Origin of the sequence: Alloactinosynnema sp. L-07 (genome assembly GCF_900070365.1) — a bacterium.
Classification (GTDB): Bacteria; Actinomycetota; Actinomycetes; order Mycobacteriales; family Pseudonocardiaceae; genus Actinokineospora.
Genome location: NZ_LN850107.1, coordinates 6,162,411 through 6,275,673, shown reverse-complemented (window position 1 = coordinate 6,275,673; position 113,263 = coordinate 6,162,411). Strand labels below are relative to the sequence as shown.

113 protein-coding genes, 1 tRNA gene and 2 pseudogenes (2 of these 116 only partly in view) are annotated in these 113,263 nt (G+C 69.2%); 45 read left to right on the top strand and 71 right to left on the bottom strand.

What is annotated here, in order from left to right:
- A protein-coding gene (locus BN1701_RS28665) for a Sir2 family NAD-dependent protein deacetylase (protein ID WP_054053944.1) crosses the window boundary here: on the top strand, positions 1-710 show its 3' portion. The gene continues 91 nt to the left of window position 1, outside the view; only the last 710 of its 801 coding nucleotides appear in the window; its start codon lies off the left edge, out of view; it ends in the stop codon at positions 708-710.
- Between the two features lie 24 nt (positions 711-734).
- Here BN1701_RS28665 and BN1701_RS28660 read toward each other — a convergent pair whose 3' ends face one another.
- The 3 genes from BN1701_RS28660 to BN1701_RS28650 form a co-directional block, all read right to left on the bottom strand.
- A complete protein-coding gene (locus tag BN1701_RS28660) occupies positions 735-1,736 on the bottom strand; it encodes an endonuclease/exonuclease/phosphatase family protein (RefSeq protein WP_054053942.1) in 1,002 nt (333 codons plus the stop codon).
- The gene (locus tag BN1701_RS28655) at positions 1,733-1,939 is read right to left on the bottom strand and encodes a hypothetical protein (protein WP_054053940.1); all 207 of its coding nucleotides are present in this window, start codon (positions 1,937-1,939) and stop codon (positions 1,733-1,735) included. Before BN1701_RS28655 ends, BN1701_RS28660 begins: the two co-directional genes overlap by 4 nt.
- Positions 1,940-2,078: 139 nt before the next feature.
- Complete coding sequence (locus BN1701_RS28650) at positions 2,079-4,646, bottom strand: ATP-dependent Clp protease ATP-binding subunit (RefSeq protein WP_054053938.1); 2,568 nt, start codon at positions 4,644-4,646, stop codon at positions 2,079-2,081.
- A gap of 329 nt (positions 4,647-4,975) precedes the next feature.
- On the opposite strand from BN1701_RS28650, the gene BN1701_RS28645 reads away from it, so the two are divergent.
- The gene (locus BN1701_RS28645) at positions 4,976-5,794 is read left to right on the top strand and encodes a (2Fe-2S)-binding protein (protein WP_082860117.1); all 819 of its coding nucleotides are present in this window, start codon (positions 4,976-4,978) and stop codon (positions 5,792-5,794) included.
- An 89-nt stretch (positions 5,795-5,883) separates the two neighbouring features.
- Here the strand turns inward: BN1701_RS28645 and BN1701_RS36110 are convergent, their stop codons facing one another.
- The 5 genes and pseudogenes from BN1701_RS36110 to lysS all read right to left on the bottom strand — a co-directional run bounded on the left by BN1701_RS36110 (position 5,884) and on the right by lysS (position 9,250).
- Complete coding sequence (locus BN1701_RS36110; protein WP_054048734.1) at positions 5,884-6,738, bottom strand: IS3 family transposase; 855 nt, start codon at positions 6,736-6,738, stop codon at positions 5,884-5,886.
- Entirely contained in the window at positions 6,735-7,106 is a 372-nt protein-coding gene (locus BN1701_RS37640; protein WP_231949588.1) for a helix-turn-helix domain-containing protein, read from the bottom strand. The genes BN1701_RS36110 and BN1701_RS37640 overlap by 4 nt, the downstream gene beginning before the upstream one ends.
- 24 nt (positions 7,107-7,130) lie before the next feature.
- Positions 7,131-7,229, bottom strand: a pseudogene (locus tag BN1701_RS38345) (hypothetical protein); the annotation flags it as partial.
- A 96-nt stretch (positions 7,230-7,325) separates the two neighbouring features.
- Positions 7,326-7,670 (bottom strand): Lsr2 family protein, encoded by a 345-nt coding sequence (locus tag BN1701_RS28630; RefSeq protein WP_054053936.1) that lies wholly within the window; start codon positions 7,668-7,670, stop codon positions 7,326-7,328.
- Between the two features lie 125 nt (positions 7,671-7,795).
- Positions 7,796-9,250 carry a lysine--tRNA ligase gene (lysS, locus tag BN1701_RS28625; protein WP_054056208.1) on the bottom strand — a complete coding sequence of 485 codons (1,455 nt, stop codon included), beginning with the start codon at positions 9,248-9,250 and terminating at the stop codon, positions 7,796-7,798.
- A 347-nt stretch (positions 9,251-9,597) separates the two neighbouring features.
- Here lysS and BN1701_RS38340 point away from each other — a divergent pair, with 347 nt between their 5' ends.
- Entirely contained in the window at positions 9,598-9,720 is a 123-nt protein-coding gene (locus tag BN1701_RS38340) for a hypothetical protein (protein ID WP_369800639.1), read from the top strand.
- A 172-nt stretch (positions 9,721-9,892) separates the two neighbouring features.
- On the opposite strand, the gene BN1701_RS36105 is transcribed toward BN1701_RS38340, so the two are convergent.
- From BN1701_RS36105 to dacB, 16 genes and pseudogenes are all read right to left on the bottom strand, one after another.
- Positions 9,893-10,669: a type III pantothenate kinase gene (locus tag BN1701_RS36105; protein ID WP_054056207.1), complete on the bottom strand. Its 777-nt coding sequence runs from the start codon at positions 10,667-10,669 to the stop codon at positions 9,893-9,895.
- Positions 10,670-10,679: 10 nt separating this feature from the next.
- Positions 10,680-11,152: pseudogene (gene panD, locus BN1701_RS38040) on the bottom strand (aspartate 1-decarboxylase).
- A gap of 17 nt (positions 11,153-11,169) precedes the next feature.
- Positions 11,170-12,063 (bottom strand): pantoate--beta-alanine ligase, encoded by an 894-nt coding sequence (gene panC, locus BN1701_RS28615; protein ID WP_054053934.1) that lies wholly within the window; start codon positions 12,061-12,063, stop codon positions 11,170-11,172.
- Positions 12,060-12,950, bottom strand: coding sequence for a Rossmann-like and DUF2520 domain-containing protein (locus BN1701_RS28610; protein WP_054053932.1), 891 nt, complete (start codon positions 12,948-12,950; stop codon positions 12,060-12,062). Before BN1701_RS28610 ends, panC begins: the two co-directional genes overlap by 4 nt.
- 155 nt (positions 12,951-13,105) lie before the next feature.
- Positions 13,106-14,260, bottom strand: a complete 1,155-nt coding sequence (locus BN1701_RS28605) for a PrsW family intramembrane metalloprotease (RefSeq protein WP_054053930.1) — start codon at positions 14,258-14,260, stop codon at positions 13,106-13,108.
- A 292-nt stretch (positions 14,261-14,552) separates the two neighbouring features.
- Positions 14,553-16,286, bottom strand: coding sequence for a DUF6779 domain-containing protein (locus BN1701_RS28600; RefSeq protein ID WP_054053928.1), 1,734 nt, complete (start codon positions 16,284-16,286; stop codon positions 14,553-14,555).
- 50 nt (positions 16,287-16,336) lie between these two features.
- Positions 16,337-16,807: a DUF3180 domain-containing protein gene (locus BN1701_RS28595; RefSeq protein ID WP_054053927.1), complete on the bottom strand. Its 471-nt coding sequence runs from the start codon at positions 16,805-16,807 to the stop codon at positions 16,337-16,339.
- Positions 16,804-17,295, bottom strand: a complete 492-nt coding sequence (folK, locus tag BN1701_RS28590) for a 2-amino-4-hydroxy-6-hydroxymethyldihydropteridine diphosphokinase (protein WP_054053924.1) — start codon at positions 17,293-17,295, stop codon at positions 16,804-16,806. The genes BN1701_RS28595 and folK overlap by 4 nt, the downstream gene beginning before the upstream one ends.
- Positions 17,292-17,663 (bottom strand): dihydroneopterin aldolase, encoded by a 372-nt coding sequence (folB, locus tag BN1701_RS28585; protein ID WP_054053922.1) that lies wholly within the window; start codon positions 17,661-17,663, stop codon positions 17,292-17,294. Before folB ends, folK begins: the two co-directional genes overlap by 4 nt.
- Positions 17,660-18,457 carry a dihydropteroate synthase gene (gene folP, locus BN1701_RS28580; protein ID WP_054056206.1) on the bottom strand — a complete coding sequence of 266 codons (798 nt, stop codon included), beginning with the start codon at positions 18,455-18,457 and terminating at the stop codon, positions 17,660-17,662. Before folP ends, folB begins: the two co-directional genes overlap by 4 nt.
- A gap of 32 nt (positions 18,458-18,489) precedes the next feature.
- The gene (folE, locus tag BN1701_RS28575; protein ID WP_054056205.1) at positions 18,490-19,116 is read right to left on the bottom strand and encodes a GTP cyclohydrolase I FolE; all 627 of its coding nucleotides are present in this window, start codon (positions 19,114-19,116) and stop codon (positions 18,490-18,492) included.
- A gap of 40 nt (positions 19,117-19,156) precedes the next feature.
- Positions 19,157-21,484 (bottom strand): ATP-dependent zinc metalloprotease FtsH, encoded by a 2,328-nt coding sequence (ftsH, locus tag BN1701_RS28570; RefSeq protein ID WP_054053920.1) that lies wholly within the window; start codon positions 21,482-21,484, stop codon positions 19,157-19,159.
- A 214-nt stretch (positions 21,485-21,698) separates the two neighbouring features.
- Positions 21,699-22,247 carry a hypoxanthine phosphoribosyltransferase gene (gene hpt / locus BN1701_RS28565; RefSeq protein WP_054053918.1) on the bottom strand — a complete coding sequence of 183 codons (549 nt, stop codon included), beginning with the start codon at positions 22,245-22,247 and terminating at the stop codon, positions 21,699-21,701.
- Positions 22,248-22,258: 11 nt separating this feature from the next.
- Positions 22,259-23,212, bottom strand: coding sequence for a tRNA lysidine(34) synthetase TilS (gene tilS / locus BN1701_RS28560; RefSeq protein WP_157368271.1), 954 nt, complete (start codon positions 23,210-23,212; stop codon positions 22,259-22,261).
- Positions 23,209-24,228 carry a zinc-dependent metalloprotease gene (locus BN1701_RS28555; RefSeq protein WP_054053916.1) on the bottom strand — a complete coding sequence of 340 codons (1,020 nt, stop codon included), beginning with the start codon at positions 24,226-24,228 and terminating at the stop codon, positions 23,209-23,211. The genes tilS and BN1701_RS28555 overlap by 4 nt, the downstream gene beginning before the upstream one ends.
- Before the next feature lie 40 nt (positions 24,229-24,268).
- The gene (gene dacB, locus BN1701_RS36600; protein WP_054053915.1) at positions 24,269-25,738 is read right to left on the bottom strand and encodes a D-alanyl-D-alanine carboxypeptidase/D-alanyl-D-alanine-endopeptidase; all 1,470 of its coding nucleotides are present in this window, start codon (positions 25,736-25,738) and stop codon (positions 24,269-24,271) included.
- A gap of 384 nt (positions 25,739-26,122) precedes the next feature.
- Between dacB and BN1701_RS36595 the strand changes: the two genes are divergently transcribed.
- The 3 genes from BN1701_RS36595 to BN1701_RS28535 all read left to right on the top strand — a co-directional run bounded on the left by BN1701_RS36595 (position 26,123) and on the right by BN1701_RS28535 (position 28,567).
- On the top strand, positions 26,123-26,875 hold the full coding sequence (locus tag BN1701_RS36595; RefSeq protein WP_054053913.1) for a hypothetical protein: 753 nt from the start codon (positions 26,123-26,125) through the stop codon (positions 26,873-26,875).
- A gap of 316 nt (positions 26,876-27,191) precedes the next feature.
- Entirely contained in the window at positions 27,192-27,689 is a 498-nt protein-coding gene (locus BN1701_RS28540) for an inorganic diphosphatase (RefSeq protein ID WP_054053909.1), read from the top strand.
- Between the two features lie 101 nt (positions 27,690-27,790).
- Complete coding sequence (locus BN1701_RS28535; RefSeq protein ID WP_054053905.1) at positions 27,791-28,567, top strand: intradiol ring-cleavage dioxygenase; 777 nt, start codon at positions 27,791-27,793, stop codon at positions 28,565-28,567.
- A 36-nt stretch (positions 28,568-28,603) separates the two neighbouring features.
- Here the strand turns inward: BN1701_RS28535 and BN1701_RS28530 are convergent, their stop codons facing one another.
- The 3 genes from BN1701_RS28530 to glyA all read right to left on the bottom strand — a co-directional run bounded on the left by BN1701_RS28530 (position 28,604) and on the right by glyA (position 32,120).
- A complete protein-coding gene (locus BN1701_RS28530; protein ID WP_054053903.1) occupies positions 28,604-30,235 on the bottom strand; it encodes an MDR family MFS transporter in 1,632 nt (543 codons plus the stop codon).
- On the bottom strand, positions 30,232-30,756 hold the full coding sequence (locus BN1701_RS28525; RefSeq protein ID WP_054053901.1) for a MarR family winged helix-turn-helix transcriptional regulator: 525 nt from the start codon (positions 30,754-30,756) through the stop codon (positions 30,232-30,234). The genes BN1701_RS28530 and BN1701_RS28525 overlap by 4 nt, the downstream gene beginning before the upstream one ends.
- Before the next feature lie 107 nt (positions 30,757-30,863).
- Positions 30,864-32,120, bottom strand: coding sequence for a serine hydroxymethyltransferase (gene glyA, locus BN1701_RS28520; protein ID WP_054053899.1), 1,257 nt, complete (start codon positions 32,118-32,120; stop codon positions 30,864-30,866).
- Between the two features lie 55 nt (positions 32,121-32,175).
- On the opposite strand from glyA, the gene BN1701_RS28515 reads away from it, so the two are divergent.
- The 3 genes from BN1701_RS28515 to BN1701_RS28510 are packed head-to-tail and all read left to right on the top strand — an operon-like array spanning position 32,176 to position 33,804.
- Complete coding sequence (locus BN1701_RS28515; protein WP_054053897.1) at positions 32,176-32,631, top strand: DUF4442 domain-containing protein; 456 nt, start codon at positions 32,176-32,178, stop codon at positions 32,629-32,631.
- 55 nt (positions 32,632-32,686) lie between these two features.
- Positions 32,687-32,851, top strand: coding sequence for a hypothetical protein (locus BN1701_RS36095; RefSeq protein WP_157368270.1), 165 nt, complete (start codon positions 32,687-32,689; stop codon positions 32,849-32,851).
- Positions 32,848-33,804: a hypothetical protein gene (locus BN1701_RS28510; protein ID WP_054053895.1), complete on the top strand. Its 957-nt coding sequence runs from the start codon at positions 32,848-32,850 to the stop codon at positions 33,802-33,804. Before BN1701_RS36095 ends, BN1701_RS28510 begins: the two co-directional genes overlap by 4 nt.
- On the opposite strand, the gene BN1701_RS28505 is transcribed toward BN1701_RS28510, so the two are convergent.
- Positions 33,801-34,799: a LysR family transcriptional regulator gene (locus tag BN1701_RS28505; RefSeq protein ID WP_054053893.1), complete on the bottom strand. Its 999-nt coding sequence runs from the start codon at positions 34,797-34,799 to the stop codon at positions 33,801-33,803. The two genes, BN1701_RS28510 and BN1701_RS28505, sit on opposite strands and share 4 nt — an antisense overlap.
- A 161-nt stretch (positions 34,800-34,960) precedes the next feature.
- Here BN1701_RS28505 and BN1701_RS28500 point away from each other — a divergent pair, with 161 nt between their 5' ends.
- Complete coding sequence (locus BN1701_RS28500; protein ID WP_054053891.1) at positions 34,961-35,917, top strand: TIGR03617 family F420-dependent LLM class oxidoreductase; 957 nt, start codon at positions 34,961-34,963, stop codon at positions 35,915-35,917.
- On the opposite strand, the gene BN1701_RS37630 is transcribed toward BN1701_RS28500, so the two are convergent.
- The gene (locus BN1701_RS37630) at positions 35,910-36,779 is read right to left on the bottom strand and encodes a hypothetical protein (RefSeq protein ID WP_231949742.1); all 870 of its coding nucleotides are present in this window, start codon (positions 36,777-36,779) and stop codon (positions 35,910-35,912) included. The two genes, BN1701_RS28500 and BN1701_RS37630, sit on opposite strands and share 8 nt — an antisense overlap.
- Before the next feature lie 146 nt (positions 36,780-36,925).
- On the opposite strand from BN1701_RS37630, the gene BN1701_RS28480 reads away from it, so the two are divergent.
- A complete protein-coding gene (locus tag BN1701_RS28480) occupies positions 36,926-37,762 on the top strand; it encodes an AzlD domain-containing protein (RefSeq protein ID WP_231949741.1) in 837 nt (278 codons plus the stop codon).
- On the top strand, positions 37,759-39,489 hold the full coding sequence (locus BN1701_RS28475) for a serine/threonine-protein kinase (protein ID WP_054053884.1): 1,731 nt from the start codon (positions 37,759-37,761) through the stop codon (positions 39,487-39,489). Before BN1701_RS28480 ends, BN1701_RS28475 begins: the two co-directional genes overlap by 4 nt.
- Here BN1701_RS28475 and BN1701_RS28470 read toward each other — a convergent pair.
- On the bottom strand, positions 39,486-40,121 hold the full coding sequence (locus BN1701_RS28470) for an MSMEG_1061 family FMN-dependent PPOX-type flavoprotein (RefSeq protein WP_054053882.1): 636 nt from the start codon (positions 40,119-40,121) through the stop codon (positions 39,486-39,488). The genes BN1701_RS28475 and BN1701_RS28470 overlap by 4 nt on opposite strands.
- Positions 40,122-40,156: 35 nt before the next feature.
- On the opposite strand from BN1701_RS28470, the gene BN1701_RS28465 reads away from it, so the two are divergent.
- A complete protein-coding gene (locus tag BN1701_RS28465; RefSeq protein ID WP_054053880.1) occupies positions 40,157-40,972 on the top strand; it encodes an oxygenase MpaB family protein in 816 nt (271 codons plus the stop codon).
- On the opposite strand, the gene BN1701_RS34785 is transcribed toward BN1701_RS28465, so the two are convergent.
- Both BN1701_RS34785 and BN1701_RS28455 read right to left on the bottom strand, forming a co-directional pair.
- A complete protein-coding gene (locus BN1701_RS34785; protein WP_054053878.1) occupies positions 40,942-41,751 on the bottom strand; it encodes a hypothetical protein in 810 nt (269 codons plus the stop codon). The genes BN1701_RS28465 and BN1701_RS34785 overlap by 31 nt on opposite strands.
- A gap of 295 nt (positions 41,752-42,046) precedes the next feature.
- Positions 42,047-43,216 (bottom strand): hypothetical protein, encoded by a 1,170-nt coding sequence (locus BN1701_RS28455; RefSeq protein WP_054056203.1) that lies wholly within the window; start codon positions 43,214-43,216, stop codon positions 42,047-42,049.
- Between the two features lie 899 nt (positions 43,217-44,115).
- Between BN1701_RS28455 and BN1701_RS28445 the strand changes: the two genes are divergently transcribed.
- From BN1701_RS28445 to BN1701_RS28430, 5 genes are all read left to right on the top strand, one after another.
- Positions 44,116-44,514 carry a hypothetical protein gene (locus BN1701_RS28445; protein ID WP_157368269.1) on the top strand — a complete coding sequence of 133 codons (399 nt, stop codon included), beginning with the start codon at positions 44,116-44,118 and terminating at the stop codon, positions 44,512-44,514.
- Between the two features lie 132 nt (positions 44,515-44,646).
- Complete coding sequence (locus BN1701_RS28440) at positions 44,647-44,883, top strand: hypothetical protein (RefSeq protein ID WP_157368268.1); 237 nt, start codon at positions 44,647-44,649, stop codon at positions 44,881-44,883.
- Positions 44,884-45,245: 362 nt separating this feature from the next.
- On the top strand, positions 45,246-45,518 hold the full coding sequence (locus BN1701_RS34780; RefSeq protein WP_082860111.1) for a helix-turn-helix domain-containing protein: 273 nt from the start codon (positions 45,246-45,248) through the stop codon (positions 45,516-45,518).
- A 78-nt stretch (positions 45,519-45,596) separates the two neighbouring features.
- The gene (locus BN1701_RS28435; RefSeq protein ID WP_054056202.1) at positions 45,597-46,010 is read left to right on the top strand and encodes an NUDIX hydrolase; all 414 of its coding nucleotides are present in this window, start codon (positions 45,597-45,599) and stop codon (positions 46,008-46,010) included.
- Positions 46,011-46,227: 217 nt separating this feature from the next.
- Positions 46,228-46,854: a hypothetical protein gene (locus BN1701_RS28430; RefSeq protein WP_054053869.1), complete on the top strand. Its 627-nt coding sequence runs from the start codon at positions 46,228-46,230 to the stop codon at positions 46,852-46,854.
- Positions 46,855-47,043: 189 nt separating this feature from the next.
- Here the strand turns inward: BN1701_RS28430 and BN1701_RS28425 are convergent, their stop codons facing one another.
- The 5 genes from BN1701_RS28425 to BN1701_RS34775 form a co-directional block, all read right to left on the bottom strand.
- Entirely contained in the window at positions 47,044-49,038 is a 1,995-nt protein-coding gene (locus tag BN1701_RS28425) for a cell division protein FtsK (protein ID WP_231949938.1), read from the bottom strand.
- A gap of 155 nt (positions 49,039-49,193) precedes the next feature.
- Complete coding sequence (locus BN1701_RS28420; protein WP_231949740.1) at positions 49,194-50,057, bottom strand: hypothetical protein; 864 nt, start codon at positions 50,055-50,057, stop codon at positions 49,194-49,196.
- Entirely contained in the window at positions 50,054-50,395 is a 342-nt protein-coding gene (locus BN1701_RS28415) for a hypothetical protein (RefSeq protein ID WP_054053867.1), read from the bottom strand. Before BN1701_RS28415 ends, BN1701_RS28420 begins: the two co-directional genes overlap by 4 nt.
- Complete coding sequence (locus tag BN1701_RS28410; RefSeq protein ID WP_369800637.1) at positions 50,395-50,757, bottom strand: WhiB family transcriptional regulator; 363 nt, start codon at positions 50,755-50,757, stop codon at positions 50,395-50,397. Before BN1701_RS28410 ends, BN1701_RS28415 begins: the two co-directional genes overlap by 1 nt.
- Positions 50,754-51,023: a helix-turn-helix domain-containing protein gene (locus BN1701_RS34775; RefSeq protein ID WP_082860110.1), complete on the bottom strand. Its 270-nt coding sequence runs from the start codon at positions 51,021-51,023 to the stop codon at positions 50,754-50,756. Before BN1701_RS34775 ends, BN1701_RS28410 begins: the two co-directional genes overlap by 4 nt.
- Positions 51,024-51,205: 182 nt before the next feature.
- On the opposite strand from BN1701_RS34775, the gene BN1701_RS28405 reads away from it, so the two are divergent.
- From BN1701_RS28405 to BN1701_RS36090, 3 genes are all read left to right on the top strand, one after another.
- Entirely contained in the window at positions 51,206-51,571 is a 366-nt protein-coding gene (locus BN1701_RS28405) for a helix-turn-helix domain-containing protein (RefSeq protein WP_054053865.1), read from the top strand.
- 183 nt (positions 51,572-51,754) lie between these two features.
- Complete coding sequence (locus tag BN1701_RS34770) at positions 51,755-52,876, top strand: hypothetical protein (RefSeq protein WP_082860109.1); 1,122 nt, start codon at positions 51,755-51,757, stop codon at positions 52,874-52,876.
- A 22-nt stretch (positions 52,877-52,898) separates the two neighbouring features.
- The gene (locus tag BN1701_RS36090) at positions 52,899-53,582 is read left to right on the top strand and encodes a hypothetical protein (RefSeq protein ID WP_157368267.1); all 684 of its coding nucleotides are present in this window, start codon (positions 52,899-52,901) and stop codon (positions 53,580-53,582) included.
- Between the two features lie 74 nt (positions 53,583-53,656).
- Here the strand turns inward: BN1701_RS36090 and BN1701_RS36085 are convergent, their stop codons facing one another.
- The 5 genes from BN1701_RS36085 to BN1701_RS28385 form a co-directional block, all read right to left on the bottom strand.
- Positions 53,657-55,123: a hypothetical protein gene (locus BN1701_RS36085; RefSeq protein ID WP_157368266.1), complete on the bottom strand. Its 1,467-nt coding sequence runs from the start codon at positions 55,121-55,123 to the stop codon at positions 53,657-53,659.
- A gap of 82 nt (positions 55,124-55,205) precedes the next feature.
- Positions 55,206-55,769 carry an NUDIX hydrolase gene (locus tag BN1701_RS28400; RefSeq protein WP_054053863.1) on the bottom strand — a complete coding sequence of 188 codons (564 nt, stop codon included), beginning with the start codon at positions 55,767-55,769 and terminating at the stop codon, positions 55,206-55,208.
- Between the two features lie 57 nt (positions 55,770-55,826).
- Positions 55,827-56,705, bottom strand: coding sequence for a tyrosine-type recombinase/integrase (locus BN1701_RS37625; RefSeq protein WP_231949739.1), 879 nt, complete (start codon positions 56,703-56,705; stop codon positions 55,827-55,829).
- Complete coding sequence (locus BN1701_RS37620) at positions 56,636-57,406, bottom strand: hypothetical protein (RefSeq protein WP_231949738.1); 771 nt, start codon at positions 57,404-57,406, stop codon at positions 56,636-56,638. Before BN1701_RS37620 ends, BN1701_RS37625 begins: the two co-directional genes overlap by 70 nt.
- A gap of 83 nt (positions 57,407-57,489) precedes the next feature.
- Positions 57,490-57,563 (bottom strand) — tRNA-Thr (locus BN1701_RS28385).
- A gap of 98 nt (positions 57,564-57,661) precedes the next feature.
- Here BN1701_RS28385 and BN1701_RS28380 point away from each other — a divergent pair.
- Positions 57,662-59,305 (top strand): hypothetical protein, encoded by a 1,644-nt coding sequence (locus BN1701_RS28380; RefSeq protein WP_054053862.1) that lies wholly within the window; start codon positions 57,662-57,664, stop codon positions 59,303-59,305.
- Between the two features lie 103 nt (positions 59,306-59,408).
- Here the strand turns inward: BN1701_RS28380 and BN1701_RS28375 are convergent, their stop codons facing one another.
- The 7 genes from BN1701_RS28375 to BN1701_RS28345 all read right to left on the bottom strand — a co-directional run bounded on the left by BN1701_RS28375 (position 59,409) and on the right by BN1701_RS28345 (position 69,715).
- The gene (locus tag BN1701_RS28375; protein WP_054053860.1) at positions 59,409-60,605 is read right to left on the bottom strand and encodes a DNA polymerase III subunit delta'; all 1,197 of its coding nucleotides are present in this window, start codon (positions 60,603-60,605) and stop codon (positions 59,409-59,411) included.
- Positions 60,605-62,599 (bottom strand): dTMP kinase, encoded by a 1,995-nt coding sequence (locus tag BN1701_RS28370; RefSeq protein ID WP_054056198.1) that lies wholly within the window; start codon positions 62,597-62,599, stop codon positions 60,605-60,607. Before BN1701_RS28370 ends, BN1701_RS28375 begins: the two co-directional genes overlap by 1 nt.
- Before the next feature lie 164 nt (positions 62,600-62,763).
- Entirely contained in the window at positions 62,764-63,027 is a 264-nt protein-coding gene (locus BN1701_RS28365) for a hypothetical protein (protein WP_054053858.1), read from the bottom strand.
- A gap of 67 nt (positions 63,028-63,094) precedes the next feature.
- Positions 63,095-65,875 (bottom strand): type I DNA topoisomerase, encoded by a 2,781-nt coding sequence (gene topA / locus BN1701_RS28360; protein ID WP_054053856.1) that lies wholly within the window; start codon positions 65,873-65,875, stop codon positions 63,095-63,097.
- 146 nt (positions 65,876-66,021) lie between these two features.
- The gene (locus BN1701_RS28355) at positions 66,022-66,627 is read right to left on the bottom strand and encodes a hypothetical protein (protein ID WP_231949737.1); all 606 of its coding nucleotides are present in this window, start codon (positions 66,625-66,627) and stop codon (positions 66,022-66,024) included.
- 74 nt (positions 66,628-66,701) lie between these two features.
- Positions 66,702-67,295, bottom strand: coding sequence for a hypothetical protein (locus BN1701_RS28350; RefSeq protein WP_157368265.1), 594 nt, complete (start codon positions 67,293-67,295; stop codon positions 66,702-66,704).
- 125 nt (positions 67,296-67,420) lie between these two features.
- Positions 67,421-69,715, bottom strand: a complete 2,295-nt coding sequence (locus tag BN1701_RS28345; RefSeq protein WP_054053852.1) for a sodium-translocating pyrophosphatase — start codon at positions 69,713-69,715, stop codon at positions 67,421-67,423.
- 259 nt (positions 69,716-69,974) lie between these two features.
- Here BN1701_RS28345 and BN1701_RS28340 point away from each other — a divergent pair, with 259 nt between their 5' ends.
- Entirely contained in the window at positions 69,975-72,302 is a 2,328-nt protein-coding gene (locus BN1701_RS28340) for a DEAD/DEAH box helicase (protein WP_054053850.1), read from the top strand.
- 413 nt (positions 72,303-72,715) lie between these two features.
- Here the strand turns inward: BN1701_RS28340 and BN1701_RS28335 are convergent, their stop codons facing one another.
- The 6 genes from BN1701_RS28335 to BN1701_RS28315 form a co-directional block, all read right to left on the bottom strand.
- A complete protein-coding gene (locus BN1701_RS28335; RefSeq protein WP_054053848.1) occupies positions 72,716-73,345 on the bottom strand; it encodes a bifunctional DNA primase/polymerase in 630 nt (209 codons plus the stop codon).
- Between the two features lie 320 nt (positions 73,346-73,665).
- On the bottom strand, positions 73,666-74,052 hold the full coding sequence (locus tag BN1701_RS28330) for an Rv3654c family TadE-like protein (RefSeq protein ID WP_054053846.1): 387 nt from the start codon (positions 74,050-74,052) through the stop codon (positions 73,666-73,668).
- Positions 74,049-74,399 carry a TadE family type IV pilus minor pilin gene (locus BN1701_RS28325; protein WP_054053843.1) on the bottom strand — a complete coding sequence of 117 codons (351 nt, stop codon included), beginning with the start codon at positions 74,397-74,399 and terminating at the stop codon, positions 74,049-74,051. Before BN1701_RS28325 ends, BN1701_RS28330 begins: the two co-directional genes overlap by 4 nt.
- Positions 74,396-74,560: a DUF4244 domain-containing protein gene (locus BN1701_RS34760; protein ID WP_082860108.1), complete on the bottom strand. Its 165-nt coding sequence runs from the start codon at positions 74,558-74,560 to the stop codon at positions 74,396-74,398. The genes BN1701_RS28325 and BN1701_RS34760 overlap by 4 nt, the downstream gene beginning before the upstream one ends.
- A gap of 12 nt (positions 74,561-74,572) precedes the next feature.
- Positions 74,573-75,358 carry a type II secretion system F family protein gene (locus BN1701_RS34755; protein ID WP_082860107.1) on the bottom strand — a complete coding sequence of 262 codons (786 nt, stop codon included), beginning with the start codon at positions 75,356-75,358 and terminating at the stop codon, positions 74,573-74,575.
- Positions 75,355-75,555 carry a hypothetical protein gene (locus BN1701_RS28315; RefSeq protein ID WP_054053841.1) on the bottom strand — a complete coding sequence of 67 codons (201 nt, stop codon included), beginning with the start codon at positions 75,553-75,555 and terminating at the stop codon, positions 75,355-75,357. The genes BN1701_RS34755 and BN1701_RS28315 overlap by 4 nt, the downstream gene beginning before the upstream one ends.
- Before the next feature lie 885 nt (positions 75,556-76,440).
- On the opposite strand from BN1701_RS28315, the gene BN1701_RS36080 reads away from it, so the two are divergent.
- On the top strand, positions 76,441-76,578 hold the full coding sequence (locus BN1701_RS36080; RefSeq protein ID WP_157368264.1) for a hypothetical protein: 138 nt from the start codon (positions 76,441-76,443) through the stop codon (positions 76,576-76,578).
- Positions 76,579-76,636: 58 nt separating this feature from the next.
- A complete protein-coding gene (locus tag BN1701_RS28310; protein ID WP_054053839.1) occupies positions 76,637-76,858 on the top strand; it encodes a hypothetical protein in 222 nt (73 codons plus the stop codon).
- On the opposite strand, the gene BN1701_RS28305 is transcribed toward BN1701_RS28310, so the two are convergent.
- Together BN1701_RS28305 and ssd are read right to left on the bottom strand one after the other, a co-directional pair.
- Positions 76,845-77,990: a TadA family conjugal transfer-associated ATPase gene (locus BN1701_RS28305; protein WP_054053837.1), complete on the bottom strand. Its 1,146-nt coding sequence runs from the start codon at positions 77,988-77,990 to the stop codon at positions 76,845-76,847. The two genes, BN1701_RS28310 and BN1701_RS28305, sit on opposite strands and share 14 nt — an antisense overlap.
- Before the next feature lie 35 nt (positions 77,991-78,025).
- The gene (gene ssd, locus BN1701_RS28300; protein WP_054053835.1) at positions 78,026-79,081 is read right to left on the bottom strand and encodes a septum site-determining protein Ssd; all 1,056 of its coding nucleotides are present in this window, start codon (positions 79,079-79,081) and stop codon (positions 78,026-78,028) included.
- Between the two features lie 402 nt (positions 79,082-79,483).
- Here ssd and BN1701_RS28295 point away from each other — a divergent pair, with 402 nt between their 5' ends.
- From BN1701_RS28295 to BN1701_RS28270, 6 genes are all read left to right on the top strand, one after another.
- The gene (locus BN1701_RS28295) at positions 79,484-80,311 is read left to right on the top strand and encodes an HAD family phosphatase (protein WP_054053833.1); all 828 of its coding nucleotides are present in this window, start codon (positions 79,484-79,486) and stop codon (positions 80,309-80,311) included.
- 627 nt (positions 80,312-80,938) lie between these two features.
- Entirely contained in the window at positions 80,939-82,711 is a 1,773-nt protein-coding gene (locus BN1701_RS28290) for a glycoside hydrolase family 3 protein (RefSeq protein ID WP_054056195.1), read from the top strand.
- Positions 82,712-82,713: 2 nt separating this feature from the next.
- Positions 82,714-83,955 (top strand): exo-beta-N-acetylmuramidase NamZ domain-containing protein, encoded by a 1,242-nt coding sequence (locus BN1701_RS28285; RefSeq protein ID WP_054053832.1) that lies wholly within the window; start codon positions 82,714-82,716, stop codon positions 83,953-83,955.
- A 10-nt stretch (positions 83,956-83,965) separates the two neighbouring features.
- The gene (locus BN1701_RS28280; RefSeq protein WP_157368263.1) at positions 83,966-85,699 is read left to right on the top strand and encodes a serine hydrolase domain-containing protein; all 1,734 of its coding nucleotides are present in this window, start codon (positions 83,966-83,968) and stop codon (positions 85,697-85,699) included.
- Between the two features lie 166 nt (positions 85,700-85,865).
- Positions 85,866-86,783 carry a MurR/RpiR family transcriptional regulator gene (locus tag BN1701_RS28275; RefSeq protein ID WP_054053827.1) on the top strand — a complete coding sequence of 306 codons (918 nt, stop codon included), beginning with the start codon at positions 85,866-85,868 and terminating at the stop codon, positions 86,781-86,783.
- A gap of 39 nt (positions 86,784-86,822) precedes the next feature.
- Positions 86,823-87,749 carry an N-acetylmuramic acid 6-phosphate etherase gene (locus tag BN1701_RS28270; protein ID WP_054053825.1) on the top strand — a complete coding sequence of 309 codons (927 nt, stop codon included), beginning with the start codon at positions 86,823-86,825 and terminating at the stop codon, positions 87,747-87,749.
- A 58-nt stretch (positions 87,750-87,807) separates the two neighbouring features.
- Here BN1701_RS28270 and BN1701_RS28265 read toward each other — a convergent pair whose 3' ends face one another.
- From BN1701_RS28265 to BN1701_RS28255, 3 genes are all read right to left on the bottom strand, one after another.
- Positions 87,808-88,359 (bottom strand): DUF937 domain-containing protein, encoded by a 552-nt coding sequence (locus BN1701_RS28265; protein WP_054053821.1) that lies wholly within the window; start codon positions 88,357-88,359, stop codon positions 87,808-87,810.
- A 91-nt stretch (positions 88,360-88,450) separates the two neighbouring features.
- The gene (locus tag BN1701_RS28260) at positions 88,451-91,789 is read right to left on the bottom strand and encodes a discoidin domain-containing protein (protein WP_082860106.1); all 3,339 of its coding nucleotides are present in this window, start codon (positions 91,787-91,789) and stop codon (positions 88,451-88,453) included.
- A gap of 95 nt (positions 91,790-91,884) precedes the next feature.
- Positions 91,885-92,619: a hypothetical protein gene (locus tag BN1701_RS28255; protein WP_054053819.1), complete on the bottom strand. Its 735-nt coding sequence runs from the start codon at positions 92,617-92,619 to the stop codon at positions 91,885-91,887.
- Positions 92,620-92,762: 143 nt separating this feature from the next.
- On the opposite strand from BN1701_RS28255, the gene acs reads away from it, so the two are divergent.
- Together acs and BN1701_RS28245 are read left to right on the top strand one after the other, a co-directional pair.
- Complete coding sequence (gene acs, locus BN1701_RS28250) at positions 92,763-94,733, top strand: acetate--CoA ligase (protein ID WP_054053817.1); 1,971 nt, start codon at positions 92,763-92,765, stop codon at positions 94,731-94,733.
- Positions 94,734-94,820: 87 nt separating this feature from the next.
- Positions 94,821-95,549 carry a VIT family protein gene (locus BN1701_RS28245; protein WP_054053815.1) on the top strand — a complete coding sequence of 243 codons (729 nt, stop codon included), beginning with the start codon at positions 94,821-94,823 and terminating at the stop codon, positions 95,547-95,549.
- On the opposite strand, the gene BN1701_RS28240 is transcribed toward BN1701_RS28245, so the two are convergent.
- Positions 95,542-96,258 (bottom strand): 1-acyl-sn-glycerol-3-phosphate acyltransferase, encoded by a 717-nt coding sequence (locus BN1701_RS28240; protein ID WP_054053814.1) that lies wholly within the window; start codon positions 96,256-96,258, stop codon positions 95,542-95,544. The two genes, BN1701_RS28245 and BN1701_RS28240, sit on opposite strands and share 8 nt — an antisense overlap.
- A 170-nt stretch (positions 96,259-96,428) precedes the next feature.
- Here BN1701_RS28240 and nhaA point away from each other — a divergent pair, with 170 nt between their 5' ends.
- From nhaA to BN1701_RS28225, 3 genes are read left to right on the top strand one after another with little or no spacing between them, the layout of a single operon-like run.
- A complete protein-coding gene (gene nhaA, locus BN1701_RS28235) occupies positions 96,429-97,628 on the top strand; it encodes a Na+/H+ antiporter NhaA (protein ID WP_054053812.1) in 1,200 nt (399 codons plus the stop codon).
- 36 nt (positions 97,629-97,664) lie between these two features.
- Positions 97,665-98,210 (top strand): phage holin family protein, encoded by a 546-nt coding sequence (locus BN1701_RS28230; protein ID WP_054053809.1) that lies wholly within the window; start codon positions 97,665-97,667, stop codon positions 98,208-98,210.
- A 22-nt stretch (positions 98,211-98,232) separates the two neighbouring features.
- On the top strand, positions 98,233-99,153 hold the full coding sequence (locus BN1701_RS28225; protein WP_054053807.1) for an alpha/beta fold hydrolase: 921 nt from the start codon (positions 98,233-98,235) through the stop codon (positions 99,151-99,153).
- Here the strand turns inward: BN1701_RS28225 and BN1701_RS28220 are convergent.
- On the bottom strand, positions 99,150-100,334 hold the full coding sequence (locus tag BN1701_RS28220) for a MarP family serine protease (protein ID WP_054053805.1): 1,185 nt from the start codon (positions 100,332-100,334) through the stop codon (positions 99,150-99,152). The two genes, BN1701_RS28225 and BN1701_RS28220, sit on opposite strands and share 4 nt — an antisense overlap.
- A gap of 289 nt (positions 100,335-100,623) precedes the next feature.
- On the opposite strand from BN1701_RS28220, the gene BN1701_RS36075 reads away from it, so the two are divergent.
- From BN1701_RS36075 to BN1701_RS28215, 3 genes are all read left to right on the top strand, one after another.
- Entirely contained in the window at positions 100,624-100,785 is a 162-nt protein-coding gene (locus BN1701_RS36075) for a hypothetical protein (protein ID WP_157368262.1), read from the top strand.
- Positions 100,782-100,934, top strand: a complete 153-nt coding sequence (locus BN1701_RS36590; protein WP_172803160.1) for a hypothetical protein — start codon at positions 100,782-100,784, stop codon at positions 100,932-100,934. The genes BN1701_RS36075 and BN1701_RS36590 overlap by 4 nt, the downstream gene beginning before the upstream one ends.
- A gap of 210 nt (positions 100,935-101,144) precedes the next feature.
- Positions 101,145-101,555 (top strand): DUF6292 family protein, encoded by a 411-nt coding sequence (locus BN1701_RS28215; RefSeq protein WP_054053803.1) that lies wholly within the window; start codon positions 101,145-101,147, stop codon positions 101,553-101,555.
- Here the strand turns inward: BN1701_RS28215 and BN1701_RS28210 are convergent.
- From BN1701_RS28210 to nth, 3 genes are read right to left on the bottom strand one after another with little or no spacing between them, the layout of a single operon-like run.
- Entirely contained in the window at positions 101,546-102,226 is a 681-nt protein-coding gene (locus tag BN1701_RS28210) for a CoA pyrophosphatase (protein ID WP_054053801.1), read from the bottom strand. The two genes, BN1701_RS28215 and BN1701_RS28210, sit on opposite strands and share 10 nt — an antisense overlap.
- The gene (locus BN1701_RS28205) at positions 102,223-102,804 is read right to left on the bottom strand and encodes a TlpA disulfide reductase family protein (RefSeq protein ID WP_054053798.1); all 582 of its coding nucleotides are present in this window, start codon (positions 102,802-102,804) and stop codon (positions 102,223-102,225) included. Before BN1701_RS28205 ends, BN1701_RS28210 begins: the two co-directional genes overlap by 4 nt.
- Positions 102,801-103,511 carry an endonuclease III gene (nth, locus tag BN1701_RS28200; protein WP_082860104.1) on the bottom strand — a complete coding sequence of 237 codons (711 nt, stop codon included), beginning with the start codon at positions 103,509-103,511 and terminating at the stop codon, positions 102,801-102,803. The genes BN1701_RS28205 and nth overlap by 4 nt, the downstream gene beginning before the upstream one ends.
- 190 nt (positions 103,512-103,701) lie before the next feature.
- On the opposite strand from nth, the gene BN1701_RS28195 reads away from it, so the two are divergent.
- The 4 genes from BN1701_RS28195 to dnaN all read left to right on the top strand — a co-directional run bounded on the left by BN1701_RS28195 (position 103,702) and on the right by dnaN (position 107,574).
- Positions 103,702-103,953, top strand: coding sequence for a hypothetical protein (locus BN1701_RS28195; protein WP_054053796.1), 252 nt, complete (start codon positions 103,702-103,704; stop codon positions 103,951-103,953).
- Between the two features lie 156 nt (positions 103,954-104,109).
- Positions 104,110-104,784 (top strand): Crp/Fnr family transcriptional regulator, encoded by a 675-nt coding sequence (locus BN1701_RS28190; RefSeq protein WP_054053794.1) that lies wholly within the window; start codon positions 104,110-104,112, stop codon positions 104,782-104,784.
- A 390-nt stretch (positions 104,785-105,174) separates the two neighbouring features.
- Positions 105,175-106,416 (top strand): MFS transporter, encoded by a 1,242-nt coding sequence (locus tag BN1701_RS28185; RefSeq protein ID WP_054053792.1) that lies wholly within the window; start codon positions 105,175-105,177, stop codon positions 106,414-106,416.
- Between the two features lie 54 nt (positions 106,417-106,470).
- The gene (gene dnaN, locus BN1701_RS28180; RefSeq protein WP_054053790.1) at positions 106,471-107,574 is read left to right on the top strand and encodes a DNA polymerase III subunit beta; all 1,104 of its coding nucleotides are present in this window, start codon (positions 106,471-106,473) and stop codon (positions 107,572-107,574) included.
- A gap of 149 nt (positions 107,575-107,723) precedes the next feature.
- Here the strand turns inward: dnaN and BN1701_RS28175 are convergent, their stop codons facing one another.
- Positions 107,724-108,509 (bottom strand): MBL fold metallo-hydrolase, encoded by a 786-nt coding sequence (locus BN1701_RS28175; protein WP_054053787.1) that lies wholly within the window; start codon positions 108,507-108,509, stop codon positions 107,724-107,726.
- Positions 108,506-109,300 (bottom strand): NUDIX domain-containing protein, encoded by a 795-nt coding sequence (locus BN1701_RS28170; RefSeq protein WP_054056192.1) that lies wholly within the window; start codon positions 109,298-109,300, stop codon positions 108,506-108,508. The genes BN1701_RS28175 and BN1701_RS28170 overlap by 4 nt, the downstream gene beginning before the upstream one ends.
- A gap of 182 nt (positions 109,301-109,482) precedes the next feature.
- On the opposite strand from BN1701_RS28170, the gene BN1701_RS28165 reads away from it, so the two are divergent.
- Positions 109,483-110,226, top strand: a complete 744-nt coding sequence (locus BN1701_RS28165) for a peptidoglycan-binding protein (protein ID WP_054053785.1) — start codon at positions 109,483-109,485, stop codon at positions 110,224-110,226.
- A gap of 35 nt (positions 110,227-110,261) precedes the next feature.
- On the top strand, positions 110,262-111,137 hold the full coding sequence (locus BN1701_RS28160; protein ID WP_054056191.1) for a Gfo/Idh/MocA family protein: 876 nt from the start codon (positions 110,262-110,264) through the stop codon (positions 111,135-111,137).
- On the opposite strand, the gene BN1701_RS28155 is transcribed toward BN1701_RS28160, so the two are convergent.
- The 4 genes from BN1701_RS28155 to BN1701_RS36070 form a co-directional block, all read right to left on the bottom strand.
- Positions 111,134-111,991 carry a hypothetical protein gene (locus tag BN1701_RS28155; protein WP_172803336.1) on the bottom strand — a complete coding sequence of 286 codons (858 nt, stop codon included), beginning with the start codon at positions 111,989-111,991 and terminating at the stop codon, positions 111,134-111,136. The two genes, BN1701_RS28160 and BN1701_RS28155, sit on opposite strands and share 4 nt — an antisense overlap.
- A gap of 69 nt (positions 111,992-112,060) precedes the next feature.
- Positions 112,061-112,666: a hypothetical protein gene (locus BN1701_RS28150; protein WP_054053782.1), complete on the bottom strand. Its 606-nt coding sequence runs from the start codon at positions 112,664-112,666 to the stop codon at positions 112,061-112,063.
- Positions 112,663-113,118: a RidA family protein gene (locus BN1701_RS28145; RefSeq protein WP_054053780.1), complete on the bottom strand. Its 456-nt coding sequence runs from the start codon at positions 113,116-113,118 to the stop codon at positions 112,663-112,665. The genes BN1701_RS28150 and BN1701_RS28145 overlap by 4 nt, the downstream gene beginning before the upstream one ends.
- Position 113,119: 1 nt before the next feature.
- Positions 113,120-113,263, bottom strand: the 3' portion of a protein-coding gene (locus BN1701_RS36070) for a DUF4177 domain-containing protein (RefSeq protein ID WP_157368260.1). The gene runs 15 nt beyond the window's last position; 144 of the gene's 159 nt are visible here — the last part of the coding sequence; the start codon falls outside the window, past its right edge — the gene reads right to left on this strand; the stop codon is at positions 113,120-113,122.

Genomic DNA, 113,263 nt, shown 5'->3' with positions numbered 1-113,263 from the left:
GTTTGCCCGACTTCCGTGGGGACGAGGGCTTCTGGCGGGCCTACCCGCCGTATGAGCGGCTGGGTCTGAGCTTCGTGGAGATCGCCGACCCGGTGCATTTCGGGAGTGATCCTGAGCTGGCTTGGGGCTTCTACGGGCATCGGCTGCGTCTGTACCGGTCGACGGTGCCGCATGTGGGGTTCGACATTTTGCGGCGGTGGGGCGCTCGGGCGTTTACGTCCAATGTGGATGGACAGTTCCAGAAGGCGGGGTTCGCGTCGGTCGCTGAGGTGCATGGGTCTATCCACCACTTGCAGTGCCTGCTGCCGTGCCGGTCCGCGATCTGGGATGCGCAGATGGACATCGAGATCGACCCGGAGACCATGCGTGCCACCGGCCCCTTACCGGAGTGTCCGTCGTGTGGTGCGCTGGCTCGGCCGAATATCTTGATGTTCGGGGATTACACGTGGGTGCCTGATCGGAGTCAGCGTGATCTGGACGCTCTCGCCACCTGGCGCCGGGCGCAACTCGGCAGAAAGCTTGTAGTCATCGAGATTGGAGCGGGCAACGCCATCCCCACTGTCCGTCGTCACGCTGAGCTTGCGAGTGCGGCTACTGGTGCGTTGATTCGGATCAATCCTCGTGAGCCGGAGGTTCGGCATGGGCGGGGTGTCTCGCTGCCGATGGGTGCGGTTGAGGCGTTGTCGGAGATCGACGCGCGGCTTCACTAGGCCGGCTCGGTCTTGGGTGCCATGTCAAAGCGATCTTGGGATGGCGATCTCTGCCAGTAGTGCGTTGTGGTCGCTGCCTGGGAGGTCGTAGACCTTTACCTCGGCGGCTCCCAGTCTGCGGTCGATCAGTACGTGGTCGATTGTCACCGGGGGTCCATAAGGGAACTGCGACCATGTTGGGCGCATGCCTTCCCCGATCAGCTCGGCGCTGTCGGAGTAGCCACGGTCCAGTACCGCGCTGAACTCGCGATGGTCCAATGTGGCGTTGAAGTCCCCCGACAGGATTCGTGGCCTGCCTTTGGAGTCCGGCGACGGCAGCTTCCGCAGGTCGGACTCCCAGCGGGCGCGGTCGTCTGCGTTCTCCACCGGTGGACACACGTGCACCGACATGATCTCGACGTCGGTCTGGCCGGACAGGTCCAGCACGGCGGCGGGCTGGTCGAACAGGGTTCCCTCGATCAAGATGATCTGGCGAAGCGGGACCTTGGCCAGGATCACGCTCCCCGAGGCGCCCGGCAGAGCGTTGCCGACCCGGTGTGGGAGGAGTTCGCGGATTCCAGCCAAGTCCAAAGCGGTCAAGGCTTGCGGGGTCACCTCCTGCAGGGTCAGCACGTCGACGCGGGCGTCGCGGATCAATCGCATCAGGGTGGTGGTGTCGGCGCCGCCGATGAGGAGGTTGGCGGACATGACGCGGAGTCGCTGTCCGGTGGGCAGGGATTCGCCGTCGGCCAGGTAGCGCGGGACGAGCATGAAGGCCAGGGCGACGGCCATCAGCAGAGCCGTGAAGGCCAACAGTCGCCTGCGCAGGGCCAGGGCCAGGAAGGTGATGACCAAGCCGAAGGCCGCCAGGTACGGGGTCAGCGCGAGGATCGCCGTGGTGTACCGGTTGCGGTCGATCCCGCCGAGTCGCAGGACCGTCATTCCCAACAGGACGAGCACGAAGAAGCCCACCGCCACGGTCACCCAGCGACGCCGGGGTTTGGGGGGTTCCGGTTCGTGGAGTACCTCGTCGAGTCGCAACGTCACGGCCTCTCGTTTCCCCGCTTGTAGTTGCCCGTGGCGCGTGCCAGCAGCTGTTGCGCACCGTCCTCATCGGTCCGGGCGAGTTTGCCCAGCAGTGCCGCGGCCGCGGGTCCCCGCACGGTGGTGACCGTGCGGCCCCCACGTGAGATCAGTACTTGGCCGTCTTTCGTTTCCCGCCAGTCGAACGGGTCCTCCTGCAAGCCCATATGTCCAGGATGCCCCACGCGCCCGCCGTGGCCGCGCGACGCGTTCACCGTGTCCGGGGGTGTCGTTGGGCCGTCCGGCTGACAAACGCCGAGGGCGGCCTCCCCGAACCGGGGAGACCGCCCTCGAAGTGTCCGATCCTTACTCGCCGGAAGCGGCTTCCGGCTCGCCGCCCTGGTCGGCCGCGGCCGGAGCCGACAGCTCGACCGGGGGAACGTCGGGGACCTTGCTGGGCTTGGGCTCGCCGCGGAAGACGAAGGTCGCCTTGTCGTGGCTCTGCTCGTCGCTGCCGTCCCAACCCTCGACGTCGGTGATGATGATCTGGCCGGGCTGGATCTCCCCGAACAGGATCTTCTCCGACAGCTGGTCCTCGATCTCGCGCTGGATCGCGCGCCGCAGCGGGCGGGCGCCCAGCACGGGGTCGAACCCGCGCTTGGCCAGCAGGGACTTGGCCCTGTCGGTCAGCTCGATGGCCATGTCCTTGCTCTTCAGCTGCTTCTCCACGCGGGCGACCATCAGGTCCACCATCGTGATGATCTGCTCACGGGTGAGCTGGTGGAAGACGATGATGTCGTCGATGCGGTTGAGGAACTCCGGCCGGAAGTGCTTCTTGAGCTCGTCGTTGACCTTGTTCTTCATCCGTTCGTAGTTCGACCCCTGGTCGTTGCCGCCGGTGAAGCCAAGGCTGACGGCCTTCGAGATGTCCTGGGTGCCGAGGTTCGAGGTGAAGATGATCACGGTGTTCTTGAAGTCCACCGTGCGGCCCTGGCCGTCGGTCAGACGCCCGTCTTCCAGCACCTGCAGGAGGGTGTTGTAGACCTCCTGGTGCGCCTTCTCGATCTCGTCGAACAGCACCACCGAGAACGGCTTGCGCCGGACCTTCTCGGTCAGCTGGCCGCCCTCCTCGTAGCCCACGTACCCGGGAGGGGCACCGAAGAGCCGCGAGGCGGTGTAACGGTCGTGGAACTCGCCCATGTCGATCTGGATGAGGGCGTCGTCGTCGCCGAAGAGGAAGTTCGCCAGCGTCTTGGCCAACTCCGTCTTGCCGACGCCGGACGGGCCGGCGAAGATGAACGACCCGGACGGCCGCTTCGGGTCTTTCAGACCAGCCCGCGTGCGGCGGATCGCCTGGGAGACAGCCCTGACCGCGTCTTCCTGGCCGATGATCCGCTTGTGGATCTCGTCCTCCATGCGCAGCAGGCGGGAGGTCTCCTCCTCGGTCAGCTTGAACACCGGGATGCCGGTCCAGTTGGCCAGCACCTCCGCGATCTGCTCGTCGTCGACCTCGGCGACGACGTCGAGGTCGCCGTCCTTCCACTGCTTCTCCCGCTCGGACTTCTGGCCGAGCAGCTGCTTCTCGTTGTCGCGCAGCTTCGCGGCCCGTTCGAAGTCCTGTGCATCGATCGCGGACTCCTTGTCCCGGCGGACGTCGGCGATCTTCTCGTCGAACTCGCGCAGGTCCGGCGGCGCGGTCATCCGGCGGATGCGCATCCGCGCGCCCGCCTCGTCGATGAGGTCGATCGCCTTGTCCGGCAGGAAACGGTCGTTGATGTAGCGGTCGGCCAGGGTGGCCGCCGCGACCAGCGCCTTGTCGGTGATGGTGACGCGGTGGTGCGCCTCATACCGGTCGCGCAGGCCCTTGAGGATCTCGATGGTGTGCTCAAGGGAGGGCTCGCCGACCTGGATCGGCTGGAAGCGGCGCTCCAGCGCCGGGTCCTTCTCGACGTACTTGCGGTACTCGTCGAGCGTCGTGGCGCCGATCGTCTGCAGCTCGCCGCGGGCCAGCATCGGCTTGAGGATGGAGGCCGCGTCGATCGCGCCCTCGGCGGCACCCGCGCCGACGAGGGTGTGGATCTCGTCGATGAACAGGATGATGTCGCCGCGGGTCTTGATCTCCTTGAGGACCTTCTTCAAGCGCTCCTCGAAGTCACCGCGGTAGCGGGAACCGGCCACGAGCGAGCCGAGGTCGAGGGTGTAGAGCTGCTTGTCCTTGAGGGTCTCGGGCACCTCGCCCTTGACCACCATCTGCGCCAGGCCCTCGACGACGGCGGTCTTGCCGACGCCGGGCTCGCCGATGAGGACCGGGTTGTTCTTGGTGCGGCGAGACAGCACCTGCATGACCCGCTCGATCTCCTTGGTGCGGCCGATGACCGGGTCGAGCTTGCCCTCGCGGGCCGACGCGGTCAGGTTGCGGCCGAACTGGTCGAGCACCAGCGACGAGGACGGGGTGCCCTCGCCGCGGCCGCCGGACTCGGCGGCCTTCTCGCCGCCCTGGTAGCCCGAGAGCAGCTGCAGCACCTGCTGGCGCACCCGGTTCAGGTCGGCGCCCAGCTTCACCAGGACCTGGGCGGCCACGCCCTCGCCCTCGCGGATGAGCCCGAGCAGGATGTGTTCGGTGCCGATGTAGTTGTGGCCCAGCTGCAGCGCCTCACGCAGCGACAGCTCCAGGACCTTCTTCGCCCGCGGGGTGAAGGGGATGTGCCCGCTCGGCGCGTGCTGGCCCTGGCCGATGATCTCCTCGACCTGCTGCCGCACGCCTTCCAGCGCGATCCCCAACGACTCCAGCGCCTTCGCGGCGACACCTTCACCCTCGTGGATCAAGCCCAGGAGGATGTGCTCGGTGCCGATGTAGTTGTGGTTGAGCATCCGGGCCTCTTCTTGGGCCAGGACGACCACCCGCCTCGCGCGGTCGGTGAACCTCTCGAACATTCGCACTCCCTGACTGCTGCGCCGGCGGCCCTTCTCCACTTCCTTCTAGTGGATTCAGCACCGTGGGACCACTGTAGTAGGCCGGGCGTGAGCTCTCAGTGCCACTTCGTGCCCAACCGCCGTTTGGTGGTCCCTTCACCGTCCACAACGTGCGCTGGCCTGGTCGGATTCCGCGAAACGGGGGTTGTCCGCTGAGCGCGAACACGGCCTTCTTCCCATGAGCCGAGTCACAGGCGCGTTCGCGATCTTCGCGGTAAGGTTAGGCAAGCCTCACCAAAGAAGAGAGGGGCGCCGATGCGAACGGGACCGCATCCCACCCCCGGGGCGCGATGACGACCGCCGCCCGCCTGGGCCAGGCCTATCTCGCCGCCTCCGTGCACCGGATCAACAGCGTCCAGACCGACCGCGACGTGCTCCGGTTCGGCCTGCCCGCCGATCCCGCGGGCTGGATGAACTGCGAGGTCTTCCTGAACGATCCGGCTGGATTCTCCACCTGGCGTGCCGACCTCGCGGGCTGGCTGGACGAGTCCTACGGAGAATCACCCGATAGAACGGTCTCCGGGTATCTGATGACCTGGTACCTCTCGGTCCCCGCGTATGCAGCGGGCCTGCTCTTCCACCATGAGCGCCGGGTGCCGTCGATCCGCCCGTCCGACCTGGCCTTCCACCGCGACGCGGAGAAGACCGACCCCGACACCATCGCGCTGCTCTCGCCGTACTTCGTCTGTCTGCCCGACGACCCGGCCGCGGGCACCCCGCAGGCCGTCGTGGTCGCCGACGAACAGGCTCTGGCCGCGGTCCTGCGCGGCCGGTTCCGCACCCACGCCGCCCAGTTCATCGCCCGCTTCGGCCCGCAGGTCCGCTTCGGCAACCACACCCTGTGGGCCGCGGCGACCGACGCCTTGGAGGGCGCGCTGTGGCTGGCGGGCCGCACCAGCGGCGACGAGGGCGCTGGCGTACTCGACGCCGCACTCGCGCTGGGCGAGGGCCGTGCGCCGTTCACCTCCGCGTCGAACCTGCGGCCCGCCCCGAAATCGGATGGCCCGACCCAATGGACCCGGCGCCGGGAAAGCTGCTGCTTCCACTATCTGCTCGACTCCGGTGGCGGAGAGTGCTCAACCTGTCCACGCCTGAGCCGCAAGCTTTGAGCGCGGATTCGCCGAATATTCACCAATACGAGCAAGGGGCCATCCGTCGTCTGAACCGCTCCCCGGAAGTTGGACTGCGTAAGTAAAGGTTAGGGCGCGAGGGCCTGGGCTCGGTATTCGACCGGGCTCAGGCCCTTCAGCGTGGTGGAGATGCGGGTGTTGTTGTACCAGTCGAGGTACTCGTCCAGGGCTGTGGTGAACTCCTCGACGGTGCCGAACGTGTCATGGTTGAACATTTCCTCCTTGAGGTGGCCGAAGAAGTTCTCGGCGAGTGAGTTGTCCAGGCAGTTGGCTCGCCGGGACATCGACTGCGGCAGACCCGCGTCGGCCAGCAGCGCGCGCCAGGAGGCGTGTTGGTACTGGAAGCCCTGGTCGGAGTGCACCAGCGGTGTGGCCCCGGCGTTCAGGGTGGCGATGGCCTCGCGCAGCGAGGAGTTCGTCAGTTCCAGCGACGGGGACGGGCCGTGGGTGTAGGCGATGACGGATCGGTCGAACAGGTCGATCACCGGTGACAGGTAGATCTTGCGGTCCGCGATGCGGAACTCGGTGACGTCGGTGACCCACTTCGTGTCGGGGGCCTGGGCGCTGAACTGGCGGTTCAGCACGTTCTCGGCGACCGTGCCTGCCTGCCCGAGCCAGGACCGATACCGCCGCGGCCGCCGCACCTTGCAGACCAGGCCCAGGGTGTTCATCAGCTTGAGCACGGTCTTCTTGGCCACCCGCCGGCCCTGGCGGGCCAGCACGAGGTGAATCCGCCGATGCCCGTATCGGCCACGAGCCTGCTCGAACGCCTCGGTGATCGCGGCCTTGAGACCCGCGTGCGGATCGGGGCGCGACAGCCGGGCCTGCTGGTAGAAGAACGTCGACCGGGCCACACCGGCGACCTCCAGCAGCACCGGCAGCGGATAGTCGGCCTTGAGAGTGGCGATGACCTGGGTTTTCACCCTCGCCCCTGCTCCCTCAAGGCCCGCAATTTTTTTAGGTAGGCCACCTCCGCGGACAGCCGCAGGTTCTCCCGCCGCAACCGCTCCAGCTCGCTTGGCGCCGGCGCGGGCGATCGCGTGTCACCGGCGGGCGGCCGCCCTTTCGGCTTGGGCCGCAACGCTTCGGCGCCCTCACGCCGATACAGCCGCACCCAGTTCTCGACCAGCTTGGGCGAGGACAGGTCATGCTCGCGCGCGAGCTCGATCGCGGTCGCCTCACCGCTGACGAACCGCCGCACCACATCGAGCTTGAACTCGAACGTGAACGACCGCTTGCCCGGCACCATCACCAGCGCCCCCGCGCCTCGCAGCCTCCAACGATCATGCAAGCGTCCCACCGCGTCCGGGGACACACCCAGCCGGGTCGCGACCGCGCCTCTGCCATACCCGGCCTCGAACAACGCGACAGCAGCCTCCCGCTGCCGCTCCGACAACGAACTACCTGGATACACCAAACCGCTCCCCGGAAGACGGAACTGGATTACCAGTCCAACTTCCGGGGAGCAGTTCACGTCACGGATGGCCCCTTGTTCGTTGAGCTTGCCTGGTTACGCTTGTTCGTTGTACGCGTCGAGGACCTCGGAGGGGATTCGGCCGCGGTCGGAGACCTTCATGCCCTGCTTGCGGGCCCACTCACGAATTGCCTGGTTCTGCTCGCGATCGGCCGAAGCCGCCCGCGGCGCGCGGCCGACGGCCACCTTCACCGCGCGCTTGCGGCCACCGGAACGGCGCGCGCTGTCGACGAAGTCGGCAAGCGCTTCGCGCAACTTCTCGGCATTGTCGGAGGACAGATCGATCTGGTAAGAGGCGCCATCGAGACCGAACTCGACGGTCTCGGCGGCCTGCGAGCCGTCGAGGTCGTCGACCAGCGAAACCGTAACCTTCTGAGCCATTGCGTCTCCTCCGGGCGTGAATGTGGCCTGCCCAATGGGTGCACGGCCGTCACGGATATAAATACTCCTTGCCGGAGGTTAGCGCAAATCCTCGGCAATGCGTTAGTACCGGATACCCCTGCGTGTCATTCGGGGCGTACCAGGGGGAACAGGATGGTCTCCCGGATACCGAGGCCGGTCAGCGCCATCAGGAGCCGATCGACGCCCATTCCGACGCCGCCACTCGGTGGCATTCCGTACTCCAACGCGCGCAGAAAGTCCTCATCGAGGCGCATCGCCTCGTCATCTCCGGCCGCGCCGAGCCGGGCCTGATCCTCCAGCCGCTCCCGTTCCACGACCGGGTCGACGAGTTCGGAGTAACCCGTGGCCAGCTCGAATCCGCGCACGTAGAGGTCCCACTTCTCGGCCACCCCGGCGACACTGCGGTGCTGGCGGGTCAGCGGCGAGGTCTCCACCGGGAAATCGCGGACGAAGGTCGGCGCGAAGAGATGATCACCGACGAGGTGCTCCCAGAGTTCCTCGACGAGCTTGCCGTGGCCCAGCTTCGGATCCACCTTCAGCTCGTGCGTCGCCGCGTGCTTGCGCAGCAGGTCGGCGGGGGTCTGCGGGGTGATCTCCTCGCCGAGCGCCTCCGACAGCGACCCGTACATGGTCAGCGTCGTCCATTCGCCGGACAGGTCGTATTCGGTGTCGTCGTGCAGCGTCACCACGTGCGAGCCGCTGACCGCGAGCGCGGCCTCCTGGATGAGCGACCTGGTCAAGGCGGCCATCGAGTCGTAGGTGGCGTACGCCTCATAGAACTCGAGCATCGCGAACTCGGGCGAATGCGAGGAATCGCTGCCCTCATTGCGGAAGTTGCGGTTGATCTCGAAGACCCGCTCCAGCCCGCCCACCACGCACCGCTTGAGATACAACTCGGGGGCGATACGCAGGAACAGGTCCATGTCCATCGCGTTGGAGTGCGTCACGAACGGCCGCGCCGCGGCGCCGCCGTGCAGCGTCTGCAACATCGGCGTCTCGACCTCGAGGTAACCGCGTTCGTGGAAACTGTCCCGCAGCGAACGCACGACTCCGGCGCGCATGCGCACGGTCTCCCGAGCCTGGGGCCGCAGGATCAGGTCGACATAACGCTGCCGAATGCGAGTTTCCTCACTCAACGCCTTGTGCGCGACCGGCAGCGGGCGCAGCGACTTGGCCGCCATCCGCCACTCATTGGCCAGAACCGACAACTCACCGCGACGAGAGGTGATGACCTCACCGGAGACGAAAATGTAGTCACCAAGATCGACATCGGACTTCCACGCCGAAAGCGCTTCTTCACCGGTGTTGTTCAGGCTCACCATCGCCTGCAGTTCGGTTCCGTCACCTTCGCGCAGAGTGGCGAAGCAGAGCTTGCCGGTGTTGCGCAGGAACATGACCCGACCGGCCACTCCGACGATGTCGCCGGTGGCGGTGTCGGTCGGCAGTTCGGAATAGGCCGCGCGAATGTCGGCGAGACTGTGGGTGCGCGGGAGTTCGACCGGGTAAGGATCCACTCCGGCGGCGAGCAGCCGCTCCCGCTTCTCCCGACGGATCCGCATCTGCTCGGGAAGGTCGTCTGCGGTCACGGCGTCTGGAAGCTCTTCAGTCACGGCAGGAAGCCTACGACTCGTCCGCCTCCCCGGAATTCTAGGGTTGGTCACCCGTCGTGCGAAAAGTGGCGGATAGGCGGTGACCGTGGCGCGGTGCCGTCACGGTCCCCTTAGCTGACGATGTGTAGACGACACATTTTCGGCCACGAACTGAGCGACCCATACCCCGCCGCGCGGGCCCGGCACGGCACGGCCGAGCGGATCCCGCTGCCCGACGCGTCGGTGGACGCGGTGGTGGTCGGTCACGCGCGTTCCACTGGTTCGACGCCGAGCCCGCGCTCACCGAGATCACCCGCGTGCTGCGCCCCTGCGGTGTGCTGGGCGTCCTGTGGAACCACGACGACGTGTCGGCGCCCTGGGTGGCCGGCCTGGTCGAGCTGACCTTCGCCAGCCTCGGGCGGATCCTCAAGCCCGGCTAGGTCGTCCCGCAACACCTGCGACTCGGCCTGTCTCGCTCAAACTGCGCTCTTCGCTCTTGGGTAGGCGGCAACCGCGACCTAAGGGGACCGCGACGGCACGGCACCACGGTCGCCGCCTATCCGCCACCTTTCGCACGACGGGTGACCAAACCTAGAATTCCGGGGAGGCGGACTAGTTGTTGCGCTCGAAGACCAGGCGTAGGCCCAGCAGCGTCAGGTCCGGCCGGTGGTGCGAGATCGAGATCGACTCGTCCACCACCAGCGGGGCCAGGCCGCCGGTCGCGATGACCGTCACCGGTCCCCCGTGGCCGGTCCTGGACAGCTCACGGGTGATCCGGGCGACCAGGCCGTCGATCTGCCCGGCGAACCCGTACATGATCCCCGACTGGAGGCACTCCACGGTGTTCTTCCCGATCACCGACCGCGGCCGCACCATCTCGACCTTGCGCAGCGCCGCCGCGCGCGCGGCCAGGGCGTCCACGGAGATCTCGATGCCCGGCATGAACACCCCGCCGAGGAACTCGCCCTTGGCGGAGATGACGTCGATGTTGGTCGACGTGCCGAAGTCCACGACGATGCAGGCCGTGCTGAACAGGTGGTGGGCGGCCAGGGTGTTGATCACCCGGTCCGGCCCGACCTCCTTGGGGTTGTCCACCAGCAGTGGGACCCCGGTGCGCACGCCGGGCTCCACGATCACCCGCGGCACCTTGCCGTAGTACTGCGCGAGCATCACGCGCAGCTCGCGCAGCACGGCGGGGACGGTGGACAGCGCGGAGATGCCGGTGATCTCCTCGGCGTGCTCGCCGAGCAGGCCGCGCATGGTCAGCGCGAGTTCGTCGGCGGTGATCCTGGCGTCGGTGCGCATCCGCCAGTCCCGCAGCAGCTCACCATCGCCGGTGTGCAGCCCCAGCGCGATGTTGGTGTTGCCTACGTCGATGGTGAGCAGCACGGTCGTCGTCTCAGCTCTCGTGGGCCAGCAGGGCGTCGAGCCGGGCGGCGTCAACGGTCTCGGCGGGGGCTCGGCGGTCGCCGCGCCGCTGAACAGACCGGAGTCGGCCGGTGCGTGCGCGGCGTCGGCGCCCTCGTGCAGGATCTTGTTGTCGGCGTCGACGAAGATCACCTTGGGCTGGTAGGCGGCGGCCTCGGCCGACTCCATGAGCCCGTAGGCGATGAGGATGACGATGTCGCCGGGGTGCACCAGGTGCGCGGCGGCACCGTTGATGCCGATCACCCCGCTGCCCCGCTCACCCTCGATGACGTAGGTCTCCAGGCGCGCGCCGTTGGTCACGTCGACGATGGCGACCTGTTCGCCCGGCAGGAGGTCGGCGGCTTCCAACAGCAGCGGGTCGATCGTGACCGAACCGACGTAGTGCAGGTCGGCCTGGGTCACGGTGGCCCGGTGGATCTTGGACTTGAGCATGTTGCGGAGCATCATCAGGAGATCCCTTCCTACTGGTGCTGAGCGAGGTCAGGGGTGCCCAGGAGCACCGGAACGTTGTCGATGAGCCGGGTGCCGCCGATCTTGGCGGCCACCAGCAGCCGGGCGTCGCCGCGGTCGGGGGCGGGTCCGAGATCGAGACCGCGAAGCTCCAGATAGTCGACCTTGAGCTCCGGAGTGTCGTCAAGGACAGCGCGTGCAGCGTTGACGACAGCGTTTCCGCCGCCCTCGCTGACGTGCGCCCCGGCGGCCAGCGCGGCCGACAGCGCGACCGCCGCGGCGCGCTGGTCGGTGTCCAGATAGGCGTTGCGCGACGACATCGCCATCCCGTCGGACTCGCGCACCGTCTGCACACCGACGACGGCGACCTCCATGTCGAGGTCGCGCACCATCTTCTTGATCAGCGCGAGCTGCTGGTAGTCCTTCTCCCCGAACAGCGCGAAGTCCGGGCGGACGATGTTGAACAGCTTGGCCACCACGGTCAGCACCCCGGCGAAGTGGCCGGGGCGGACAGCGCCCTCCAACTCGTCGCCGAGCGGTCCAGGGTGGACAGTCACCTGCGCGCCCGGCGGGTAGAGCGCTTCCCGCTCCGGGGTGAACGCCAGCTCCACGCCCTCCTGCGCGCACACGTCGAGGTCGGCCTCCAGCGGACGCGGGTAGCGCTCGAAGTCCTCACCGGCGCCGAACTGCAGCGGGTTGACGAAGATCGACGCCACCAGCACCGTGTTCGGGATCCGGCGGGCCCGACGCATCAGCTCGCGGTGGCCGTCGTGCAGCGCGCCCATGGTCGGCACGAACGCGATCTTGCGGCCGGTGGCGCGCAGCGCCCGCGTGGTGCGGGCCAGGTCCTGCGGGCCGCTCAGGACGTTGAGCTTGCCGGGCAGGAAGCGCGGCGGGGCGGTCATGCGGACTCCTCGGTGATGGCGGCGCGGATCTCCGCGGCCAGGTCGGCGCGCAGCAGGCCGGACTCGGTGGCCCGGTCGGCGGTGCGGGCCGCCAGCGCCCGGTAGGCGGGCAGGGACTCGGGGGCGTGCTTGGCCAGCACCCCGACGTGCTTGCGGACGGTGCCCGCGTCGCCGCGGGCGACCGGGCCGGTGAGCGCGCGGTCGCCGTGGCGCAGCACGTTGTCCAGCGCGGCCGACAGCAGCGGGCCGAGCAGCCGCTCGGGGGTGGCGATGTCGGCGGCACGCAGCAGATCGGAGCACTCGGCGACCAGGGTGACCAGGTGATTCGCGCCGTGGGCCAGGGCGGTGTGATAGAGCGGGCGGGCGGCCTCGGTGACCCGGACGGGCTCGGCGCCCATCTCCACCACCAGCGCCTCGGCCACGCTCCACGCCGCGGCGTCGCCGTCTGCCGCGGTCACCCCGAAGCAGCAGGCGGCGATCCGGTCGAGGTCCTCGGCGCGGCCGGTGAAGGTCATCACCGGGTGCAGCGCGAGGGTCAGGGCGCCGTGCTCGGCGGCCGGGGCCAGCACGTCGACGCCGTGCGCGCCGCTGGTGTGGACCACGATCTGCCCCGGGCGCAGCGCGCCTGCGGCGGCCAAGCCGCGCACGGTGCCCGCCAGGACGTCGTCGGGGATGGCCAGCAGGACCAGGTCGGCGTCGCGCGCCACCTCGTCGGGCGGGCGGATCGACGCGCCGGGCAGCAGGGCCTCGGCGCGGGCGAGGGACGCGTCGGAAACGGCGGACGCGGAGGTGACGGTGTGCCCGGCGCGGCCCAGCGCGGCGCCGAGGACGGCACCCACGCGACCGGCCGAAACGACTCCGACCGCCAAGCGGGCGGGCCGGGTCACGGCTTGTATCCGTGCATAGGACTTGCTCCTAGTCTCGTTCCAGTCCCGCGACGATGCGGGTACCAGACGACGGCGGAAGAGTAGCCGCCGCGCGCGGACGTCACGTCGTGCAGGTGACCAGCTTCACCGGCCGGGCCGGTGTCGCCTGCGCCACGTCACCGGCCGGAGCCCGCGGCCTCGACAGCGGCGGCCCGGCGCAGCCGCACGGCCTCGATCAGGTGGCCCTCGCGCAGCTGCGGGTGCGGACCGCTGGTGCCGCGGTCGATGGCGTGACGAAAGAACGCCAGCTCGGTGACCGCGCTGTGGTACTCGCTGACCGCGCGCGCGGCGAGCTTGCCCGAGGTCGACCTGACCTGCCTGCGCCACTTGCGCCTGCCGGTGAGGCTGGACAGCAGCTCCACCTCGGACACCACCACGCAGTTGATCTCCACCATCGCGGGCAGCGCGGCGGCGACGATGCGCTGCTCCCGCTTGCGGTGCCAGTTGATGAAGACCAGCACGGCGGCGAAAAGCGGGACCATCACCAGGAAGTAGACGGTGAGGAAGGTCGTCGCGGTCCCCAGCGTGGCCGAGCCGTTCCACAGCGCGTGCAGCACCACGGCGGCGAGATACCCCCCGAGCGGGGCCAGGATCCACGTCCGCCGCGACGCCGAGTGCGCGGCGATCCCGATCCCGATGCCGATCATCGCGGTGAACAGCGGATGCGTGAACGGCGAGAGCACCCCACGCAGGATGAACGCGGCCACCACCCCCGGCGAGGTGCTGTCGCCGAACCCGTGCTCGGCGAACGCGCGGCCGAAGTAGTAGATGTTCTCGGTGAACGCGAACCCGGCCGCGACGAATCCCGAGTAGACGATCCCGTCGACCACGCCGTCGAACTCCGAACGCAGGAACAGGAAGATCCCCAGGACGAACGCTCCCTTGAGCGCCTCCTCGAACAGCGGCGCCGACACCACGGCGCTGACCTTGTCGCCGTTGCCCTTGCCGAGCAGCAGGTCGCCGACGGCCTCGGCGGTGTTGTTGATGAGCAGCGCGGCCACCGTCGCCACGCACGCGCCCCAGCCGAATGCCAGCCACAGCAGCCGGGCGGGCTCGGGCTCCCACCGGTCCATCCACAGGAACGCCGCCACCACCGGCCCCACCGGCAGCAGCGCGGCCCCGACCCCGACCACCTCGGCCACGATCCCGACCCGGGCGGTGCTCAGGCCCAACAGGACCAGACCGCACCCGGCGAGCACGACCAGCCCGGCCACGGGCAGCAGGACGGTCCATCGCCGAGCGGCGGGATGGGCGGCGTGAGGTTCAGACACGGAACGTGATCTTAGGCCGTGGTTCCGCCGGATCGCCCTCATACCGGGCGTAACCGGGCGAATCCGGCCATGCCGCCAGGGGACCACCTCGGCGCGGCTACCGCGCACACCAGATCGAAACCGCGGCCTAAATGCGCGTCTGAGAACGCGCGAGACTCGTGAACGAGATGGCCCCTGGCGGTGCGGCCGTCGTCCGCATACCGGAGTTGCCTGTAGGCGTACCCGGCCACACCGCCAGGGACCATTTCGGCGCGGCTACCGCGTGCGCCGGCTCTCAGGGACTGGTGGTCCCTCAATCCTCATCCCGCCGACGCCTGCGCCTCGTCGGCGCGGCGCCGTGGGCGGCGAGCAGATCCCGAACGGACTTGCCCTCGGTGTGCGATCCGGCGGGCTCGACCTGTGGAGTCTCCTCCGGCCTGCGCCTGCGGCCCCCGGTGTCCTCGTCCGCCTTGGCGCGGCGACCGGCCACCGGCTGCACCGGGGCGTGATATCCGGTCGGGGCCCGGTGGGCGGCCTGCGGGCGGGAACCGGCCGTCTCCGGCTCATGGTCCCGGCTCACCGGCACGCCGCGCCCGGTCGTCTCCGTGGGGGTGGGCCGCGCGACGGGCAGGTGGTAGCCACTGGCCTCGGCGTGCGCGGCGGCCGCGCGCCGACCCTCAGCCGCCGCGGCGGCGGCGACCGGCGGGAAGATCCCGGTCGGCGCCCTGCGGCGACCGCCCTCGGCCTGCCGCTCCGGTTCCTTGACCGGGGTGAGGTTCTGGCTGGTCTTCGGATCCACCGGCCGCCGCGGCGGCTCAGCGGGCTCGCGGCCCTGCTCGAAGCGGCTCGCCCCGTTGGGCTCGGACCGACCCGGCAGAACGGCCTGGGTGTCCGGCCTGACTTTCGGAGCGGGCTGCAAGGCGGCCTGGGTCTCCGGGCGGACCGGTGCGGGCACCTGGTCGGCGCCGCGGGTGGGGTCGTCCCTCTTGGCGCCGACAGGCAGCGAACGCTCGGGTTGTGCGCGGGTTCCATTCACGGGTGCCTGTCGCTCGCCGCCGCGGGTGGGCTCGGCCCTGGTGCCGGCAGGCAGCGAACGCTCGGGGTGCGCGCGGGTCCCGTTCACGGGTGCCTGCCGCTCGCCGCCGCGGGTGGGCTCGGCGGCCCTCGTGCCGGCAGGCAGCGAACGCTCGGGGTGCGCGCGGGTCCCGTTCACGGGCGCCTGCCGCTCGCCGCCGTTCACCTTCGGCTGCTGGCCGGGCTGGTCCGCGGGTTCGCGGCGGAGCACCTGCGGGGGCTTTCCCGCGCCGTTGGCCGGGCGCTTGGCGCTGGTGATGTCACGGATCGCGGGCTGTTGTCCGGTCTCCCACGACGGCGTCCAGTTCGGGTCGATGCGCTGGCCCGAGGTGCCCTCCAGGAACCACCGGTCCGACACCTCCGACGGGTGCGGTGTGAAGTCGGCCCGCCGGACCGGACCGGCCTCGGCGCGGATCCGCTCGATCAGGTCGGTGTCGGCCTCACCCGTCTTGGCCGCGGTGATGCGGCGCAGCGGGTTGTGCGGCAGGGCGCGCTTGTCGCCATCGGCCAGGGCACGCATACGCGTGGCCTCCGCGCGCAGGGCGACCCGCTCGACCAGCACCTCGCCGCCGCTCAGCAGCATCTCCAGGTGTTCGCGCATCGCGCGCAGTTCGGTGCGCAGCTCGGCGAGGTCGTCACGGGACTCGGCTTCGGCCTTCGCCTTGGCCTCCGCCTCGACCTCCAGTTCGAACTCGCGCCGGGCGGTGACCTCCCGCTCCAGTTCCAGCTCGTAGACCTTCTGCAGCGCGGCGGCGTCCTCGGCGCGGTCGGCGACCTGCTTGCGGTACCTGGCCGCCAGGAACGCCCCGGCTAAGGCGGCCCACAGCGCGGCGACCACACCAAGGCGCATCCACCGCACGGACTCGCTCAGCACCAGGACGGCGGTCGCGGTCATCGCCAGCCCCACCGCGGCGAGCAACAAGACCCGCGCGCCGAGGGACCCGGTCGTGGTGACGTCCGTCCTGCCCTTCATGCGCCACACCGTACCGGGTCGTTACCTCGGCGAGACCAAACGGACGTCATTTAGTTCGTTCTCGACCTGTCCCGACGATGATCGTCGGGGTCAGTCGGGGTTTTGCAGCAGTACTCCAGCCACAGTGCGGCGCCGATCAGCGCGGCGGCGCAGACCGCGCCGATGATCGCGCTGGGCAGGTCCGATTTGGCCGCTTGGAGCTGCGCGCTCTCCGGCAGAACGTACGCCAGCACCGCCAGCCACGCGCCAAGCATGATCGAGCCGAGCAGCGACGACGCCTTCGCCAGCGCGACCGCCCGCGCCGCGGTCAGCGGCTGCACCGGCTTGCCGGACGTCGCCCGGATCCGACCGCGCAGCGCGAACCCGAACACCACCTCGACGATGGCCAGGACCAGCAACGTGATCCCCGCCAGGGTGGGCAGCGGCGGCAGTTCGCCATAGAGCAGCCGGATCCCGAGATACGCCGCGACGGCGGTGACCGCGCCCGCCGGAACCAGGTCCCGCGCGTTGGTGAACCTCACCGCACCCCCAGTGCCAGATCGTCGCGCCTGCGCACACCCTCGGTGTCCAAAATGGACAGCAAGTCTCTGGCCGGGCCGTGGCCGGGCACCACCGCGTCCGGCTCGACGTCGAGCCAGGGCACCAGCACCGTCGCCCGATCCGGTGTGCCCGGATGGGGAAGCAGCAGGTCAGGGTCGTCGCTGCGGACGCCGTCGACGGTGACCACATCCACGTCGAGCGTGCGCGGCCCCCAGTGTTCGGTGCGCACGCGCCCCGCCTTGTTCTCCAGATCCTGTCCCCGGCGCAGCCAGCCCCACTCGTCGGTGCCCGCGTCCTCGACGATCAGCACCGCGTTGAGGAAGTCGGGCTGGTCGGTGACACCCCACGCGGCCGTCTCGTAGACCGGGGACACCGCGACCAGCACGTCGGCGAACCCGTCGACGGCCACCTTCAAGTGCGCGAGCCGATCACCCAGGTTGGACCCGATGGACAGCACCGCCCTGGTCATGCGCGGTTCCGCCGCGACCGGCGCACGGTGACCGCGACGTCGGCGAAGGTCAGCGGGATCGGCGCGCTCGGCTTGTGGACGGTCACCTCGACCGCGTGCACCCGCCCGTCAGTCATCTCGGCCTCGGCGATCTCGGCGGCCACGGTCTCGATGAGGTCGCGCGGCGGCCCGGCGACGACGGCGGCGGCGCGTTCGGCGAGTTCGCCGTAGTGGACGGTGTGCTGGAGGTCGTCGGTCGCGGCGGCCTTGTCCAGGTCGATCCACAGGGTGATGTCGACGACGAAGTCCTGCCCGTCGCGCTTCTCGTGCTCGAAGACGCCGTGGTGGCCGCGCACTCGCAGGCCGGTCAGCGTGATCCGGTCGGTCACCGGGCTCCCTTCATCGCCGCGACCACGGCGACCGCGTCGAGGGACCGGTCGACGTCGTGCACCCGCACGCCCCAGGCCCCCGCGACGGCGGCGATGGTCGAGATGGCGGTGGTGGCGTCCTCGCGGCCGTCCGGCGGACGCGGGGTGCCGTCGGCGTCGGCCAGCAGGCTGCCCAGGAACCGCTTGCGGGAAGCGCCGACCAGCACGGGGAACCCCTCCGCGACGAACAGGTCGAGCCTGCGCAGCAACGCCCAGTTGTGCGCGGCGTTCTTGGCGAAGCCGAGCCCTGGGTCGAGCACGATCATGTCCCCGTCGACCCCGGCCTCCAGCGCGTTGTCGGCCTGCTGCAGCAACTCGGCGTGCACCTCGGCGACGACGTCGCGGTAGTCGGCGAGGGTGTCCATCTCCCGGCTGTGCCCGCGCCAGTGCATCAAGATCCACGGACACTCCGCCGCGGCGGCCACCTTGCCCATGTCCGGGTCGGCCAGCCCACCGGACACATCGTTGATCACCGTGGCCCCCGCGGCCAGCGCCGCCTCCGCCACCTTCGCCCGCGTTGTGTCCACACTCACCACCACCCCCTCGGCTGCGAGTTGGGTGATCACCGGGATGACCCGCGCGATCTCCGTGGCCGCGTCCACCCGCGCCGCCCCCGGCCGCGTCGACTCACCGCCGACATCGACCAGGTTCGCCCCACGCCGCCACATCGCGATCCCATGCGCCACCGCGTCGTCGACGTCGAGATACCGCCCACCATCGGAGAAGGAATCGGGCGTCACATTCAGCACACCCATCACCGCGCAGCGACCGGGATATGGCAGCAAGCTCACCTGGTCCGCCCATTGATCAGCTCGATGGCCTCGGCCCGCGACGAGGCCGACGATTTCAGAATCCCCCGCAGCGCCGAGGTCGTCGTCCGCGCCCCCGGCTTGCGAATACCCCGCATAGCCATACAGAGATGCTCGGCTTCAATGACCACGATCACCCCGCGCGGCTCCAGCTTCTTCATCATCGCATCCGCGATCTGCGACGTCAGCCGCTCCTGCACCTGCGGACGCTTGGAGTACAGGTCGACCAGCCTGGCCAATTTGGACAGTCCGGTGACCCGCCCTTGTTCATTCGGGATATAGCCCACGTGCGCGACGCCATGGAATGGCACTAAATGGTGTTCACAGGTGGAAAACATCGGAATATCGGTCACGAGAACGAGTTCATCGTGACTTTCGTCAAAAGTTTTGTCCAGGACCGATTCCGGATTCGTATACAACCCGGCGAACAATTCGTGATACGCCCGCGCCACCCGTGCGGGCGTGTCGACCAGACCGTCGCGGTCGGGGTCCTCACCGCAGGCGAGGAGGAGTTCGCGGACGGCCTTCTCGGCGCGGTCCTGGTCGAACCCCGGGATCGGGACGTCGCGTGGCGTCCCGACCCCGTGGCTCAGGTTGTCGTTCATCGGTACCTCCGAGATGGGCGGGATGCCCGCCACCATCCCATTAGGAACCGTTCGGGCGCCCATCGGTGTCCTGATCCCGATCCTTGGACTCCGGGTGGCGGCCGTCGCCGCGTTCGTTCTGCTGCTCACCCCACGACGGCTGCCACGACTGGTGGGGACCGCCCTGCGGGGTGGTCGCCGGGGTCCAGCCGGGCGGGGCGCCGTAGTGCGGCGGGCCCGAGTGGCGGCCGCCCGCCGGCTCGACCGGGCGGCCGTACGGCGGCGGGGTGCCGTAGCCGGGCTGACCGTACGGGCCGGGCTGGCCGTAGGGACCGGGCTGGCCGTACGGCGGCGCCGCGCCGTTGCCGCTGGGGGGCAGCTCAGACAGAGTGCGCGTCGGGCCGTCGGCCGCGCCAGGGGCGACCGCGACCGGGGTCGGGACCTCCTCCGGCCACGGCTCGCCGCGTTCCTTCGCCAGTTCGCGCGGGGTCTTGATCGGCGGCTTGTCCGACGGGGTGCGCTCGCCGAAGTCGTTGAACGCGGTGATCCGGGGGCGCTTCTCCACGTTCGAGAAGATCCGCTCCAGGTCCTTGCGCGTCAGCGTCTCCTTCTCCAGCAGCTCGACCACCAGCTCGTCGAGCACGTCGCGGTAGGTGTTGAGCACGTCCCACGCCTCGGTGTGCGCGGCCTCGATGAGCTTGCGCACCTCCTCGTCGATCTCGTGCGCGACCTCCAGCGAGTAGTCCGGCGCGTGGCCCATCGAACGCCCGAGGAACGGGTCGCCCTGGTCCTGGCCGTACTTGACCGCGCCGAGCCGGGCGCTCATGCCGTACTCGGTCACCATCGCCTTGGCGATCTTGGTGGCCTGCTCGATGTCGCTGGACGCACCGGTGGTCGGCTCGTGGAACACCAGTTCCTCGGCCGAGCGGCCGCCGAGGGCGAACACCAGCCGCGCGATCATCTCCGAGCGGGTCATGAGCTGCTTGTCGTCCTCGGGGACCACCAGCGCGTGGCCACCGGTCCGGCCGCGCGGCAGGATCGTGAGCTTGTAGACCGGCTCCAGGTCGGGCATCGCCCACGCGGCGAGCGCGTGGCCGCCCTCGTGGTAGGCCGTGATCTTCTTCTCCTTGTCGGAGATGATCCGGCTCTTGCGCGCGGGACCGCCGATGACCCGGTCGACCGACTCCTCCAGCGCCACGCCGTTGATCAGCGTGCCGTTCTGGCGGGCGGTGAGCAGCGCGGCCTCGTTGAGGACGTTCGCCAGGTCGGCACCCGACATGCCCACGGTGCGCTTGGCCAGGCTGTGCAGGTCCGCGTCGGGCGCCATCGGCTTGCCCTTGGAGTGCACCTCCAGGATCTTCTTGCGGCCCATCAGGTCCGGTGCGGACACCGGGATCTGCCGGTCGAAGCGGCCGGGGCGCAGCAGCGCGGGGTCGAGGATGTCGGGGCGGTTCGTCGCGGCGATCAGGATGATGCCGCCGCGCGCGTCGAAGCCGTCCATCTCGACCAGCAGCTGGTTGAGGGTCTGCTCGCGCTCGTCGTGCCCGCCGCCGAGGCCCGCCCCGCGCTGGCGGCCGACCGCGTCGATCTCGTCGACGAAGATGATGCACGGGGAGTTCTGCTTGGCCTGCTCGAACAGGTCGCGCACGCGCGACGCGCCGACACCGACGAACATTTCCACGAAGTCCGAACCGGAGATCGAGTAGAACGGCACCCCGGCCTCACCGGCGACGGCCCTGGCCAGCAGGGTCTTGCCCGTTCCCGGCGGACCGTAGAGCAGCACGCCCTTGGGGATCTTGGCGCCGAGCGCCTGATACCGCGCCGGGTTCTGCAGGAAGTCCTTGATCTCGTAGAGCTCTTCGACCGCCTCGTCGGCGCCCGCGACGTCGGCGAACGTGGTCTTCGGCATGTCCTTGGGCAGTTGCTTGGCCTTGGACTTGCCGAAGTTGAGTACCCGGTTCCCGCCGCCCTGGACGTTGTTCATCATCCACATGAGCAGCAGCAGGAGGAGGCCCAGCGGGATGAGGAAGATCAGGATCTGGGTGAGGAACGAGTCCTGGGTGACGATCGTCTTGAACTCGGTCCCGGTCTTGCCGATGATCGATTCGAAGATCTGCGGCGTCGCGCCCGCCGGGTACTGCGAGATGATCTTGGTGACCGACTGCCCGTCCTGGTCGATCGGGGAGTTCAGCGTCAGCTTGAGCTGCTGCTCCTTGTCGCCGAGCTCCACGAGCTTGACGTTGCCGGATTGGATCTGTGCGACGGCCTTGGACGTGGGCACCGAGGTATAGCCCCGGGTGTCGTCGAACAGCATGCTGAACGCGAAGTAGATCAGCAACACCGCCAGGATCCAGATTAGCGGGTTGCGAAGCAGGCGCTTGCGGTCCATTAACTTACGGCCGCCGGGCGGCCTCCACCCTCCCTGACTTGCATGTGAGGGCAATGACGACCATTACCCGACCGGACGGGGCCTCCGGTCTCACCAGAGTACCGCCCGGGGCGTACCCCCAACCGCACGAAGTGCCGAGGAGGTGCCCTTCGTTGTCAACGCCGACCGGCGCGGAAGGGTTCCCGGGATGTCCGGATCGGGAATTTCCGAAGGTCTACGAGGTGTAGACCTTCGGGTCGAGGGTGCCGATGTAGGGCAGGTCGCGGTAGCGCTCGGCGAAGTCGAGCCCGTAGCCGACGACGAACTCGTTGGGGATCTCGAAGCCGACGTACTTGACCGGCACGTCGACCTTGACCGCGTCGGGCTTGCGCAGCAGCGTGCACACCTCCAGCGACTTCGGGTTGCGCGAGCGAAGGTTCTTGAGCAGCCACGACAGGGTCAGCCCGGAGTCGATGATGTCCTCGATGATCACCACGTCGCGGCCCGCGATGTCGCGGTCGAGGTCCTTGAGGATGCGCACCACGCCGGAGGACGAGGTGGCCGAGCCGTAGGAGCTGACAGCCATGAACTCCAGCTGCGTCGGCACCTGCAGCGCGCGGGCGAAGTCGGTCATGAACATGACCGCGCCCTTGAGCACGCCGACGAGCACCAGGTCGGTGCCGTTCTCCGGGTAGTCGTTGGCGACCTGCTTGGCCAGCTCCGAGATCTTCTCGCCGATCTGCTGTTCGGTGATCAACACGGAGGCGATGTCGCCGTCGTACACAGTGGTCCCTCTCAGGAGTCTGGCTTGTCGAAAATCAGCCTGCCATGCGCGCGGCGCGCTACCAAGCCGCCCGGCAGGGCGACTCCGCCTTGACCTCGCCATTGTCCGATGAGGTCGTCGGCGGCGCGCAGGTGGGCGTCGGTCAGTTCCTCGACGCCCGCCTGGATGAGCCAGGTCCGCAGCACCCGCCTGCGCAGCGCGGCCGGTGCCGACGTGAGGTCCGCCACGCGCAGGTCGGCACCGTCGGCGGCGGCGGTGCGCAGGTCGGCGGCGAGGGCGTCGAGGGCGGCCAAGTCCTCCCGCAGCTGCGCCGCGGTCCTGGCCAGCGCGGACCCGACGCCGCCGTTGAGAACCTCCTCCATGAGGGGGAGGACCTCGCGGCGCAGCCGGACCCTGGTGAAGCGGGGGTCGAGGTTGTGCGGGTCGTCCCACGGGGTCAGACCGAGCGCGGCGCACGCGGCCCGGGTGGTGGCGCGGGTGACGTCGAGCAGGGGCCGCGCCCACGGCGGGTCGAGCGGGCGCATCCCGGCGATGGACCGGGGGCCGGAGCCGCGGCCGAGTCCGAGCAGGACGGTCTCGGCCTGATCGTCGCGGGTGTGGCCGAGCAGCACGAGCCCGTCGGCCGCTTCCCTCAGCGCGGCGTACCGCGCGCGCCGGGCCGCCGCCTCCAGCCCGCCAGGGCCCTCGACGGTGACGGTGAGGACACGGGTGGTCAGGCCAAGGGCTTCGAGTTGGTCGGCGGTGCGGGCCGCGGTCGCCGCCGAGCCCGCCTGGAGGCCGTGGTCCACGGTCAGGCCGACGACCCGCAGGCCCATCCGGGGGCCGACGTGCTGCGCGGCTGCGGCCAGGGCCAGTGAGTCGGCGCCGCCGGACACGGCGACGGCGACGGCGTCGACAGGGCAGGCTTCGGTCAGCAGGCGGCGGACCGCGACCCTGACCTCGGCGACGGCGATGGGCGGCTTCACGCGACGCGGCGCAGCCAAGCGTCGGGGTCGGCGATCTCCGCGCGCAGCGGCAGCGTCTCCGGCGAGGTCCACACCCGGTTGAACCCGTCCATGCCGACCGCGTCGACCACGTGCCGGGTGAACCGGGCACCCTCCGCGTACTGCTTCATCTTGGCGTCGACGCCGAGCAGCGTCCGCAGGATCCGGTCGAGCACGCCGCCGCCGCGCCTGCGCTCGGTGAACCGCGCGCGGATGGTCTCCACGCTGGGCACCACGAGCGGGCCGACGGCGTCCATGACGTGGTCGGCGTGGCCTTCGAGCAGCGTGGACAGGGCGATGAGCCGGTCGAAGATCTCGCGCTGCGCGGGCGACTGGAGCAGTTCCATCACGCCGACCGGGTCAGGCCGGGAACGCACGGCGCGCAGAACCTCGGGCAGCCGCGAGACGGCGTTGTTGGCGCTGTCGTCGAGGCCCCTGATGAACCCGGCGACCTGGCCCTGGAAGTAGTCGCGCAGCCAGTCGACCGCGGTGAACTGCAGGCGGTGGGTGCACTCGTGCAGGCAGACCCACATCTGGAAGTCGTCGGCGGGCACGTCCAAGGCGCGCTGCGCGGCGACGATGTTGGGCGCGACCAGCAGCAGCCTGCCGCCGTCGGCGCCGAACGGGTCGTACTGGCCCAGGACGCGGCTGCCCAGGTAAGCCAACACGATCCCGGTCTGCAGGCCCGCGCTGCCCGCCATGACCCCGGCGACGACCTTGCCGGAGCGCTGCGGAAGCGCGCCGTCGGTCAGCGCGGCGATGCTGTGGATGGCGGCCTCGGCCCAGCCCTCACGGTCGACCACGTCGCCATCGCGCAGCGGCAGGTCGACACCGAGGCCGGTGAGGTCGCGGACGTGTCCCTCGGCCACGGCGGTGATGCCGCGCAGGTGGCTCACGGTGTGTTCGGCCTCGTCGCGGCTGACCACCGGGCCAGGCCGGATCAGCCGCTTGGCGGTGGCGATCGCCAGCTCCCAGTCGACCGGTGCCGTCCCGGTCACGTCCGTATCCGCCGCCGCGTTCACACCCGAAACGCTACCCTCACTGGCACCCGCATTGCCGCAAAGTCGCCGCCACCACGTCGAGCGCGGGCTGGGCCTGGCCGGGGTCGGAGCCGTTAGTGATCATCGCGAACACGAGCAGCCTGCCGTCCTTGCCGAGCACGACACCGGCCAGCGAGTTCACCCCCGACGCACCGAGTGTGCCGGTCTTGGCCCGCACCCAGCCGCGCCCGCCCGCGGCGGCGGGGTCTTGGTAGCGGGTGGCCAGGGTGCCGCTGCCGCCCGCGACGGGCAGACCGCCCAGCAGCGGCCGCAGCTTCGCCGTGCGTGGGTCGGCCCCGTCCGGCGCGGCTGCGACCTTGAGCACGTCAGCGAGCAGCGCGGCCGTTATTTTGTCCAGTGTGGACATTCCACTGCCGTCGCTCATCGCCACGCCCGCCACGTCGAAACCGTTGGAGCGCAACGTATCCAAGACAGCGTCCGTCCCGCCCGCGAAGGACGGCTCTTTGTTTGTCGCCTTCGCCACCTCACGCACCAAGATCTCGGCCAGGACGTTGTCGGACCGCTGCAGCACGGTGTCGACCAACTCCACCATCGGCGCGGACTTGACCTCCCCGAGCACCTTCGCGTCGGGCGTGGCCTTGGCCAGAGCGCTGGCGGGCACCTTCGCCCCGATGCGCTTGGCGAACGCCTCGGCCAGCGCGCGGGCGGGGTTGTCGGTGCGGGCGCTGACCGCCTTGGTCGGATCGGCCCGGCCGCCGTCCATCATCGCGGGCACGATCGGCGCGATGTGGCCCGCGGGGACGTCGCGCGGATCCCAGCCCTGGGCCATGAAGTCGCCCTCGTAGCGCTCCAGGTCGACCATGACCGTGTCCACCGGCCCGGCCGCCTTCACCTGCGCGACCAGCTCGTCGAGGCGCGCGGCCCCCGGGTACACCGACGCCTTGCCCGCGGGCAGCGATGACAGCGTGGCGTCGCCGCCGCCGACGATGATCACCGTGCCCGGCTTGTCCCCCGCGACCACCTTCGTCGACAACTGCTCGGCGTGCGGGATGGCCAACAGCGCGGCGGCTGAGGTGAGCAGCTTGATCGTCGACGCCGGGATCAGCGGCGTCGACGGGTTCTTCGCGAACAGCACCTGACCGGACGTCGGGTCGATGACCGTGCCGGTCAGGGTGCCCAGCGCGGGACTCGCCACCGGCCCCGACACCGCGGCCTGCACCCCGGCCGCGGACGGCGCGGGCACGTCTGGCCCAGGCCCCCGCAGGGTCGCGGTGAACTGCACGGGCGGCGCGGGCGGCGCGATCTTCACGTCCGGCTCGGCGGGTCCGAGCCCCAACTTGGCCGCCAACCCGGGAACGGCGACAACGGCCCCACCACCGAGCGCGACGACCGCCGCGATCACCCCGCCCACCAGCAGCCCTCTGCGCTTGCGCGGCTTGGCAGGCTCGGGTTCGGGCGCGGACGGAATCGACTCCGGCGGCGGGCCCTGCCGGGGGGAGTCAGCCATGACAGGGCCCGACCGCACCCCTTCAGGCGGCGAGGGTTCCTGCGGCCGAGGCGGCGCCTGCGGTCTCACGACCGGTGCGGGCGGCGGCGGGAGCGCGGGCCGGGAGAGGAACTGTGTCTTCTCCGCCGACCCTGGAATCCCACTCGGCGGCGGCCCCGCGGGCCGCGGCGGCGCCTGCCGCTTGGGCGCGGGCCGAGACGGCGGCGTGCGGATGACCGGCGGCGGCGGAACCGGCGGCCGACGGGTCGGGACGGTCTTGCTCTCCGGCACGGGCAGCCGAGTGGTCATCTCCCCCGGCCGCGGACCGACAGGCGAGAACCCAACGAGAGTGGGCGGCTCGGTGTCGACCGGGGTCGGCGCGGCGGCAGGCTCGGCGAGCCCGCCTTGCTGCTCATCGACACCAACCGGCGCAGGTTCCGGCTCGGGCTCCGGCGCCGGTTCCGGCTCGGGTTCCGGCTCGGGCTCAGGTTCCGGCTCAGGCTCGGGCTCGGGCTCGGGCACACGCACGCGCACGGGCTCAGGTACCGGCTCGGGCTCGGGCTCGGGCACACGCACGCGCACGGGCTCAGGTACCGGCTCGGGTTCCGGCTCGGGCTCGGGCTCAGGTTCCGGCTCAGGCTCGGGCTCGGGCTCGGGCACACGCACGCGCACGGGCTCAGGTACCGGCTCGGGTTCCGGCTCGGGCTCGGGTTCCGGCTCGGGCTCGGGCTCGGGTTCCGGCTCCAGCTCAGGTTCCGGCTCAGGCTCGGGTTCCGGCTCCAGCTCGGGTTCCGGCTCAGGCTCAGGTTCCGGCTCGGGCTCGGGCTCGGGCTCGGGTTCCGGCTCCAGCTCAGGTTCCGGCTCAGGCTCCGGTTCCGGTTCCGGCTCAGGTTCCGGTTCCGGCTCCGGTTCCGGTTCCGGCTCAGGTTCCGGTTCCGGCTCAGGCTCAGGCTCAGGCTCGGGTTCCGGCTCTGGCTCTGGCTCTGGCTCTGGCTGGGTGAGCTCGGCCGTCTCCTCGGCCGATGGCCACATCGATTCGTCACCCAAGGCGACCGCATCGGCGGTCGGCCACGTCACATCCTGCGGTTTTTCACTCGGTTGGGTGGTTGCCCGCCCGTTCGCATTCGGGGTGTTCTCGACGTGGGTCTCGTCACGTAACACCGGCTCCGCCGCGGCCCCACCGGCCACAGGAACCTCGTCGTCGTCCAGAGCGGGCCACAGATCGTCCTCGTCCGCGGGCCAAGCCGGAGCGCCCGCCGACGGCGCGGCCGGGCGTTCTCCCTGGTCAGACGGCCGCGCCAGGGGTCGGGCCTGCTTGTCGTCGGCCGACTGGTCGTGCTCCGGCACCCGCGTTCCTCCCCTGCCCCCGCGCTGAATCTCACACCCACGTCCACCCGGTTCGGTTCTGGCCATCGGGACGCCGTGGTCCACACTAGTGGCGTAACGAGGACAGCCGAGACGAGCGAGGGACGGCGTGGAGTTCGACGTCACCATCGAGATCCCCAAGGGAAATCGAAACAAGTACGAGATGGACCATGAGTCGGGGCGCATCAAGCTCGACCGCACCCTGTTCACCGCCACGCAGTACCCGGCCGACTACGGCTTCGTGGACAACACCCTCGGCGAGGACGGCGACCCCCTGGACGCACTGGTCCTGGTGCAGGAACCGACCTTCCCGGGCTGCCTCATCCGCGCCCGCGCCGTCGGCATGTTCCGCATGACCGACGAGAAGGGTGGCGACGACAAGGTCCTGTGCGTCCCGGCGCACGACCCGCGCACCGAGCACCTGCGCGACATCCACCACCTTGCCGAGTACCACCGCCTGGAGATCCAGCACTTCTTCGAGGTCTACAAGGACCTCGAGCCCGGCAAGAGCGTCGAGGGCGCCAGCTGGGTCGGTCGCGTCGAGGCCGAGGCCGAGATCCAGCGGTCCTACGACCGGCTCAAGGAAGCGGGCGGTCAGTACCACTGACCCCGGACACCCGAAAGCCCCGCGCCACGATGGTGCGGGGCTTTCGTCTGTCACAGGCTTCGCACAGCGCGCACCCAGGTTCGGGGCCGACCATCGACACCATGGACGACCACGACCGCGGACTCGCCTTCGACCTGGCCACCCTCGGCAGGCGGCGCATTCTGGCCCTGCTCGGCGGCGCGGGCCTCAGCGTCATCGCCGGGTGCGCGACACCATCACCCCAGCCCACCACTACAGCCACCGGGGCGACTTCAGCGGCCTGTGCCGACCCGATCCCGGAGGAGACCGCGGGCCCCTACCCCGGCGACGGCTCCAACGGGCCGAACGTGCTCACCGAGAGCGGCATCGTCCGCTCCGACATCCGCTCCAGCTTCGGCACCTCGACGACCACCGCCAATGGCGTCCCGCTCACCATCGAGCTGACGGTCGTCGAGAACTGCGTCCCCGCGGTCGGTGTCGCGGTCTACCTCTGGCAATGCGACATCGACGGCAGGTACTCGATGTACTCCCAGGGCGTGACCGGCGAGAACTACCTGCGCGGCGTCCAGGAGTCCGACGCCCAGGGCAAGGTGCGCTTCACCAGCGTCTTCCCGGCCGCCTACGCGGGCCGGTGGCCGCACATCCACTTCGAGGTCTACCCCAGCCTCGCCGAGGCCACCAAGGCGGGCGACCCGCTCGTCACCTCGCAGCTCGCCCTGCCAGAGGACGTCTGCGACAAGGTCTACGCCACCGACGGCTACAGCCAGAGCGTGCGCAACATGGGCCGGACGTCCCTGGAGTCCGACAACGTCTTCCGCGACGGCCACGACAGCCAACTCGCCGCCACGACCGGTGACGTGACCAGCGGCTACACCGCGACCTTGACCGTGGGCGTATGAAAAAGGGGCCCCGCGGGGCCCCTTTTCACAGCGCGATCAGGCGAGAGCGGGTTCGGCCTCGGCCATCCGCTGCAGACCGGACTTGTCCGACAGCGGTGCCTCCTTGAGGAACCAGATCAGCACGAACGCCACCAGCACCACGAAGCCGCCGACCAGGAACACCGTGTCCAGCGAGCTGGAGAAGCCGGTCAGGATCGGCCGGGCCAGCGTCGGGTGCAGGTCGTTGAGGAACGCCGTGTTGTTCAGGTCGATCCCGTTGCCGCCCTGCAGCTGACCAGCGAACTGCGGGTTCTCGCGCAGCGCGGCGAGGAAGGCAGGGTCGGTCCGGACGGAGGCGAACGCGTCGGAGATCCGGTCGCCGACCACGGTGAACAGGATCGACAGGAACACCGCGGTGCCGACCGTGCCGCCGATGGAGCGGAAGAACGTCGCCGACGAGGTCGCGACCCCGATGTCCTTGGGCTCGACGTCGTTCTGGATCGCCAGGATCAGCGGCTGCATGCACAGGCCAAGGCCCGCGCCGGCCAGCAGCATGATCAGCATGCTCGACGTCAGCGTGGTGTCGACGCCGATCTGGGCGAACAGGAACAGCGAGACCGCGGTGAGGCCCAGCCCGATGATCGGGAAGATCCGGTACCGGCCGGTCCGGCTGATGATCCGACCGCTGCCGATCGCGGCGAACAGGATGCCGAAGGTCAGCGGCAGCGTCATCAGGCCCGACTCGGTCGGCGAGGCGCCCTTGACGATCTGCAGGTACAGCGGCAGCGACATCATCATGCCGAACATGCCGACACCCATGATGAAGTTGACCACGTTGAGCAGCGAGAACGCCTGACTCTGGAACAGCCGCAGCGGCAGCAGCGCCGCGTCGCCCATCCGCCGCTCGTTCCACACGAACCAGATGAGCCCGACCACGCCGGTGGCGTACATGGCCACCGCCTGCCCGGAGCCCCAGCCCCACTCGCGGCCCTGTTCGGCCACGATCAGCAGCGGGACGAGTCCGACGGTCAGGGCGATGGCGCCCCAGTAGTCGACCTTCTGCGGGACCGGCTTGTGCGGCACGTTCAGGTACTTCGTGACGACGACCAGGGTCACGAGCGCGATCGGCACGTTGAGCAGGAACACCCAGCGCCAACCCTCCAGGCCCGCGAAGTCGTCGAGCCCGGCGAAGAATCCGCCGACCACCGGACCGGCCACAGAGGACAGTCCCCAGACGCCCATGAAGTAGCTCTGGTACTTGCTGCGCTCCCGAGGCGAGACCAGGTCGGCGATGATCGCCAGCGCCAGCGACATCAGGCCGCCCGCGCCGAGACCCTGCACCGCGCGGTAGGCGGCGAGTTCGTACATGGAGCCCGCGATGCCCGCGAGCACCGAGCCGAGCAGGAAGAACGAGATCGCCGTCAGGTACATCGGCTTGCGGCCGAAGATGTCGGACAGCTTGCCGTAGAGCGGGGTCGAGATGGTGGCCGTGATCAGGTACGCCGTGGTCGCCCACGCCTGGATCGTCTGGCCGTGCAGTTGGTCGGCGATGGTCTTCATCGCCGAAGCCATGATCGTCTGGTCCAGTGCGGCGAGCAGCATGCCGAGCATGAGTCCGGACAGAACCGTGAGGATCTGCCGGTGGCTCAGTACCCCTGGCGAGGCTTCTTCCGGTGCTGGGGCGGTCATGAATTACCCCCTTCGGAACGCACCGGGTTGGCGCATTCGCTGATCAGAGTCGGTAGGTAGTTGTCGTGGTCGTCGAGGAACCGCTCGAACAGCTCGATGAACCGGTCGAGGTCGGCGGGCTCCCAGTGCCGGACCATCCGGGCCAGCGACATGGCGAAGCGCGCGCGGTTGGCCTGCAGCAGCGCGACTCCCGCGTCGGTGGGCGCCAGCAGGCTGGCACGACCGTCCTCGGGATCGGCGCGGCGCTCGATGAGTCCCTCTTTGACCAACGCGGCGACCTGGCGACTCACCGTCGACGGGTCGGAGTGGATGGTCTCGGCGAGCGTGCTCGACCGGCACGGCCCCACCATCACCAGCGTCTTCAGCATGATGATCGCGGTGCGGTCGACGCCGGCCTTGCTCATCCGGGCCGACACCGTCGCCTGCTGCTTGCCGAAGGCGAAGAGCACGCTGGCGAGCCGCTGCCCGTTATCGAGGTCGCGTTCGGTGAGTTCCACCGTCGTGACGTCCGGCGTGACCATGACGACCCCTTGTCGTTGCTTGCACCATCCAATTAGTTGGTCGATACAAGCATGCGCTTTTCAGTTGGTAACTGCAACTTATTTCTCGTGTGACCCGGGTCCCACGATCACGCCCAGCCGGGCATCGGGTAGTCCGCCAGCAGTTCGCGCACCTCAGCGGCCACGGCGGCCAGTTCAGCGTCGTCGGTCGCCTTGACCGCGCGATCCATCCAGGCGGCCAGCTGCGGCATCTGCTCGACGCCGAGACCACGCGTAGTGATCGCCGCGGTACCCAAACGGATGCCTGACGGGTCGAACGGCTTGCGCGGGTCGAACGGGACGGTGTTGTAGTTCAGCTCGATGCCCGCCTTGTCGAGCGCCTGCGCCGCTGGCTTGCCCGCGACGCCCTTGTTGGTCAGGTCGACCAGGATCAGGTGGTTGTCGGTGCCGCCGGACACCAGCTCGAAGCCGCGCTCGACCAGCGCATCGGCCAGCGCCCGCGCGTTGGCGACGATCGCGGCGGCGTAGTCACGGAAGTCGGGCTTGGCCGCTTCGGCCAAGGCGACCGCGATAGCCGCGGTCGTGTGGTTGTGCGGGCCGCCCTGCAGACCGGGGAACACGGCCTTGTCCAGCGCCTTCGCGTGCTTGGCGTCCGACATCAGCATCGCGCCGCGCGGGCCCCGCAGAGTCTTGTGCGTGGTGGTGGAGATGATCTCGGCGTGGCCGACCGGCGACGGGTGCGCCCCACCCGCGACCAGGCCCGCGATGTGGGCGATGTCGGCCACGAGCACCGCGCCGACCTCGCGGGCGATCTCGGCGAAGGCCGGGAAGTCGATGGTGCGCGGGATGGCGGTGCCGCCGCAGAAGATCAGCTTCGGCCGCTCGGCCAGTGCCAGCTCGCGGACCTCGTCGAGGTCGACGCGGCCGGTGTCCTTGCGCACGCCGTACTGCACCGCGCGGAACCACTTGCCGGTGGCCGACACGCTCCAGCCGTGGGTCAGGTGGCCGCCCGCAGGCAACGCCATACCCATGACCGTGTCGCCGGGGTTGGCCAGCGCCATGTAGACGGCGAGGTTGGCGGGCGAGCCGGAGTAGGGCTGGACGTTGGCGTGGTCGACGCCGAAGACGGCCTTGGCTCGCTCGATGGCGACGGTCTCGACCTGGTCGATGACCTGCTGGCCCTCGTAGTAGCGCTTGCCCGCGTAACCCTCGGAGTACTTGTTCGTCAGCACGGTCCCGGTCGCCTCGAGGACCGCGGTGGAGACGTAGTTCTCCGACGCGATGAGGCGGATCTTCTCGAACTGGCGGCGGGCCTCGCCCTCGATCAGGTCGGCGATGGCGGGGTCGGCGGCGGCAAGGTGCGACAGCGCGGGCTCATGCGACATAGGCCGATCCTATCGCCCCTGGCGAGAGAAGTTACTGACGAGTAATATGCGGCTTATGAGCGAGGACTACGGCTGGGTCGCCGACACGATGAAGAAGACCGTCCCCTGGGTCGCCACGATGGGCATCGAGTTCCCGGAGGTCGCCGCCGAGCGCGTCGTCGCCGCCCTGCCCGACGACGACCGCCTGCACAACCACATCGGCGGTCCGCACGCCGCGCAGATCTTCGGCCTGGCCGAGACCGCGTCCGGCGCGGTCGGCATCGCCTCGTTCGCGGAGCTGCTCGGCCGGGCGACGCCGCTGGTGGTGAGCAGCGAGATCCGCTACCGCAAGGTGTCGGCGGGCCCGCTGACCGCCGAGGCCACGCTCAGCAGGCCCGCGGCCGACGTGATCGCCGAACTCGACGCCGGTGCGCGGCCCGAGTTCGCCGTGGAGGTCGCCGTCCGTAACGCCGAGGGCGTGACCACCGCCGAGGTCACCGTGCTCTGGACGCTCAAGCCGCACAAGAAGTAGGCAACCTCCCGGGTGATCACCCGTCCTACGAGGTGATCACCTGGGGAGGAAACGCATGGAGACAACACGCAAGGTCGTCAACGTGGTGTGCATCGTATTGACGGTCTTGATCGTTCTCGGCATCGCCGTCTTCGTGGTGGCAGGCGGCGCCGAGTTGCTCAACCAGGTCGACCGTGTGGACGGACTGGGCAGCATGATGTCGCCCGCCAACTGCGCGTGAGCCGGGACCTGCGCGGACTTTGGCTCGGCGGGACCCTCGGGCTCACCGTCGGCGCGTTCGCGCTGGCCATGGCGCTGGCGCCGGACGCGGGCCAGGCGCCCGGTCCCGCGCTGCGGTGGCTGATCTTCATCGGTTCCTCGACCCACGTCGGCGCGACCGCGTGGTTCTACACCGACCGCGAGGTACGCGGACACATGTCGACCAGGCCTGGCCGGTACTTCATCGCGCCAGTCGCCTTGGTCCTCGGGACCGCGCTCGTGGTGAGCGTGCTGCCGCTGGAGCGGCTCACGGTGCCGCTGATGCTCTTCTTCGCCTGGCAGTTCTTCCACTTCCAGAAACAGAACCTCGGCATGGCCGCGCTGGCCGCCTCAGCTCACGGCGCCGGGCCGCTGCGCCAGGTCGAACGCGCCGCGATCACGGCGGCCGGGGTCGCGGGCATCGTCGGCATCCTCGCGCACCCGGCACTGCTGGCGTTGCCCGAGGTGATCGACCTGCGGGTGCTGTTCCCGGTCGCGGGCGCGGCGTTCGTCGGCGCGGCGGTGATCGGACTCGTCGCGGTGGCCCGCCGGGAGAGCCGACCGTGGCAGTTCCTCGCGGTCTACGCGGCGGCGGTGCTGTTCTTCCTGCCGGTCTTCGTCTTCAGCTCGCCGTTCCTCGCCCTGACCGGCCTGATCCTGGCCCACGGCTACCAATACCTGGTCATCGTCGCCCTTGTCGCACGCGCCAGGCTGGTCAGCCTGGCCATGCTCCTCAACGTCGCCCTGCTCGTCGGCGTGCTGCTGCACATCGCGGCCAGCTACCGCGGAGCGACCTTCCCCGGCAGCCTGATCTTCGGCGCCTACCTCGGGCTCACCATGGCCCACTTCGTCATCGACGCGGGCCTCTGGCGGCTGCGCGACGAGTTCCCGCGCGCGTTCCTCGGCGAGCGGCTCCCATTTCTGTTGCGCCGCTAAATGGGCCTGCTCGGCCGGGGTAGCGCGAGCGCGGCGTCGAGGTCGGCGTGGGCCTCCGGGTGGTGCTCCCACCACTTCGCGTAGGTCGGGTTGCGGTCGACGATGAAGCGATACGCGTGTGCCACGCAGGCGAAGAGCTCCTGCCTGCGCGCGGCGAACATTCCGTCGAGCCGGATCACCAAGACGATCGGCGCCGACAGCTCCGACCCGCGCAGGGGCCGGATGACGAACCCGGGGCCGCCCAGCGACGCGGGCTGGGCCAGGCACACCGCGCCCGCCGCGGCCAGCGCCATGGCCGCGCGCCCCTCGGTGACGTGGTGGGTGATGCGCGGGGTGAAGCCCATGGCCTCGCAGATCGCGCGGAACCGCAGCCGCATCGGGTCCTGGTCGGGCGGCGGCGCCACCCAGTCGAAGTCGGCCAGGTCGGCGAGGTCGACCTCGTCCTGCTCGGCCAGCGGATTGTTCTCGCTGAGCGCGACGAACTGCGGCTCGTCGACGATCGTGCGCACCTCGACCTCGCTGAGCTGCCGGTTCTCCATGCCCTCGAACCGTTCGAACACCGCGAGGTCGGCCTGCTTGGCCGCGACCAGGTCGAGCAGCACCGGGGCCGACGAGTCGATCTCGGTGCGCAGCTCGGCCCGGAACCACGCCCGCAGCTCGCCGATCATGGCGCCGATGAACAGCATCGGCGTGGCGGCGACGACCAGCGGCACCTCACCCGGCTGACGTACGTGATTGCGCGCGGTCGCGAGCAGCGCGGTCATGTCCTCCAGCACGACCCGGGCGGACCGGATCACGCTGCGGCCCAGCTCGGTCGGCACGCTGCCGTTGGGCGATCGGCGGAACAGCTCGCCGCCGATCAGCCGCTCGATGGAGCGCAGCTGGGCGGTCAGCGCGGGCTGGGTCACGCCGAGCCGGATGGCCGCGCGCGAAACGCTGCCCTCGTCGGCGATGGAGCAGATCGCGCGAAGGTGGCGGATCTCAAGTTCGGCCATAAGGACAATTGATACCCGGATCGGATGAGAGTCGGCTACTGGTCTGGGTCATTCTTCGGACACAACTTCATCCCTGCTGCTCGATCCCTCCGCCCCAGGCCCAGCCGGCCGCACCCGGCTCGGCCTGGGGCGGAGGGCGTTTCATTGGGTACCTTCGGCTGGTGAAGGTCGACTCCGGCGGGTACGCCGAGACCGTGTCCGAGGCCGCCGACGCGATCGCCGACGCCGAGCGCGCGGGCTTCGACGGCGCGTGGGTCGCCGAGACCAAACTCGATCCGTTCCTGGCCATGGCCGTGGCCGCCGACCGCACCGAGCGGATCGAGCTGATCACCGCCATCGCCGTGGCGTTCGCCCGCAACCCGATGACGGTGGCGACGCAGGCCAACGACGTGCAGCGGCTCAGCGCAGGCCGGTTCCGGCTCGGCCTCGGCTCACAGATCGAGCCGCACATCACCAAGCGGTTCAGCATGCCGTGGTCGAGCCCGGCCGCGCGGATGCGGGAGTTCGTGCTGGCGGTCCGGGCGATCTGGCGGGCCTGGGAGACCGGCGACCGCCTCGCCTTCCGCGGCGAGTTCTACAAGCACACGCTGATGACGCCGTTCTTCGACCCGGGCCCCAACCCGCACGGCAACCCCAAGATCTACGTCGCCGCCGTCGGACCCCGGATGACCGAGGTGGCCGGGGAGGTGGCCGACGGGCTGCTCTGCCACAGCTTCATTACCGAGCGCTACCTGCGGGAAGTGGCCCTGCCCGCGGTGGAGCGCGGCCGGGCGAAGGCGGGCAAGGACCTGGCGGGCTTCGACCTCAGCGTCCCGCCGTTCGTCGCGACGACGCCCGCCGAACTCGCCGACGTCAAGGAGAAGATCTCCTTCTACGGCTCGACCCCGGCCTACCGGGCCGTGCTCGACCTGCACGGCTGGGGCGACCTGCAGGACGAGCTGCACGCGCTGTCCCGCCGCGGCAAGTGGGCCGAGATGCCCGCCTTGATCAGCGCCGATGTCCTGGCCGCGTTCGCCGTCGTCGGCTCGGCTGAGGAGGTGGCCGCCGAGGTCCGCCGCCGGTTCGGCGACATCGCTCAGCGGCTCACCCTGCCCGAGGCGGCCTTCCGGGCTATGTGAACCGGATCAGCGCGGCGCCGGCCAACACGAAGAAGACGAGGACGACGAGCGTGCTCGAACTCCCGCCGGTGGAGCTGGTGACCAGCTGGTCGACGGTGCCGGTCAGCAGGATGCCGCAGTCCGCGGCGACCAGGTGCCGACCCGGCTCGATCTTGCTGAACTGGATCTTGGTGCGGAACTGGCCCTGGCTGTCGGCGGTGGTCGAGCCGACCCGCTGCCCGCCGGAGACCAGCTCGACGGAGCTGCCGGGGGTGCAGCCCTTGCCGGTCGCCTCCACGGAGTCGCCGGGCTGGATCGCGTCCCGGTCGAACACGAGGTCACGCTTGGGCTCAGGCACATCGGTGATCGGCGGAGCGGTGTCGGTCGGCGGGGTGTCCGTGGTCGACGGCGGGGTGCCGTCGGTGGTCGTGGTGACCCCGGGCGGGGTAGTCGTGGTCGTGGGTGGACGGCGAGTCGTCGTGGTGGTGACCGGCGGCCGGGTGGTGGTCGTGGTGACGACCGGCGGCCGGGTCGTCGTCGTGGTGACGACCGGCGGCGGCGTGGTCGTCGTGGTCGGCGGGGCCGGGATCCGGAAGGTCTCCGTACCGAACGTCGTCTTGCCCGAGCACGAGAACGCCACGGTGTAGCTGCCCGGCTTGGCGGTGCTCGGCACCGTCGCCGTCGCGGACCCGGAGATGGCGACCGCCGCACCGATCTGTGTCGTCCCCGCCCACAAGATCCGCACGTCACGGCAGGGCGCGTTCGACCAAAACGCGGTGAACGTACTGCCCGCCGGGCCGGTGTTCGGCTTGATCCCGACGCTCGGCGCGGGCTGGGACGTCGTCTGCGCGGATGCCTGAGTGACCGGCAGGAGTCCGAGCATCACGAAGACCGCCGCAACGACGATGCTTACAACGCGTCTAACTGTGCGCACGGTTACTTCCCTCGTCCGATGGAACGCTCTTGCCAGTCATCGACTCGCTGTAGCATTCCGCCTCAATCGGGCCCAGCTCAACTAGGGGTTGTCCCATGGGACGTCTTATCGCCGCCGCGGTTGCCCTCGTGACGGCAGCGCTCCTCCTCGGCGCGTCACCTGCTGTCGCGCAGGACGGTGACGACCCGCTCAGAGTCACGGTCACCCTCGACGGTCGGGACATCACCGGCCGTACCGTCGAGCTTGATCCGGCCAAGACCGCCGAGTTGACCATCACCGCGACCAACCCCGGGTCCAAGGCCCAGAAGGTCCGCCTGGTCCGCGTCTCCGGCGTCGCGCTGGCGCTGACGTTCTTCGCCTACGACACCACCCTGCCCTTCGAGGTGCCCGCGCGCGGGCGCACCAGCCGGACGTTCCCGCTTGACGTCCGCGACCTCAAAGGCCAGGCGATCGGCCTGCTGCCCACGTCCGTCACGCTGCTCGACGAGGAGCGCAACGTCCTGGGCGGCGTGGAGACGGTGGCCGACGTCAAGGGCTCGTTCTGGTCGGTCTACGGCGTGTTCGGCCTGGCCATGCTCGTGCTGACCGCGCTGACCTGGGCCACCGCCCTGGTCGCGCTGGCCAGGCACCGCCTGTCCCCCAACCGGTTCCGCCGCGCGCTGCGCTTCCTGCCCGCCGGGATCGGCACCGGGCTGGTCGCGGTCGTGACGCTGTCGGTGCTGCGCCTGGTGCCGCCCGAGGTCGAGGTCGAGATCCCGATCGTGCTCGGCGCGGCCGCGATCGCCATGGTCCTGGGCTTCCTGACCCCGCACCCGGTCCCCGACGCCGCTCCCGCCGAGCAGCAGGTGGGCGACAACACCACGATGGACCTGAACACGATGTTCGTCGACCCTGGCAAGACCCCCGACACCACCAAGAGGTGGCCTGAATGACCGCGCCCGCCGGGCTGGCCTCCGCGCTCCCGCAGTACGCCATCGGCAACAAGATCGGTTCCGGTGGGATGGGCGTGGTGTACGAGGGCGTGCACCGCTCCCTGGGCAGGCAGGTGGCGATCAAGCAGCTCCCGGCCGACCTGATCGGCGACCCGGACGTCAACGCCCGGTTCGACCGGGAGGCGCGGGTGCTGGCCAGCCTGGACCACCCGCACATCGTCCCGGTCTACGACTATGTCCAAACCGGACACGACAACCTGCTGGTGATGGAGAAGCTCGACGGCGGCACGGTCTACAGCCGCTTCCACGGCGCGGGCCTGACCGGTGAGCAGTCGTGCGCGATCACCCTGGCCATGCTGGGCGGCCTGCACGCAGCGCACGCGGCCGGGGTGCTGCACCTCGACGTCAAGCCGAAGAACCTGCTGTTCACGTCGGCGGGCGTGGTCAAGGTGGCCGACTTCGGCATCGCCCAGGTGGTCAGCGAGGGCGCCACGATGGTCACGCACGCGGGCGAGGTGCTCGGCACCCCCGCGTACATCGCGCCCGAGCAGGCCATGGGCAACGCGCTGTCCCCCGCCGCCGACGTCTACGCGGCGGGCACGGTCCTCTACGAACTGCTCTGCGGCGAACTGCCATACGACCGCACGCGCGGCGCGGTCAGCATGATGCGCCAGCGCATCTTCAACGACCCGCAGCCGCTGCCCAGGGTGCCAGAGCCGCTGGCCACCGTGGTCATGCACAGCCTGGCCCGTGACCCGCTGCACCGCTACCGCGACGCCGAGGCGTTCGCCGTGGACCTCAGCGCCGCGGCGACGGCGGTGTTCGGCTCCGGCTGGCTGGAACGCTCGCAGGTCCCCGTGCACCTGGGCCCGCGGGTGATGGGCAGCATCACCCAGCAGCTGCACCGCCAGCCCGACGCGCCGACGATGATCACCCCGCCGGTGCGCGGCACGGTGCACGAGCCGACCCGCTCGATCGACCTGTCCGACCTGCGCGGCAGGCGCCTGCGCCCCGCCAGCGAGCTGATGGGCCGCGAGGGCCCGTCGCCGCTGTGGCCGGGGCTCGCGGGCGCGGTCGCCGTGATCGTCCTGGCGATCCTGCCGTTCCTCGCGCCCAAAACGATCGACCACCCCTCCCAGGGACTGAGCCTGAAGGTCGACGACCAGTCCACCCCAGGACAGGTGCGGCTCACTCTGAGCGAGGACTTCCCGATCACCGGGTCCGCGATCAACGGCGACCTCACCTTCGAGCTCGACGCGGCGGGCATCCCCTTGGGCGGCAGGCAGATCAAGCTCGCCGACATCAACAAGGCGGCCGACGGCTCCTTCGCGGCCAACGTCGACCCCGAGTCGTATCAGCGGTGGCTGGTCGGCGGTGCGGTCACCGGCTCGGTCCGAGCGGGCGACGACCCCGTCCAACGGTTCACCGTGGTGACCGAGCAGCGCCTGGCCAGCGTCATGGGCGCGGGCAGCCTGTTGCTCGGCCTCTTCGGCATCGCCTACCTGGAGTCGATCATGCGCACCCTGCGGCGCGGCCACCGTCGCCCGCTGGCCCCGGTGAGCGCCACGGTCCTGGGCGCGCTGACCGGCGGCAGCGTGTGGCTGCTGGTCTCGACCCTGACCGCCCGCGAACCAGTCGCCACCTACGGCGTCGCGTGCGCGGTGGCCGGCGCCGTCGGCGCGGCGCTACTGGTCCTGGCCACCGCGTGGTCGAAGCGGCGGGCCTAAGCGAGCCGGTACAGCAGGCTGTCGCGCTGGTCCTGCTCGATCTGCTCGACGCTGATCGACGGGTCGCCGATGTGCGCGTGGCTGACTTTCGCCGGATGCGGCTGCGCGTCGGAGGGCAACCAGGTCTCCGGCTTCCACACCCCAGACCGCACGAACGCCTTGGGGCAGTGCGCGTACACCTCGTCCGCCTCGACCACCAACGCCGACCGCGGCGCCTTGCCCACGTGAGTTACCCGCTCAAGTAGATCCTTACTCGCCGATACACACGCCCGACCGTTGACCCGCAGCGACTGACCACGCCCCGGAATGACGAAGATCAGCCCGATCCGCCCGGTCCGCACGACGTTGCGCAGGGTGTCGATCCGCCGGTTGCCGGTGGCGTCGGGAATCACGATCGTGCCGTCTTCCAGCACGGACACGAACCCAGCGGGCCCACCGCGCGGCGTGACGTCACAGCGTCCGTCGGCGTCGGCACTGGCCAGGAACACCAACGGCGAACACGCGATCAGCGCGCGAGCCATCTCATCGATCGACTGGATCTCCTTGCGCTGGGCGAGCGGCGCGGGCGGCTCATAGATCGCGCGGAGCTCTTCCTCGCTGGTAATGGCGTCGGCGAACAAGTCGTTGGTCACCTCCGCACGCTACCCAACCGTGGTACGAAGAGACCGTGGATCCTCTGGGCCCCCACTCCGTCACCTGGCGCGTCATGGCCGACGCCCGCACCTTCCTGTGCGGTGGCCGTGCCCTGCTCCTCCAGGTCGCCCACCCCGCCGTCGGCGCCGCTGTCCGGGATCACTCCACCTTCAAGACCGACCCCTGGCCCCGGCTTTGGGGCACCGTCAACTCCGCCCTGCGCCTGACCTACGGCGGCCCCCGAGCCGTCGACGAAGCCACCCGCCTCCGCGCCCTCCACCGCGACATCACCGGCGTCGACGCCTCCGGAAACCGCTACCACGCCCTGGATCCGGCCGCCTACTTCTGGGTCCACGCCACCCTGCTCGACTCGGCGATCACCGCCTGGCACCACTTCGCCACCCCGATCCCCCAGGCCGACCAGCACACGATGTACGAGGAGTGGCGCGCCCTGGGCCTCCTCTTAGGCATCCCCACCCGCGCGATGCCGGAGGACCTCCCCGCCTTCCGCACCTACATGGCGGAGATGACCACCCGACTCTCCGACAATCCCACCGTCCACGACGTACTCACCGCCATCGCGGGCGCGATCCCCCCGCCGATCCCCCACCTACCGCTCTGGCACCCGATAAGCGAACGACTGGGCAACCACCTGACAGCCCTCACACTGGGCACCCTGCCCCCAGACCTCCGCGACCGACTCGGCCTACCTTGGACCTCCATGGACGCCTTGGCCTTCGCCAGGACAGCGGACCGAATCCGCACCACCGTCTCGCGCCTACCCCGCTGGGCCCGCCAATACCCCGCCGCGACCTACGCCTATCGGACATTCCCCCGAGCCAGCCGATAACGCCCCCGGTCAATCCGCACAAGGTCGTCATAGGTAGTACCCGCGTTATCCGGCGCGTTCGCACACATGTGGGCAGTCACCATCGTGCGGATAGTCGACTCCGCGTACCCAGTCCCGCGCCTGATCATCTCCGCCACGATCTCGGCGGGGGTGAACGTCTCACCACCGGACCGGATCAACACCGCCCGCACCGCCGCCAAGATCTCCCGCCGAGCCCCGTCCCGGGTGCCCACCGCGTCCCCAGAAGCCGCGGTCTCGACAACAGATGGCCCCGATCCCAGCGGCGAGACCTCGTACACCACCAACCGAAGCGAATCGTCTACAGCAACGATCGCGACTTCCTCCACCTCCACCTCAAGCCCATAGCGCCGCGTGGAGTCCTCCATCCGGCGATGCAGCCTGGCGGTCTCGACGTGCACCAACAGCCGATCAGCGACACCGGGATACGCCGCCAGCACATAGAAGTCTTGAAGCGCCCCACCAAGCGCCAGCGTCCACGCCGCGTTCTTCTCGTTCGGCTCCCGCGGGTACTTGAACCCGATCAGAGCCGCGGGTCGGTCGACATCCACCACCACCAGATCGATCAGCGAGTCCGTGAGCCCCACATGCGGCCACTCGACCCGAAGCCGAGTCGGCTCGACCCCCGCGTCAACCAAAGCACGCACAGTCGCGAACCGAATCGTGTCCTCAGTGAGCACCCGCGCGAGTCCGCGCGAACGGTATCCCCGAATCTCGCTCGCCACGGCCTGCCACAGCGTGGTCTCCCGCCACACGCTCACGACCTATGTATCGAACGGGCGGCGGGACCCGTGTCCAAGTACACCCGATTGGGTAGATCAAACAACGAAAGAGGCCGGTTCGGATGATCCGAACCGGCCTCTGACCTGCGAGCCGCCTAAGGGAGTCGAACCCTTGACCTATTCATTACGAGTGTCCGCTTCATCGACTACATAGGTGTTTACCTGCGAAGATAGGCCGCATACCGGGGCTCAAAGTGGCTCCACAGGGCATGTCAGGCACTAGTTGGCTCCATACGTGGCTCCACGCGTGGGGCTGTGAAAAAAATCTTGAAACTCATGGCGTGGCGCTCGTCGGAACCGCCAACGCGAGCATCCTGCGGTGCTGTCGGACGGACCCGATTCCCGCCGCAAGGTCGCGGGCAGCGTCCGCGTGTGACCGCGCCGCGTCCCACTCGCCGCGCGCCGCGAACGCCGTAGCCAGGTCAACCCGCAGGCCCGTGGCCGCGCGGGTGAACGACGGGTCCAGACGCTCAAGAGCGTCCGTCAAAACCTCGACGGCTTCGGGTTCGCCCAGACGCGCGAGTGCGTGACCACGCCAACGCGCAAGATGCGTCGAATCAAGCACTACGTAGGGGCCGTGGTCGAAATCGGAGTCCGGCAACAAATGAGCCGCCCGGTCGAACGCCAACAAACTATCGGAGCGTCGCCCATTCGCGGCCAGCGCTTCACCCAATGCGGCAAACAGCCACGAGCGCAGCAAACCGGAAGTATTCGTGGCCTTCTCGCATAGATGCGCCAACAGGTGGACAGCGTCGGCACTCTTGCCGATTTCGAGCAGAACAAATGCCTGTTCCGCAGACGTGTGCAAGAGGAACGAGTCGTCCAGACACTCAGCCGCCGCCAGCTTTCCATTCTCGTAGTGGGTCCAAGACTCGGACGTGTTGCCCATATCGAGAGCCTGCCAACCCGCGAGCGTGAACAGCTCGGATTGCAATGCCGCGAGACCGCCCCGCACGGATGGCGATGTGCTGTAAGCCTGCAACCTGTGCAGCTGAGCCGCCTTGGTGGTGACCTCATCGTGCGCGACAACGGCACCAAGTTGCCGGTCAAGTTTGCGAATCAAGGTCAATTGCAAGCCCAGCAATTCGATCACTGAGTCATCGACCCGTCGGGCGGTGTCGAGCATTTGACGTAGCTCGAACGCTGAATCGTCATAGGACGACCGCACAACGGGAGGTCGAAGCAGCTCGTCAATTGACGTACCGAACATCCGCTCCAACAGTCTGGCCGTCGCCGGCCTGACCGCGCCCAGTGGACCACCATCGGGACGACGTCCGGCGACGAGCCGTTGCAGGTTGCGAACACTCAATGTGCCGACCTCGTGATTGTCGCGCCCGAAACGCTCTAGCGACTCGGCGAATTCCTCGAAGGTTTCGTTCCGCTCTCTGATTTTCTGCTCCAAGAGCGTCCGCGCGGGCTTGTGGTTCGTCGCTCGTTTCGGCATGTCACTTTCCTCCGCCCGCACCAGCCGTCGTGCTCATGTCGTCCGCAAGTCGTCCGCGCGTCCTACCTCTGCCGATGCGATGACGAAACGCTGATTTCAGTGTGCCATGTCACGGCCACAACCGGTGATCCGCGCCGCGCGACATCGGCGAACGTCAAAGGAGTTGGGATGGGCGGAACCTGGGTTCTGATCATCGTTGGCACAACGGCCGCGGTGACGATCTTGCTGACGGTGCGCGACGTCAGGCGCGGCGGGCGGGGGCGGTCATGATGACGATGACCCACACTCGTCCCCCGGTGATCTGGCTGACTTGCTTGGACGGGCACGACCACGCCGTACGGGATGAAGAGTTCAACACCTGTCAGTCAGGCGTGTACGAAGCAGTCTGCGGCGCGCGGGTGCTACCAAGATCCGCGCACGACGCTCCCCGGCCCGACTGCGCGGCGTGTGTCCGATTCGTACACGCATGGGCAAAGATGCGGTCGGCATCCTCCCGGATCTGTACGCCGAATCCGCGACGTCCGCATCGGCACAACCGCATCCCGCGTTGGTTGCGTTGGCTTCGTGGGGGCGCGCGATGACCGTAGTCAACAACGGAATCGTCCCGGTCCTCCTTGTCCGCTTGCGTCCAGGCGCAGGCATCAGGGAGACGCAACGCGTGGTCCACATGGTGCCCGTCCCGGAGACGGACGGCACGTTGCCGGACGTTCTGACGGCGTGGTGCGCCTTCGAGGTCGAACCTGGCGCGGCGGAGGTGCTGATGCAGTTCGCGGGCATGCCGTGCGAACGGTGTCTGGCGAATGCGCCTACGCCCGAAGGGCAACGCCTCAGGGTCTCCATGCGGGGTGGAGTCCTTGACGCCTCTTAGCGGGTTCATACCCTCCGAGGACTGGCAAGAAGTGGGCGTGCACTGGCACGCGTTCGTCGAGCGCCGCGAGAACGGCGCTCCGATGCGAGCTGGCTACCGACTGGACCGCCTGCGACGCGTGGCGGACACGGTGTTGTGGTCGCCGTGGTCGGTCGCAGAGTGGATGGACGCGCGGACGCGTAAGCACATCTTGCACGCGGAGGTGTGGTCGATCCAGGACCGCGAGTGGGTCTCGATCGGCGACGAAGACGACCTAGACGAGCTACGGCAACAGAACTTTCTGATCGCGTCCAAAGGGGACTCGATCTACTCCGACATCTACACCGATGCGAATGTCCATCACGACCTGTTTGTTGAGGCGGTTACCCGTGAGCAGTGCACCCACGACTGTGCCCCCGACCCTGCCAGCGACGACGGGACGGCCGCTTGACCCGCCGATGCCGGTTGCCGGGAGTTGCCCGCAGGGCGGCGATCATGTGGGGATTCCGGTGCAGGGCAAGAACTACAGCGTGTGCGTGAAGTGCGGCAACCCGTGCTGAGGAACGGGACCACGTTCGCACGGGTGGCGAAACGTTTGGACCGCGCGGCGTGGCTGTTGGGTGAACGGGTTCCGTCGTGGCTGTGGGTGGTCGTGCCCGCCGCGTGGATACTGGCGTTTCCGAGCATGCTCGGGGCGGCCGTGTTGGTGGCGTGGTTCGGGTTCGTGGTGACGGTGTCGCACGCCTTGACCGAACGGGAGTTGGTGGCCATGGCCGATCGCTGGGCGCACGCGGCCGAGTCCGGGGGTGAGGTGCGGTGATCGCGCTGGTGTGGAGTTGGTGGAGTCGGATACCGGGGACGCGGGCTCATCGGCAGCGGCAGTACCTCACCGCCCGACTTGACGCACTGGGCGGCTACCTGGCCACGTTCCATCCGGTCCCGCCCGAGGTGGTCGCACGGGCACTGGCGCGGACTCACCGACAAGAACCCTGAACGACAACTTCGGAGCATGACGGCCGTTCCGCCCACGTGTGCCGCGTGCTCCCTCATGGCCTGCCGTGTCTCGTATCCATTCCCCCCGGCAGGCTCGCACCTGTCTGTCAGGCCACGACGTCTGTCGTGGCCTGACAGACAGGGCTCAGACGTCAGCTATCGGAGTCACTGGAAGCGGACTACCTCGTCATGCCTGAGATCAATCACACCACCCGACCTACGTTTTTCACAGTCAAGGAAGCGGCCGCGATCCTTCGCGTCGGCGCCTCCACTCTCTATCGAGTCATCCGAGAAGGCGACTTCCCCGCAGTGCGTGTGCGATCTCGTTACATCGTGCCAGCGGCGGTTCTGGACCGGCTCCTGGCAGAAGTCGCCGATACGGGCGGTCTGGTCGACCCGAGCCGCATCGCAGCGGAACGACGGGCGGCCCGCGAAGTATCGAGACTTTCTGAACGCACGTGAACAACTGGTTGTTGAGCGCTGGGAGTGAGCGACCCAGGACACTTGATCGGGACCACGACTTCTTTTGGGAGGCACAGCGTGAGTGACCGCGCAGCCGAGATCGAACCCGCCATTGCGGCGGCCGTCATCACGCAAGGGAACAAGGTCCTGATGGTGCGGCGTCGTGTCCAAGAGGGAAGTCTGTCCTGGCAGTTTCCCGCCGGCGGCATTGAAGCTGGGGAGTCACCGGAGGACGCGGCTACGCGGGAAACACGGGAAGAGACGGGCTTGGAGGTACGTGCGATCAAGGTGCTCGGCGAACGCGTCCACCCCAATACCGGCCGCACGATGATCTATGTGGCGTGCGACGTCATCAGTGGAGATGCCACCGTGGTGGACGATGACGAACTTGACGCAATTGTTTGGGCATCGCTCGCGGATCTTTCCGAATACGTTCCGCACGGCCTGTTCAACCCAGTCCAAGAGCATCTAGCCGCTGTCTTGTCCACGTAGGACGTGGCAAGGAAAGCATGACCGACCATATTTCGTGACGCGATACGTGACATCCGCAGAGTCGGGTAGCGTCACGAAAAGAGTCACGAAAACGGGTGGGGGTGTGATGTCGGTCGAGTGTCCAGGGTGCGGGGAGCCGTTGCCGCCGCCGCGCACGCGCGGCCGGCCCGCCCTGTACCACGGTGCCGCGTGCAGGCAGCGCGCGCGACGTGCCCGGATGGCAACCGGTCCGGCCGCCGTCGCCGTGTTGGACGCGTTGCGTCGTGTCGATGAGGCCAGTACCGCCGCCCGTCGCGCAGTGTTGGCCGGTCACGACCCCGGTCCCGCGCTCGGCGAACTGGTCGCGGCCGTGGCGGCGATCACCCCCACCGCCCCTGCCGTGCCCAATCCCGACCCGTCCCCCGATGCCGGCCCGGCAGCGGACGCCGCGCGGATCGACTGTCCGCTGGCGCCGGGTGCACGAGGTCCGGTAGCGCCCGCGCGGCCGGTGGCCCCCCGGTCGCCGGTCGCGGTCGACCCGACCCCTGTTGTCACGGAATCCGTCACGGATGAGGCGCCGCTTCCCCGGTATGCGCGCCGAAGGGACGTGGTCGCCCCTGAGACGGTGCTGGTGTCCAAGAGTCCGAGGTTCGCCATCGACGGCACGTGGGTGATCACGGCGGGCGCGGCGGAGGACTCGGTGTTGGTGGGGTTCGTTCGTCAACGCGGGTTCGGCAGGCTGTGGGAGGCCCAGATCGCCGGGAGCGGATCGGCGTTGCGCGACGGCCCGTGGAAGACCCGCCGACAGGCGGTCAACAACCTGCTGATCATCGGGTCGCAGGTCCTCGGCTACAAGCTGCGCTGAGACAGAACACCGCCCCGGCCGGACCACATTCCAGGTGGCCCGACCGGGGCGGTTTCGTCGTGTTGTGACGGGTGCGCTGTCTTACCGTCTTACTGTCACTGGCACCTGTTTGCCCTGGTGGACACCGATTTCTTACTGTCTCGGCGGGCTGTGACAGTAAGACGGGTGTGTGACAGTACGGACCTGGGTTCACAACCCGTCCACTCCGCCGCCGTCGTCCTCGGCGACGCGGTCAGCGGCGGCCCGCAGGTCCGCCACGTGGTAGCCCCGCGCTTGGCGAACCCCGTCGTCGGTGTCGACGCGTTCCCGCGTGGACCGGCACCCCAACTCGCTCATCTGCCTGCCGAACCATGTGGCGTCCGCGCCCAACGCGTCGATCAGGTCCGCGCTGGTGACGAACGTACGGCCGTCGTCGTGATCATCCAGGTAGCCGATCACCGATCCGAGCGGTTCGGGCAACTCCGCTCCCTCATCCTCCGTTTCGTCGTCGTGGAGGAGCCGGGGTGCGCCGATAGCGGCCATCGCCAGATCCGCGCGTTCGATCACGGGTGGCGTGTCCTGTCCGGCCGCGTGCCCGGTCAAGGTCCCTTCCTGTTCGCGTAGCGCGCGCCCCTGCCGACAGATGACCCGCCAATCTTCGTTCGGCATGTAGTACGTCCGCACTGTCATGGCCAGCACGTCCGCCCCCGCGTCGGTCTCCCCATCGGGGCGGAGGATGCCGACACCCTTGTGCGACGGGAGCAGGCGGCTTGAGTCGTAGCCGCGTGTGTTCATCTGCTCGCCTAGGACGATGTTGCTGTCCCGCCAGTCCATGACGCGCAGGGCGAACCGCGAGCCGAGGACCGCGCGGAGCCCTGAGGGGATGGTCTTGGAGTCCGGGCGCTGTGTCGCCAGGACCAGGACGATCCCGGCAGCCGGTCCTTTCTTCGCCAACCAGGTCAACAGCTCCCCGACGTACTCGCCCGCAGGGAGGCGTTTCCCTTGCACCGCAACGGGTGTGCGTTCCTCCAACGGCACCTGAACCTCATCGATGACGATCGGCGTGATCGGCATGTCCAGGCTCACGTCACGCGCCATGGCAGGGGTGATCTTCGATTCCGGGCACACGGTGTCGTCCAGGTCGCGCATCCGCCGGTACCGGCCCTGGACCTCGCCGACCAGTTCGACCAGCCAGTCGATCAGGGCGAGGACGTGTGCGGGTTCGTCGCCGGACATGAACCGGTGCGCGACCAGACCGGCCGCGTCCCAGTCCTTCCCGGCCTTGAAATCGGCGACGTACAACCGGGTGTGCGGGTCCAAGATCAAGCCCGCGGCGGCCAACCGCGCCGCGAACGTCTTGCCCTGTCTAGGAATCGCACCCACCAATAGCGACGTCCACACCAGCGGCAGATCGATGCGGCGGTTGCGCGCGTCGCGGCCGAACGGCACCGGCCGCCACGCGTCCCACCGCGACACCCCCAACAGCGGAGTCCTCTGTGGTGCGGACGCGTACGGGTCGGCATCGGCGACCCACAGCGCGACCCGGCCCGCGTGGCCACCGTTGCCGCGTACCCGCTCGGTAATGAGCTGGACCTCATCGACCGCCAACGCGGAGGCCAACGCGTCGCGGTTCTTGACCACGTCGGCCGCCTTACGGGTCGCCGGGAGATCGACCGTGACGGCCCACCCGTCGCCCTGCCGGGACGCCCGTTCCACCAGGCGTAACGTTTCGTCCTTGCCGATCAGTTTCGCGTCGCGGAACGCGTCGACAAGGACTTGCGGGTCCATCGTCCACGTCAGACTCCGAGGACCGGCCAGCACCGGCTTACGACCGGGCGAGCCGTCTTTGCGCCTGCCGAGAACCGCGAGCGCCACCGACACCACCAGCCCGCCGTACCACCACACCTGGTCGCCATAGACCAGGTAGGTGATCAGCAGCCCGCACGCGACAGCGACCAGGACAGCGCCGGTGACCTTCCACCGGAACAGTGTGAGTTCCCGGATCTCGGTGAACTTGTCCGCCAACTTCTCCGACGCCACCGCCGCGTCCCGGTAGTCCCCGACCTTCACCCACGCCCGCCACCACCGCACCGCGACCACCAAGCCCCGGAACACCGCGCGGGCATACCGCCACGGCAGAACCACCAACCAACCGACCGCGTGCCGCGCGGCCTGCCGCAGATTGGTCCAGCCCTTCAGCGCCATCGGCACGCGCGGCGAGTACCGCCACCATCGCGCGAACCGGTCCCGCCACGACACCAACCATGGACGCTCCGACTCGTCGACCAACTCCCCTTCCAACACCGGGCCGACGTCCACCACGTCACGGGCCGTCGCGTTCACCAACTCCCAATCCGCGTTCACGGCCGCACCCCCTCGACCAGCTCGGCCGCGAGAGCGGCAGCCAACCGGGACGACAGCCCACGCGAACACGTGGTCACCTGGCGAACCCACGCCGGGGTGACCTCGACATCGGGCGACCACGCCGCGCGCGCATCCGCCAGGTAGTCCGCGAACAGCTTCCGACCGTTCACCGGAGCACCCCGCCGACCGCGCTTCACCACGCGATCGACAGGCTTGCTCGGCGACGTGTCGTGAACGGGTTCGGCGTTCACGCCCGCCGTGGTCGGCGCCTGGTCCTCGGCTTCCGCGAACGCTGCCGCCACGGCGGCTGTGAGCTTGTCCCGCAGGTCCGTCACAGCCTCAGCGGCCGTGAACACCACCAGCGGCGGCACCGAGTGCAGCACGACCCCGGACACCGACCCGGCCACCCACGACTCCCACGTGTTCATCACATAGGTGGCCGCGAGCGTGAACCACTTCGCCCGCCGCACCCACGCGCCCGTCGCAACTCGGTATCGGGCCGTCACTTGTTCAGCGCGCAGGATCGCGAGCAGCACGAGCGACACCATCGGATCGAGCAGCCACGCGGTCAACCAGGGCAGCGACCAGGCCACAGCAGAACCGGCCGCGAACCGCTGAACGTTGGTCATCGTGAACGCCAACCCGAGCACGATTCCCGCCCAGCACAACCGGTCCACCTGTGCGCGGATCTGCTCCACGCGCAGCGCGACCACATCCGGGTGTGTCTGATACGCCCGCACCTTGGCGGCCTGCCGTGCCTCTGCCGCCAACCTGTCCAACTGGGAGCCGCCAGCGGGGCGGGGCGACCGCACGGTGGCGGTCGCCCCTTCCCACGACGGCCCCGTGACTGGGGTGCTCATCGTTTCCCACCCCCGCGTCGCCCGTACCCGCCGCTGTCGCCAACGATCGTGACCGCCTTGACGACCGTGTACGCCGCGAACAGCGCGGGCAGCCCGAGGACGGCACCGACAAGCGTCACGTTGTGGAGCGCGTAGGTGATCACCACCCACTCAACCCCAACGATCAGCCCCGCCAGGACCAACACCCGACCAGCCAACGACACCGCACGCGCCCCGGCCCGCGCCGCGTCCGCCGCCACCCGCGCCTTGCGGGCACCCGACCGCCACAACAGCATCCCGATCACCAGGACACCCACACCCGCGACCAGCAACGTCGGGGGAATCGTGATCGGCTCCATCACCGATCACCCCCGTCCTGCTCGGCACGGGCACGACGGGCCAACCACACCGGGTAGACCGCGCGCCGGTCCTCCTCATTCAGCGCGCCCCACACCCCGAGCGTGAACTCACCGGCCGTCCGCAACTCCAGTTCCAAACACTCCCGACGCACCGGACAGCCCGCACAGATTCCCGCGGCCAACTCCCGATCCGACACCGCGTCACCCGTGAAGTCGGGCGCGGTGTCCTCGGCGAACAGCGCCATGCACGCGCCATCCCGAGTCACGATCTCCGACAGCACCTCATCAGGCACCGCCCCGTAGCGGTCCAGCTCGGCCGCCAACATCTCCCAGTACTCCTCCGGGTTCACGTAGTCGTTCACCACGCACCCCCGGACTGACGCTCAACCTCACGGGCCATCCGACGCTCAGCCGCCATACGGCCCGGATCAACCAAGCACCCGGACTCGGCAGCAGCAGACACCAACTGGTCCAGCACGGCGGCCGGAACCACGTATCGACGGTTCCGAACTCGAACAGCGGGGAACCCGCCTTCCCTGATCGCCCGGTAGAGAGTGGACGGATCTACGCGAAGAATCCGGGCCGCTTCGCGCACCGTGTAGAACGCCGGCGGACCGGCATTAGACATAGCGGTAGCCATGGAAGAATTTCCTAACGGGAATGAATCACGATTATTTCATCGCACTTTCCCGCTGATGTCAGCGACTCGGAAAGCGCGGCTGTTCCAATCGAGTGGCCGCGGGGCAACCCCGGCACCCGAATCAGGCGTGCACGCTAATCTCGGCGCTGAGGCGGAGCGCGGAGGAATACGTGGAAGAGGATTGGTCTGCGGTCGGCAAGGCCATTAAGTCGCGTAGTCGCGAACTTGGCTTGCGCCAACGGGAGCTTGCGGAGCGTTCGCAGGTTTCGCAGGCAATCATCCGCGAGATCGAGAACCACACCGTCGAACGGCGACGCAGTACGCGCACGCTGGAGGCGCTGTCCCTCGCCCTTGAATGGCACCCCGGCCACCTGGCCGCACTGCTCTACAGCCGCAAGCCACTCGCACCGGGCCAGACCGGCGACCCCACCGACACCATCCTGTCGCGCCTGGAGGCGATACAGGACCGCCTGGACGACATCAGCGACCGGCTTGACGACCTGGCGAGCGCCACACAGCGGCGAGACCAGAGGTAGCCGCACCATGGGCGGCGACACTCGGGTCAGCGACTTGGTAGCCGCCGCGTCGTTCCGGTTGCTGTTCATACCTATAAGAAACGGCATCTCAGCGCCCGAAAACAGGTGGCAGAGGTTAACCGCATCGGCATTAACCGGAGCTAACTGCGCAGGTCAGAGCAGTTATCTGGACGGCGGGAGCTGATGGGAAACACGCCGCTGCAAGACGTGCGTAGGCAACTCGGCTACTCCGCAGAAGCCGTGATCACAATGCTGATCGCGAGGGCCGAGCGAATCGGCGAGCAAGTAGCAACGCGCGCAAGTCTCAAGACGAAGCTGTCCCGCTGGGAGAACGGTCACGAGCCGGTAAGCGGCGCGGGTTATCAACGCCTTTTCCGCGACATCTACGGCCGCACGAACGATGAGCTTGGATTCCCTGCTGAAAACCAGGACGACGAAGCTGCCGAACTCCGCGCACGCCTCGCAGCGGCTCGCACAGTTGACGCCACCACGGTCGAGATCTTCCGCCGTCAGGTTGACCACGCCCGCCACGTTGACCGCCGTTTTGGCGGGATTTCACTACTAGATCAGCTCCGCGGTCAGATCTCTCAGGTCGAGTACCTTCTTCAGCATGGAACGCGGCGCCGACTACGTGAAGACTTGGCGGCCGTCCTTACAGAAGCATCCACATTGGCCGGTTGGGAATCGCTCGACCGTAATGCGATCAATCAGGCGTGGGGTCACTACGAGCGGGCGAAGGCAGCCGCACGTGAGGCGGGCTCAGCCTCATTGCTTGCCCACGCGACAGCAGAGCAGGCATTCGTTCTCATTGACTTGGGCGAGATCGGCATGGCGTTGGAACAACTTGAGGAAGCACGCGACCTTGCCGACGATGAGGCAACGCCGATTCTCCGATCCTGGCTCGCTGCCGCACATGGGGAAGGACACGCAGCAGCGGGAAATCTAGATCAAGCCCTGATCGCATTCGATGACGCAAGCGGTCTACTTCCATCTGACCCCGTCGACCTCGCTCTTCCATTTATCTTCCTGGGCGATAGCCACCTCGACCGATGGCGCGGAAACGCGCTTGCGCGATTGGGAAATCCTGATGCTATCGCACAGCTAACCATTGCTCTAGATCGCTTGCCAGCCGAGTTTATTCGGGCCAGGGTCGGAATGCTGGTCGACCTGGCATACGCTTACGCAGCCGCGGACGAAAGAGAAGCAGCGCGTTCACACGCGAGAGACGCACGCTCGCTCGGATCGCAGATCAGGTCCGACCGGCATCTGAGACGATTGTCTCAGCTTACCTACAGGGAACGCTAATTGACCGAAAGCGAGGAAGATCGTGATCTCCTATCCGGCTCCCGAACTCGTGCAAGGAAGCGACGAAGGGCTACTCGTCGAAATCGCGGCGGTTGTCTTCCCCGAAATCATCCTCAGGGACAAGGCCACCGGAAAGCTGCGAATCTGGGTTCAAGGGAATACCCCAAGCGAAGATCTGAGGGATGAGGCCGCATCCAGGTTTCAGACCACCCTCGGAATACTTCGCGCTTGGGCAGCCGACGCTGGAGAACTCGCCGAGGAACTCAGGAGCGGGCTAGGAACTGGTGGCGTCTACGATCAACACGGGAATGCTTGGGTAATGCCACCATCCATCATCGCACGTACCACTTTCGGAGGCGAGATAGAAGCATTCTCCGAGGCAGCAAGATTGGGGATGAAGAAATCCCTCAGACTAGCGAATAGCCTTTGGCTAAACGGTCGCCCCAACCGCAACGGGGCCGATGTCTACATGATCTACGAGTATGCAGAGAAGGAGTTCGGCGGCAAGGACGGCATTAGAGGCTCGATAGGGTTGTCCGCTGGGGATCAGAAGCGGCTGACGTCCTCGGCGAACAATCTTCCCGCGCTTCACGGCGGGCGACATGCCGAATTGGGAGGGCATTTCACGTTGGATATGCACCAACTACGATCGCTCGCATCGAAATTGCTCCGAAACTGGATAGAATCGCACGCAGGCGCCCAGTAGGTTCGGAGACCGTTAAGATAGAGCAAGGCAACTAAAGGGTCCAGAGCCCTGGCTACTCTTTCGCCTAGCGGCTATCACAGAGCCTTCGACGTTCTATTTTTTCCGGAAGATTTTGCAAGTCGCAGCGCCAGCAACGCCTGCCTGGAGTCAGCGCCGACACCGCAAGAGATCGAGAAAGAGTTCCTCACTCGAAAGTCCGCGAGGAAACCTTCAAAAGTACCCAGCGAATTCTCCTTCAGGCCGAAGATTGCACTGTCTCCACCGTGCGAGATCAATTTGACGCCAGCAATATTCGACGCTTCAACAACCAGAAGGTCCAGGGTTTCGCTTACCTGCCGGCTAAATCTAACAGCGTCTGCTACTCGCAATTCCAGGAGGGGAAGCTCCATACTCGCGCCGACGTCGTCGCCGTCGACAATTGCGACTACGTCAGGCAAAAACTGATCCTGGCGGGAAGTTGCGGCGGCGGCCTCCCTGTCCCATGGAATAAATGCGCTATCGTTCGGCAGCATCGCGCCAAGCGCAAAGCTTAGAATTGCCGGACTCTTCGCGAAAACTCTAGTGCTGACGTTGTCAGCCCCATATCGCTGTCGACAATGCGTCAAATACTCCCGATGGATCTGCCGGATAAACTTCTCCGCATTTCCTGCCTTCAGGCCCTCGATAAGTGCATCAGCAGTAATCGACACGACCAGCGCAGAGTCGCACCTGTCTTCCGGGCCGACATTGTAACCGCCAGATGGGCCACCCTCTGCGGCCATAAGCGCGGCCTTCTTGAATCCGCTATAGTTTCCCGACCCCTCGGCTGCGTGCAAGATAAGAGCCACGCGAGGCGGTCTGCCTTCGTCGCTCGAACTCAACGCTTCGGATTCGACAGTGACTGCCAGCGGTTCGTCGTTCGTTTGCTGCGACACCTTCCGAAAGTCAATCTGATAGATATCGCCGTCGGGATTCACGAAAGTAGATATCGACCTAACGCATAGACCCAAGTTTAACATTGAACCGCTTGATACAGTGTGTGGGTCGTCAAAGACAAATGGACTCTGCTGCCCCCACAAGACCTTAGCACGACGACCAAGAATGAACGCTTCCTCTAGCCTGCAATGTAGGTAGAGGAATATGGCAGGCTCGAACCCCACTTGGACCGATGTCTCAGCGAGGCGATATTTTATCGTGTCCATCGCCCAGTCGACCCGGAGGTCAACAGTCGTCGCTGATCCAAAGTCTGGGCCTGACCGAAACCAACCGCGATGGTTCTTTCCGATCTTCTTATGGACAGCCTCTATAAGCCCGTCCCGATCGTTCCTTGCATCGCGCGCGATTGGGATGTGGACGTAGACACCAACGCCTTCCCTCTTTCTGTCTCTGTACCACGACAGAAAAAGGATGAAGCCCGCGACAACCCAGATCGCAAGGAGAAGGATCCAACTTAAACTGACCGCGAGATCAGGGATTGCGCCAACAGTCAGGGCGATCGCCACCCAGACTACAAATTGTTTTCCATCGAGCACCCACTCGCCGAGGCGCTGTCGGAAGTTCATCTAGGTTGCCCAATCCACGAGTGGTCCTATCGCCCGCCATGCATATCGTCAGGTTCGTAACCCGCGATTCCAGGAATCGAACCTAGGGCGATGGCGTGTCAGACCGGGAGTTCAGAAAGTACAGCAACGACACTAACGTCCCAGCCCCTAGCAACTGCTGTGCCCTGGCAAGTTCTGTCACTCGGGCCAGCGGAACCCACTCGACCCGGCCGGCTTCCTCACGGTCGGTAGGCTCCCCGAGCCGATCCGCAGAGCGCCACAGGTAGACATCCATCAGCGCCGTGACCTGGCCTGGCAGAGGCTCGAAGCTCACAAGAAGCTCGGGATCGCCTGTAGGCTGCCATCCACTTTCTTCAGCGGCTTCTCTTGCGGCTGTGACGGCTGAGTCTTCACCGTCATCGACCATGCCGCCCAAGAGCTCATAGCCCCACTGGTCCGTCGCAAATCGGTACCGCCATAGCATCAGCACTTCATCTCGATCATTGACGATGAGCGCGATAGCGATGCGTGCCAAGTGGACAACGTGATAGTCCCAGCGTTCGCCGTTAGGGGCCTCGACGTCGACCAGGCCGACCTTCACCCATCGGTTGTCATAGACCAGACGCTCACCGAACGTCTTCCACGCGCCGTGCTGCTCATCTGTCACGCCTGCGAGCCTACGAGAGGGCCGCGTCCTCAGGCGAGAGCCTGAGGTGATCTCTGTCTACGTCCTCCGCTCCCGCGCGGTGTCCAGCCCGACAACGTCCGCGAGCCCCTGCCGGTCGTCCGCTGCTGGGTCCGCGACGACAGCCCGGAGCCCCTTCCTGACCGCCACCAGCCCCTCTTTGCGAAGCACGGCCACGGCCCGCTGGGCAGTGCCGTACGACCGTCCGTATCGGTCAGCAAGCACCTCGAAGGTCGGCAAGACGTCGCCTGGTTTCAACGCTCCGCACTTGATTGCTCCGCGCAGGTCTTCCGCGATTTCTTGATAGGGACTCGGAGGTGCTTCTCTTTCGGCAGCCGTAGGAACAGCGGTTAGCTTGCCGGTTTCATTGAACAGCGCCGGAGGGGTAGGCATCCGGGCGATAAGTTGTCCGGCCGCGCGCTGATCTGCCTCTGAGGTAAATTTGCTGTAGAACCGTAGCGTTGTCGAACCTCCCCCGCTATGACCAAGCCTGCCACTCACCGTGGTGGTATCAGCGCCCGCCAAGATGAGTTCCGTTGCCGAGTAGTGGCGCAGGTGGTGGATATTCTCAGTCCATCCCAAACGCTTGCACATCCTCGAATACTTCTGGGTCACCGAATCAGGCTTGAGCCAAGTCGAGCTATCTGCGGCCAGAGAGAACAATCGTGCGTTTGGCTCGAATTCTTCGACACCGGCCACCGACAGGCGATGATTGCGGTAGGCGGTCAACAGAGACAGCGTGGATTCATCGAGCGTGATCCGACGTTCCTGATGGGTCTTGGTCGGCTTCTCCCACGTACGCGGACCATCCTGGGCAATACTCGTCTTGATTTCCAACACTCCGGCCGTCAAGTCGAGAAGTTCCCATTTCGCCGCGCAAAGCTCGCCCCGCCGCGCCCAGTAACCATCGCGAGCCACACCAACATTCCCCAACCCAAGTCCGCCCAAGCCTCCGTCACAATTGCTGCAGCTTGTTCCGCAGTCGGAGGACTCGGCTGAGGTTTCGGTGCCGCTTGACGTTCGGCCCGATCAAATGGATTGACACCAAACCACTCCCAGCGAACGCCGCGCTTGCCCGCTCCGCCAAGAATTGCCTGGATCTTCACGATAGAAGCATCGGCGAGCGGACTACACCTGTGTTTCTTGCATCGGTCGTCACACTCGTGGTTCTTGTTTGTGCGGTGCTCGATGAACTTCTTTCCCCGACAGTGCGCCCTACACGTGCGGAGTTGCTTGTAGAACGAATCCAGAGTCTCACCGTCGATTGAGCCAGCTACCTTCTCCCCGATCAACGGGCGGATGTGGTGATTGGCCAGGGACTTGTACGCCTTTAGCGTGGTCGTCTCCACGTCTGCCAGCTCGAAGTAGCGATCGAGCAACTGAGAGATCGTCGCCCTCGTGCGCGGTGTCCTGAGCTGGTCAACCTGGGCGAGGAACTTGGTCCGGACCTTGATCGCCTGGGCCATCGCCTTCGGCCCCGCTGGGATGACGTCCGTGAGGTAGTTGCGCTTGCCCGTGACTGCGTCCTTGCCCGCGTAGACCCGGACCCTGAGTGACCCGCTCGGCAGGGTCTCGATCTCGCCACGCTCGGCCCTCGTGGAGCCCTGTGAAGTGCCCATACAGGCCACGGTAGCCCCGGTTGGCTCCATATGTAGCTCCACGACAGAGGCCCGGTCCGTGTGGACCGGGCCTCTGACCTGCGAGCCGCCTAAGGGAGTCGAACCCTTGACCTATTCATTACGAGTGAATCGCTCTAGCCGACTGAGCTAAGGCGGCGTGACCTTGGCAAGTGTAGCGGGAGCCTACCGCGTCACCGTCAGGGACCCATGTCGTTTACTTACCAGTACGCGCACGCCCATAGGAGGACCAGCCCGATGTCCCGACGCCTAGCTGTGATGGCGCTGCCCACGACGGCCGTGTTCCTCGCGATGAGCGCGATGCCCGCCGTGGCGCAGCCCACGACACCGGTACCTCCCCCGGCGAACCCGAGCGCGCCGCCGCCGTCCGCGCCGATCGGGCCGCAGCCGCTGGGGCGCGCGATCGGCGACGCCTCGACCGGGCTGGCCGTGGTGCGGCTGCTGCCGAACTCGACGCCGACCAAGGCGATCATCCCCGGGGCGGAGGACAAGCTGCCGAAGCAGGCCGCCGCCGAGATGGGATTTGGGTTGGCGACAGCGCAGGCCAACTCCGAGGCCTACCTCGCTTACGAGAAGTCCATCGCGCAGTCCGCGCCGGGTGGCTTCGCCTTCAAGGGCAGCAGCCCGCAGGCGCCCGGCTCGCTGGCGCAGACCGCGCCGCCGAACAACGCGCAGCCGCGGACCGGGGGGCTCAACCCGCCGTCGTCGCCGCTGGACACTCTGGTCAAGGCCGGACTCATCAACGGCAGGGTCCAGGCCCAGTGGAGTGACACCCTCGGCCCGTGCGTCGAGACGATCTCCGATGCCTCGACCGAGTTGGCGAGCCTGTCCGCGCTCAACGCGATCCCGACCCTGCCCGGTGTCACCGACCTCGGGGGCGTCTTCGACGCGCCGAACCTCGACGCCAACGCCGACAAGGCGATCGTCGACGGCCTGAAGAACCTGACCGGCCCGCTCAGCACCCTCGGCGGCGTCCTCGGCGGCCAGGGCTCCACGAGCACCAACGGCAAGGGCTCCCTGGTGAGCCTGCCGAACACCCTGTCGGCGCGGTCGGTGGTCAGGCTCGTCGACATCCCCGGCTCGAAGAACAAGGCGGTCCAGTCGACCTCGACACTGCAGGTGGCCGCGCTCAAGCTGCTCGCGGGCACGCCGTTCGAGCTGTCGATCAACGTGGTCAGCCAGCCGACGCTGCAGGTCACCTCGACCGGCGACAAGGCGACCTCGACGGTCAAGTACACCGCGCCGGTCCTTGAGGTCGTCCAGGGCGGCAAGAGCCTGGGCAAGCTCGACGCGGCCAACCCCAAGCTCGACGTCCCGATCGGCATCCCACTGCCCGGCGCCCCGGCCATCCCTGGGGCCGAAAAGCTGCCGATCATCGGCGGCCTGCTCGGCAACGGTCAGGGTCTGCAGGACGCGATGAGCAAGGGCCTGCAGAAGCTCGACCTCGGCGTCCTGCGGCTGTCGGTGGCGAACCTGCAGCAGAAGGGTGAGGACTCGACCCAGCCGTTCAAGGGCTACCAGCTCGGCGCCACCGCCCGGATGCTAGACTTGCAGGTCCTGCCGACCGACGCGCTCGGCCTGCCGAACCTGCCAGCCGCACTGGCCCAGATCTCGCTCGGCGAACAGGTCGCCCGCGCGTTCGCGCCGACCGGCGGCGTCATCTGCGGCACGGCGACGCAGGCCCCGCAGCAGCCGCCCGCACCGATGCCGCAGGGCAAGGCGACCCCGCCGCTGGCCTACACGAACGCCGCCTACCAGTCGGTGCCGATGTTCTGGGCGGGCACCGCGATGTTGCTGGTCGGCGTCGTCCTGGTCGCCGCCCTGCCGCGGCGCCCCCGAATCGCGCCGGTGAGGATCAAGCCGGAACCCAAGTCGGGCTGATCAGACGGAGAGGGACCCCCGCCCGGCTTCGGCCAGGCGGGGGTCCGCGCGTTTCCAAGGGGCGATTGTCCTACAGTCCTCTTGTAGAATTGTTGAACGTTTCTTAGCCGAAGTAGAGCGCGGTCACCATCGCCTCGATCGCGATCCGCGGCTTCACGTTCAGCTCCAGCGCCTCCCGGCAGGCCAACACCGCCTCCAGCCGCCGCAGCGTCGAATCCCCCGTCCACGCGTCCGCCGCCTGCGCGGACCCGTCGGCATGATCCGGATGGTTGAGCGCCGCCGCCGAACCCGACCGCGTGACAAGCACATCGCGGTAGAACCCCGCCAGGTCGACCAACGCCAAGTCCAGCGCGTCCCGCTGGGTCCGGGTCGCCCGCGACTTCTGCCGACGCTCCAGCTCCTTGATCGCCCCCGCGCTGCCCCGGGCCGCCGACGCCGCGCCCTTGCCAGTGCCGCCGTGGCCCATCGCGGTCTTGAGGGCGTCCTTCTCCGCTTCGTCGCGACTGCCGCTGACCTCACTGGCGTCAGCCTCGGCGGCTTTGACCAGGTCGTCGGCGCAGTCGAACACGTCGGTCAGCCGACGCAGCCGCAGCGGAATGCGCAGCACCTTCGCGCGCCGGTCCCGCGCCGCCGGGTCGGTGGCCAGCCGCCGCGCGCGGCCCACGTGGCCGCCGCACACCGAAGCGGCCCACCGGGCGATGTCGACGTCGATCCGGTCACGCAGTTGGAGAACCTCGGCGATCGCGTCCGCGGCCGGGGTCCGAAGCGCGATCGTGCGGCACCGCGAACGAATGGTGACTGACACGTCGTCTGGATGGTCGGATGGCGCGCACAGCAGGAAAACCGTGCGCGGCGGCGGCTCCTCGACCGCCTTGAGCAGCGCGTTCGCCGCGCCCTCGGTGAGGCGGTCGGCGTCGGTGATGATCACGACCTGCCAGCGCCCGCCGGTCGGCCTGCGCGCGGAGGTCTGCACCAGCGCGCGCATCTCGGCCACCGAGATCGACAGTCCCTCGGGCACGACCAGCCGCACGTCGGCGTGGGTCCCGGACATCGTCGTGTGACAGCCCTGGCACTCGCCACAGCCAGGGGTCTCGTCGCCCGCCGTGCACTGGAGCGCGGCGGCGAACGCGCGCGCGGCCACCGACCGGCCCGACCCGGGCGGGCCGGTGAACAGCCACGCGTGGGTCATCCCCGCCGCCGTGCCGGTGCCGTCGACCAGTCGCGCGCCCGAACGAGCGGCAGCGCTCAGGGTCTCCACGGCGTCCGGCTGGCCCACCAGCTGCGACCAGACGCCGCCCATCAGCGCGCCTCAGCCAGGGTGGGCGCCAGCCCCGCCAGCCTGCGACCGGCCAGGGTGGCCTGCACGGCGAGCCGAACCCGCTCGCCGACCTCGTCGGGTGTCCCGTCGCCATCGACCACCACATAGCGGTCGGGGTCGGCCGCGGCCATGTCGATCAACACACTCTGCACGTGCCAATGATGCTCGGTGTTGCCCGCGCGCGGCGGGAGGGTTGCCGGATCGCGGTCGAGCAGCACGGTGATGTCGGGCCGCAGCCGGGAGGTGGCCCAGTCGGCCAGGCCCTCCAACTCGGCCGGGTCGAGCCCCGCGGCTACCGACAGGTGCGCGAGCGGGCTGTCGACGAATCGCTCCATGACCACCAGCGCGCCCCGCTCCAGTGCGGGCCGGATCTCGCGTTCGACCAGGTCGGCCCGCACCGCGGCGGCGACCAGCGCGTGCGCGCGGGCGCTGGTGAGCGAGGCGCCCTTGAGCACGGTGTGCAACCGGACGTCGTCGAGGGCCGGGTCGGTGGCGAGCAGGACTTCTTTCTTGCCCGGCGTGCGCAGCCAGTCGGCGAGCCGATGCGCCTGGGCGGAGGTGTCGAAGTGGGTATCGCCCTCGACGGCGATCAGCAGCCCGCTCGACCGGCGCGGCTTGCCCCGGATCGCGGCGAGCAGGTCGGACAGGATGGTCTCCGAGCGGCGGTCGTCCATCTGCCGGTAGGCGACGATGCCGACGAGCGCGGCGATCAGGCCTGCGCCGAGCAGCACCGGGCGGGTGCCGTCGACCATCATCTCCTTGCCGAACAAGTTGACGCTGTGCGGACGGACCAGCCCGACCAGCACGGGCGTCGCCGCCATCGCGCCCGCCAGGATGATCTTCATCAGGGACTGGTAGATCGCGTTGATCCGGCCGCGGATGGCGTCCTCGACCTGCGTGCCGATGATCGTGACGCCGGTGAGGAACGCCCCGCCCGCGCACGCGCCGAGCGTGGCGACGGTGATCAGCGACACCGCCAGGTGTGGCGAGAGCGCGACCAGGATCAGCGCCAGGCCCGCGGCGACGATCGCGATGCCGAACAGCCGGTTGTGCGGCAGCCGCTTGGCCAGCTTCGGCGAGCCCGCCATCCCGGTCGCGAGCCCGATGAACAGCGCGACGAACAGCAGACCGAACGCCGACTGCCCGCCACGCAGGCTGTTGGCATAGAGCTGTGCCGAACCGACAAGCGCGCCCGCCGCGGCGAACGCGCCCACCATGCCGACCAGCAGGCCGCGCACGATCGGCGTGGTCCGGACGAAGTGGGCCGCGTCCTTCATCATCCTGATGAAGCCGGTCTTCTCCGGCTTCGGCTCGTCGACCGGTTTCTTCGGAACGTCGGCCCGCAGTGACAGCTCGGGGATCCGGGTCGCCACGATGATCGCGCTGGTCAGGTAGAGCAGGCCGTTGATCGTCAGGATGAACCTGGCGATGCCCAGCTCACTGGTGCCGAACGACAAATTCAGGTTGGTGCTGACGCCGGTGATGAGCGCGTAGAGACCCGCGCCGCTGATCACCGCGATGCCGTAGGTCATCACCATGCCGAGTTGGTTGGCCGTCTCCACCTGGTCGGGCCTGCGCAGCAGGTTCGGGACCGCGGCGTCCTTCGACGGGATCCACAGCAGGGCACAGCAGCCGATCAGGAAGTTGCCGATGAACAGCCACCACGGCGAACCGACGATGGCGATCGACAGGAACAGCCCGCACCGGGCGATATCGGCCAGCACCATAACCTTGCGCCGGTCGAACCGGTCGGCGAACAGACCGCCCAACGGCGCGAACAGCAGGCCGGGGAGCAGCTGGGTCAGCACCACGCCGGAGAACGCGAAACCCTGCGCCCGGTAGTCCTCGGTCAGCGAGGCGACCAGCCCGGTCAGCGCGAGCAGTGACAGCCAGTCACCGACGCTACACAGGTAAGTGACACCCCAGAGCCTGCGGAACGGTCTGATCGAGAGCACACTGCGCGCCCGGTGGGCCATGGACGCGTTCGCGTCGCTCGACCTCGTCCCGGCCTTGACCTGTCCGTTCGGGCCCCCGCTGATGCCCTCCACCCCATCTCCACACAAGTTCCATCCTCAGCGTAGCCGGGATGCGGCGAACAGGTTTCCGCAAGGCAGACACGAACGGGCTCACTTTGGGTGAGCTAGTTGACAAAACCTTCGATCATCGCGAGAAAACCGCTGATCACCTGGTACGCGATCACCAGCATGACCGCGGCCGCGATGACCACCACCGCCAGGCTCACCCGGATCCGGCGCAGCGGCGCCCCCACCGCCCGCATGGACACGTGCGGCCATCCCGGCCGGGGCGGGTACTCGACCATGCCGGGCAGGACCAGCGGCGTTTCATGGCCGCGCTTGGGCCGCGGGGCATCCCGCGGCTCGTCGTCACCGAAACGTTCAGCCATTCGGGGTCCCCCTCTCGGGCTACTACCCCACCCAGGCTAAATGTTCATCGAACGCCGCGACAGAGGGCTACGACTTCGATTTGGCAGGCGTCTTCTTCGCCGGGGCCTTACGCCGAGCGGGTGCGGCTCGCTTCGGTGCGGGTCCTTTGGCCCGCTTCTCCGCCAGCAGCTCGGCGGCGCGCTCGTCAGTCAGCGTCTCGACGTTGTCGGCCTTGCGCAGCGACGCGTTGGTCTCACCGTCGGTGACGTACGCCCCGAACCGGCCGTCCTTGACCACCATCGGCTTGCCCGACGCCGGGTCGTTGCCCATCTCCCGCAGCGGCGGCGCGCTCGCGGCGGCCTGGCGGCCCCGCTTCTTCGGCTCGGCGTAGATCTTGAGCGCGTCGTCCAGCTCGATGGTGAAGATCTGGTCCTCGTTGACCAGCGACCGGGAGTCGGTGCCGCGCTTCAGGTACGGCCCATAGCGGCCGTTCTGCGCGGTGATCTCCTCACCGCTGGCCGGGTCGGTGCCGACCACCCGCGGCAGCGACAGCAGTTTGAGGGCGTCGTCGAGCGTGATCGTGTCGAGCGTCATGTCCTTGAACAGCGAACCCGTGCGCGGCTTGGCCTTCGCGGTCTTCGATCGGGTCTTCTTGGCGCCCTCGGCGGGCTCCTCCGGCTCGGGCAGGACTTCGGTGACGTACGGGCCGAACCGGCCTTCCTTCGCCACGATCTCGTTGCCGCTGACCGGATCCGTGCCGAGCGTGCGCCCCTCCATCGGGGTCGCGAACAGCTTCTCGGCGATCTCCAGCGACAGTTCGTCCGGCGCCAAGTCCTCGGGCACGTTCGCCCGCTGCGCCACGCCGTCGACCTCGCGCTCCAGGTACGGCCCGTACCGGCCGACCCGCACCACGACCGGGCGGTCCTCGTCGTCGCGGAACACCTCGATCGAGTTCACCGACTTCGCGTCGATGTGCTCAACCCCGCTGCCGACCAGCTTCTTGAGCCCACCGGACCGGCCGACCGAGCCCTCCGGGCCGATCTCGCCGCCGAAGTAGAAGCCCGTGAGCCACGCGGTGCGCGCCTGGTCGCCCGCGGCGATGCGGTCGAGCTCGTCCTCCATGGCGGCGGTGAAGTCGAAGTCGACCAGCCGCTCGAAGTGCTGCTCCAACAGCCCGATCACGGAGAACGCGATCCACGACGGGACCAGCGCGGAACCCTTCTTCCACACGTAGCCGCGGTCCTGGATGGTGTTGATGATCGACGCGTAGGTCGACGGGCGGCCGATGCCCAACTCTTCGAGCGCCTTGACCAGGCTCGGCTCGGAGTAGCGCGGCGGCGGGCTGGTGGTGTGGCCATCGGCGGAGAGCCCCGCCGCGGTCAGCGCCTGGCCCTTGACCAGCAGCGGCAGCCTGCGCTCGGCGTCGTCGGCCTCGCCACCGGTCTCGGTGTCGACCGCCTCGACGTAGGCCCGCAGGAAGCCGGGGAAGGTGATCGTGCGGCCCGAAGACGAGAACACGCACTCCTCGCCACTGGCCGCCGCCCCGGTGATCCGGACCGTCATGGTGGTGCCGCGCACGTCGGCCATCTGGGAGGCGATGGTGCGCTGCCAGATCAACTCGTAGAGGCGGAACTCGTCGGTCTCCAGCTCGGAGGCGACCTGGCCGGGAGTGCGGAAGACCTCACCGGCGGGCCGGATGGCCTCGTGCGCCTCTTGCGCGTTCTTCACCTTGCGCGTGTACTGCCGCGGCTGCGGCGAGACGAACTGCGCGCCGTAGAGGTCGGTGGCCTGCTGCCGGGCCGCTGTGATCGCCGTCTCCGACAGGGTCGTGGAGTCGGTACGCATATAGGTGATGTAGCCGTTCTCATACAGCCGCTGCGCGGTGCGCATCGTCCGCTCGGAGGAGAACCGCAGCTTGCGGCCCGCTTCCTGCTGCAGCGTCGAGGTCATGAACGGCGCGTACGGCTTACGGGTGTACGGCTTCTCCTCGACGCTCGCGACCGTCAGCGCCGCACCCGCGAGGGCCTCGGTGAGCCGTCGGGCCTCGGTTTCTTCGAGGAGCAGCACCTCGGTGCCGGGCTTGAGCTTGCCGTCCTGGCCGAAGTCGCGGCCGGTGGCCAGCCTGGTCCCGTCGACCGACAGCAGCCGCGAACCGAAGGTCGGCGGCTCGGCGGGGGCACCGGCGTCCATCGTGGCCGAGATGTCCCAGTAGGTCGCCGCGACGAACGCCATGCGCTCACGCTCACGCTGCACGACGATGCGGGTCGCGACGGACTGGACGCGGCCTGCCGACAGCCGCGGCATGACCTTCTTCCACAGGACCGGGCTGACCTCGTAGCCGTAGAGCCGGTCGAGGATGCGGCGGGTCTCCTGCGCGTCGACCAGGTCGCGGTCGAGGTCGCGGGTGTTCTCCGCGGCGGCGCGGATGGCGGGCTCGGTGATCTCGTGGAAGACCATCCGGCGCACCGGCACCTTGGGCTTGAGCGCCTCCAGCAGGTGCCACGCGATGGCCTCGCCCTCGCGGTCACCGTCTGTCGCGAGGTAGAGCTCGTCGACGTCCTTGAGCAGGCCCTTGAGTTCGGTGACCGTCGACTTCTTGTCGGGGGTGACGATGTAGATGGGCTCGAAGCCGCTGTCGACGTTGACGCCCAGGTTCGACCAGGACTCACCCTTGTACTTCTCGGGCACCTCGGCGGCCTTGCGCGGTAGGTCGCGGATGTGGCCCCGGGAGGACTCGACGACGAAGTGGCGGCCCAGGTAGGACGCGATTTTGCGCGCCTTCGCGGGCGACTCGACGATCACGAGCCTGCGTGGCTGCGCACCGTCGGTACCGCCACCGTTCTTCTTCGTCCCAGACGAGCCAGCCACGCTTTCCCGCTCTCTATGAAGCCGTCCTTAGCCCCGTGTCAGCCAGTCAGTGTGCACGCTGGCCGGCGAATGCCCTATTTCAGGGGCACTCCCCGTGGCATGGAGATCGGCCGAACGAGTATGAACCTTTACCACCTGTAGCACGGTCAGGACACGACGCGCATCCGCGAAACCGCGGGCCAGTGGTCACCACACCCAGCATCGACGGGCGGTCCGACCAGCTCGGACAGGCGCCCCAGCCGCCGCCTGCCGATGATCTTGACACCACTGCCGCCTGCCAGCATCGTCGCAGGTAGACCGCATCTGCCCAGTGCGTCAAGCAGCGGCTCGTGGGTCTGCGGGGCGGCCGGGTCGAGCGGCAGCAGGTATCCGCTGTCCACCCACCTGCCCGCCGCCAGCACCCACATCCGCAACGTCGCGCCGTCTGGCGTGAACCCGCCAGGCACTGTCTTATGCGTGCCACCGGACTGGACGCCGCTGGACCACGCCGCGGCCAGGGGGCCCAGGTCGGCCCTGAACGCCGTGCAGAGCGTCCGCGCGTCGTCCTCGACGCGGATCTGCGCCCGCACGCCCCGCTCGGCGCAGGCGGCCACCAGCGCCCGCGCCCGCCACGCGTCCTCGACCGGAACCATCAGACGCGCGGTCGCCTTGGCGAACACAGCGGTCTGCCCCGGTCCGCAGAGCAGTCCCGCGAGATCTGCGACCCGCGGCCGCGTCGCCTCGGCGGAGAAGAAGGACATCTGCAGCGCCACGACTGCCAGAATAGAACAAGAGTTCGATCACGGTAAAGCGTCGGGCGATCACCGGATCGTGCGAGTCGTCCGGCTCAGGAGGTCGGCGTGGCGCCGCCCGGGTCCTGCAGCGCCTTGCAGCTGGCCGCCTTCTCGAAGGCCTCGTTGAGCTCGCGGTTGCCGCGCAGGCCCTTGGTCGGGTCCTCCATCTCGCCGAGCTTCTGCAGGTCGGTACCTACCTGAGTAAATCCCGCCTGGAACGCGGCCGGGTCGGTCACGTCGACCTTCGCCAGGTTGTCCTTGGCGGTGCTCACCGTCGCCTTCGCTTCCTCCAGCGTGTCGACCACGCGCTTGGCCGCGGTCTCTCCGTCGGCGACCGGCGGGCTGCCCGCGGACTGGATTCCGCTGACCATCCGTTCGAGGGCCTTAACCAGGTCGTCGAGGTAGGCGACCATGCCGTCACGGGCCTTCACCGGGTCGGTGGGGTCGATGTTCGGCACCTTGCTGAACGCCTCACGCTCCGGGGCGACCGTGGAACAGACCTTCTCGGCCCAGGCGACGGCGTCACCACCGCCGCCTGCCCCGGTTGCCGCCGACGTGCCGCCGGAGGTGCTCGGTGTGTCGGAACCGCAGCCCGCGATGCCGAGCGACAACGCGAGTACCGCGACCGCGGCGAGACGACGAACCATGGTCAACTCCTTGACCTGGGGCGAACGAGGGCGCTTGTGATGGTTCCACGACAGCCCGTGACCCGCAGTACAAGAACGAGGGCCGGTCCCGCCAGCGGCGGAACCGGCCCTTGTTCTGAGCGACCTCAGACGCCGTTGGAGACCGTCTCCGCAGGCGTGTCGGCGATCGCGGTGCCACGACGCTTGGACACGACGACCGCGACCACGATCAGCACCACCGCGATGGCGGCGATGGCGACCCGCAGGCCGGTCGACGCGTCGGCGCCGACCGTGAACGTGACGATCGCGGGGGCGATCAGCAGCGAGACCAGGTTCATCACCTTGATCAGCGGGTTGATCGCCGGACCGGCGGTGTCCTTGAACGGGTCGCCGACGGTGTCACCGATGACCGTGGCGGCGTGCGCCTCGGACCCCTTGCCACCGTGGTTGCCGTCCTCGACCAGCTTCTTCGCGTTGTCCCACGCGCCACCGGAGTTGGCGAGGAACACCGCCATGAGCGTGCCCGTCGCGATGGCGCCGCCCAGGTAACCCGCCAGCGGGCCGACGCCGAGGCCGAAGCCGACGGCGATCGGGGCGAGCACAGCGAGCAGACCAGGCGTGGCCAGCTCACGAAGGGAGTCGCGCGTGCAGATGTCGACGACCTTGCCGTACTCCGGCTTGCCCGTGCCCTCCATGATCCCCGGGATCTCACGGAACTGGCGGCGCACCTCGAACACGATCGCACCCGCCGCGCGCGTCACCGCGTTGACCGCGAGACCGGAGAACATGAACACGACCGACGCGCCGATCAGGATGCCGACGAGCACGTTCGGGCTGAAGACGATGAAGTCCTTGTCGCCGAACGTGCCGCCCACCTCGGCGAGTGCCTCGGTGATCGCGGTCTGGTACGACCCGAACAGCGCCGTCGCGGCGAGTACCGCCGTGGCGATCGCGATGCCCTTGGTGATCGCCTTGGTGGTGTTGCCGACCGCGTCGAGCTCGGTCAGGATCTGCGCGCCATCACCGTGCACGTCGCCGGACATCTCGGCGATGCCCTGGGCGTTGTCGGAGACGGGGCCGAAGGTGTCCATCGCGACGATGACGCCGACCGTGGTCAGCAGACCGCAGCCCGCCAGCGCGATGGCGAACAGCGAGATGACGAGCGAGCCGGAAAGCAGGAACGCGCCGTAGACCGCGCCGCCGATGACAATGGCGGTGTAGACGGCCGACTCGAAACCCACCGAGATACCCGACAGGATGACCGTGGCCGCACCGGTGAGCGAGGTCTTGCCGACCTCCTGGACCGGCTTGTGCTCGGTGCCGGTGTAGTAGCCGGTCAGCCAGAGGATCACGCCCGCGAGCACGATGCCGATGATCACGGCGATGGACGCGATCAGCGCCGGGCTGCCCGGGGTGTTGGCGGCCTCAGTGGACAGACCGGTCAGCTCGCCGAAGGTGGTCGGCAGGTAGATGAACGCCGCCGCCGTGCACAGGACTGCCGAGAACACTGCGGAGATGTAGAAGGAGCGGTTGATCGCGGTCAGGCCACCCTCTCCCGGACGCGCCTTGGTGATGTAGACACCCAGCATCGCGGTGATCACGCCGAGCGCGGGCACGATCAGCGGGAACAGCAGGCCCTGCACACCGAACGCGGTGGTGCCCAGGATCAGCGCGGCGACCAGGGTCACCGCGTAGGACTCGAACAGGTCGGCCGCCATGCCCGCGCAGTCACCGACGTTGTCACCCACGTTGTCGGCGATGGTCGCCGCGTTGCGGGGGTCGTCCTCGGGGATGTTCTGCTCGACCTTGCCGACCAGGTCGGCACCGACGTCGGCGGCCTTGGTGAAGATACCGCCGCCGACACGCATGAACATCGCGATGAGCGCGGCGCCGAAACCGAAGCCCTCCAGCACCTTCGGAGCTTCGCCGGTGTAGACGAGCACCACGATGGCCGCGCCGAACAGGCCGAGACCGACGGTCGCCATGCCGACCGCACCACCGGTGCGGAACGCGATCCGGGTGGCCTTCTCCCGACCCTCCGGCTCATTGGCGGCCGCGGCCACGCGCAGGTTCGCCTGCGTCGCCAGCCACATGCCGAGATAGCCGATGGTGAACGAGAAAGTCGCGCCCACCAAGAAGAACAGCGAGCGGCCTACTCGTTCGCCGACGCTATCCGCGGGGAGCAAGAACAGCAGCAGGAAAACCGCGCTGCCGAAGATCAGAAGCGTATTGCGCTGTCGCTTGAGATACGCCGCGGCGCCCTCTTGGACCGCTTTGGCGATGTCCTGCATCTTGGCGGTTCCTTGGCCTGCGGCCAGAACCTCTTTGAGCAGGACATAGCCGACGGCAAGAGCGGCGAGGGCGATCACGGCGACCACGACGACAACACCGCGATCGCCGCCGGTGAGCGTCAGGTCGGCCGCGAGGGACTGCCCGGACATCCGTCCTCCTGATGATCTGCCTGTTTCAGCGCCGACATCCGCCCAAGCGTGCGTCGACTCCGATTTCGACGTGTGCACCACCACAATCGGTGGGATGACGGCGGAGTCTATTGGTAAGGCGGATCACAGACGCGAGCCGTCCCATAACGTGCACTGTCCGTTATGTTACGTGGGCTTAATGTGACCAAAGTCTCATGATCATCTCCTTTGGGAAAGCCTTTCGGGCAATGACGTCGCCCCGGTGTGCGAAGCTCGACCGGTGGGTGCGGAACGCGGCGGACTGCTGCTCAAACGGGTGCTCGCCGGGGTGCCCGCCGGAGAGAACCCCCTCACCCATGTGGCCGAACTTCCCGAACGCGAACCCACCGTCGCCCCCTGGCCGCCCTGGGCACCGACCCGAGTGATCGAGTCCTTCGCCCGCTGCGGAGTGGACTCGCCTTGGGCGCATCAGGCCGAGGCCGCCGACCACGCGCACAGCGGCCGCAGCGTGGTGATCGCGACCGGAACCGCGTCGGGGAAGTCACTGGCCTACCAACTGCCGGTGATCTCCGCGCTGACCGAAGACCCGCGCGCGACAGCGCTCTACCTCTCACCCACCAAAGCCCTCGGCGCCGACCAGCTGCGCTCCCTGCGCGAACTGGACCTCGGCGACCTACGGGCGTGCTCCTACGACGGCGACACCCCGATGGCCGAGCGCGACTGGGCCCGCGCCCACGGCCGGTGGATCTTCACCAATCCCGACATGCTCCACCGCGGCGTACTCCCCGCGCACGCCCGCTGGGCCACGTTCTTCCGGCAGCTGCGCTACGTGGTCGTGGACGAGTGCCACAGCTACCGCGGCGTCTTCGGCTCCCACGTCGCCCTCCTCCTGCGCCGCTTGCGCCGCGTCGCCCGCAAGTACGGCGCTGACCCGGTGTTCGTGCTCGCCTCGGCCACCGTCGCCGACCCCGCCGCGTCGGCCACCCGCCTGTCCGGTGTGGACTGCGTGGCGATCACCGACGACCGCTCCCCCCGCGGCGCCAGGACGGTCGCACTCTGGGAACCGCCACTGCTCGACGACCTCTCCGGCGAGAACGGCGCCCCGGTCCGCCGATCGGCGGGCGCGGAAACCGCGCGAATCCTCGCCGACCTGGTCATCGAGGGCGCCCGCACCCTCGCCTTCATCCGCTCCCGACGCGGCGCGGAGCTGACCGCCCTCAGCGCCAAACGCATTCTGTCCGAAGTGGACGCAGACCTCGCCGACCGGGTCGCCGCCTACCGCTCCGGCTTCCTCCCAGAGGAGCGACGCGCGTTGGAGAAGGCGCTGACCACCGGCCAACTGCTAGGTGTGGCCAGCACGAACGCACTCGAACTCGGCGTCGACATAGCGGGCCTCGACGCGGTCGTCGTCGCGGGCTACCCAGGCACCGTGGCGTCGTTCTGGCAACAGGCCGGGCGCGCGGGCCGAGCCGGGGACGGCTCGCTGGTCGTCTTCGTAGCCCGCGACGACCCACTGGACACCTACCTGGTGCACAACCCCGCCGCGGTACTCGACAAGCCCATCGAGGCGACCGTCACCGACCCCGGCAACCCCTATGTACTGGCCCCACAACTGGCCTGCGCCGCGGCCGAACTGCCACTGACACCGGACTGCCTGGCACCGTTCGGCCCGAACGCCCAGACAGTCCTCGACGGCCTGGTCGACGACGGAGTCCTGCGCAAACGCCCTGCGGGCTGGTACTGGACCTCCCGCGACCGCCCACACGGCGACGTGGACATCCGCGGCTCCGGCGGAGAGCAGATCGCGGTGGTGGAAGAGGACTCCGGCCGAATGCTCGGGACCGTCGGACCAGGCAGCGCATGCACAACAGTCCACCCTGGCGCGGTCTACTTGCACCAAGGCGCGTCCTACGTCGTCGACGACCTGGATCTCGACGCCGGGCTCGCGATGGTGCACGCGGAGAACCCGGATTGGTCGACCCAACCGCGCGAACTGGTCGACATCACCGTCCTCAACACCTTGTCCCGCCAGGTCCACCGAGTGGCAGGCGGGGAGGTGACGGTGTGCCTCGGCGAGGTCGCCGTGACCTCTCAGGTGGTGGCCTACCTGCGACGACTGCCGTCCGGCGAGGTCCTTGACCAGGTACCGCTCGACCTGCCCGAGCACACCCTGACCACCCGCTCGGTCTGGTACACCTTGACCGACGACCTACTCGCCGGTCTTGCGGGCCTCACCCCCGCCGACATCCCCGGCGCCCTACACGCCGCCGAACACGCGGCGATCGGCCTGCTTCCGCTGTTCGCCACTTGCGATCGCTGGGACATCGGCGGCGTGTCGACCGCGCAGCACCCAGACACAGGGCGAGCGACGGTGTTCGTCCACGACGGCCACCCTGGCGGCGCGGGCTTCGCCGACCGCGGTCACTTGGCACTGCTCCCCTGGCTCACAGCAACGCGTAAGGCGATCAGAGCGTGTGAATGCCCGGCAGGTTGTCCGTCCTGTGTGCAGTCACCCAAGTGCGGCAACGGGAACGAGCCCTTGGACAAAGCGGGGGCCGTCGCGGTGTTGTCTACCGTCCTGAGTGGACTTCGGCAATCCTCGGCCTGACTTCCCTTGAATGCGGCAGGCGCCGGGGGGCGCCGGTGTTGACACCGGCGCGCATCCCCGGCGCGCTGCATGCCGCCGAGCGTGCGACTGGCCTGCTACCGCTGTCCGCTGCGAAGTCCGAGACCGTCGGCGGGTTCACTCGCGCTGCGCTCGACACGTTGGGAGGCGTCCGTGTCGGGCAGGCGGTTCATCCCAGGGCGGGGTTACGCCGACTGCGGCGGGCGGTGCCGCAGGTCCTCGGTTCACTGGCGGTGCGGGAGGCCGTCGCCTCCAGATAGTGCTCGGCTGGCTGCCGGTCCGACGCCCGCCGAGGGCGGGAGGTGGCGGGAGACATCGGACAGGCGTAGCAGGTGGCCTCAGGCGATGGGGCGGGTCGGGAGCCCGTTGGCCACAGTGGTCTGGTTCGGTCTTCGCTAGTCGGCGCCGACGAGCTGGCTGACCAGCCGGTCCTGCGTCGGTTCGTGCAGTGCGTCGAGCAACGCGTCCTGGACGATGTGCGAGTGCGGGATCTCCCAGCCGCACACCTCGGGCTTGACCCGCCAGTGCACGATTCCGTGCTGATACGGGCTCGGCGGCAGGCTGATCCAGCTGCCCGCGCCGTGCAGGGTGATACTCGGGTCGACGGCGAGGTCGCGGTGTAGCGCGACACCGGTCAGGGTCAGGAAGTACCAGCGCCGCTCCGGTGTGGCGATGATCGGCACGGGAATCCCCACCGACCGCAGCACGCCCGCAGCACGCCTGCCGAGGTCGTCATCGACCTCGATCGCGTCGTACACGCGGCCCGTGGCCATCAGCAGGGTGTACGGGCGACCGGTCCACCAGGTCGCCACCTGCTCGGCCTTCGTGCCGATGCGTTCTTCCCAGTCGCGGTGGACCGGGGCGGGACCGGCGTCCTCCAAACCGTCGCGGCCAGCCCAGTGCGCACCCGTCGGGTAGGTGCCCGGCAGAACCGGCCAGCCCCGGAACGCGAGGCCGATCGCCTCCGCCCGCAGTTCGACCTTGAAAGCTCTCCGCCAGCTATCCGACCTCTCGGTTGCCAACATGTGGGGTGGTGCCTCCTCGCCGTGCGGACTCCGGGGTCGGCGTCCTACACAGGACTCAACGCCATTCGACGTGCGATACGTAACTTGCAGTCGACAACTGGTCGCTTTCGAGAGGTGAGTGAATGTTGACGTAACGGGGCGACCGAATACCGCCGCACCGGTCACCGTCGCCGAGTCGCTCACTCATACGGGTTGCGACCATGCCGCCTTCACGCTCGTTTGACATCCCGGCGCGGCGGGCCTGACCAGGGCGAATGTAGATCGACACGGTGTGCGACCAGGGTCGCAAGCCACCGATCGAGCGACGGATGTGATGCCGTTCACCGTCCGAGGTCGACCGTTCGACCGTCAACTACCGGGCCGGCGCGAGCGGCCGCCGCAGCCGGGCCGAACACCGCGGCCGCGCCCGGCGGCACCACCGCGACCCGCACCGTCACGTCCCATCCGCGCAACTCGCAGTCGACCAGTTCCGCGGACATCCGATCCGCCACCCACTGGGCCCGATCACAGGCGACCGCCTCGCCGTCGACCGCGTGCACGGCGCCGGCCAGGGCCGCGAGATCCGCGGCGCTCTCCGCGCGATGGCGTGCGACCACCACGGCCACCAGGCCGAGGACGAGCGACATCAGCGCCGCCAACGCCGCGATCACCCCGGCGGCCCAGACGGTGGCGAATCCGCTGTCCTCCGGTCTGCTCTGTCGATTCACATTCCTCCGTCTTCCGGTTCGGCGACAGCGAACGCGGCCGCGCTCACGTGGAGGCCGGGAACAAGGCCCGCAACCGGGTCGGCGTGGACCTCGACCGAGATGGCGTCCCCCTCCAGCGCGATCCGGATATCCGCGCCGCGCGGTGCGATCTCCGAGGCCACGGCCCGTGCCCGGTCCTGCTCGCCTCGGGCCGTCAGGCGGGCCGCCTCCCTGGCCGCGTCGACGCATCTGATGTAGTCGGCGGCGCCCGCGACGACTCCGGTGGAGAACACAAGGACGGTGGCGAGCAACGGCATGACCAACGCCGTTTCCACGGTGACCGCGCCGCGGTCGGAACGGCCTGTCATGCGCCGTCCAGCGCGCGCTGGATCAGTGCGGTCAAGCTCTCCGTCACACCAGAGCTGGTGACGATGGCCAAGAGCGCGGCGGACAACGCGGCGGCGACCAGGATGGTGAGCGCCCATTCGCTGCTCACGATGCCTTCGTCGGAGCTGATGAAGTTGTTCACATTGGGTTCCTTTCACAGTTGGTTCGACAGGACATCGGTCATCCCGAGCACGACCGGCACGATGCCGAGGCACAGGAAGGCTGGGAGGAAACAGAGCGCCAGTGGACCGGTGGCCAGCACGGCCACCCGTTGGGCCCGCGCCTCGGCGTCGTCGGCCGCGCGTGCGCGCACGTCGGCGGCGAGATCGCGGGCGACGCCCGCCAACGCGGCCCCCGACCTGGCGGTCCGGCGGGCTCCCCTTGCCAGCGCGGCCGTTTGCGGGCAATTGAGTGCGCCCGCCCATGCCTCGACCGGATCTCCGCCCATGGCGAGCAGGCCCGCCACGTCACGGAGCGCGCGGCCTGGCTGGTCGGGCAGATCGACGGCGATGGCACGGATCGCGGTTGGGACTGGCATGCCGGCCGTGAGACAGGCGGCTAGCAGGTCCCAAGTGGCAGCCAGGGTGGCCTCGTCGACCGGCGCCGCTCTGCCGCGGACGGCGCGGAATGTCACCCATCCGGCGATCGGCGCTGCCACGATCCCCGCGACCAGCCCGAGCGCCAGGCCGAACAGCACCCCAGCCGATACCGCGGCGATGAAGGCGAATCGCCGAGGTGGATGTCGGGTGGCGGGCGGTGGCGCCTGACTTGGCACGGTCCAGCCCGACGATCGTCTGAACAAGCGGCGAAAGCGTTTGCCCTTGGGCGGCCAGAAGCGTCCGCCCGGTCGAGGACTGCCGAACAGGCGCGCGAGCCGGGTAGGCGCCGAGCGGTGTGGGAAGCCGATGAGCACGGCGATGGCCAGGAGTAACGCGGTCATCTTGTGGCCTTTCCGGTGAGGCGGGCAGTCCAGGTGACACCGGCGCACACCAGCGCGACGCCGATGACGAGCAAGGTCTGACCGACTGGAGAACTGGTCAGCACCGCGATTGGCGCGGCGCCCATCGACTCGCCGAGAGCCAGGGCGAGAAGGGGGAGGAGTGCGAGCATCAGCGCGCTGGCGCGCGGGCCTGCCATCCGGGCGTTGACCTGTCGGTTGAAGCGAACCTGGTGGTCCAGATCAACGCGGACGGCCTCGAGGACCTCGGCGAGAGCAAGACCGTGCCGGGTGGCGAGCCGCCATGCGCGAGTGAGGGATCGGAGTGCTGAGTGGCCAGGACCAGTCGTTAGGAGACCAGGGCTGGCGGACTTGGGGGCAGAACATGTCTGAGCAAGATCGCGTGCGGGACGCCAGGCGCGAGACGCGGGACCGAGTACGGCCCACAGCGAGCTCAGCTTCGGGAGATCTGAACCAGCGAAACGCCGGCTTGCGGGTAGGCGAGGCAGGGCCAGCTTTGGGGCTTGCCAGGGCGTGGGGGAACGGTCGGGCACCAGGGTGCGGACCAACTCGGGATGCTCGGACGGGCCGTCGGGACCGCCAAGCGGGACAGGAATGGGTTGCGGGGCGTAGGAACTGCCGGTCGCGGTCCATGACTTTCTGGCACGGGTGACGGTCGCAGGCGAACTGGGTTGACCGGGTGCGTTGCCGGGTTTAGCTCGGCGGGTACCGGGCTTCTGACGGTGGAAAGGGAACGCTGCCAGTCGGGGGCTGGACTTGCGCCTTCGCCGAGCTGGTGTGAATTGGTGGGCGGGTGGAGTGAACTCACCGGCGGCGCGGGTTGGCTGTTCCGCAGGCGTAAGTGGGCCAACGGTGGGGGTTGGCGCGAGTCGTTGGGCGATTGGCGCGGGCACGCGGGTAGGTGGAGCCGGTCGGCGGGCTGGGGGCGTGCGCTGATCGACGGGCGTGAATCGGCCTGCGGGAGTGCGGCGCCGGATCGCAGGCCTCGGGCGTGGCCTGGTTGGTGGGGCTTCAACGGCGGGCGGGGTTTCCGGAGCGGTGAGTGCGTCGTCGATGTCGTTGCCGTGGCGGAGGGCGGTCGCTGCGGCTTGGAGGGCGGTGGCCGCGGTGGGGTGGGCATCGGTGGCGGCGGCTTCGGCGGCTTGGGCTGGGTGCGCGCCCGCCTTGAGTTCGGCGACGAGGGAGCGGAGGGCTTCGGCTAGGCCTTCGGTGGCGGCTTGGGACTCTAGGTTTTGCCTGCGGTGGTGGAGCTGCCGCCAAGTGGTGATCGCGATGAGGGTGGCGGCGACGGCGCCGGGCAGGCCCGCGGTCAGCCAGCCGATGGTGGCCACGCAGGCAATTGCCAGCGGCGTGATGTGGGTTGGTCGGGTGAGTCGGAGTTTTGGGCGGCGGCTTGTCATGGCCCGCAAGCGGCGGGATGCGGTGCCGGAAGGCCACATCAACAGGGCTCCGGCGAGCAGCAGCAAGGTCAGCACCGGGTGAGTCCGATCTCGCTCGCGGGTGGGACCGGGTCTCCATGTGTCCACAGTGGAGTAATACGAAGGCCGTCGTCCGTCCGCGCGACGGAGGCGATCTCGCACAGTCGGCGGACGCCGGTGGCCGAGCGTCGCATGTGGAGGATCAGGTGGATGGCGGCGGCGGCCTGGCTGTGGAGGGCGTCGCGGGCGAGGCCGCCCAGGGCGGCCAGTGCCTCCAGGCGTGCCGGTACTTCGGCGGGTGAGTTCGCGTGGACGGTGCCCGCGCCGCCGTCGTGGCCGGTGTTGAGGGCGGACAGCAGGTCGCAGACCTCTGCGCCGCGGACCTCGCCGACAACGATGCGGTCGGGGCGCATGCGCAAGGCTTGGCGGACGAGATCGCGTGGGGTGATCTCGCCCGCGCCCTCGATGTTCGGGGGGCGGGTGATCAGGCGGATGAACTGGGGATGGTCGGGCTGCAGTTCGCCCGCGTCCTCGACGCAGACCACGCGTTCGGCGGGCGGAACGGCGGCGAGCAAGGCCGACAGCAGGGTTGTCTTGCCGCTGCCCGTGCCTCCTGAGACGAGGAACGCGACTCTGGCCCCGACTATCGCGGTGAGAAGCGCCCGGGTCGGGCCGTCGAAAGTGCCGAGGCGCTCCAGGTCGACCAAGCCGTGGGCGGCTGGGCGCAACACCCGCAGCGAGAGGCAGGTGCCCGCCTCGGCGATCGGCGGGAGGACCGCGTGCATGCGGACCCGGCCGCCCGCCGCGGCGGGAACCCAGCCGTCGACGTAGGGCTGAGCGTCGTCGAGGCGACGGCCCGCGGCCATCGCGAGGCGTTGGGCGAGTCTGCGGACGGCGGCGTCGTCGGGGAACTCGACCTCGGTTCGGCGCAGTCCGTCCGGGCCGTCGACCCAGACCTGGTCCGGGGCGGTGACCAGCACATCAGTGGTGGCCGGGTCCCGCAGCAGCGGATCGAGTGGGCCCGCGCCGACGAACTCCTGCCGCACGAGGTTCAGGGCTGAGAGCACGTCGTCGTGTCCGACCAGGCCGCGTGCCTCGGCGCGGACCGCCTGAGCGACCGCGGCGGCGGTGATCTCGGGCGAACCTGCGAGCCGCCTTCGGACGCGGTCGACAAGTTCAGTGGCGGGCACGTGCATCGGATACTCCTCTCTGGACGTTCCTTGTGGACGGACTACGCGGGCAGGGCGCGCAAAGCGGCTCTGGCGGCTTGGGCGAGTGAGGTGCGCGGGCGGACCCGGAATCCGTCCGCGTCGAGGGATCTCGACAAGGCTGGATCGGTTCGCACGGTCGCGAGCAGCGGAAGCCCCAAGACCTCAGCGACTTGCCGCGGTCGGAGCCCCATCTCAGGCGACGTGCGAACCACAGCGGCGGCCCGAAGGCCTTGGGCAGCTATCCGGACGGCCACCTGCTGGGCGGCGGCGCACCCGCGAAGCTCGGCGGGGATGACAAGGATCGCCAGGTCGGTGCGGTCGAGCGCGGCCTGTGCCGCCTCGGCTGGCGCCCGGGGCAGGTCGCAGATCACCAGGTCGCCGCCGCGTTTGCCCGCGTCGAGGACCGCGGCCACCGCGTCCGGGCTTGGCCCCTCACCCTCCCTCGCCCCCGACAGCAGGCTCAGTCGCGCGTCGCCCTTTACCCGGCTCGGGAGCGCGGCCCGCAGACCTGCGGCGGGCACCCGGCCGGAGGTGAGCCGCAGGTCTGGCCACCGCATCCCGTCGCTCTGCTCGGCGCCGAGCAGCAGGTCGAGGCCGCCGCCCAGGGGATCGCAGTCGACGAGCAGCGTGTCGCGTCCCGCGTCCAGGGCGGTCAAGGCCATGGCGGCGGCGAATACCGACGCGCCCGCGCCGCCTCGACCGCCGATGACCGCGACCGTTCGACCCGCCTGGTTCGCGGGACGCTCGGTGGTGTCGGCGAACGCGTCGACCAGCCAGGCCTCGCCGTCGGGCAGCGCGATCACCCGCTGGGCGCCGAGAGCGAGGGCGTCCGGCCACATCGTGGGCGGCGGGTCCGCCCCGCTCACCACGACCACGCTTTCCCTGCGGGGCAACGCGAACGCCAGGCAGGCCGCCGCGGTGTCGGCGTCGATGATGACCATGGGCGCGTCGTGCCAGCGGGTGCGGAGGTCGGCGGCGTCGGCGACGCGGTCGAGCGTGCACCCTGCGGCGGCGGCGACGCGCAGCACCTCGTCGAGCAGTGCGTCTGCCTCGACGCAGACGACCGAGCGGCTCATCCGGGCGGGCTCCCTTCGGATCGGGCGGCCCTGGTGAGCCGCTGTGATCACGATCTTCCGAAGCCAGGGCAGCGGCAATACCCGCTGGTCAACCTGTGGATGAGTCGAGGGCACTGTGGACAGTTCGGGATTCGTGGCGGCGAACTGTCGGTGGCCTCGGGCAAGCTGGAGGGGGAAGCCCATGCCTGGGAAATAGGACGACCCCCGCCAGGGGGGAGGGGCGGGGGTCGTCAGAGGTTCAGCCCCGGGGGGTCGGACTGAACCGTCCCGGCACGAGGCCGGTCAGCAATACTGTATCCCCTCCACCCCGTGTCTTGGCTACAGAACGGCTGAAGACGGCGGCCGAGTTCACCCGCGGCGGCCCACCGCCAGGCACCGAGGACCCGCTCCTATGCTGGCGAGGTGACCGAACCCGGCAGCCCTGCGGACCCGCCCGCGCCCGGCCGGGTCGCGGCGTTCTTCGACCTGGACAAGACGGTCATCGCGAAGTCCAGCACACTGGCCTTCAGCAGGCCGTTCTTCGAGGGCGGCCTCATCAACCGTCGCGGTGTGCTCAAGAGCGCCTACGCCCAGTTCGTGTTCGCCGCGTCGGGCGCCGACGCCGACCAGGTCGAGCGGATGCGGGCCCACCTGACGGCGCTGTGCACCGGCTGGGACGTCGAGCAAGTTCGCTCGATCGTGGAAGAGACCCTGCACGACATCGTCGATCCGCTGATCTACGCCGAGGCCGCCGAGCTCGTCGCCGAGCACAAGGCCAACGGCCATGACGTCGTCGTGGTGTCCGCCTCCGGCGCGGAGATCGTCGCGCCGATAGCGGCGATGATCGGCGCGACGCGCAGTGTGGCCACCCGGATGGTCGCCGCGGCAGGCCGGTACACCGGGGAGATCGACTTCTACTGCTATGGCGACAACAAGGCCGCGGCGATGCGCGACCTGGCCGCCGAACACGGCTATGACCTCGCCGCGAGCCACGCCTACTCGGACTCGAGCACCGATCTGCCGATGCTGGAGGCCGTTGGCCACCCGTCCGTGGTCAATCCGGACCGGGGTCTGCGCAAAGTCGCGGCGGAGCGTGGCTGGCCTGTGCTGACGTTCTCCAAGCCGGTGTCGCTGCGGTCGCGCTTCCACGCCCCGTCGGGTACGGCCGTCGCGGTGACCGCGATCGGGCTCGGCGCCGTCGCCACCGCGGGGGCGGCCTGGTACGGCTTGCACCGCCGCCGTCGGCGCTGAGTGGGTGTGATGGTGCGCAATGGATTCCGACTACACCCGAGTGGCGGTATCGCCGCTCGTCCGAGTCGCCTAACGCGCGCGCAGAGCGTCTAGCTTACGCTCACGAAGCGTGCCGGTCGATGCTTTCCAACGACTTGACCGGTGCACCCGAAAGTGCCCTTGAAGTGACCTTCCTCACTGGGTACAAAGGAGATGCGGACTTCGAGTCGGCCAGGGATGAAGCGAAGAGAAGCCTCAATCCACCCCGAGCGAACTCCGTGCGCGAGCACCGAGCACCCACGCGCAGCACGCCGCGGGAGGCATGTCGTCAAGGGACTGCGTACCGGGACGCCGGACGCCGAGGCCATGTTGATACGACAACGTTGCACGCTTGGTAACCCGAGTGGTCGCGCAGGTCGTTTGGGCGGTTCCGCTCTTCGGAGCGGAACCGCCCAATTCTTTGTCCGGATCCGAGTTGTCCACAGGCGGGCGGCACGCCGTTGACCCGGTGATCGTGACGTGGGTAACTTCCAGCTAGGTCTTGTTCCTTGTGAACAAATTCCGCGATGGGAGCCAACCAGGAGGCAACGGGTGCCCACACGACCGATCCGGCGAACGCTCACCGCGCTGCTCGCTAGCCTCGCCACCATGGCGACGGTCAGCGTGGCCGCAGGCGCCGTCCCGGCGGTCAGACCGGCACCCGACGAGGGTCGGACCTTCGCGGTGCGGACGTGGACTGACGCGCTCTTGGCCCGGATGACCTTGGAACAGAAGGTCGGCCAGCTCTTCGTCGTTTCGGTGTGGGGCAAGTCCGCCGACGAGACCCACTCGATGAACCGGGCCACCTATGGCGTCGATACCCCGGCCCAGGTCGTCCAGCGCTACCAGGTCGGCGGGGTCATCTACTTCAACAACAGCGGCACCGACAACGTCGACAGCCCCACCCAGCTGGCCACGTTCTCCAACGGCCTGCAGCGCGCCGCGCTCGACTCCGGGGCGCGACTGCCGCTGGTGGTGGCCATCGACCAGGAGGGCGGCAACGTCACCAGGGTCGAGGCGCCCGCGACCGAGTTCCCCGGCAGCATGGCCATCGGCGCGGGCCGCAGTGCCGCCGACGCGCGCACGCTGGCCTCGATCAACGGCCACGAGCTGCGCGCGATGGGGGTCAACCAGAACTTCGCCCCGGTCGCGGACGTCAACTCCAACCCGCTCAATCCGGTCATCGGCGCCCGGTCGTTCTCCGCGAACGCGGGCTTGGCCGCCGAACTGGTCGCCGCCGAGGTCCGTGGCTACCAGGCGAGCGGGCGGGCCACTGGCACGGTGTCGTCGTCGGCCAAGCACTTCCCCGGCCATGGCGACGCGGCCACCGACAGCCACACCGGTCTGCCTGTCATCACCCGCTCGGCGGCGCGGTGGCGGGAGGTCGACCTGCCGCCCTTCCGCGCGGCGGTGGCCGCGGGCATCGACTCGATCATGACCGCGCACATCCAGTTCCCCAGCCTGGACCCGACGGGCGTGCCCGCGACGGTGTCCCGGCCGATCATGACCGACCTGCTCCGGACGGAGATGGGGTACCGGGGTGTCATCGTCACCGACTCGCTGGGGATGCAGGGCGTCCGGGAGATGTTCGGCGACGCGGAGATCCCGGTGCTGGCCTTGGAGGCAGGCGTCGACCAGTTGCTCATGCCGCCCAACCTGACGCTCGCGGTGGACTCGGTGCTCGCGGCGGTCCGGTCGGGTCGGCTGTCCGAGGCGCGGATCGATGAGAGCGTCCGGCGGATCGTGGCGCTGAAGTGGAAGCGCGGGATCCTGGCCATGCCGCTGGTGAACGTCGACCGGGTCCCCGCGCTGGTCGGCACGCCGGAGCACTTGGCGGCGGTCCAGCGGTTGACCGACCGGACCGTCACGGTCCTCAGCAACGACAACGGCGTGCTGCCCGTCCGCAGTCCAACGACCGCCCTGGTCGTGGGGGTCGGGGACACAGTCAGTCCAACCAAGTCGCCTACCCAGTTGGCCGGGCACCTGACCGAGCGCGGCTGGTCGGCGAGCGCGCTGCCCACTGGCACCCGGCCAACCGACACCAAGATCGCCGACGCGGTGGCCGCGGCGCAGGGCGTGGGGGTCGTGGTGGTGCTGACGAACAACCTGTCAGCCAACTTCGCTCAGCGGACGTTGTTATCGAGGCTGCTCGACACCGGGAAACCGGTGATCGCGGTCGCCGCCCAGGTCCCCTACGACGCGGGCTTCGTGCGGGCACCGACCTGGCTGGCCACCTACTCGTGGCGCGAGGTGTCCTTACGCTCGCTCACCAAAGTGATCACGGGTGAGTTCTCGCCGCGCGGCAAGCTGCCGGTCGACGTGCCCGACAGCGCCGATCCGGCGACCATCCGGTACCCGTTCGACCACGGTCTGACCTGGTAGCCATGGACCGACGACAGTTCCTCGCCGCGTCCGCTCTGGCAACGCCGCTGGTCACGACGTCCGCAGCCATTCCGGCCGTCGCGGTCGAGGCCGACCAGGCGCACGGTCCGACGGCGCCCGCCGCCGACCGGCTCGCCGCGCGGGGGTGGCGAAGCCTGGCAGGTCGCAAGGTCGGCGTCGTGTCGAACCCGACTGGCGTGCTGCGCGACGGCACGCATGTGGTCGATTCGATGGTGGCCGCAGGCGTGCGCCCGGTCGCGGTCTTCGGACCGGAGCACGGCTTCCGTGGCACCGCGCAGGCGGGAGGGTCGGAAGGCGACTACCTGGACCCGCGCACCCGGCTGCCGGTTTACGACACATACGGAGCGAGCGTGGCAACCGTGGCCGCGCAGTTCCGCAAAGCCGGGATCGACACCGTGGTCTTCGACATCGCCGACGTCGGGGCCCGCTTCTACACGTATATCTGGACGCTGCACACCGCGATGAGCGCCGCGGCGAAGCTGGACTTCGTCGTCCTCGACCGGCCGAACCCGATCGGCGGTGCGGCGCGCGGTCCGCGGCTCGACCCCGCGTACGCGTCCGGGGTCGGCCGGGAGCCGATCGCCCAGCAGCACGGGATGACCGTCGGTGAGCTGGCCGGGATGTTCGCTGGCGAGTTCCTGCCCTCGGCGCCGGAGGTCACCGTCGAGCGGGTGACGGGCTGGCGGCGGGACGAGCTGTTCGCGGACACCGGCCTGCCGTGGGTGCCGCCTAGTCCGAACATGCCGACCGCACAGACCGCCCTGGTCTATCCCGGCACCTGCCTGTTCGAGGGCACGACCCTGTCGGAGGGCCGCGGCACGACGCGCCCGTTCGAGATCATCGGGGCGCCTGGAGTCGACTGGCGTTGGGCCGCGCAGCTCAATGCGCTGGGACTGCCCGGCGTGCGGTTCCGCGAGCACTACTTCGTGCCAACGTTCGGAAAATTCGCCGGGACAGCGTGCGGCGGGGTCCAGCTCCACCTCACCGACGAGCGACGGTTCGAGGCCATCGACACCGCCGTCGCGATGATCGTGGCCCTCAAGCGGGTCCACCCGGGCGCGTTCGCCTGGCGCCCGGACAATTTTGTCGACAAGTTGACCGGTTCGGACCGCTTCCGCCGGATGGTCGACGCGGGCGCGGGCACCGCGGAGATCACCGGCGCGTGGACCGCCGAGTTGGCGGAGTTCCGGCAGGCCAGGGCGCCGTATTTGCTATACCGATGAGGTGGGGGCGATGGCACGGACGACCCGGCTGGTGGCCGCACTGGCCGCAGTCGCCATGACGGCGGGCGGTTCGGTGGCGACGGCGGAGAACGCGGCGGGCCGGTTCGACCGGCCCCAGCACGGCTTCGCCCCGGCCGACACGGTCCTGCACTCGGCGACTGCGTCGTCCGTCGGACTCGATCCCGAGCCCATCGCGGCGGCCGAGCGGGCGATCGCCGCGTGGACCGAGGCGGACCCGACAACGCGCAGGCCGCTGTTCACGGGCGCGGTGACACTGTCAGTCCACCACGGCGTGGTCGTCTCGAGGACCGCCGCTGGCAAGGCCGTCCGCTACGCCGACGCCGTCGGCACCGAACTGCCCGCCGACCAGCAGGTCGCGACCCGCCCGGACACGATCTTCGACGTGGCATCAGTGAGCAAGCTGTTCACATCGATCGCTGTGTTGTGCCTGGTCGAGGACGGGCTCATCGAGCTCGACGAGCGGGTCGCGACCTATCTCCCGGAGTTCGCGGCCAACGGCAAGGAGTCGGTGACGGTCGAGCAGCTGCTGACCCACACCTCCGGCTTGGAGCCGTTCATCCCGCTGTGGCGCGACTGGCCGGACAAGCCGTCCCGGATCCAGGCCGTGCTCGAACGCGCGCCGACCAAGCAGCCGGGCAGTGCCTACGTCTACTCGGACCTCAACCTGATCACCCTCGGCGTGCTGGTCGAGCGGCTGTCCGGGCTGCCGCTGGACCGGGTCGTTGCCGATCGGATCACCGGGCCGCTGGGGCTTCGGGACACCGGCTACAACCCGCCCACGGACAAGCTCGACCGGATCGCCGCCACCGAGTTCCAGTCGTCGCCCGCGCGCGGGATGGTCCGCGGCCAGGTGCACGACGAGAACGCATGGTCGCTGGGCGGGGTGGCCGGGCACGCGGGGGTCTTCTCGACCGCGGGCGATCTGGCCATCCTCGCGCAGGCCGTCCTGAACGGCGGCACGTACGCGGGCGAACGGATCCTGCGGGCCGACACGGTCAAGGAGATGCTCGCCAACCACACCGCGGAGTTCCCCGGCGACAACCACGGGCTGGGCTTCGAGCTGCATCAGCGCTGGTACATGGGCGCGCTGTCGTCGCCGCGGACGGCGGGCCACACCGGGTTCACCGGCACGTCCCTGGTGATCGACCCGGCGTCGCGGTCGATCGCGATCCTGCTCACCAACCGGGTCCACCCGGCGCGGACCTGGGGATCGATCAATGTCGCCAGGGAGACGGTGGCCACCGGGCTGGCTCGCGCGATGTCTGTGCGGCCCAAGCACGGCCCCGACGCCTGGTTCGCGGGGACGGCCAACGCGGCAACGTCCACACTGGCCACTTCGCCGCTCAGCACGACCGGACCTGTGCGGATCGCGTTCGACACGTTCGTGGATACCGAGTCGAGTGACGCCCTGGTGCTGGAGTGGAGCCCGAACGGGCGGTCCTGGCAGACCATTCCCGTTCTGGCGAGCGGCCCAGGCGCGCCCGCGGGCGAGGTTCACATTCTGGCCGGTTCGGGACACCGCAGTTGGTGGACGATCAACGCTGTGGCGCCGATAGCGGACACATTTACCCTCCGCTGGCGGCTGACTACCGATGGTCGCTACTTGGGTCGCGGTGTCTATCTTGATCGAATCTTGGTGACCGACGGTAGTCGCTCGCTCCTTAACGGTGAGAAAGAACCCCACCTGATGCATCCACTCGGGTGGCGGCTCCAAACTTGTTGACGATTTGACGCTAACAATCCGCGTTCGACCGGCGATTCCGTCAGCAAGCCCTACCTGGGCCCGCAGCCTCAACTGACACATTTGGGTAGCGTTACCAACAAATGTGACGCACCACCTTGCTCTGACCCATCACTGTTAGTAAGTTTCCCACGTGAGTGCGAGTCAAATGACAGCAGAACACAGCGAGTCAAGTCCGTTGGTCCGCATTCGCTCGCTCCTCCCGGGTCTTGCCCGGGCCGAGCAGCGGGTGGCCAAGGTGGTGCTCGAGAACCCGTCCACCGTCGCCCGGCGCAGCATCACCGAGGTCGCCGAAGCGGCGGGGACCAGCGAGACCACTGTGACCCGGTTCTGCAAGGCGATCGGCGTCGGGGGCTACCCCGAGCTGCGCATCGCGCTTGCCGCCGACACCGCACGCTCCGAGATGCGGGCCGACCGCGATCTCGGGGGCGACATCAACCCCGACGACGACTTGAAGACCGTGGTCGGCAAGGTCACCTTCGCCGACTCGCGCGCGGTCGAGGAGACCGCCGACCAGGTCGACATCGAGGTGCTCGCCCAAGTGGTCACCGCCGTCGCGAACGCGGGGAGGGTCGACGTGTACGGCGTCGGTGCCAGCGCGTTCGTGGCGGCGGACCTGCAGCAGAAACTGCACCGCATCGGCCGGGTGAGCTTCGCGTGGAACGACACGCACATCATGCTCACGTCGGCCGCGGTGCTGAACCCCGGCGACGTCGCGGTCGGCATCTCGCACACCGGCGCCACCGCGGACACCGTCGAGGCGCTGCGGGTGGCCCGCGAACACGGGGCCACGACGGTCGCGCTGACCAACTATCCGACGTCGCCGATCGCCGACGTGGCCGACTGGGTGCTGACGACCGCCGCCCGCGAGACCACGTTCCGCTCGGGGGCCACGGCCAGCCGCATCGCCCAGCTGACGATCGTCGACTGCCTGTTCATCGGCGTCGCCCAGCGGCACCTGGACCAGACGATCAAGGCGTTGGACTCGACCCGCGACGCGGTCGGGCCGCACCGGCTGGAGACACGGCACGACGGAAGGCGCAAGCCCCGGGACACCGGGAAATGATCAATGGTGCGCGGGTCGGCGCCGCGGAAGGGGAATGACATGACGGTGCCTCGGCAGACGGTGCACGTCGACTCCCCCACCGAGCGGCGCAACCCGCGCACCGCCACCATCGACCAGATGTCCACTGTGGACATCCTGCGCACGATCAACACCGAGGACCGGCTGGTCCCCGCCGCGGTCGCGGCGGCGCTGCCCGAACTGGCGGCCGCCGTCGACCTGGCGACCGACGCGCTGCGCGCGGGCAACCGGGTGCACTACGTCGGCGCGGGAACGTCCGGCAGGCTCGCCACCCTTGACGCCGCCGAACTCCCTCCCACGTTCAACACGCCGAGCGACTGGTTCCACGTGCACCACGCGGGCGGTGTCTCGGCGGTGCGGACCGCGGCCGAGGGCGCGGAGGACGACGACATGGCGGGCGCCGAGGAGATGGCCCGCGACGTGCAGGCCGGTGACATGGTCCTCGGACTCACCGCATCGGGCCGTACACCGTACGTCCTGGGTGCCCTGGGCGCGGCGGCCGAACTGGGCGCGACGACGGCCCTGGTCACCAACAATCCCAACTTCCCAAGGACGTCGGGGATCGACTTGGTGATCGTGGTCGACACCGGCCCGGAGGCGATCTCGGGCTCGACGCGGATGAAGGCGGGCTCGGCGCAGAAGCTCGTGTTGACCGCCTTCTCGACGGCGGTCATGGTCAAGATGGGGCGCACGTACTCGAACCTGATGGTCAGCATGCGGGCGAGCAACGCCAAGCTCCGCGGCCGAACGCTGCGGATCCTGCGTGAGGCCACCGGGTTGAGCATGCCGGAGTGCTCGGCGGCGTTGACGGAGTCGCACGGCGACCTGAAGGTCGCGCTGGTGCACCTCTTGTCCGGTGTGGACACTTCACGTGCGCGACGGGCGCTGGCGGAGACCTCCGGCCACGTCCGCCGCGCTATGGGCCTGCTGGAAGCCCCAGTGATCTAGTCTCGCCGCGTTGCGCGGCTTCTATTCAAGCCGCGCAACGCGTGTGGGACCGAACTATCTACTTGCGACCGCCGCCGAGCAGGCCGCCCAGCAGGTCACCGAGGCCGCCCAAGCCGCCGCCGGAGCCGCCAAGGAGGCCGCCGAGCAGGTCACCGAGGCCGCCGCCCTGAGCCTGGGGCTGCTGCTGGGGTTCCTCGGAGTTGCCGCCGAGCTTGGCGCCCAGTTTCTTGGCGAGGTAGGACATCACGATCGGGGCGAGCAACGGCAGCAGCTTGGCGATCAGGCCCTTGCCGACCGAGCCCAGTCCGCCGAGGGTGTTGACGACCTCGGCCTGCTGGTCGCCGAACACGTGGTTGACGATCTTGGAGCCGTCGTCGGTGTCGACCTGGTCGAGGTCGACACCGCCCTCCACCAGGCCGGTGGAGTGCTGGCCGAGGGCCTCGAACAGGGACCGGGCGCCGCCGGGGTCCTGGGCGTTGGCCTGCATCCCGCCCAGCAGCGCGGGCAGCGCGGCACGGGTGGCCTGCTCCGCGGTCTGCTCGTCGACGCCCAACTGGCCTGCCAGCTGGGCGAGGGGAATCTGGGCAAGGATGTCGTCGATCGCGCTCATCGGGTTCTCGGTCCTCCTCGGGGCGCGGCCCAACACCGGGCCTCGGCTGCGGTCAGCCTAGCCACGCTTCGTGGGCCGCGCCTGGGGAAAGTCAGCCGATCCTGATCGTCTTGGCCAGGCTGGGCACGCCCGCGGCGTCGAGCGCGAACAGCAGGTAGTAGCCCGGCAGTGCGATACCCGGGTCGGTCGGCACGACCAGGTCGTGCGTCGTTCCGGGCACTGTCGCGAGCGGGATCCGCCGCTGGTCGTTGTCCACCGAGTGCGTCACCGAGCTCATCCGAAGCAACGCGAACCCGCTCACTGGAATGTCGGTGTCGACCCTGATCGCGGCACCGTTCGCCGCCGCTGTCGGAGCCGCGGTGATCACCGGTCGGGTCTTGGCCGTGCCGTCGGGATTGAGCAGGTAGGGCGGGGTGAAGACCTGGCCGTCGTGGTGGTTGGTGGCGCAGTCGCCGCACAGGCCGCCGCCCCCGGTGAACACCGTGCCGTCGGGCAGCAGGTTGGCGACGCTGTGGTACGTCCGAGGCACCGCCATGGGTGCGAGCCGGGTGAACTGGCCGGTGGCCGGATCCCACAGTTCGGGGGTCAGCACGGCGGTCTGGTCGCTGAAGGGCACCGGACGTGACTGGCCGCCGATCACGAGCACCTTGCCGTCGGGCAGCACCACGCTGTTCGCGAACGCGCGGGCATTCGACATGTCGCCCACACGGGTGACGATCGCGGTCCCGGTGGTGATGTCGATGGCGTAGGCGCGGTTCGTCGCGTCCACATCCTGGTAGGCGGTCGCGCCGCCCAGCGTGAGGATCTTGCCGACGTCGTACATCACCGCGTTGCCGTTCATCGCGTCCTGGCTGTCGCCGCGCGGACCTGCGTCGGTCACCGAGCCCGAACCGGTCGTGTCGACCCAGTTCATCCGGCGGCTGGGGCCCGCGTGGAACACGCGGCCACCGGCCACGCCGAAGAGCCAGCCGTGGTTGTCCGCGCGATAGGAGCCGCGCGGGTCGGCGGTCATGAACGGTCCAGGTTGGACACCGGTCAGCGTGCGCCAGGTGTTGGTCGCGGGCGAATAGATCTCGCCGTTCTTGCCGCCCTCACCGCCGCTCCACGAGCCACCGACGGTGAACGCCTCGCCCGTCGACAACGTGGTCTGACCCTGATAGCCGCGCGCGGTGTTCAACTCGGCGGCCGCCGACCACGTGTCGGTGAACGGGTTGTAGATGCTGGCCTTCTTCGCGTCGCTGCCGCCGGTCACCAGGACGCGGCCGTCGGGCAGGATCGACGTGCCGGGGCAGAACATGTCGTGCCCGGTGTTGTCGACGCGGCGCTGGGTGACCTGGCCGGTCGCCAGGTCGAGGATCGCGGTCTGGGTGTAGCCGTGGCTGCCGCCGAAGGTGTCGGCCGAGTAGGCCGACCAGGCCAGCAGCTTGTTGTTCGGCAGCATCGCCGTGGCCACCGGGACCAGCGGGAATCCCTTGACCGCACCCCAGACCCCGACCTCGGCCGCGTTCGGCGGCGCGGCCGGGGTGAGCACGTCGATCTCCGCGGCGGAGGACCACGGGCCGCGGTTGCCGACCTCGGTGAACGCCGTCAGCCGCACATAGCGCGCGTCGACCGGGGTGGCCACGGTCGCGGTCTGCACCGCTGACGAGTCCGCCCACGTGCCCGCGGCGACCGGTGCGCCGAAGTTCGTGCCGTCGTCGCTCACCGCGATCTCATAGCGCCCGATACGCCCGTTGCCGGAGTCCCCGCGCGGGGTGACGGCCAGGCCCGCGACGGCGCGCGACGATTTCATGTCCAGGGTGATCCAGTGCGGCAGCGGCGCGGCGGGCGCGGTCCACTTGGAATGCCAGATGGTTCCGGTGCTTCCATCCAGGACGTTGGCCGGGCCGCCGTTCTCCCCGGTGGCCTCGAAGTCCGACGCGGTGGCGGTCCAGCCGTCGCGGTTGAGCGGGGTCGTGCTGATCGGCGCGGGCTTGCCGTAGGCGTGGACCTCGGCCGCGCTGCTCCACGGGCCGCGCGCGCCCGCCTCGGTGGTCGCGGTCAGCCGGACATAGCGCGCTGTCGGGGAACCGGTGAGCAGCGCGGCCTTCGGCGTCCCGTCGTCGGCCCACGTTCCCGTGGCGACCGGCGCGGAGAAGGTGGAGCCGTCAGTGCTGACAGCGATTGAGTACTGACCGATCCGACCGTTGACACCCGACGACCGAGGGGTGACCACGATCGCGGACACGGCCTGTTCGCGCTTCAAGTCGGCGGTGATCGAGTGCGGCAGTGCCGTGTCGTAGCGGCTGTGCCACAGCGTGTCCGGCTTGCCGTCGACCAGGTTGGCCGCCCCGTGCTCGGCCTGCTCGTCGGACGCCGTCACCGTCCACCCGACCCGGGACAGCGCGGGGTCGGCGGCCGCGATCGGGCCGACCAGGTCGAGTTCGGCCGCGGTGCTCCACGGACCGCGGTTGCCCGCCTCCGTCAGCGCGGTCAGCCGCACGTACCGCGCGGTGACCGGTCCGGCGAACGCCGCGTCCTTGGTCAAAGCGTCGTCCGCCCACACTCCGGAGGCCACGGGCGCGCCGAAGTTCGTGCCGTCCGTGGAGACCGAGATCCGGTACTCCCCGATCCGTCCGTTGGCGCTCGACGCGGGCCTCGGCCGGTAGATGAGTCCATTGAGGACCTTCGGCGCCTTGAGGTCGAGGGTGATGCTGTGCGGCAGCGGCGTGGCCATGACGTAGCGGCTGTGCCAGATCGTGCCCGCGTTGCTGTCGAGGACGTTCGACGCGCGGCCGTTCTCCCGCAGCGTCTCCTGGTCGCTCGCCGTCGCGGTCCAGCCGGTCCGCGCCAGCCGGGCAGACGGCGTCGGCGCGCTCGGGTCACCCAACAGGTTGATTTCGCCCGCACTCGCCCACGGACCCCGGTCGCCCGCCTCGGACAACGCGGTCAGCCGGACGAACCGCGCCCCCGTAACGGCGAAGCTCATTGTCTTGGCGGTCGCGTCGTCGGCCGCGGTGCCCGCGCTGACCGGCGCGCTCCATGTGGCGCCATCGACGCTCAGACGGATCTCGTAGCGCCCGATGGTCCCGTTCCCGCCACCCGTGCGCGGCGTGTACGACAGGCCGGAGACGCGCTGGGTGCGCCGCATGTCCACGGTGATCGACTGCGGCAGCGCGGTGGCCGTGCTGAAGCGGCTGTGCCAGATGGTCGCCGGGTCGCCGTCGAGGACGTTGGCCGCGCGCCCGTCGGACGCCGTGGTCGCCTCGCTGGTCGCGGCGACGGTCCAGCCCGCGCGGCTCAGGGTCGGCGCGACGGGCACCATGGCGTCGGCGTTGGCCACGATATGCGGGTGCGGGACCACCGCGTGGTGGTCGTCCGGCGCGTCGAAGACGAGTGGGGTCGCGACAACCCCGACCGCGAGGACCAGGGCCAATCGGGTGAGGCGCATGGTCTCTGACTCGGCGATTTCCCCGCAGCGTTACGAAAACCGCGAGTATCTCTCACAAATGCCCTGGTCGGCGGTCGCCTATGTGAGGAGAGCCACTACTCAGCGAGTGCCGCGTCGGCGATGCTCGTCGCCTCGCGGGCGCCCGCGACGACGGCCTCGCAGCAGAACAAGATCCACTTTGTCACGCCGTCGGGCTCGCCGGACGCGAATCCCTCGGCCGCGGCGCGGTAGGCGTCGGCGCGGCGCATGAAGGAGACCTCCGGAACCGCCAGACCCTTGGGGTCCAGGCCGCTGCCGATCGACGCGAGCCGGGCCGCGGCGCGGGCGACCACACCGTCGGCGGACCCGAAGGGCGCCAGGGTCAGCAGTTCACCGTGCACCACGGCCACCAGTACCGGGCCGGGCACCTTCGTCCCGCCCGCGACCAGGCCCGCCAGCAGGCTCAGCCTGCCGCCGACGCCGGGCGCGGACCGCGGCCTGCCAAGGGACTCGTCGTCAGTCAGGTCGGCGGCGGCCAGCAGGTGCAGCCGGGCGAGTGCCTGCAACGGCGCGCGTTCCCAGGTCGGCAGCAGCGGACCGAGCGCCTCGGCGACCCGCAGCGAGCCCGCCAGGACCGGGTCGGTCACGTCGCCCTGCTCGGGGATCTCCGCGTCGCCGCCGTCGAGCACGGCCGAGGCGCGCGCGGCGCGGACCGAGGCCTCGGCGGCCGTGGCGGGCCAGCCGCGGCGGTTCGCGGGGTGCCGGTGGACCTCGGCTACCGAGTCCCGCGCGGTGCGCACCGCCTCTTCGACACCGGGGAGTTCGAGCAACTGGGCCAGCGGATCGGTCACACGGGGACCCTACCCGGTCCGGAAACACGCACCCGACCTGCTCAATATTGGTCTAAACCTTCGCTCGGCCAGGACTGTCCCGCAAGCCTGGATCGGTCTAGGTTTCACGGGGAACGGAAATCGCACCAAGGAGGTCAGGTCCCATGACCGAGCAGTCGGGTCAGAGTCCAGCGCTGGACAACCTGTCGACGGAGAGCCGCGTCTTCCCGCCGTCCGAGGCGTTCACGGCGCAGGCCAACGCGTCGGCGCAGTGGTACGCCGAGGCCGACGCCGACCGGGACGCGTTCTGGGCCAAGCAGGCCGACCGGCTGGACTGGGACACCAAGTGGTCCCAGGTGCTGGACTGGGAAGGCGCGCCGTTCGCCAAGTGGTTCGTCGGCGGCAAGCTGAACGTGGCCTACAACTGCGTCGACCGGCACGTCGAGGCGGGCCTGGGCGATCGGGTCGCGATCAACTGGGTCGGCGAGCCGGGCGACTCGGCCACCATCACCTACGCCGAGTTGGGCAAGCAGGTGGCGCGGGCGGCCAACGCGCTGGCGTCGCTCGGCCTGAACGCGGGCGACCGCGTGGCCATCCAGATGCCGATGATCCCCGAGGCCATCTACTCAATGCTGGCCTGTGCGCGGCTGGGCCTGGTGCACTCGGTCGTCTTCGGCGGCTTCTCCCCCACCGCCCTGCGCTCGCGCATCGAGGACGCCGAGGCGCGGCTGCTGATCACCTCCGACGGCCAGTACCGGCGCGGCACCCCGGCCCCGATGAAGGCGCTGACCGACGAGGCCACCGAGCACACCCCGACCATCGAGCACGTCCTTGTCGTACGCCGTACGGGCGACGACATCCCGTGGACCGACGGCCGCGACCTGTGGTGGCACGACCTGGTCGACCAGCAGGCCGACACCCACGCGCCCGAGGCGTTCGACGCCGAGCACCCGCTGTTCATCCTCTACACGTCGGGGACCACGGGTAAGCCCAAGGGCATCCTGCACACCAGCGGCGGCTACCTCACCCAGGCCGCGTACACGCACAACGCGGTGTTCGACCTCAAGGCCGACACCGACGTCTACTGGTGCACCGCCGACATCGGCTGGATCACCGGCCACACCTACATCGTCTACGGGCCGCTTGCCAACGGTGTCACGCAGGTCGTCTACGAGGGCACGCCCAACACCCCGCACGAGGGCAGGCACTTCGAGATTATCCAGCGGCACGGCGTGACCATCTACTACACCGCGCCCACGCTGATCCGCACGTTCATGAAGTGGGGCGCGCACATCCCCGAGGGCTACGACCTGTCGTCGCTGCGCGTGCTGGGCAGCGTCGGCGAGCCGATCAACCCCGAGGCGTGGATCTGGTACCGCGAGCACATCGGCGGGAACCGGATCCCGATCGTGGACACCTGGTGGCAGACCGAGACCGGCGCGATCATGATCAGCCCGCTGCCGGGGGTCACCCACGCCAAGCCGGGCAGCGCCCAGCGACCGCTGCCGGGTGTCGGCGCCGCGATCATCGACGACAGCGGCACCCAGGTCCAGCCCGGTGGCGGCGGCTACCTCGTGCTCACCAAGCCGTGGCCGTCGATGCTGCGCGGCATCTGGGGCGACGAGGAGCGCTTCCGCGAGACCTACTGGAACCGGTTCGGCGACCAGGGCTTCTACTTCGCGGGCGACGGCGCCAAGTACGACGCCGACGGCGACATCTGGCTGCTGGGCCGCATCGACGATGTGATGAATGTGTCCGGTCACCGCATCTCGACCACCGAGGTCGAGTCCGCGCTGGTCTCGCACCCGAGCGTGGCCGAGGCCGCGGTGGTCGGCGCCACCGACGCCACCACCGGCCAGGGCATCGTCGCCTTCGTCATCCTGCGCGGCGGCAAGGACGGCGCGGTGCAGGAGCTGCGCGACCACGTGGCCAAGGAGATCGGCCCGATCGCCAAGCCCCGGCAGATCCTCGTGGTCAACGAGCTGCCCAAGACGCGCTCGGGCAAGATCATGCGGCGGCTGCTGCGCGACATCGCGGAGAACCGGGAGATCGGCGACACCACGACGCTGGCCGACAGCGCCGTGATGAACCTGATCACCGAGGGTCTCAGCAGCAAGTCGGCGTCGGAAGACTAGGCAAGGCTCAGTTAATTGAGGATTGCCTAGCCAATATAAGGAAATCCTTGTCCCGCACGTGATTCCCGGCTGTGTTTCCATTATGGGGTGACCCAATTGGAAACGCAGCCGGGGACCCACCCGGCCGAGCCCCATCACCCGAATGTGGGCGAGCGACTCAACTGGCTGCGCGCGGGCGTCCTGGGCGCCAACGACGGCATCATCAGCACCGCCGGCCTGGTCGTGGGCGTCGCCGGGGCCACGACCGACAGCTCGGCGATCCTCATCGCCGGGGTAGCCGGTCTCGTCGCGGGTTCTCTTTCCATGGCCGGTGGCGAATACGTTTCGGTCAGCACACAGCGCGACACCGAACGCGCCCTGTTGGCCAAGGAATCGCGTGAACTGGAAGAGATGCCCGAAGCCGAGGAACGCGAACTCGCCGGCATCTACCAGGAAAAGGGACTCACTCCCGAATTGGCCGCCGAGGTGGCCCGGGAATTGACCAAGAACGACGCTTTGCGGGCCCACGCCGAAGTCGAACTGCAGATCGACCCGGACAACCTGACGAGCCCGTGGCAGGCGGCGTGGGCGTCGCTGATCTCCTTCGCGGTCGGGTCGGCCCTGCCGCTGCTGGCCATCGTCCTGCCGCCGGTCGACCTGCGTGTATGGCTGTGCGCGGCGGCGGTCGTCGTCGGGCTGGTGATCACCGGGACGGTGAGCGCGCGCCTCGGCGGGGCCGAGGTGCGGCCCGCGGTGATCCGCAACGTCGCCGTCGGGTGCCTGGCGATGGCGGTCACCTACGGGATCGGCCTGCTGTTCGGCGTCACCGTCACCTGACCGGCGGCTGCTCGCCGCGCAAGTCGGCCAAGATCTCGGTGATGGCGTGCATGATCCGGCGGGTGGCCTCGGTCAAAGCCGCCCGGTCGGTCCCGACGATGTCGGACAGGTCGACGGGATCGCCGGTGACGATGTCGATCGTCTTGCGCGGGAACAGCTTCGGGAAGCGCGACCGCGCGGGCAGCAGCGCGTGCGTACCCCAGTTGACCACCGGCACGACCGGCGCGCCGGTCTCCAGCGCCACCTTCGCCAATCCGTGCTTCACCTTCGCCGACGGCCAGTGGTCGGCGTCGTCGGAGAACCCGGCCTCCGGGAAGAACAGCACGCACTCGCCGCGGCGGATCGCCTCGACAGCACCGTGATAGGCGCCGCGGGCCTGCGCGGTGCCGCGCTCGACCGGGATGTGACCGCCGCCGCGCACCACCTTCCCGATCAGCGGCACGCGCCACAGGCTGGCCTTGGCCAGAAACCTCGGGATGCGACCCGCGGTCAGGGCGAATGCGGTGACGGTGACCGGGTCGGCGTTGGAGAGGTGGTTCGACGCCAGGAGCAGACCGCCCTCCCTGGGCAGCCGGTCGGCGCCGCGGAACCGGAGCCGGGTGAACACAGCCAGGAACGGCCAGATCAGGTCGATCGCGAAGCTGAACCAGAATCCCCGTCCCTTGCGGGGAGCGCGGAACATCAGGCCGATCGCCTGCCAGGTGGTCATTGGTCTCTCGGTATCGGTGCGCACGTCCACATCTTCGGTCATGGCCACCCGCGCGGATGGGCGGGTCGCGCGTTTTCGCAGGTCACGCCCGTCGGTTACGATCCACGTCAGGTGTGCCGGGAAGCCTGGTCGGCGTCGAGCCGAGGTGCCCACCGAACCAGGAGTGATCATTGTCACAGCGCCGCCGCCCCAGTCAGCCCAAGGTCGTCGCCGAGTTCGCCCGCTTCCTGCGCACCGAGACGGTCGGCGGCATGGTGCTGCTCGGCGCGACGGCGGTGGCCCTGCTGCTGGCCAACTCACCGGCGAACGGCGCGTATGAGGCGGTCCGGGACTTCGAGATCGGCCCGCACTTCCTGCACCTGAACCTCAGCGTCGGCACGTGGGCCAAAGACGGTCTGCTCGCCCTCTTCTTCTTCGTCGCCGGACTCGAACTCAAGCGTGAACTGGTGATCGGCGAGCTGTCCAAGTTCAAGGCGGCGCTGCTGCCCGCGCTCGCCGCGCTCGGCGGGATGGTCATCCCGGCGGTGGTCGCGCTGTCGGTCGCGTGGGGCGACCCGCGCGCGGGCGACGTCTGGCCGATCCCGGTCGCCACCGACATCGCGTTCGCGCTCGGCGTGCTCGCGCTGACCGGATCCGGGATGCCCAGCAGCGCGCGGGTGTTCCTGCTCAGTCTGGCGGTGGTCGACGACCTCGGCGCCATCGTGATCATCGCGGTGCTGTTCACGGCGTCGTTCAATCTCGTCGCGTTCGCCGTGGCCGCGGTCCTGCTCGCGCTCTACTGGTATTTGCAGCACAAGCGCATAAGCACGTCGTGGATCTACGTGCCGTTGGCTATCGCGATCTGGATAGCGGTGCACTCCAGCGGCGTCCACGCGACCGTCGCGGGCGTGGCCATGGGCCTGCTCACCCGGGTCCGCCGCGACACCTACGAGAAGGAATCCCCCTGTCTGCGGCTGGAACACCGGTTGCAGCCGTGGTCGGCCGGGTTCGCCGTCCCCGCGTTCGCCCTGTTCGCCGCCGGTGTCCCAGTCAACGGCGAGGCGCTGGGCAAGCTGACAACCGACCGGATGGCGCTGGCGATCATCGTCGGGCTCATCGTCGGCAAGCTGATCGGCATCGCAGGGGCCGCGCTGCTGGCCGTGCGGCTCAAGATCGCGGTCATGCCCGAGGGCCTGGGCAGGCGCGACCTGGTCGCCGTGGCCATGCTCGGCGGTGTCGGATTCACGGTCAGCCTCCTGATAGCGGAGCTGTCCCTCGGCAAGGCGGACGCCGAGCTGGCCAAGGCCGCGGTGCTGGTCGCGTCGGCCGCGGCGTCCCTGCTGGCGGCCGCGCTGCTGGTGCGCCGCAGCCGGGTTCATCAGCGAGATTGACCATCCGATCGGCTCGCTCGATCGGGGCATGGCACGATGGCGATCGTGAGCAGCGCGCACGCAAACGGAGACCGCGACGGCTCGGGGCTGCCCAAGGTGCCCTCGATCCCCCTGTCCGACGACCGCGCGTTCGCGGCGGCGGGCGACCAGTCGATCGGCAATCTGGTCAAAGACGCCACGACCCATCTGTCGACACTGGTGCGGGCCGAGGTCGAGCTGGCCAAGTCCGAGGTCACCGGCGAGATCAAGAAGGGTCTCAAGGGCAGCGTCTTCTTCATCGTCGCGCTCACGATCCTGCTCTACAGCTCATTCTTCCTGTTCTTCGCGCTCGCCGAACTGCTGGCCGACCTCGGCCTGCTGCGGTCGATCGCGTTCGGCATCGTGTTCGTCCTGATGCTGGCCATGGCCGGGTTCTTCGGCTTCCTCGGCTACCGCAAGGTCAAGGCGATCCGCGCGCCGAAGCGGACGATCGACTCGTTCAAGGACACCGCCGCCGCGCTGACCCACCGCGGCGAGCCCAGCACCAACGGGCACGCGCGGCTCGGCGACGGCCACGGCGCCGTGCCGGTCCGCCGCGGCTGATCGGGCCCCGCTGAGCAGCGCCGTGCGCTCCCGACCCGACCCCTCGATCGTGCGTGTCGACGGGCCGTGGACGCACCGCGACATCCACGCCAACGGTATCCGGCTGCACGTCGCCGAGACCGGTGACGGCCCGCTCGTGCTGCTGCTGCACGGGTTCGCCCAGTTCTGGTGGACCTGGCGACACCAGCTGACCGCGCTCGGCGACGCCGGGTTCCGCGCGGTCGCGGTCGACCTGCGCGGCTACGGCGACTCCGACAAACCACCGCGCGGCTACGACGCCTGGACGCTGGCGGGCGACGTCGCCGGGCTGGTCAAGTCGCTGGGTGAGAGCCGGGCGCACCTGGTCGGACACGGCTGGGGCGGTCTGCTGGCCTGGACGACGGCCGCGCTGCACCCCCGGGTCGCGCACTCGGTCGGCGCGCTGTCCGCGCCGCATCCGCTGGCCCTGCGCACCCAGATCCGCCGCACCGCGCTGCGCACCCGGCCGAACAACCAGGCCCGCGCGCTCGGCCACCTGCTCGGCGCCCAGCTGCCGATCCTCCCGGAACGGCGCCTGACCGGCGACGACGCCGCCGCCGTCGAGCGGCTGATCCGGTCCTGGTCCGGTCCACTGTGGACTGGACACCGGGACTTCCGCGACGCGGTCGACCAGTACAGGCAGGCGATGCTCGTGCCCGGCGCGGCCCACTGCGCGCTGGAATACCACCGCTGGGCCGTCCGCTCCCAGCTGCGCGGCGAGGGCAGGCGCTACAAGGAGGCCATGGGGCGCCGAATCGAGGCGCCGGTGCTGCAGATCTACGGCGCGGTCGACCCCTGCGTGCTCAGCCGCACCCGCGCCGCGTCACGCCAGGGTGAGACCCACGTCCTGCCCGGCATCGGCCACTTTCCCCATGAGGAAGCCCCGGCCGTGACGAACGCGCTGCTGACGAAGTTCCTGCGCTAGCTGGCGCAGCGGCCGGTGCCGACCTGTTCGGTGAGCCCCGGGGCGCGGCCCACCTCGTCGCGCACCTCGGCCGCGGTCAGCGCGAATCCGGTCTCGGAGTTGTCGACGGCCGCGCCGAAGACCACGCCGATGACCTCGCCCTTGCGGTCGACGAGCGGTCCGCCGGAGTTCCCGCTGAGGACCTTGGCCCGCAGGGTGAACACATCGCGGTTGACCGTCGACGAGTCGTAGATGTCGGGTCCCCGCAGCGGGATCCGGTCGCGCACCCGCGCGGGCGAGGCGGTGTAGGGGCCGTCCAGGGGGTAGCCGAGGACGATCGCGTCCTGCCCGCTCGTGGCGTCGCCCACGGCGAACGGGAGCACTGGGGCGGTCAGCCCGGGGACGGCGAGTATCGCCAGGTCGGTCGCCGGGTCGTAGAGCACGACCTTGGCGCGCAACTGCCGCTCGCCGGACTCGACGCTGACCTCGTTGGTGCCCGCGACGACGTGCGCGTTGGTCATCACGCGCTCTTTGGCCACGACGAACCCGCTGCCCTCCAGCGCCCGCTCGCAGGACTGCGCCTTGGCGTTGATCTTGAGCACGCTGGGCCGCACCTTCTGGACCTCGGCGCTGGCCTGCAGCGCGGGGTCGGGCGGCTCGACTTCCTTGTTCGGCGTGCGGTTGAACGGGTCGACGGCGGCGGGGAACCCGGAGACGTCGAGGAGCTGGCGCAGTTCGTTGGGCAGGCCGCGCGCGGCCTGCGGCATCACCTCGTTGACCCCGCCGAGCACGGCCGAGTCCTTGATCGCCGACGCCAGCCCCGGCAGGCCGCCGACGGTCGTGAGCGGCAGTGCGATCAGCCACGACACCACGAACACCACCGCGCCCTGCACGATGGCGCCCAGCGCGCTGTCCACACCGGCCAGTTTCGGCGAGGAGATCTTCTGCTTGATCGTCCGGCCGATCCACACCCCGAAGGTCTCGCCAAGGGCCACCAGCAGCACGAAGATCGCCACCGCGAAGGCCACCCTGGTGGGTGTCGACTCGATCCTGGCCACCACCAGCGGCGCCAGCTTGATGCCCGCGACCGCGCCGATCAGCACGCCGATGAACGCGGGCAGCGCGGTGATCACGCCCTGACGCGCCCCCGAGATCGCCGCCAGCACGGCGAGCGCGACGACCAGCACGTCGACCCAGTTCAAGCCTCAGACCTCCGCGCGTCGGTTGCCGTTGGGTCGCCACGCTACTTGACCCATGGTCCGGGATCGGCCCGGCCATGGCGCGAAACGGGCCGGTTCGCGTACCGTGGGTCGCAGCAGGCAGGTTCGATCGCCGTGAACGCCGGTTGCGAGGAGCACCGAAAGCGGCTGGCCCACTGCTCAGGGGCGGTGCCGAGTGCGTGCCCACCCCGGATTGTGGCGAACCACCGCCTGCCTCCCGTTTTTTCTCACCGCCGCTTGGCGGGCATCACTCGTTTCACCAGGAGAGTCAATGACGAATACCAACCGCCCCCCGGCGGGCGCCATCGAGCCGGTGGTGTTCAGCCACCCCACGGCCGAACAGCCCGCCGACCGGGAACTGACCGACAGCGTTGGCACGGCGCAGTCGCGCCAGATCAGCTTCTCGGAGCCCGCGACAGCTCCGCGCGGATGACCACCATGGCGCGGCCGGCCAGCGAGCACGCCGCGCCGTCCAGGGAGATCCGCGCCGCGAGCCTGCTCAATCGCCGCTACGGCCAAGACGCCGGTTACAAGCAGATTTTCCGCGCAACGACGCGGTCGGCACCGCGCACGGCGGCCTGATCGGCATGAGCTTCAGGGAATGGATGGGCGGCCACAACCGTCACCACGCCAACCCACCACGCTGACCTCGCGCAACATCCGCGGCGGCCGCGATCCCCTACAGCCAGACCACCCTCGTGCGGTCCTACGCCGAGGTCCTGCGCCACCCGCACCACCTCGGCGTGCCGCTCTGGACCGCCGACCGGGACCCGGCCACATAACCTGGTACCCGTGGAAGATCATGCAACCCCCTCCGCGGCGCTGAGCCGCGGTCTGGCGGGATATCTGCGAGCGGTCGCCGACACCCTCGGTGTGCCCGCGGAGGCGACGTCCTTCGAGATCAGCGACACCGCGACGGCATACCTCGGGCTGGCCAGGCGCTGGGCCGAGCGGCCCGACCAGGACCTGATGCTGGTGTGGAGCGAGCGCCACGGGTGGGCGCTGGCCGTGGAGACCGACCCGACGGACGCCGCCGAGGTGGTGGCCTACCTGGACAGTGCGGACGTGGTCCCCAAGCCGAGCACGGTCGCCGAGTTCGTCGCCGACGTGCTGAGCGGGCGCGGACCGGACTCGGCGCAGCCGGTGTTCCCGGTGACCGCCCAGCGCCACCAACTCGCCGAGCGGCTCAAGCGCTACGCCTGACGCGTGGTCAGGGCCCGCCAGGTGGTCTCCAGGTCGCGCACGTCGGTGGGGTCCCACGGCTGCTCCCACCCGCCGGTGGCGATGAGCAGCGTCAGCAGTCCCGCGGTGAAGCCCCAGACGAGCATGTCCGGCGCCGCGAACGCGGGCCCGGTGAACCCGGACGGGTGGCGGATCATGAACCGGTTGGCCGGGTCGGCCAGGTGCGAGATCGGCACGCGGGCCACCGCCTGGGTCTCGGCCGGATCGACCGCCCAGACCCGGCTCGGCCGCTCCCAGTGGGCGATCACCGGCGTCACATGGAATCTCGACACCGGGATGTGCAGGGGCGGGACCACCGCGACCGGGAGCACTCCCGCCGGGTCGACTCCGGTCTCCTCGACGGCCTCGCGCAGGGCCGTGCCGACGGGTCCGTCGTCATAGTCCTCGGACTTGCCGCCGGGGAAGGCAACCTGCCCCGAATGCTTGTCGTTGCCGTCGGCTCGCAGCTGTAACAGCACGTCAGGGCCGTCGGGCCCCTCGCCGAGCAGGATCAGCACGGCGGCGTCACGGGAATTCTCGTCGGGGACGGAGAATCGGCGCCACATCGCGGGGTCGAGGTCGGCGGTGGCCTTGACCAGGGGCGCGAGCCAGTTCGGGAGCTCGGCGGGATCGACCAGCGGTCCGTAGGTCATCGTGCCTCTCCGAGGTAGCGGGTGACGGCGGCGCGCACGGTGTCGACCGAGGTGAAGATCCTCGGCTCGGCGATCAGCGTGACGGTCCCGTCGGCGATCAGGTACGACGCGGGCAGGCCCACGGGCAGCTTCAGGGCGCGCTCGGCCGAGCCGTCGGTGTCGAGCAGGTTGGGGAACCGCACGCCCAGGTCGCGCAGCAGGCCGAGCGCGTCGGCCGGGGGGCTCTTGACCGCGAGGCCGACCACCGCGACGGCGTCCGGCCCGGCCGCGTACTCGGCCAGCACGGGCAGTTCCTCGCGGCAGGGCACGCACCACGTCGCCCAGACGTTCACCAAGACTGGCTTGTCGCCCACCGCGGCACCGAGGTCGACCCTGGCGCCGGTTGCCAGACACTCCGCTGTCGCGCCGCTGAGCGCTGCCACTTTGCCGTCAGTCGCGCACGGCGCCAAGGCTGCCGCCGCGCGGGCCGCGCTCAAGTCCGGCGCGGGCGGCTGCGGGGTCGTCTTGTCTCGTGGCCACAGCGCGATGACCCCCGCCACCAGCAGGATCACCGCGACCAACGCCCAGCGGAGGTTCACTGCTTACCCGGGCGGTAGCCGTCGCGCGTGCGCTCGGCGAGCTCGATCAGGTGCTCGGCCTCGACGCCCTTGACCAGCTTCGCCGCCTCGGCGGGCTCGATCGGGCCCGCGCCGTAGGAGGGGCAGTCGCGGAACAGCAGGCAGGCGCCGCACGCGGGCTTGCGGGCGTGGCAGACACGGCGGCCGTGGAAGATCACCCAGTGCGACAGCATGGTCCAGTCGCGGCGCGGAACCAGCTCACCGATGGCGTGCTCGACCTTGACCGGGTCCTCTTCCGCTGTCCACTTCCACCGCCGGACCAACCGGCCGAAGTGGGTGTCGACGGTGATGCCGGGCACGCCGAACGCATTGCCGAGGATCACGTTGGCGGTCTTGCGGCCGATCCCGGGCAGCGTCACCAGGTCGGGGAGCTTGGCGGGCACCTCGCCGCCGAACCGCTCCACCAGCGCCGCGCCGAGGCCGATGAGCGAGGTGGTCTTGTTCCGGTAGAAGCCCGTCGGCCGGATCATCTCCTCCAGCTCCAGCCGGTCGGCGCCCGCGTAGTCGGCGGCCGTTCGGTACTTCGCGAACAGCGCGGGCGTGGTCAGGTTGACCCTCACGTCGGTGCACTGCGCGGACAGAATCGTGGCCACCGCCAGCTCCAGCGGGGTGGTGAAGTCCAGCTCGCAGTGCGCGTCGGGATAGCCCTCCGCGAGCGCGCGCGTCATCCGGCGGGCGCGGCGGGTCAGAGAGAGACTGGGTTCACCCTCCGTCGCGGCGGCTGCACGGGGCGGGCGGCGGGTCGTCGGAGGCACCTCGCTAGCCTACGGGCCGTCGGACAACCCGATCTGTGCCCCAGACGTCTATCGAGCAGACCATCGAGAATCCGGACGACGAGACGAGCGAGGATCGACGAGTATGGCTGTCTGGTTCGTGTTCGCGGTACCCGTTGTGATCATGTTCTTCGCGCTGTTCATGGAGCGCGTGGAAACCCGGCTACGGCACGTCGCGGTCCAGGAGACCGATGTCGAGGAGTTCCTCGAGAGCGCCCGGCCCGACGAGGTCCGCGCACTTTACGGCCACGGCATCGGTCGCGCGCTCGAACTCTTCCGCCTGCGCAGGCTCGGCGGGCGTGCCGCGAAGCTGCGCGGTCGCAAGGGCCGCCCATAGACGCTAGGGTCATCCAACTGGGCGATCTATACCCGCCGAACGTGCGACCGCGCGGACGGCGAGCCGCCAGGGCAAACCTGGCGGACGCCCTACACTTACAGGAGTGATCGGCGCGGCATTCGACGCGCGCGCCGAGGTGAACACAGGAGGACCGAGGTGGATGAGACCCTGGCCCGCGCGGGCATCTTCCAAGGGGTCGAGCCTGCCGCGGCGGAAGCGCTCGCACAGACGCTCGAGTCCGTGGAGTTCCCACGGGGACACGTGATCTTCGCCGAAGGCGAGCCGGGCGACCGGCTGTACATCATCCAATCGGGCAAGGTGAAACTCGGCCGCAAGTCTCCGGACGGCCGGGAGAACCTGCTGGGCATCTTCGGACCGTCCGACATGTTCGGCGAGCTGTCGATCTTCGACCCGGGACCGCGCACCTCCACGGCGACCACGGTCACCGAGGTCCGCGCGGTCACGATGGACCGGCCCGCCCTGCGGCAGTGGATCGCGACCCGGCCCGAGATCGCCGAGCAGCTGCTCCGGGTGATCGCGCGCAGGCTCCGCCGCACCAACGGCATGCTGGCTGACCTGATCTTCACCGACGTGCCCGGCCGCGTGGCCAAAGCGCTGCTGCAGCTCGCGCAGCGGTTCGGCAGCCAGGAGGCGGGCCTGCTGAGGGTCACCCACGACCTGACGCAGGAGGAGATCGCCCAGTACGTCGGCGCTTCTCGCGAGACCGTGAACAAGGCGCTCGCCGACTTCGCCCACCGCGGCTGGCTGCGGCTGGAAGGCAAGAGTGTGCTGATCCTCGACCCGGAGCGCCTGGCCCGCCGCGCGCGCTAATGGTCTGAGACAAGACGAGAGGTCGGGCGCCGCCCCCGACGCGGCGCACCGACCTCTCATACTTTGCGCGGGCCATCCCCCGACGGCTCACGCTCCCCGCCCTCCGGCTCGGGCCCCGAACCCTGTCTCCCGGAGGAACTCTTCGACGTCACTCGGCCTATCGCGTTCCGCCACTCGGCCGTGACGGTCTACTCAGGAACTTTCGCAAGTCCCCTGCCCTGAACTCAAGGGTTATCACCCTCATGGACTCCTGGGCGCGGAGTTTCGTTGCCTGAGTCCACTCAGAAACCAACTTCTCGTTATCCAAACGAGACTTACCCCGCACTCGGGTGTCTCAAACCACCGAAAATAACTGGTACGGCCGTACCAGAGTGCGGCATACTGGTACGCATGTCCCACTCCGCAGGCCTCGCTGACTACCGCACCGCGCTCACCACCCCGGGAGCGCGGGGTCCTGTGCTGTCCGCGCTGGTCGGCAGGCTGCCGATCGCGATGGTGGGCCTGTCGATGCTGCTTTACGTGCAGCGGGCCACTGGCTCGTTCGCGATCGCCGGGCTGGTCTCGGCGGGCAGCCTCGTGGGTGTGGCGGTCGGCTCGGTGGCCCAAGGCCGGATCATGGACCGGGTCGGCCCGACCCGGCCGCTGCTGATCACCTCGGCGGTGTTCACCGCGTTCGTCGCGCTGGGCGTGCTCGCCATCGAGTCGCACGCGTCGACGTTCGTGCTGGTCACGCTGGGTTTCGCGATCGGCACGACGGAGCCGATGATCGGCTCGGCGTCCCGGGCGATGTGGACCCGGCTGCTGCCTCCCGGGTCCGCGCGCAACGCGGCTTTGGCGTACGAGTCGATCAGCATGGAGGTCTTCTTCATCCTCGGACCCGCTCTGGCGGGCCTGCTCGTCGCGATGCCGTGGGCGGGTACCGGCGTGGTCGCCGCGTCGGCCTGCATGGTGGCGGGCGGTGTCTCGTTCGCCCTGATGCCGACGGTGCGCACGTTCCGGCCGGACCGCGCGCAGGTGAGCGGCACCGGTCCGCTCGGCGCGCTGGCCGCCCCCGGCATGCGGACCGTCGCCCTGGCTGCGATGGGCTTCGGCGTGACGATCGGGTTCATCGAGGTCGCGGTGCCCGCCGCGGCCACGCACGCCGGGAACGCGCCCGTGGGTGGTCTGCTGCTCGGACTGTGGTCGGTCAGCTCGGTGGTGTTCGGCGTGCTCTACGGGGTCAGGCCGTGGCCGCGGGCGATGTCGCTGCGGCTGCCGGTCCTGCTCGGCGGGTTCGCCCTGACCACCTTGGTGCTGGCCATCCCGACCTCGCTGATCGGGCTGGGCGTCGCGCTGCTGCTCGTCGGCACCCTGATCACCCCGCAGGCCACCGCCCACTCGGCGGCGATCGAACTGGTCGCGCCGAAGGGGACGGCCACGGAGGCGTTCGGCTGGGTCATCACGGCCGTGACGCTGGGTCTGGCGCTCGGGCAGTCGGTGAGCGGGTACCTGGTGGAGAACGTCAGCCTGACGTCGTCCTACTTCGCCGCCAGCGCGGCGGGCCTGCTGTTCGCGGGCATCGTCTACGCCCGGCGGGACACGGTTGTCGACATGCACACGGCGCCTTCCGTGCGGGAGCCCGCCCTGGTCTAGCGGGCCTGTGGACAACTTTTCGCGGGTGTCGGTGATTCGAGCTACCTTCGGCTCATGGACCTGACGATCACCACCGCCGAGCTGGCCACCGCCGCCGCCGACGTCATCCGACTCGTGCCCGGCAAGCTCGTCGACCCTGTGCTCAGCGGCCTCCTGCTGACCGCCACGGCACAGGGCGTCGAGCTCGCCGCCAACGATCGCGAGCGCACCGCCCGGGTCACGTGCGACGCGCTCGTCCACTCGGAGGGTCAGATCCTGGTCCCGGCCAAGCCCCTGGCCGAGACGTTGAAGGCGTTAGAGCAACCACAGGTCCGGCTGGTCGTCGAAGGCACCCGACTGGCCATCCGGGCCGAGGGTGCCCGCTTCGCCCTCCCCCTGCTCGACGTCGAACTGCACCCCGGCGTCCCCTCGCCACCTGCTGCGGGCGGCTCGGTGTCGGCTCGCCTGCTCGCCTCGGCCCTGTCGACGGTCGCCGCCACCGCCGCCAGAGACGAAGCACTGCCGATCTTCACCGGTGTCCGCGTCCGGTCGGAGGGGCCGAACCTGGTCCTGCGGGCCACCGACCGCTACCGCATGGCCATCGCCACGATCCCCTGGCAACCCGGATCGGCGTCGGCCGAGGTGGACGCGCTGATCCCGGCCACCCTGCTGGCCGAGGTCGGCAAACAGGTCAACGGCTCGGTCTCGATCGGTGTCGACGCCAACCGCCTGGCGTTGACCTGGGACGACATGGTGGTCACCACCGCGGTCCTCGACGGCAGCTACCTCACCGAGACCAAGCTGGCCCTCGCCGACGTCGACACCCATGTCGAACTCGACGCCGACACGTTCAGCAACGCCACCCGCCGAGTCGCCCTCTTCACCGACACCCGCGGCGTCGTCTCCGTCGAGGTCGGCGACACCCACCTGCGCCTGCGCACCGCCGACCGCCAGACTGGTGAAGCCGAGGAATCGGTCAAAGCCACCATCGACGGCGGCCGCACCAGCCCGTCCTACCAGGCCCGCTACCTGATCGACGCCTTACGCCCGTTCGCAGGCCGCCGCGTCCACCTCGCCATCCAGCCGGGCATGCGCGCCACGGTCGTGACGGCGGTCGAGCCTGGGGAGGTGGATCTCAGGTACATCATCATGCCGATGCTGCCCCCGAAGACGACCTGACCGGTGCACGTCGCGGGCAGGGTCCCACCCAAGCCGACCCGACGACCGAATCCGACCGCCCAGCGGGTTCGCGACCCGGCAGGCCTGCTCGCCACGCAGGCCGACCCGACGCCCATCGGGTGTGGCTGTGGGCTCGAGACCGGGGCTCGTCAGGGTGAGCGGCGCAAGTAGTCCAGTTGGGCGCGGACCGACCACTCGGCGGCGGGCCAGAGGGACTGGTCGACGTCGGCGTACACGACCTCGACCACCTGGCGCGGGGACGCGTCCGGGCCAAGGGTGGTGAGGGCGGCTCGGATCTGGTCGAGGCGTTGGGTTCGGTGGGCCAGGTACTGGGCCGCGACCGCGGGCAGATCGGGCAGGTCGGGTCCGTGGCCGGGCAGGACCACGCCGGGCAACCGGCGGAGGGTCTCGAGTGAGTCGAGGTAGGCGCCTAGGTCGCCGTCGGGTGGGGCGATGACCGTGGTGCCCCGGCCGAGCACGGTGTCGCCGGTCAGGACGGCGGGCAGGCTGTCGTGGGCGACGGTCAGGCAGACGGAGTCGGCCGTGTGGCCGGGGGTGTGCACGACCTCGATCTCCAGACCGGCGAGGGTGAGCCGTTCACCGTCGGCCAGGGGCGCCGCGCCGAGGCAGAGGGCTGGGTCGTAGGCACGGATCGGGGCGTCGGCCTTCCGGGCGAGCCAGGGTGCGCCTTGGACGTGGTCGAGGTGGTGGTGGGTGATGAGGATGGCCTCGATGGGGCCCGCGGCTTCGAGGACGCGGGTCAGGTGGGGCTCGTCCTCGTAACCGGGGTCGACCACGACCGACCCGCCCGCGCCTGGGGAGCGCAGGATCCAGGTGTTGGTGCCGTCGAGGGTCATGGTGCCGGGGTTGTCCTCGAGCAGCACCGACGCGTACGGCGTCACCGCTCGCACGACGCCGTAGGCGGGGTGGGTCATGAATCGGCCTCGGCGAGGACGACGCGGACCTTGGTGCCGTCGCGGACGACCCTGGGGATGATCTTGTCGATCGTCCGTTCAGCCGCCATCGCCGAGGCGACGGACGGGTGGTCGTTGAGGTCGGCCAGAGCCATCCACGTCGGGGGCATCAGGCCGCGTCTGCCCGCTTCCCAGTCGGCGAGGGCGGCGCCAGGGTGTTGCCACGCGACGTCCTGGGCCTCGGTGGTGGCGCCGTCGGCGTGCTGGCCCTCGGGCATGGCGGCGAGGAAGAAGCGGGTGTCGTAGCGGCGGGGTTCCTCAGCGGGGGTGACCCAGTGCGCCCACGGCCGCAGCAGGTCCGCGCGCAGGACCAGGTCGTTGTCGGTGAGGAACTGGGCGAACGAGTACTTCCGGTCGACCAACTCCTGGCGAGCCGCGTGGAACGGCCGCGCGTCCGACACCACTCGGGTCGCGTCGGGACCCGCGAGCAGGACGCCGGACTCCTCGAAGGTCTCCCGAACCGCCGCGCAGACAAGCGCACGCGCCGTGGCCGGATCACACCCGAAGCGCTCCGCCCACCACCGCGCGTCCGGGCCGTGCCAGGCGACGGTCGCGTCCGCGTCCCGGGGATCGACGCCGCCACCGGGGAACACAGTCATGCCCCCCGCGAAGGCCATCCCGACCACCCTGCGCAGGAGGAACACCTCCGGCCCGGATTCGGCGTCGCGAACAATGATGACGGTCGCGGCGTCTTTGGGCACCGCGGGCGGGTCGGGCGGCTCCGGGGGAACGAATCCGTCCGGCAGCACCATCTCCTTGGGCAGCTCACGCACGCCCCGACCCTACGCGGCCGACCGGACCCCAGAACACCACCGAGCGACACACCACACTCCGCCCACCCAGGCCCGCGGAGCGCCTGTGTGGGGGTGGGGGCGCGCGGATGGCTGCCCTTCTGGACATTACGGGTGTGGCCGACCAGGCAGACCCTGGCGGAATGGCTGGCGAAATCCTTCTGCGCACCGGGTCGACCGAGTCCGACTGGGTGACCTATCTGCAACAGCTCCTCCGCTCGGAGGGCTACTGGGACGGCGAGGACACCGGCGTGTTCGACGACGCGCTCGACGCTGCCGTCCGTAACTATCAGACCGCGATGAACATGCAGGTCGACGGGGTTGTCGGTAGGCAGACCTGGGGTGGCCTGCGCGACCACGTTTCCCTCGAACCCGGTCCGCCCGACCCCGCCGACGGCACCGGCGACGGCGACGGGGACCAAGCGGGGTGGCAGGCGGGCGAGGTCGACCACGGCGTCGTGCACATCACGCAGCAGAGTGAGGCGACCTGCTGGGCCGCGGCCATCGCGATGATCATCAACTACCGGGACGGGTCCGACTTCGACGACCACACACTCTGCGATCACGTCGGTCTGGACCGCGACGGCGCGACCGTCGCGGAGGTCGACCAGGCGCTCGCGCAGGTGGACATGCACCTGATCGCACCCGCGTGCTTCACGCCAGACGGGTGGCTTCAGCTGCTGGACAACGGGCCCAAGGGCGTGATCGTGCCCGGCGCGCCGTGGCACCGGATCGTCATCGCGGGTGCCAAGACCGACGGGACGCCCGAGGGCACATGGCTGCACGTGCTCGACCCCGCGGGTGGCGACAGCTGGCAGAGCTACGAGGACGTCGAGGAGCAGTTCGAGGCCGGGGCGCCGCGCTCGAACAACATCTTCGGCTACTGATCGGGCGCTGACGCCGACCAGGCAGGATGTCCGGCATGGGTGACACCGTGCTGCGAGTCGGACTGGTCGGCGCTGGGCCGTGGGCGGGCAAAGTGCACGCGCCCGGGATCGATGGGCATTCGGGGACCGAGCTCACCGCGGTGTGGGCTCGGCGACCCGAGGCCGCGACGGGACTGGGCGCGCCCGTGGTCGGCGGGTTCGACGAGCTTTTGTCCATTGTGGACGCCGTCGCGTTCGCCGTGCCGCCCGCGGCGCAGGCCGAGTTGGCGATCAAGGCGGCGCGCGCGGGCAAGCACGTGATCCTGGAGAAGCCGATCGCGGAGTCGGTCGAGTCGGCGCGGCGGCTCGCGGACGCCGTCGGCGAGGCGGGTGTGGCCTCGATCGTGGTCTTCATCCGGCGGTTCGCGCCCGAGACTCGGGAATGGCTGGCCGACGTCAAGGCGCACGGTGGCTGGGCGGGCGGCAACGCGCGGTGGCTGTCCGGGGCGCTGCTGGGCGGTGACTACTCGTTCTCCACCTGGCGGCACGACGGTGGCGCGCTCGCCGACGTCGGGCCGCACGTGTTCGACCTGCTCGACGCCGCGCTCGGGCCGGTCGCCGAGGTGATCGCCGCCCGGCGGACCGAGCCCGACCTGTGGAACGTGGTGTTCGGCCACGAGAGCGGCGCGACCAGCACGGCCACGCTCTCGATGCGGCTGCCCACCCGACCGACGGTCACCGAGATCTCCGTCTACGGCGAGCCCGGCTACCGCGAGCTCACGGGGCGCGCGACCAGCGCGCAGGACTCGTTCGCCACGCTGCTCGACGAGTTCACCGCCCTCGTCCGCGACGGGCGTGCCGACCACCCGCTGAGCGTCCACAGGGGACTCGCCATGCAGCGGCTGCTAGCCGCCGTGGCAGCGCGGGTCTAGGACTGGTCGGGCGCCTGCAGTGGAACCCCGTTGACCAGCGTCGACCGGTTGGCCTCCTGCCAGTCGTAGGACGTGTCCGACTTCCACGCGGGCGTCTCGCCGCCCTCGCGGCGGGCCAGTTCTTCCTGCAACTCGCGCAGCAGGCTCAGTTCCTGGTCGTCGGCGTCGGCCTCGTCGCCCGCCTGCGGGATCCACGGCTCCTTGGCGGGCTTGGGCGCCGGGGCGGGCTTGGGCGTCGGCGACGGCGTCCAGGACGGCGGCGACGTCGACGAGCGCTCCAGCGGCACCGCCGTGGCGTAGCGCATCGCGGAGTGGTGGTAGTCGCTGGACTCGGTGCTGTCGCGCAGGACCTCGACCGACGCGGTGAGTCCCGCGCGCCGCAGGGCGTGCTCGACCCGGTAGGCCGTGGCCGGACCGGATCCGCTCGGGCCGACGCGGATCAGCACGACGCGGTGCGGCACCGGGCCTGACGCCGCTCCGGCGGGCGTCAGGCGCCAGACCGCCCACACCGCGCGGATGTCGGGCAGCACGTCGAGGACCTGGATGGTCGCCTCGGCGACCCCCTGGTCGGCCCCGATGCCACCGATCTTGCCGGTGGAGAACTTGTGCGAGGTGCTGACCGTGGACTCCGCGATCGCCAGCCGCTCGGCGACCGCCGGGTCGCAGTGCGCGGCGGCCATCAGCTCGGTCAGCTCCTCGTGCTCGACCCTGGTCACCGGGATCGGCCCGGACGCCAGCGAGCCGACGATCAGCTCCAGCGCCCGGTCGACCTCGGTGGAGGCGAGCAGTTCGCGGGCGTCGGCGAGCGCGTCGTCGTCGAGCCTGCCCGCCAGGGCCAGCAGGAGATCGTGCACTCGGACCGGGAGCGTGACTCCCGACCACCCGGTGCCTGTTGCGACCTTTGCCACGATCGACCCCTCCACTCAGCTCGGGACTAGATGGCCCTTGGCCACCAGCGACTCCGATGCCGCCAGCGCGGCCCGGTGGTACACCGGCGGTTCGAGGCCCTCGGGGAGCACCTCGACGGCGGGTTCGTAGGTTCCCAGTGCCCGCAGCACGCGCTGCAGCTCCCCGGTCAGCCGGGCCGAGTCGCCGGTCGTGGTCACCAGGACGACCCTGGTCGCCGCGCCCGCGCCGGTCCGGTCCCGCCGCCACGTCGACCGCGCCTCGACCACGTCGGGCCGACCGCGCAAGATCGCCATGAGGACCACCGCCACCGAGTCGCCCATACTCACCCAATCGGGGGACTCGGTGGAGAAGGTGTAGTCCACGTCACTGATTTCGTCCACCCACGAAACAGCGTTGAGCCGCTCGGAGTCGGCGCCCGCGGGCAGCAGCGAGCCGTTGATCAGCCGAAACTCCGACGGCGTGATCCCGACGCGCTCGCGCAGCAGGGTCAGCGGCAAGGCGCGCGCGACGGCGTCGAGCGAACCGCCCGCCAGCCAGTCGCGCAGCCGCCACAGCTCCCGGTCACCGAGTCGGCCCGCGAGTCGTAGCAGCAGCTCGTGGCACTCGGCCGCGCCGGTCATGCGACTTCGACAATCAGCTCGACCTCGACCGGCACGTTCAGTGGCAGCTCCGCGACGCCGACGGCCGAGCGGGCGTGCAGGCCCGCGTCGCCGAAGATCTCGCCGATCAGGTTCGACGCGCCGTTGATCACGCCCGGCTGCCCGCCGAAGCCCTCGGCGGAGGCCACGAAGCCGACGAGCTTGACCACCCTGGTCACCGCGTTGATGCCGACCAGGTTGTCCACCGCGGCCAGCGCGTTCAGCGCGCAGATCCGGGCCAGGTCGGCACCCTGTTCTGGGCTGATGTCGCCGCCGACCTTGCCCGTCGCGACGACCTTGCCGTCGACGAACGGGACCTGGCCCGCGGTGTAGACCAGCGAACCGGTGCGCACCGCCGGGATGTAGGCCCCGGCGGGCGCGGGCACGGTGGGCAGCTCGATGCCCAGCTCGGTGAGACGCTCGCGCCAGCTCATGTCAGGCTCCCTTGGGACGCTTGAGGTAGGCGACCAGCGACTCACCGGTCGGACCGGGCAGCACGGTGACCAGCTCCCAGCCGTCCTCGCCCCACTGGTCGAGGATCTGCTTGGTCGCGTGGATCAGCAGTGGCACGGTCGCGTA

Bases quoted from the DNA above. Each gene is read 5' to 3' on its own strand.
- ssd (WP_054053835.1), bottom strand. From the start codon at position 79,081: ATGAGCCGCTCGGTCGTCTGCGTCGAGGCAGACGCACTGCTCGACGAG.
- BN1701_RS36590 (WP_172803160.1), top strand. From the start codon at position 100,782: ATGACCACCATGGCGCGGCCGGCCAGCGAGCACGCCGCGCCGTCCAGG.
- BN1701_RS37620 (WP_231949738.1), bottom strand. From the start codon at position 57,406: ATGGGCACTTCACAGGGCTCCACGAGGGCCGAGCGTGGCGAGATCGAG.
- BN1701_RS36075 (WP_157368262.1), top strand. From the start codon at position 100,624: ATGACGAATACCAACCGCCCCCCGGCGGGCGCCATCGAGCCGGTGGTG.
- BN1701_RS28145 (WP_054053780.1), bottom strand. From the start codon at position 113,118: ATGAGCTGGCGCGAGCGTCTCACCGAGCTGGGCATCGAGCTGCCCACC.
- nth (WP_082860104.1), bottom strand. From the start codon at position 103,511: ATGACGCGCGCGCTCGCGGAGGGCTATCCCGACGCGCACTGCGAGCTG.
- BN1701_RS28210 (WP_054053801.1), bottom strand. From the start codon at position 102,226: ATGACCTACGGACCGCTGGTCGATCCCGCCGAGCTCCCGAACTGGCTC.
- BN1701_RS28275 (WP_054053827.1), top strand. From the start codon at position 85,866: ATGACAGCAGAACACAGCGAGTCAAGTCCGTTGGTCCGCATTCGCTCG.
- BN1701_RS28335 (WP_054053848.1), bottom strand. From the start codon at position 73,345: ATGTTGGCAACCGAGAGGTCGGATAGCTGGCGGAGAGCTTTCAAGGTC.
- BN1701_RS28430 (WP_054053869.1), top strand. From the start codon at position 46,228: ATGGCAACCGGTCCGGCCGCCGTCGCCGTGTTGGACGCGTTGCGTCGT.
- BN1701_RS28630 (WP_054053936.1), bottom strand. From the start codon at position 7,670: ATGGCTCAGAAGGTTACGGTTTCGCTGGTCGACGACCTCGACGGCTCG.
- BN1701_RS34775 (WP_082860110.1), bottom strand. From the start codon at position 51,023: ATGTCTAATGCCGGTCCGCCGGCGTTCTACACGGTGCGCGAAGCGGCC.
- BN1701_RS28380 (WP_054053862.1), top strand. From the start codon at position 57,662: ATGTCCCGACGCCTAGCTGTGATGGCGCTGCCCACGACGGCCGTGTTC.
- BN1701_RS28240 (WP_054053814.1), bottom strand. From the start codon at position 96,258: ATGACCACCTGGCAGGCGATCGGCCTGATGTTCCGCGCTCCCCGCAAG.
- BN1701_RS28165 (WP_054053785.1), top strand. From the start codon at position 109,483: ATGGCTGGCGAAATCCTTCTGCGCACCGGGTCGACCGAGTCCGACTGG.
- panC (WP_054053934.1), bottom strand. From the start codon at position 12,063: ATGACCGCCCCGCCGCGCTTCCTGCCCGGCAAGCTCAACGTCCTGAGC.
- BN1701_RS28170 (WP_054056192.1), bottom strand. From the start codon at position 109,300: ATGGTGCTGCCGGACGGATTCGTTCCCCCGGAGCCGCCCGACCCGCCC.
- glyA (WP_054053899.1), bottom strand. From the start codon at position 32,120: ATGTCGCATGAGCCCGCGCTGTCGCACCTTGCCGCCGCCGACCCCGCC.
- ftsH (WP_054053920.1), bottom strand. From the start codon at position 21,484: ATGGACCGCAAGCGCCTGCTTCGCAACCCGCTAATCTGGATCCTGGCG.
- BN1701_RS28525 (WP_054053901.1), bottom strand. From the start codon at position 30,756: ATGGTCACGCCGGACGTCACGACGGTGGAACTCACCGAACGCGACCTC.
- dacB (WP_054053915.1), bottom strand. From the start codon at position 25,738: ATGGCTGACTCCCCCCGGCAGGGCCCGCCGCCGGAGTCGATTCCGTCC.
- BN1701_RS28370 (WP_054056198.1), bottom strand. From the start codon at position 62,599: ATGGCCCACCGGGCGCGCAGTGTGCTCTCGATCAGACCGTTCCGCAGG.
- folP (WP_054056206.1), bottom strand. From the start codon at position 18,457: ATGGGTGTGCTGAATGTGACGCCCGATTCCTTCTCCGATGGTGGGCGG.
- BN1701_RS28325 (WP_054053843.1), bottom strand. From the start codon at position 74,399: ATGACAGGCCGTTCCGACCGCGGCGCGGTCACCGTGGAAACGGCGTTG.
- BN1701_RS28305 (WP_054053837.1), bottom strand. From the start codon at position 77,990: ATGCACGTGCCCGCCACTGAACTTGTCGACCGCGTCCGAAGGCGGCTC.
- BN1701_RS28455 (WP_054056203.1), bottom strand. From the start codon at position 43,216: ATGCCGAAACGAGCGACGAACCACAAGCCCGCGCGGACGCTCTTGGAG.
- BN1701_RS28420 (WP_231949740.1), bottom strand. From the start codon at position 50,057: ATGAGCACCCCAGTCACGGGGCCGTCGTGGGAAGGGGCGACCGCCACC.
- BN1701_RS28350 (WP_157368265.1), bottom strand. From the start codon at position 67,295: ATGGTTCGTCGTCTCGCCGCGGTCGCGGTACTCGCGTTGTCGCTCGGC.
- BN1701_RS28425 (WP_231949938.1), bottom strand. From the start codon at position 49,038: ATGGCGCTGAAGGGCTGGACCAATCTGCGGCAGGCCGCGCGGCACGCG.
- BN1701_RS28270 (WP_054053825.1), top strand. From the start codon at position 86,823: ATGACGGTGCCTCGGCAGACGGTGCACGTCGACTCCCCCACCGAGCGG.
- BN1701_RS28185 (WP_054053792.1), top strand. From the start codon at position 105,175: ATGTCCCACTCCGCAGGCCTCGCTGACTACCGCACCGCGCTCACCACC.
- BN1701_RS34755 (WP_082860107.1), bottom strand. From the start codon at position 75,358: ATGACCGCGTTACTCCTGGCCATCGCCGTGCTCATCGGCTTCCCACAC.
- BN1701_RS28535 (WP_054053905.1), top strand. From the start codon at position 27,791: ATGGACGACCACGACCGCGGACTCGCCTTCGACCTGGCCACCCTCGGC.
- BN1701_RS28475 (WP_054053884.1), top strand. From the start codon at position 37,759: ATGACCGCGCCCGCCGGGCTGGCCTCCGCGCTCCCGCAGTACGCCATC.
- BN1701_RS28345 (WP_054053852.1), bottom strand. From the start codon at position 69,715: ATGTCCGGGCAGTCCCTCGCGGCCGACCTGACGCTCACCGGCGGCGAT.
- BN1701_RS34770 (WP_082860109.1), top strand. From the start codon at position 51,755: ATGGGAAACACGCCGCTGCAAGACGTGCGTAGGCAACTCGGCTACTCC.
- BN1701_RS37630 (WP_231949742.1), bottom strand. From the start codon at position 36,779: ATGCTCGGACTCCTGCCGGTCACTCAGGCATCCGCGCAGACGACGTCC.
- BN1701_RS28175 (WP_054053787.1), bottom strand. From the start codon at position 108,509: ATGACCCACCCCGCCTACGGCGTCGTGCGAGCGGTGACGCCGTACGCG.
- BN1701_RS28195 (WP_054053796.1), top strand. From the start codon at position 103,702: ATGGCTGTCTGGTTCGTGTTCGCGGTACCCGTTGTGATCATGTTCTTC.
- BN1701_RS28265 (WP_054053821.1), bottom strand. From the start codon at position 88,359: ATGAGCGCGATCGACGACATCCTTGCCCAGATTCCCCTCGCCCAGCTG.
- BN1701_RS28655 (WP_054053940.1), bottom strand. From the start codon at position 1,939: ATGGGCTTGCAGGAGGACCCGTTCGACTGGCGGGAAACGAAAGACGGC.
- BN1701_RS28160 (WP_054056191.1), top strand. From the start codon at position 110,262: ATGGGTGACACCGTGCTGCGAGTCGGACTGGTCGGCGCTGGGCCGTGG.
- BN1701_RS28650 (WP_054053938.1), bottom strand. From the start codon at position 4,646: ATGTTCGAGAGGTTCACCGACCGCGCGAGGCGGGTGGTCGTCCTGGCC.
- BN1701_RS28150 (WP_054053782.1), bottom strand. From the start codon at position 112,666: ATGACCGGCGCGGCCGAGTGCCACGAGCTGCTGCTACGACTCGCGGGC.
- BN1701_RS28415 (WP_054053867.1), bottom strand. From the start codon at position 50,395: ATGGAGCCGATCACGATTCCCCCGACGTTGCTGGTCGCGGGTGTGGGT.
- dnaN (WP_054053790.1), top strand. From the start codon at position 106,471: ATGGACCTGACGATCACCACCGCCGAGCTGGCCACCGCCGCCGCCGAC.
- BN1701_RS36095 (WP_157368270.1), top strand. From the start codon at position 32,687: ATGGAGACAACACGCAAGGTCGTCAACGTGGTGTGCATCGTATTGACG.
- BN1701_RS28285 (WP_054053832.1), top strand. From the start codon at position 82,714: ATGGACCGACGACAGTTCCTCGCCGCGTCCGCTCTGGCAACGCCGCTG.
- lysS (WP_054056208.1), bottom strand. From the start codon at position 9,250: ATGCGGATCCGTCGGGAGAAGCGGGAGCGGCTGCTCGCCGCCGGAGTG.
- BN1701_RS28645 (WP_082860117.1), top strand. From the start codon at position 4,976: ATGACGACCGCCGCCCGCCTGGGCCAGGCCTATCTCGCCGCCTCCGTG.
- BN1701_RS28505 (WP_054053893.1), bottom strand. From the start codon at position 34,799: ATGGCCGAACTTGAGATCCGCCACCTTCGCGCGATCTGCTCCATCGCC.
- BN1701_RS28260 (WP_082860106.1), bottom strand. From the start codon at position 91,789: ATGCGCCTCACCCGATTGGCCCTGGTCCTCGCGGTCGGGGTTGTCGCG.
- BN1701_RS36085 (WP_157368266.1), bottom strand. From the start codon at position 55,123: ATGAACTTCCGACAGCGCCTCGGCGAGTGGGTGCTCGATGGAAAACAA.
- BN1701_RS28480 (WP_231949741.1), top strand. From the start codon at position 36,926: ATGGGACGTCTTATCGCCGCCGCGGTTGCCCTCGTGACGGCAGCGCTC.
- acs (WP_054053817.1), top strand. From the start codon at position 92,763: ATGACCGAGCAGTCGGGTCAGAGTCCAGCGCTGGACAACCTGTCGACG.
- BN1701_RS28365 (WP_054053858.1), bottom strand. From the start codon at position 63,027: ATGGCTGAACGTTTCGGTGACGACGAGCCGCGGGATGCCCCGCGGCCC.
- BN1701_RS28290 (WP_054056195.1), top strand. From the start codon at position 80,939: ATGGCGACGGTCAGCGTGGCCGCAGGCGCCGTCCCGGCGGTCAGACCG.
- BN1701_RS28280 (WP_157368263.1), top strand. From the start codon at position 83,966: ATGGCACGGACGACCCGGCTGGTGGCCGCACTGGCCGCAGTCGCCATG.
- BN1701_RS28315 (WP_054053841.1), bottom strand. From the start codon at position 75,555: ATGGCAGGCCCGCGCGCCAGCGCGCTGATGCTCGCACTCCTCCCCCTT.
- BN1701_RS28375 (WP_054053860.1), bottom strand. From the start codon at position 60,605: ATGGGCGGCGTCTGGTCGCAGCTGGTGGGCCAGCCGGACGCCGTGGAG.
- BN1701_RS34780 (WP_082860111.1), top strand. From the start codon at position 45,246: ATGCCTGAGATCAATCACACCACCCGACCTACGTTTTTCACAGTCAAG.
- folE (WP_054056205.1), bottom strand. From the start codon at position 19,116: ATGAACGACAACCTGAGCCACGGGGTCGGGACGCCACGCGACGTCCCG.
- BN1701_RS28530 (WP_054053903.1), bottom strand. From the start codon at position 30,235: ATGACCGCCCCAGCACCGGAAGAAGCCTCGCCAGGGGTACTGAGCCAC.
- BN1701_RS28515 (WP_054053897.1), top strand. From the start codon at position 32,176: ATGAGCGAGGACTACGGCTGGGTCGCCGACACGATGAAGAAGACCGTC.
- BN1701_RS28600 (WP_054053928.1), bottom strand. From the start codon at position 16,286: ATGAAGGGCAGGACGGACGTCACCACGACCGGGTCCCTCGGCGCGCGG.
- folK (WP_054053924.1), bottom strand. From the start codon at position 17,295: ATGACCAGGGCGGTGCTGTCCATCGGGTCCAACCTGGGTGATCGGCTC.
- BN1701_RS28230 (WP_054053809.1), top strand. From the start codon at position 97,665: ATGGCGATCGTGAGCAGCGCGCACGCAAACGGAGACCGCGACGGCTCG.